The organism is Micromonospora sp. NPDC047467 (assembly GCF_040643095.1).
Classification (GTDB): Bacteria; Actinomycetota; Actinomycetes; order Mycobacteriales; family Micromonosporaceae; genus Micromonospora.
The window spans coordinates 1-112349 of the sequence record NZ_JBEYTO010000007.1; the positions used below are offsets into that span (position 1 = coordinate 1).

Here is a 112349-nt window from a genome sequence, read left to right on the forward strand (position 1 = left end):
CGCAACCAACACGCCCAACCCAAAACCGGATACGCGATCAACTCCAAGATCCGCCATCCCGATTACCCGTTCAAGGCCGCATGACGAGGCACTAGCCTCCTGCCATGGTGGACGTCGCCAAACTTGAGGCCGCCGGATCTGCCGTTCAGCATCTGAACGGCCTGCTGGCGGACGCCTGGCTGGCGATAGACGCTCCGGACCACGTCGGCGGGCGATGGATGGAGCTGTGCCGCGGGTCTCCGGTCGACCCGGCGTTCGTGTGCGTCGATGCCATGAGCAATGTGCTGCACGTGCGGTATCTCGGCCCGGACAACCTCTCCATCGTCTACCTGCCCGGCTGGTTCTACGAGGTGGCGACGGCCGCCTCGCTGGGCCGTCCACTCGACGTGTCTGCCGTGACGGTGCTGGACTTCGCGACCGCTTCTCCCCTGGCCTTCGACCTGACCGTCGAGCACAGGATCCGGGATGCGGTGCAGACCGTCACGTTTCCGTCGGGGCGGGCGCCGGTCGAGTACGAGCCACTCCCCTACGGCTACGCGTTCGCGCCGGCGCATGGCTTCGGTATCACCGATGCGGCGGGCGACCCGGCGACTGACACATCGATGATCTTCCACTGGGGTGCGATGTCGCTGCGGGTCGCCGCGGCACCCGGCGTCAGGTTCGAGCAGCGACCGCTGCTGGGCGAGGTGGCTCTGGGTGCCGTCCGGGCGGCCTACCGTCCGAGTGACGGCAGGGTCACCTGTGATCAGGCGTTGCGCTTCGAGTTCGAGCGGCACCGTCACCCGATGACGCTGCCGCCGCTCGGCGCGCCGTTGCGTCCCGTACCGCTGCTGGAGCCGGACGTCGTCGCGAACGCGGTGGCCCTGGTTCGGGCGCTCGACGAGCCGCGGCCGGTTGCCGTGCAGGAGACCCGTGCGGACGGGGTGGACCTGGTGTTGATGAAGCCGGATCTGCGCCGGCTGCCCCGGGGAGCCCCGTGGAGTTGGCAGCCGGATTGGTTGGTCGAAGCGGCAAAGGTCGTCGATGACGCCGTGTTCGCGGTGTTGACGGGTCTGCTCGACACGTACGTGCAGTGGCTCGGCGGGCTGCCGGAGAGCGCACCCGTGCCGATTCGTCTGCGTGTCGATCCGGCGAGCGCGGAGGACCGCTTCGCCTATCGGCTCGATTTTCTGGACGCGGACGGTGAGGTGTCGGTCGAGCCGCCGGCGACGACCGCGCCTTTCGCGCCGTGCTTCCGGTTGACAGTGGTCCGCACGAAGGACGTGCGGGTGTTGGTGGACCTGCCCCTCGGCGTGGCCGGCGGATCGGACATCGGGGGTGTCGTGCAGTACCGGGAGAAGATCGTGACGCACGTCGACGACGTGCCGCTGATGGTCGCCGACGGTGACGTCGACACCGAGGCGCAGTTGGAGGCGCGGCCGGCGACGATCGAGGAGATCGTCCATGTCGCCGTGGCGGTTGGCGAGTTCGTTCCGTTCCCACCCGTGCAGGTCATGTACGACCTGCGTGATCTGGGCAGCGTCGGGGCGTACGTGCTGACTGGGAAGGACCTCTACGGCGAGCCGATGGGCGGCCTGGAGGCGGCGATCACCCTCGGGGGTGTGGTGGTTCCCGAGGTTGCCGAGCGGATGGTTGGCTCGTTGCTGGCCTCGGGTCGGCGCGTCACGACCCTCGGCGATGATTCCGGTCGGCGTCTGCGCGAGGCGGCGGAGGCGGTGGTGCCCGACGATGTGGTGTTGGCCCGTTCGCTTGTCGAACGCGTCGAGGGACGTGCGCCATGACGCGTGTGCCGGGCGGCGACGGCCTGTCTGTCCCGGAGCGGCTCGCGTTGGTGGGCCAGCACCAGCGTGTGACGCCGCAGGTTCGGGCGCTCCTGCGGCCGGATGTCGCGCCGCTGGCGTTCCTGCGCGATGTCGAGCAGTTGGTCGATCCGTCCGGCGTCTGCCTTCGGTCCGGCTTCGTGCAGCACGCCTTCGAGGCGACGCGTCGGGACTTCCCGACGATCTCGATGGAGGGGTTCCTGGCCGGTGCGCCCCAGGGGTCGTTGCTGGCCGGTGTGGTCGACGCGCTGCTCGGGGAGGCGTCCGCGACGCTGCTGCGCACGTCGGACCCCGCGCGCTACATCGACGCGTTGCGGCGTTCGTACGCCGATTTCCGGACGGTCGCGACGCCGTTCGACGGTGGGGTGTCCTACGGGTCGTACCGGTACCACGAGGGTTTCCACGTCGAGTTGCCCGAGGATCTGAACGTCACTCCGATGAACGCTCCGGTCGGCCCGGTTCCGCGCTACCCGGCGTACGGCGCGGCGGTGACCAGCCGGGGTCACCGCTCGATCGGCATGGTCGTGGCGTCGCGGTTGTGGGATCGGGAGATCCCGTTGACCGCGCGAGGTCCGGAGCTGTTCCGGGAGTTGCAGGTGCGCAGTCTCGACGAGGTGCACGCCTGGGACTACGACCCCGACCTGTTGATGTCCGAGGTGCAGATCGCCCACATGATCTCGACCGGGGACGCCCCGATCTACCGCTTCTCGTTCGAGAAGGGGCCGCCTCGGGATCGGACGGTGGCGCAGGCGCGGTGGGAGCTCGCGGCGCGGCTGGAGGACGAGCGGATCCTGACCGGCGACACCGTCGAGCTCCAGCGGTTGTGGGATCGCCACGGTCGTAGTGCGACCACGCCGCGCGGGGATCCGCTGGACATGCGCAGCCGGTACGGCCGTGATCCGTACTTCCGGCTGTCCCGGGATGAGCTGTTCGAGATGGCCATGGGGCTCCCGTCGGCGCGGAACGTGGCGATCCGTGTGTATGAGTGGGAGCACGCGAGACCTCAGAGGTTCATCAGGGAGTTGCAGCGTTGGGTTCGGACGTTGCGCAGGAAGCTCGACGAGGATGTGTGGAGCAGTCGGCTGTCGATGCTGACCGGGGCGAGTGAGCCGGGCAATCTGCACCTGCTCTCCCCCAGGGACCACGCGCTGACCGACCTGTATGCCGGACGGATGATGGGCGGGATGACCCGGTTGGACCGCTGGGGTAACCGGGTGGTCCCGACCGTCGTGGAAGAGGCCGACTACGACTTCGCGGCGCGGGCGCAGGACTACACGTCGAAGTACGGCGCGCCCGTGGGGCCGTTTCCCCTGACCGACATCGCTCGGGTGGCCGAGCCGGTCGTCGCGTTCGACCAGCGGACCCTGGCCGAGCTGGTGGTCGCGCTGCGGGACGACGAGTGGCAGAGGGCGTTGGCCTCGACCCCGGAGGCGCTCGGGGCCTGGAACGAACTTGTGCGACGACTCAACAGCCACGTCGACGGCTACGGCATGCCGACCGCGCTGCGTCTGCCTCAACTTTGACGGGAGGATCGGCCATGCCGGTGACACCAGAGGCTGTGCTCCGTTTCGTGCAGGTGCGTCGGGTGGGTGAGCCCGCGGGCGCTGAGGACGGTGCCTGTACCGCCGGACCGACGGTGATCGGGCCGGTCCTCGACTTCCGCGACGACTGGTCGCCGCCGGTCCGCAACGCGGTGACCAGCCGCGATGTGAAGCAGGCCTGGGCGTTGTACGCGGCGCGCAGGAGAGAGCAGGACGACGCGGTCGAGGATCTCGGTCGTCTGGTCGTGGCTCTGGTGCGGCGGGCCGAGATCGATTCGCGGCTCACTGTCGGGAAGGTGCGTCGGGTCATCGCCGAGTGGGCGGCCGAGCGGCAGGTGACCTCGGAACAGTTCGGGGGTTCGGTGGCCGTCCTTACGCGTTGGGCTGTGGACATGACGGCGCTCGGTCGGTTCCTGGGCCGGCCGCGTGGCGTGGTGTCGGGTGTCCTTCTGCGTCTGCTGCGTGGTGTCACGCTGGTCCGTCTCGCTGACAGTGCCGCCGAGGACGCGTGCCTGGTCCGCTCGTTGGTCGGTGGCCGGGACCTGGAGTTGCCGTCCGCGCCGAAGCCGGCGCCGCAGGTCGACGCCGACATCGGACTTGCCGATCAATTCGCCGAGTTGGCGGTGCACGTCGGGCGGATGCTCAGCCGGGCGCGTGTCACCGGTTCCCCCGATCCAACGCTCGCCGACGTGCGGGCGGCCGGCTTCGCCGACCTTGGCCCGGCCATCGAGGCGACGTCGCGCGCCGCCGGCGAGCTGGGCGTTGCGGCCACCGTCACGCTGCGCGCGCTGCGCACGCTGTTCGACGCCGAGCGGGAGGCTGCCCGCCGTCGTGTGGACCGGCGGGTCGACGCGGCGGACTCGGGACGGCAGGTGGAGAGCGTGCCCATCGGTGACGACATCGAGTACGTACCGCCGCGTGTGCCGGTGCTGGGCGCGCAGGCGCGGGTCGTCGGCCGGGGTGACCTCATGGTCATTCGTACCGCGCATCTGCGCTACGAGTTGGGTGAGATCTCGCATGTGGAGAACGTGCTGGCCAGCGAGGTGCGCGGGCGGACCCACGTGGTCGACACCAGCACCCGGGAGTCGGTCACCACGTCGACGCAGTCGATCGCCGAGACCACGCAGGAGTTGGAGACCACGGAGCAGAACAGCCTGGACCGGGCGCTGACCACCGCGGCGACCCAGAGCACGTCGACGTCGTTGGGGGTCAGCGTCTCCGGTGGTTTCGGCCCGGTCCAGGCTGGTGTGGACATCAACGCCGACCGGTCCACGACCACCGCGAGCAGCATGAGTTCGGCGGTGTCGTACTCGAAGACCCTGACCGAGCGGGCGTCGGAGTTGCTGCGCAGCGAGGTGTCCGAGCGTCGCTCGATCACCAGCACGACGCGGGTGACCGAGACCAACGAGCACCGGTTCGACAACGGCGACGGGTCGGTGAACATCACCGGCGTGTACCGCTGGCTCACGAAGGTCGACCAGGCGCAGGTCTACAACTACGGGGAGCGGTTGCTGCTGCAGTTCGTGGTGCCGGAGCCGGCGGCTGTGCTGGTTTACCTGGCGCAGTTGAGCACTGATGAGGGTGCGGTCGCGAAGCCGGCCGGCTGGTTCCTCGACGTGGCTGATCTGAACGAGGAGAACTACGCCGACAAGGCGGCGCGCTGGGATGTGGTCGGCGTCGAACCACCGCCCGAGCCGGAGGTGTCGGCCACGATCACGTTCGCCGATCCGCCGGCTCGCCCGTTCGACTATCCCCGCAACTCCACGGACAAGTCGCAGCCGGAGTGGGGCTACAGCTCGTATGTCGGTGAGGTGCCGGTGCCGGCCGGTTACCAGGCGACCGAGGCGTACGTGACCACGACGTGGGGGCTGGTGGAGGGTGAGTACACCGTGGAGGAGGGCAGCCCTCCGCAGGCGGTGCAGATCGCGATCGGTGAGAAGCGGGTCAGCAGCAGCGACGGTGGTGACGGCCGGATGATTGTGTCGCTGGACCAGGTGCTTCCCGGGGCGCTGCCGGTCGGGATCAGCGCCGATCAGCGTGGCGGGCTCACGGTGGTGGTGCGGGTGCGTTGCGAGCGCACCGCCGCCGCGTACGAGGCGTGGCGGTTGCGGGCGTACGAGGCGATCCGGGCCAGCTATCTGGCGCAGGTGGCGGCGTACGAGAATGACCAGCGTCTGCGGTTGGCTCGGGCGGTGTACCGGTCCGAGCAGCCGGCGGAGGTGAACCGGCGGGTCGAGCAGGTGGAGTTGAAACGGGCCTGTCAGAGTGTGCTTTTCGGCCACGAGTTCGACCAGTTCGGCGGTCTGACGTTCCCGGCCGACGACGCGCCTCGTATCGACCGTGTCGAGATCAGCGCGGAGGCGGACCAGATCCAGTTCGGTGAGGATCTCTTCGAGTGGGAGAACATGGTCTACCTGTTCTACCCGTACCAGTGGGCCGGTCGGGAGCGGTGGGTGACGTTACGGACCCGGACCAGCTCGGACGGGGTTCATGAGGCGTTTTTGCAGGCCGGTGCCGCTCGGGTGACGGTGCCGGTGCGAGCCGGTTACGAGCACGCGGTCGGGCGGTACCTGGAGACCTCGCAGATCCCGGCGCTGACGCCGCGTCCCTGGCGCGGCGGTGGGAACCCGTACCCGCCGATCGAGGATCTGATCGGTGACGCTCTCGACCGCCCGGGTGAGGAGGTCGCCGTGGACGAGCCCTGGGAGGTGTGCATCCCGACGGCGCTGATCTGTCTGCAGACGGGAGCCGAGCTGAACCCGGAGTCGGCGTGACCGTCGGAGGGGTGCACACGTACGCCGGGAGCTCGGGAATGACCGGGCGCTCCCCCGTCGACCGGCGGCGAAGTCGTCGCCGGCGGCAAGATCGTGGGCCCGTAGGATCGGGTCATGTCTGAGGCCCAGCCGACCCCGCGGTTCCGCCAGCACGCGGCGAAGATGGGTGAGCTGGTGGCCCGGCAGATCCTGGAGGACATCGTCGATCAGGGGCTGTCGGCCGGGGCGGCGCTGCCGACCGAGGCGCAGATGCTGCAGGCGTACGGGGTCAGTCGTGGCACCCTGCGGGAGGCGCTGCGGATTCTGGAGATCAACGGTCTGGTGCGGGTGCGGCCGGGTCGTGGTGGTGGGCCGATCGTCGGGTCGGTCGATCCGCACACGTTCGGTCGGACGATGGCGCTGTTCATGCAGATGGGCCGGACCCGGTTCGGTGAGCTGGTCGAGGCGCGCGTAATCATGGAGCCGTTGATGGCCCGGTTGGCGGCCGAGCGGCGCGATGCCGCGCACCTGCGTGAGTTGGCGGAGTCGATGCGGGAGCACGCCACGTTGGAGGAGCGCGACGAGGCCAGCTACCTGGCGGTGATGCAGCGTTTCCACGGTGTGGTGGCGGGGTTGTCGGGCAATGGGGTGCTGGATCTGTTCGGTCGGGCGCTGAAGGAGATCTACACCGAGCGGGTCGTCGCGGCTGAGCGTCGTCCGGAGCGGTGGGAGGACGTGCGGCGTGAGCATCAGGCGGTCGCGGCGGCGATCGCCGACGGCGACGGGGTTGCGGCGGAGACGTTGATGCGGGCGCACATGGTCGCCCTGGCCGATCACCTCGAACGCGACTACGCCGGTCTGCACGACGAGGTGATCGGCTGGTGGTGACGCCGGTCAGGACAGTGCGCTGGACAGCACCGCCTGTACCGGTGTGCGGTCCTGGTCGACGCGCCAGGTGGTGTCCTGGTCGCGCCAGTCGGTGCCGAGGGCGCTGACGGCGGGCATGACCTCCCTGGCGAACAGGGTGAGGTGGTCGCGTACCTCGTTGCTGGTCATGTCGCCGGCGTGGTTCATCAGGATGAGGTGTCCGGCGCCGGTCTGCTCGTAGAGGCGGTGGATCTGTGCGGTGACCTGGTCGGGGGTGCCGATGAGCAGGATGCCGGCGTCGATGAGGTCTTCGTAGCTCATTCGGCGTACGGCGCCGAGGCGGCCCTGGAGCGCGGCCACGGCGGCTGCCGGTGGGAAGTAGCCGGGTGGGCTGGCGGCGCCGAGGCGCAGGTTTCCGGGCTTGAGGTAGTACATGAGTTTGCGGCCGATCTCGCGGGCTTTCTCCTCGGTCGGGGCGACGTGGCACAGGGCCATGTAGGCGAACCGGTCCGGGCCGGGTTCGGGAAGGCCTGCGGCGACGGCCGTTCGGCGGTAGAGCCGGAACGAGGTCGCGGTGTCGTCGTAGGTGCCGAGCAGGTTGCACAGGGTGTAGCCGTGGCGGGCGGTCCATTCGACGAGTCGGGTCGAGGTGCCGCTGATCCAGATCGGTGGGTGTGGCTGTTGGTACGGGCGGGGCCAGACGCTGACGTACCGGTAGTGGTAGTGGCGGCCCTCCCAGGAGAAGACGTCGCCGCTGGTCCACGCTTTTTTGATCAGGTCGTGGGCTTCGATGAACATGTCCAGGTTGTGCACGGGGTTCTGGTTGGAGGGGAACGTCTCGCCCTGGACGCCGCGGACGAAGCCGCAGTCGATGCGGCCGCCGCTGACCGAGTCCAGGTAGGCGATCTCCTCGGCGACGCGGATGGGGCTTTCGCGGTGCGGCAGTGGGGTGCCGAGCACGAGGACCCGGCCGCGTCGGGTGCGGTGCAGGACGGAGGCGGCGCTGAGGGTGGCCGAGACCTGCAGGGTGGAGGCGGACTGGTGGTGTTCGTTGACCATCAGGTCGAAGCCGAGTTCGTCGGCGAGTTCGTACTCGTCGAGGTAGCGCTGGTAGAGCTCGTGGCCGAGGACGGGGTCGTAGTAGCGGTTGGGCATGAAGTATTTGAGGCCGCGGTTGGCCTCTTCGGCCTCGGGTGCGACGAACGGGTAGGGCATTTCGGTGAAGTGGTAGAGCTTCACGGGGCCTCTCCGATCAGGAAGGACCGGAGCAGCCGGTGGAATTCGTCGGGGCGCTCCAGGTACGAGTAGTGCCCGGCGTGTGGCAGCTCGACGAAGCGCGCGCAGGGCAGGAGGTCGGCCAGCGCGGCGCTGTGTCGTGGCGGTACCAGCCGGTCGTGGGTGCCGGCGAGCACGAGGGTGGGCATGGTGGCCAGGTGCAGCCATCGGCGTAGTCGGGGATCGTGCAGGAAGGGTTTCCAGGCGTACCGGGACAGGGCGGCCCGGTCGGCGAAGGCCCGTTCGTACTCGTCGTCGGTGAGGCCGGTTGGGAAGCCGGGCATGCGCAGGTCGTGGCAGGCGGTGGGGTCGGCCCAGCCCAGGTCGACGATCTCGGTGGGGTCGAGCAGGAGGATGTCGGCGAAGTCGGGTTCGGTCACCCCGGACAGTTTCACCCCGTACGGGGAGACGAGGGTGAGTGAGGCGAACAGGTGGGGTGCGCGTACCGCCATCTCCAGGGCGATCCAGCCGCCGAAGCCCGCGCCGGCGAGGTGGACGGGGCCGTTGGTCAGGTCGGTGACGGGGCCGGCCAGGTAGTGCTGGGCGAGGTCGGCGACGCTGTCCCACTCCTGTGCGGTGTCGTCCAGTGGTGTGCCGAAGCCGGGGTGTCGGGGTACGACGACGTCGAGGTCGTCGGCGAGGAGGGTGAGGGCGCCGACCGGTCCGGGGAGGACGTCCGCGTCGTGCAGGAACAGCAGGGTGCTCATGGGGTGCTTCTCCCCCGGGTGAAGAAGGTTCGCAGGAGGGTGGCGAGGGCTTCGGGTTGGTCGAGGTTCGGTGCGTGTCGGGCGTCCATGCGGTGCACGTGCACCTGCGGGGACAGGTTTTCGAGGTGTCGGCCCCAGTCCGGTTCGAGGAGGTCGTCGCGGGTGGCCTCGACGACCAGGATCGGCACGGGGGTGTCGCGCAGGGGGGCTGGCCAGTCGTCGGGGCCGGGCTTGGGCAGTGTGGGGTGGCGTAGGCGGGGGGCCAGGCACGCCTGGACGTGGCCGGGTTTGCGGGTGTTGGCGTAGCGGACGCCGACGGTGTCGTCGAAGCCGGCGTAGTCGTCGGTCATGAGGGCGACGAGGCGGCGGACGTCCTGTTCGGTGCCGTCGAACTGGCCGAGTTCGGTGGTGCCCTTGGTGGAGCGCCAGGGGCCGCCGGTGCCGCAGATGCTCACCGCGGACAGGGCTGGCAGGGTGGGCGCGGGTGTGGCGAGTGCGCGCAGCAGGAGGGATCCGCCGAAGGACTGGCCGACGAAGTGGGCGGCGTCGACGTCGAGGGCGGCGCAGAACGCGGCGAGGTGGTCGGTGCGGAAGGAGTACGGCGAGCGGTCCAGGTAGACGACCTTGTCGGTGTCGCCGTAGCCGAGCATGTCGGGTGCGAGGACCCGGTAGTGCGTGGCGAGGAGGGGCATGACGCTGGCCCAGCTGCCGATGGCGTCGCCGCCGAACGCGCCGTCGTGGACGAGGACGACGGTGCCGTCGGGTTGTCCGGGTGGCGCGCATTCCCAGTAGCGGGTGGTGAAGCCGCCGGCGTCGATGGTGTGGGTCCGTGGTTGGGTCATTGTCCTGCCTCGGAGTGGAAGGTGCCGTAGCGGCCGTTGAGGTAGAGCAAGGGCTCGGCGTCGGTCTGGGATCGGGCGTGCAGCACCTCGCCGCAGAGGATCCAGTGGTCGCCGCCCTGCTGGATGGTGGTGGTGCGGCATTCGAGGACGGCGGTGGTGCCGGTGGCGAGGGTGGGTACCGGTGTGCGGCCGGCGACCACGGCGGCGGCGAGGTCGTCGAGGTCCCGGCCGCGGGTGGCGAAGGCTCGGGCCCAGGCGGTGCGGTCGGCGGCGAGGTAGTTGACGCTGAACCGGCCGGCTTGTTCGGCCAGCGGCGCGAGGCCAGTCTTGGTGTCGACGGCGACCATCACCATCGGTGGTTCGCCGGACAGGGAGGTGGCGGAGGTGCAGGTGAGGCCGGTGACGCCGGCGGCGCCGCCGGGCACGAGCAGGATCGCCACGGGTGCGGGCACCTGGCGGAAGGCGGCGCGGAACCGGGGGGTTTCGACGAGGCGGTCCCGGGTGGTGAGGTCAGGGTTCATGGCGCCGCTCCCCTATCGGTGGGTTGGTCGTTCGGGTCAGCCACAGGCGGTGCACGTCGGCGCGGGCGTTGAGGTGCGCGGCTGCGGGGCTGCCGCCGATCACCGTCGCCGAGGCGACCCAGTCGGCGCAGGCGCCGGTGCGGGCCAGGACGGTGCTCTGGGTGATGTCGGAGGCGCAGGGCTGCCCGGTGCGCGGGTCGATGAGGTGGTGGCCGTCGGTGCCCCAGCGGCGTTTGCCGGTGCCGCTGGTGGCGACGCCGCCGTCGCAGACCAACAGCACGTGGCCGTTGGGCAGGTTGACGGGCCAGCCGTCGCCGTTGGGGCCGGGGCCGCGGCACGTGACGTCTCCCCCGATGCTGGCTGCCGAATTGGGGCCGAGCCAGGTCACGACGTCGTCGGCCCATCTGCCCTTGGCCAGTGCGCCGACGTCGACGCCGTATCCGGGTGCCAGGCGGGCGGTGTGGCCGCGTAGTTCCAGCAGCTCTGCCAGCGGTGGCACGGGTGTCGGTGTCGTGGGTGCGGCGGTGGGTAGGGTGCCGGTGGCCCAGGAGCGTACGTAGCCGGCGGCGAGCAGCCGGGGCAGCATCGCCGCGTTGACGAGGTTGGCGCTGGCGACGGCGACGGCCAGGGCGTGTCGGAGCATGGCGTGCAGGTCGGCGGAGATGGGGTGCCATCGGCCGGCGGCGGCGTTCAGTTGGGACAGTTCGCTGTCGGGGCGGAAGCGGGAGTAGCGCCGGTCCAGTGCGTGTAGCCGCCGCTGCACTTCGGTGAAGGGTGTGGCCGGTGGTCCGTGGCTGGCCAGGGTCACTTCGCAGGTGAACACCGGGCAGGTGTAGCGCTGCACGGAGAGCGGGTGGTGCGCGACGGTCATGCGGTTCTCCCTCCACCACCAGTTTTAACATGCTAAACATGATGATGTTTAGGGAGCAAGGGTCCGTCCGGGTTCTTCCCGGCCGACCCCTCCACCACAGGGGCCGGCCGGGAAGACTCAATCGACGACGGCCGGCCTACCGGCCTGCCGCGTCGCGGTCCAGCACCTCCCGCGCGCTGCGGGCGACCGCGGCGTCGATCATTCGCCCGTCGGCGGCGACCGCCACCCCGGAGCCGTTGCGTTCGGCGTCGGCCAGCCGGTCGACGACGTCGCGGGCCGCGTCGATCTCGGCCGCCGTCGGCGAGAACACCCGGTTGACGACGGGCACCTGCGCGGGATGGATCGCCGTGCGGCCACGGAATCCCTGACGCAGCAGCAGCCGGCTGGTGGCCTCGAGCCGTTCCGGGTCGCGCAGGGCCGTCTCGGTCGGGCCGACCGGCGCGGCGAGGCCGACCGCCGCGCAGGCCAGGACGACGCGCGAGCGGTACGGCCACAACTCCTCCCGGTCCGGGCCGGGTTGCAGCCGCAGTTCCGCCGCGAGGTCCGCCTCGCCCAGGCCCAGGCGCTCGACCCGGGGGGCGGCGGCCACGGCCTCGGCGCGCAGCACGCCGCTGGCCGTCTCCAGCAGCGCGAACACCGCGATCTCTCCGGCCGGGAGGCCACTGTCGCGTTCGGCGTCGCCGAGCAGCCGGTGCACCTCGGCCAGCAGGTCGACGTCGGCTTTCGGCACGACCACGCCGGTCAGGTGCGGGCCGACCACCGCGGCGATGTCGGCCGCCGGTGTGTCCGCGTTGATGCGTACCCACCACTGCGGGGCGGTGGGCACCCCCGCGGCACCGTCGGCGAGGGACACGCCGACGGTGCCGCGGGCGGTGGTCTTGTTCGGCAGCGCCACCGAGTCCTCAAGGTCGAGGATGCAGGCGTCGGCGCCCCGGGACGCCGCACGCGCCACCTTGTCCGGCTGGTCCCCCGGCACGTACAGGTAGCTGCGGGCGGTCGGCCGGGGTCGTCCGACGGCCGTCACGGGCGGGTGGGGCGGGCCAGGTACCGGCCGCGCGGCTGCCCGACCACGGCGCCGCCACGCAGGATCTGCTCACCACGCAGGAACGTGTCGGTGACGCGGGCGGTCAACTCCATGCCCTCGAACGGCGTGTACTCCTGCGTCGACAGCGACTCCTCGGCCCGTACCGTCCAGGTGTGGTTCTCGTCGACCAGGCAGAAGTCGGCGTCCAGGCCCTCGGCGATGGCCCCCTTGGTGGCCAGACCGAAGCGGCGGGCCGGCGCCCACGAGGTCAGCTCGGCGACCCGGGAGTACGACAGGCCACGCTTGGAGCCCTCGCTGACCAGGCCCGGCAGCAGGTACTCGGCACCGCCGAAGCCGGACTTGGCGACGAAGATGTCGTCGGCCGGCTCACCGAACTTGGTCTCGGCGCGGCAGCACGCGTGGTCGCTGACGACCCAGTCGAGGTGGCCGTCGATCAGGTGGCCCCAGAGCGCCTCCACGTCCTCGCGGGGACGCAGCGGCGGGTTGACCTTGCCGCCGAGGCCGTACGCGGTGTCGATGCTGGCCAGCAGGTGACCGATGGTCACCTCGCGGCGGAAGTCGACGTGCGGGAACGCCTTGGCCATGCGCAGCGCCGCGTCGACGGCCTTCTCCGACGTCAGGTGCAGCAGGTTGATGGTGGGCAGGCCGGTCTCGTGGGCGAGGTACGAGGCGATGCTGATCGCGAGGCCCTCGGAATGCGGCGGCCGGGAGGCGCTGTAGGCGGCCAGCCCGGTCAGGCTGCCCTCCTCCTCGACCAGGCGGGTGTACGCCCGCATGATCTCGGCCGTCTCGCAGTGCAGCGACAGCGAGATCTCGTCGGCCAGGTCGGGGAACTGCTCGCGGGCGGCCTGCACGCCGCGCATGACGAACTCGAAGTGCGCGTAGTCGTAGCGGGCGTCCGGCGGGATCATGAGGAAGGAGCTCTGGTCGGTGGAGCGGCCGTGCAGGCCGTGGCCACCGTAGAACATGAAGACCTTGAACGAGGTGACGCCGTGGTCGCGGATCAGCTCGGGGATCTCGTCGATGTGCTCGGCGGTCATCGGCGCGACGTGGAACGCGAAGTCGACGTAGGACTTCTGGTCGGTGGCGCTGCGCACCTCCGGGAAGAACTCGCGGTACGGTCCGCCGCGGTTGAGGTAGTACTGCCCGGTGCGGATGTAGTTGATGGCGGAGGTGACGCCGCCCTGCGCGCAGGCGCGGCTCTCCGTCGCGGTGTCCTCGGCCAGGGGGTGGTAGATGCCCCAGTGCTGGTGGGCGTCGACGACGCCGGGGAAGGCGAGCTTGCCGCCACCGTCGACGACGGCCTTCGCGCCGGTGGGGTCGATCGACGGCGCGAGGTGGGCCACGCGGCCGTCGCGGACGCCGATGTCCAGCGCCGCCGGCTCGGCCTGGTCGTGCCGCACCACTCTGACGTTCTTCACTACGAGGTCGAAAGGTTCCACGGTGTGCTCCTGGGGATTGGCGGACAGCGAGTCGGTGACGGCGTCAGTCGGCGCCGGTGCCGGCCTGTAGTCGGGTCAGGGGGCGCAGCAGGTCGCTGACGTCGGTGACGTCGGCGAGGCCGAGCACCGCGGCGACCACCTGGTCGGCGGTGTCCGGGGCGACGCGCCCGGCGACGTTGTCCCGGAACTTCAACGCCAGTTCCGCGTCGGACAGTGGCCGCTGCGGCCCACCGCGGTTGGTCAGCACCTCCTCGCGCCACGTCTGGCCGTCGTCGGTGCGTACCGCCACGACGGCCGGGAACTGGTGCGGGAAGATCGCGTTGCACTCGTCGTCGGGGACGACGTCCACGCGGGCCATCAGCGCGCGGCGCTGCGGGTCACGGGCCAGCTCGTCGGTGAAGTCGCCAAGCCCGAGGCCCAGTCCGCCGCCGCCGAGCAGGCCGGCGACGATCGCGTACGGGCCGCTGAACTGGGCCTGGTAGCCGGTGTCCGGGGCGCGTTTGGTGGCGATCGGCTCCCCGATGGTGCGGATCACCGCGGCGGGTACCCGCAGTTCGATGTGCGTGATCCGGTCCACGGGCACGCCTCGGGCGCGCAGGGCCAGGCCGGCGTCGATGGCGGCGTGGGTGAAGTGGTTGGCGGGGTACGGCTTGAAGAAGATGTCCGGCACCGCCCACCGCTCGCCGAGCCCGTCGGTGACCTGGTCGTGGTCGGCCTCGCCGCGCAGGAAGGCGGTGAAGAAGCCGAACCGGCCCTCCAGCACGGTGGGTGGTCCGGTGAAGCCGCGCCGGACCAGGTCGGCGGCGGTGACGGCGCTGTGTGCGGCCCAGCCGCAGTGCAGCCGCTTGACGGTGCCGCCGGTCCGGTTGGCCTCGATGACCCCGGAGGCCATGGAGGCGGTCACCCCGAGGACGTCCAGCAGGCCGTCCTCGTCGAGGCCGAGCAGCATGCCGGCGGCCACGGCGCCACCCATCGCGCCGCAGATGGAGGTGGCGTGCTGGCCGTGTTCGAAGAACACCGAGTTGTTCAGCACCGGGTCGAAGCCGGCCATCCCCAGCCGTACGGTCGTCTCGATGCCGACCGCGATCGCGTTGGTGAGCGCGACGCCGTCCGCGCCGGCGGCCTGGGCGGCGGCCAGGGCCGCCGGGACCACGGCGGCGCTGGGGTGCAGCACCGAGGGCAGGTGGGTGTCGTCGTAGTCCAGGGAGTGCGCCAGGACGCCGTTGCCGAACGCGGCCTGCGCGGCGGGCACCGCGTCGGGCAGCCCGACGACGTGGGCCTGGGCGCGCCCGCCCTGGTCGGCGACGTAGTCCAGGGCGGCGCGGCTGGTGGGCAGCCGGTGCGCGGCCACGCACAGCCCGAGGATGTCGAGCACCCGTTGGCGCACGCTGGTGGCGAGCCGTTCGGGCAGCGGTTCGTCGCCGGTGCGGGCGGCGAAGGCGGCCAGTTGCCGGGCGAGGGTCTGCTCAGCCATTGGCGATCACCGCCAGGGGGCGGACCGGCGAGCCGGTGGCGCCGAAGATGGCCAGGGGCGACAGGACGAACAGGAACTCGTGGACGTTGTCGGCGGCCAGTTCCTCCAGCGCCATCGTCTCGATGATGTAGACGCCGCGTTCGACCAGCAGCACGCGGTGCGCGGGCAGGACGCTGTGCCCGGCGCCCGGTCGCAGGCACTCGAAGGCGATCGTGTCCGCCCCGGCGGCGTGGATGCCCTGGTCGGCGAGCCAGGTGGCGCCGGCCTCGCCGACGCCGGGTACGCCGGTGGTGAGCCCGATGTAGCGGTTGCGGTCCTCGTGGTCGAACAGTCGGCCCCAGCCGCTGCGGACCAGCACCACGTCGCCCGGCCGGATCGGGGTGCCCTGCCGGTCGGCGGCGGCCGACAGGTCCGCCGGGGTGATCTCGTAGCCGGGGTCGCAGCCGTCGGGCTGGCCCAGGGCGGCCGGGACGTCGAGCAGCACGCCCCGGCGGACCATCGGGGCGATGGTGTGCGCGCCCAGTTCGGCGTACCGGCCGCCGCGTCCGGCGTCGGAGGCGTCGGAGCCGTCGAACAGCCGCCCGTCCTGGGAGACGTGGGAGAAGGCGTCGACGTGGGTGCCGACGTGGGTGCCCATGGTGATGATGTCGTTGGCGGCGGAGCCGCCGTCGGAGCGCACCGCGTCACCGTGCCGGCGGGGCAGGGCGTGCCAGAACGGCGGATGGTTCGGCGACTGCGGCATGCCGATGCTCAGGCGACGACCCAGGTCGTACGTCCGGACTCCGGCGTCGACGGCGGCCAGGAGCGCGGCCGTGCCGGTGTCGGGGGTGATGTTCGTTGTGGTCACGGCAATCCTTACCTTCGGTGGTGGCGGCCGTCAGGCCACGATCTCCCGCGAGCGCAGCTCCGCGACGGTGTCGGGGGTGCAGCCGAGTTCGTTGACGAGGAGGTGGTCGGTGTCGGCGCCGAGGGGTCGGCCGGTGAAACGGATGCGGCCTGGCGTGTCGGACATACGCCACAGCACGTTGTGCATGAGGACCTCGCCGAGGTCGGGGTCGGGCACCTTGACGACCATCTCGGCGGCCTGGACGTGTTCGTCGGCGACGATGTCGCGGGCGGTGTAGACGGCCGCGACGGCGGCGCCGGCCTCTTCGAAGGCGCGCATGACCTCGTCGCGGGTGCGCTCGGCGATCCACCCGCCCACGTACTCGTCGAGCAGGTCGGCGTGCGCGGCCCGCTGCCGCCCGGAGGCGAACCACGGCTCGTCGATGACCTCGGGGTGACCGACGAGGCGCAGCACCCGCTCGGCGATGGACTGCGCGCTGGTGGACACCGCCACCCAGTCGCCGTCCCTGGTGCGGTAGGTGTTGCGCGGGGAGTTGTTCGTGGACCGGTTGCCGTGCCGGTGCTCGACCACGCCGAGCTGGTCGTACACGGTGGGGCCGGGGCCGACCGCCATCATGATCGGCTCCAGCAGGCTCATGTCGACGACCTGACCCTTGCCGCCGTTGCGGTCGCGGGCGAACAGCGCCACCATCGTGGCCGAGGACGCCGCGATGCCGCAGATGCTGTCGGCCAGGCCGAACGCCGGCAGCGTCGGCGGGCCGTTCTCGTCGCCGGTCAGGTGGGCGAAGCCGCTCATCGCCTCGGCGAGGGTGCCGAAGCCGGGCCGCTTGGCGTACGGGCCCTGCTGGCCGAAGCCGGAGATACGCACGATGACCAGGCCGGGGTTGACCTCGTGGAGTTGCTCCGGGCCGATCCCCCACCGTTCCAGCGTGCCGGGGCGGAAGTTCTCCACCAGCACGTCGGCGGTGGCGGCCAGGCGGAGCAGCAGGTCGGCGCCCTCGGGCGCGGACAGCTTGAGGCCGAGTGTGCGCTTGTTGCGGGAGATCTCCTTCCACCACAGCGGTACGCCGTCCTTGGCGTGGCCGTGTCCGCGCATGCTGTCACCGGCGACGGGGTGTTCGACCTTGATGACGTCGGCTCCGAAGTCGCCGAGGATCTGGCAGCACAGTGGGCCGGCCAGGATCGTCGAGGCGTCGATGACACGGAGTCCGGTCAGCGGTCCGTCGTGCACTGGGCCTCCCCAACTCGGCTCGTTCGCTTCAAGCGAACGATGTTTCGCTCAGCAGAATAGATTGTGATGAGGTTCGGGGTCAACGGCAACGCCTGTCACCCCTGCCGGACAGGCCCGGTGGCCGAACGACGCCGGGTCAGCCGACCGCGCAGGACCACCGCGGCGGCCACCGCGGACGCCGCCGCGACGAACGCGCCGGTAGGTGCCGAGAACGTGTCCCCCAGCCAGCCGTGCAGCATCGCCGCGCCCGGCCGGATACCGAGGAAGCACATCGACCACAGCGCCATCACCCGGCCGCGTACCGCGTCGGACAGTCCCTCCTGCATCGTGGCGTTGACGTCGCTCACGGCCAGCAGGTAGCCGGCCCCGCCCACGGCGATGCCCACCGTGGCCAGCACCGGTCCGGGGCTGACCGCCAGCACCACCATCCCGACGCCCAGCGCGGCCACGCCGACCGCGCCCGTCCGGCCGCTGCCCACCGAGCGCCGCAGCCGGCCCACCCAGATGGCGATCAACGCCGAGCCGACACCGAAGAAGGTGATGAACACACCCACCAGCAGGTCGCCGCCGCCGAAGCTCTCCGCGAACAGCGGGGACAACGTGTTGATCGGCTCCATCGCCAACCCGATCAGGGCCACGGCGACCAGGCACCGCACCAACTCGGGTCGGTGCCGCACATAGGCGACCCCGCCGAACACGCCCAGCCGACCGCGCCCCCCGGCCCGGTCGGCGCGGGGCAGCCGCACACCGGTCAGCGCCAGCGCGAACACCAGGAAGCTGGCGGCGTTGACGGCGAACGCCGTACCGGCGCCGGCCACCGCGTACGTGGCCGCACCGGCCACCGGGCCGATGGCCCGCGACAGGTTGAACGTCAGCGAGTGCAGGGCGATCGCCTGGGGCACGTCGGCCCGTCCGACGATGTTGGGCACCAGCGCCTGCGCGGCCGGGCCTGTGATCGCCTGACCCACCCCGGACAACCCGATGAACGTCAGCAGCAGCCCCGGGTTCAACGCGTCCAGGAACGCCAGCAGCGCGAGCACCGCGGCGGCGGAACCACCCAGCGTCTGCCCCACGATGATCAGCAGCCGCCGGTCCACGCGGTCGGCCAACGCCCCGATCACCGGGGCGAGGACCAACTGCATGGCGAACTGCAGGGCGGTCACCAGACCCACCATGAACGCCGAGCGGGTCAGCGCGTAGATGGTCAGGATCGCCGCGACGTTCTGGAACCACGTGCCGGTGTTCGACGCCAGCGACCCGAAGAAGTACGGGCCGAAGCGGCGGTCCCGCAGCAACGCGAGACCGCCGCGGCCTCTGTCGTCGGCTGGCGCGTCGGCCGGTGGCTCGGCCGGGCGGTCAGCCTGCCGCACCCGCGCCTCCCATTCCGTACCCCTGGGGGGTGCCGCTGGTCAGCGAGGTCCACACCGACTTCGGGCGCAGGTAGAGCCGGGCCGCCTCGGTGCCGTTCTCGCGGCCGTACCCGGACAGGCCGACACCGCCGAACGGCACCAGGTCGGACAGCACCCGGTACGTGTTGATCCACACCGTGCCCGCCCGCACCTGCCCGGCGAACCGGTGCGCCCGGGCGATGTCGGCGGTCCAGACGCCCGCCGCCAGGCCGAACTCGGTGTCGTTGGCCAGCCGCAGGGCGTCGGCGTCGTCGCGGAACGACGACACCGCCAGGACCGGCCCGAAGACCTCCTCACGCAGCAGGCGGGCATCGTCGTCCAACCGGTCGAACACCGTCGGCGGTACGTAGAAGCCGTTGCGCAGCCGCTCGGTGTCGGGCAGGGCGGCCTGCGCGACCAGCCGACCCACGCCGCTGGACTCGGCGATGAACGCCGCCGTCTTGTCCCGCTGCGCCGCGGTGATCTGCGGACCCAGGTCCGTCTGCTTGTCGAACGGGTCGCCCACCCGCAGCGCCCGCACCCGCTCGGCCACCCGGTCGAGGACCTCGTCGTAGATGGACTCGTGCAGGACCAGCCGCGAACCGGCGATGCACATCTGCCCGCAGGAGGCGAAGACGCCCAGCACCACGGCGTCGACCGCCCGATCCAGGTCGGCGTCGGGGAAGAGGATCTGCGGCGACTTGCCGCCCAACTCCAACGCCACCGGGGTGAGGTTGGCCGCCGCCGAACGGGCGATGGCCTTTCCGGTGTCGTGGTGGCCGGTGAACACGATCAGGTCGACGTCCGGGTGCGACACCAGCGCCACGCCGGTCTCCCGACCGCCCGGCAGCACCCGCACCAGACCCTCCGGCACGCCCGCCTCGGCCAGCAGCTCGCCCAGCCGCAGGGCGGTCAACGGCGTCTCCTCGGCCGGTTTGAGCACGCAGGCGTTGCCGAAGGCGAGCGCCGGGGCGATCTTCTTGGCCGCGAAGAAGAACGGCACGTTCCACGGGATGACGCCGGCGACGACGCCGTGCGGCTCGGGCACCGTGTAGGTGTGGTACTCCGGTCCGACCGGGATGGTCTCACCACGAACCTGCTCGGCCCAGCCCGCGTAGTAGCGGAAGCTGCCGGCCGCCCGGAGGACCTCCCGCCGGGTGTCGCTGAGGATCTTGCCGGTGTTGCGGGTCTCGGTCTCGGACAGCTCGTCGACCCGGGCCTCGATGAGATCCGCGACCGCGTGCAGGATCCGGCCCCGGTCGCTGCCGGTACGGCGGGCCCACGCCGGTTGGGCGGCGCGTGCCGCCCGGACGGCGGCGTCCACGTCGGCCGGCGAGGCCGGCGCGACGTGGGTCAGGACCTGGCCGTCGATGGGCGAAAAGACATCAGCCATCGGTGTTCCTTTCGTCGTGAGCCGAGCGCGCCCGGCGTCCCGGGTCCATCGACCCGGTGAGGTGCTCGGGCACCCAGACGTCCAGTACGGCCGGGACGCGGTCCCGCGCCACCGCCGTGCGGGCCCGGTCCAGGGCCGCGGTCAGGTCGGCTGCGGCGACCACCCGCTCGCCGTAGCAGCCCTGTGAGCGGGCGTGCGCGGCGAAGTCCGGCGACGGGGTGAGGTGCCCGCCGATCACCGTGGGTTCGGTGACGGCCAGGCCGTCCGGGTAGTGCGCGGCCAGCGTGGTCGTGCCGGTGCGGTAGCCGCCGTTGTTGACGACCACGGTGACCACCGGGGCGTCGTGCTGCTGCTGCAACCACAGGCACGAGTCCGGCGAGCCGAACAGGTACGAGCCGTCTCCGGTCACCGCCACCGCGTGGGCGCCGCCGGCGGCCATGCTGGCGCCGGTCGCCGCCGCCACCGACCAGCCGAGGCTGGACCCACCCTTCTCGAAGAGGGTGCCCGGCTTCGTCCGGCGGATCGGCGCGGTGTCGAACACCTCCCAGGTCAGCAGGTCGTCGGGGCGCAGGTGCTCATCCAGCGCCGCGGCGATCAGCGCCGGCGTGGGTGCGCCGGAGACCGCTCCGCCGCCGGCGGCCCGGGCCGCCGCAGCGGTGCGCGGCTGTTGCCGCCGTCGGCGCACGGCGTCGGCGTCGCCCGGACCTGCGGCGCCGACCTCGGCCAGGACGGCTGCGAGGAACGCCGCCGGGTCGGCGGTGGTACGGGCGTCGGCGCGCAGTTCGTACAGGGGGACGCGGCCCTCGATCGGGTCAGGTCCCGCCCAGCCGATCCAGGCGTCGTCGCGTGGTCGTTCCACCGCGGGCATCCAGGGCACCGGGTGGTCCAGCACGACGACGACGTCGAACTCGTCCAGTGGCGCGTTGGTGTGCCACGGGTTGTCGTCGGGCAGGTTCATCCGGTAGCGGGTGGCGCGCACCTCCACGCCGAGGGTGTCGGCCAACTCGGCCAACAACGTCACGGCGTGCGGGTTGACGCCGACGCGGTCGGTGACGATGACGGGCCGCCGGGCGGTCGTGAGGCGGCGGGCCACCTCGCTGACCACGCCCGGGTCGCCCGGTCCCAGGGTCGGGATGCCGAGCCGTTGGGCGCTGGGGACCGGGTTACCGACCGGGATCGGGTACCGGCCCACCTCTTCGGGCATCGCCAGGTAGACGGGGCCCCGCCGGGGCGCGAGTGCCACCTGGAGGCCACGCGCCACGACCAGGGCGGCGTCGTCGAGGGCGGACAGCTTGTAGTCCCACTTGACGTACTGCCGCACGATCGAGCCCTGGTCCCAGCGCTGCTGCTTCCAGAACACCGGCGAGTTACGCGACTCCGTCCGGGTGGGCGGATAACCCGACATGATCATGATGGGGTGGTCGCCCCACATGGCGTTGTGGATGGCGCCGCCGTGGTGCAGCAGGCCGAGGTCGGCGTGGGCCGCGGTCATGGAGGGCTGACCGGAGACCATCGTCTCGCCCATCGCCGCGGTGAGCGCGACGTGCTCGTGCGGGCAGGTGATGACCTCCGGGGTCGGCTCGCCCCGATGCCGGGCCTGCGCGCTGGCCTCCTGGAACGAGGTCAGCTCGGAGCCGCTGTTGAACCACAGCCGCCGCACGCCGCTGGCCGCGGCCGCCGCCAGCACCGCCGAGGCGGCGCTGGCGGCGGCCGGGCCGCCCGTCACAGGTTCCTCGCGCGCTCGAGGTAGCTGCCGTTGATCAATTTGTCGATCGGCGCGGCGGACTTGACCAGGTTGGCCTTGATGAGGCTCTCCTGACCCTTGAGCCAGGTCTGGTCGTTCATCTGCAGGGCCTTGTCCGGGCCGGCTGCCAGCCAGCTCTCCACCAGCAGCGGCAGCTCGGTGCGCGCCTGGGCAGGGTCGGCCTCCGGGTTGTACTTGCGCAGGTCGGTGATGACCTGGTCCCAGTTCTCTTCCTTGCTGGCGTACTCGATGGCCTTGAGCACGCCGGCGAGGAACTTCACCGGCATGTCGCTGCCCGACTCCACCATCTTGGAACTGGTGTTGTACGAGTCCGACGGCATCGGCGCGAAGTCGTCGGTGCTGAAGAAGACGACCTCGCCGACATCCTTCTGGATGGTGGCCCGGTCGGTGTTGACGCAGATCCAGGCGTCCACCTGGCCCTTGCGGGCCAACTCGTACGCGGCGGTGCCGACACCGGTGACCGGACGCTTCACCGACTTGGGGTTGACCCCCGCGTTGATCAGCATGACGTCGAGCAGGTTCTCGGTGGCGCCGCCGGTGGACACGATGCCGCAGGTGCGCCCGGCCAGCTCGGCCGGATTGCGGATCGGCTTGTTCGGCAGGGACACCACCTCGAACTGCGACTTCTGCCGCACGCTGGCGATGCTGATGAACGGCGCCTGCTCGTTGGCCACCGCGATGATCGCGTTGATGCCGTTGGCCCGGGTCAGGTCGGCCGAACCACCGAGCACCGCCTGGATGGCCGTGGCGGTGCCCTGCCCACCCTTGATGTCCAGGTTCAGGCCGTACTCGGAGAAGAAGCCGCGCTCCTTGGCGACCATCGTCTCCACGAAGCTCAGCGTCATGCCGGACGCGGTCATGTACGAGCCGGAGAGGCTGCCGTCGGCGTTGACCTTGTTGTCGTCGCCGCCGCAGCCAGTGAGCAGCAAGGTCATGCCGCCGGCAGTGGGCAGCAGGAGCCCTGCTGTGGTGCTGGCCCGGAGGAACGAGCGCCGTGAAACCGGCGCGCCGATGGAACGGTCGTTTTTCATGAATATCTCCCGGTGCCGAGGGGGGAATGGAGAAGGTGCGACGGATAGAGGCAAGGAGGGACCTGCCCGCGCCGCGTCGCGGCGCCGACCATGGATCGGAGGTGGGGGTGGGTGTGGAGCGCGGCCCGTCAGGGGGTGCGGCGGGGCTGCACGGATTCGTGCCAGGGGATCAGCAGCCGGCGGGCACCGGTCACGACGCTGTAGAGGGTGAAGCCGAACAACGCCATGATCAGGATGGCGCCGAACAGTTTGTCCACCTGGAGACCGTTCTGCAGGTTGACGGCGTACCGGCCGAGGCCCTTGTCACCGCCGAGGTACTCGCCGACGATCGCGCCGATGGTCGCCTGGACGACCGCCAGTTCCATGCCGGCCAGGATGAACGGCATCGTGTACGGCAGGTCGGCCCGCCAGAACCGCTCCCAGCGCGACGCCTTCAGGGTCGTCATCAGGTCGTGCATGGAGCCCGGCACGGAGCGGACGCCGAACGAGGTGTTGATCAGCAGCGGGAAGAAGGCCAGCAGCGCCGCCATGACCACCTTCGACGACGGGCCGAAGCCCAGCCAGAGGATGAACAGGGGCACCAGCGCGACCTTCGGCACCACCTGGGTGGCGACGATGAACGGGCGGGCGATCCGGTCGAACAGCGGCGACTTGCCGATCATCAGGCCGAGCCCGACACCCAGGACGATGGCCAACGCCAGGCCCATCATGACCTCGTAGAAGGTCGTCCAGATGTGCGTCTGCCACACGAACGGGTCGGTGATCTGCTCGATGAATGACTTGAACACCGCCTCCGGTGCCGGCAGCACGAACCGGGACAGGTCCGTGACCTCGACGTACACCTTCCAGGCGACCAGGAACAACGCGATCAGCAGGGGGCTGGTGTAGAAGGACAACCAGCGGTTGTTGCGCAGCCGCTGCGACAGGGTCGGCGGCGGGGGGCGGAGCTGTTGTCCGGAAGACGTCGTCGGCGCCGGGTGGCGCTGATCTGTAGTGGTCACGTGCGACACCTCAAGTGCTGCTCAGGCCGAGACGGCGGGTCGAATGTCGTTGTCCTGCTGCACCTCGCCGATCTGCCGACGCAGCTCGGTGGCGAGGGCGCGGAACTCGGCGGACTCGGTCATCGCGAGGGTGCGCGGCCGGGGCAGCGTCACCTCGGTGATGGAGTGGATGTGCCCGGGCTTGGTCCCCAGCATCACGATGCGGTCGGCCAGGAACACCGCCTCGGAGACGGAGTGCGTCACGAAGACGACCGTCTTGCGGTTCTCCAGCCAGATGCGCTGCAACTCCGCGTTCATCATGTCGCGGGTCTGCGCGTCCAGGGCGCCGAACGGCTCGTCCATGAGCAGCACCTGCGGGTCGTGTGCCAACGCCCTGGCGATGGAGACCCGCTGCCGCATGCCGCCGGACAGCTGGTGCGGGAGCTTGTTCTCCGCGTCGGGGAGCCCGACCAGGGACAGCATCTCCCGGACCTTCTCCGTGCGCTCGCGCCGGCCGACGCCGGCCATCTCCAGCGGCAGGGCGACGTTGGCTCCCGTCGACCGCCACGGCATCAGGGTGGCCTCCTGGAAGACGAAGCCCAGCGGGCGGTCGGCGTTCTCCTGCCGCTCGCCGTGGTCGAGCCGTACCCGACCCACGGTCGGGCTCTCCAACTGGCCGATGATCCGCAGCAGCGTCGTCTTGCCACAGCCGGACGGGCCCAACAGCACGACGAACTCGCCGTCGGCGATGTCGAGTGAGACATCGCTCAACGCGACCATCGACTGCCCACCGGCGCCGGCGAAGACCTTGCTGACGCCCTCCACTTTGATCGCACTCATGGCTACCCCTGTCACCGACCGGTCCGCGATTAACGCGAGATTGTTCGCTTGTGCAGTACGCCGTTCTGTTGGAGGGAACGTAAGCTATGTTCGGCGGCGAGGTCAATGGCCCACAGGGGCCGACTCCATACCACTAGTTCCTTACCAATCGCCCAACTCCGGAGGAACCGCCATGCAACACCTGTCGCAGCGCACTGCGGTGCTGGTCATCGACATGCAGAACGACTTCTGCGCCCCCACCGGAGCCATGGCGAACCTCGGTGCCGATGTCAGCGTCAACGCCGAGCTGGCCCGCCGGCTGCCGAGCTTCCTCGACCACGCACGGACCGCCGGTTGCCTGGTCATCTGGGTACGCCAGGCCGCCCACGAGCAGCTCGTGTCACCGGCCCGGCGGGCACGCGCCGAGGCGATGGGCCGCAGCCCGCTCAGCGTCTGCGCCGCCGGCTCCTGGGGTGCCGAGCTGGCCGACGGCCTGCGCCCCGAGGCGGGCGACTGCCACCTGGAGAAGACGCGCTACAGCGCGTTCGTCGGCACGCCCCTGCACAACCTGCTGCGCGCGCACGGACGTGACCACGTGGTGGTGGTCGGGACGGCCGCCAACGTCTGCGTGGACTCCACCATCCGCGACGCGTACATGGCCGACCTGACCACCACGATGCCGACCGACCTGGTCGGCTGGACCCGCGCGGACCTCGCCGAAGCGGCGATCCGCAACCTGGGCTTCTACTTCTGCGAGACCACGACCTCGGCCGAGCTGGTCGCGGCGTGGTCCGCGACGGACCGGGTCGTCTGACGGCGGGTGGCGCGCTTGCGCTCCACCGGCTCGGGGGCCGCCTCCGCCGGGGCCGGCTGGTAGCCCAGCTCGGCGCTGACCTGGCGGGCCGCGTCGGCCACCAGGTCGCCGTACTCGGCCAGCAGTTGCGCGGAGAAGCGGTCCTGTGGGCCGCACAGCGACAACGACCCGTAGACCTCGCCGGAGGCCAGCCGGATGGGCGCCGCCACGCTCGCCGCGCCGGCCTGCCGTTCGCCCCGGCTCACCGCGTAGCCCTGCTCACGGACCACCCGCAGGTCGGTCCAGAGCTGCTCGACCGACGTGATGGTGGCCGCGGTGACCGAGACCAGCTCGTGGGTGGCGAGGTATTCGGCGATCTCCGAATCCGGCAACGCCGCCAGGATCGCCTTGGACGACGAGCCGGCGACCAGCGAATGTCGGGAGCCGAGCGTGACCGACATCCGGATCTCGTGCGGCGACAGCACCTGGTCGGTGTAGACCCGCACCCAACCCTGCCGCATCGACAGCGTCGCCGTCTCCCCCGTGGCCTCCACCAACCGCCGCATGTGCCGATTGGTGATCGCCTGTACGTCGATGGCGCGCAGGGCGGCCAGGCCGACCGCGAGGGCGCCCGGCCCGAGCCGGTAGCGCCGGGTGCCCTCGTCGAAGGTGACGAACTGGTTGGCCGTCAGCTCCTTGAGGATGCGGTGGGCCACCGCCTTGGGCAGGTTCAACTCCCGCGCGACAGTGGACACCCCGATCATCTCCGGGCTGCGTTCGGCGAGCAGGTCGATCACGGCCAATGCCCGCCCCAGGCCGCTCGTCGTGTAGCGATGACCGTCCTCCGGCTCGGTCACCGGCGCACTGATCCCCATTCAGATCACCTCTCGAAGGTGCGTGTGAGCACGCCAGCGGTTGACCGATCTGGCTGTGGTGGGCGCCCGGCGCCTAGTGCTGGATCCCGAGCATACTGACACGCCGAAGGTACTTTTGGGCATCCTCGGGGTTCTCGGCGAGTGCCCGCAGACGCAGCAGCCGCTCGCGGCGTCCGGCCAGTTCGACCCCGTCCGCCGAGGTGCGATTCTCCGTCGTGGTCGGCTGGACGAAACGCTCGGCGATCGACCGGCGACGCTGCGCGTACTCGCTGGTGGCGGCGTCCTGGTCGGACTCGGCCAGCGCGATGGCGACCGCCACCGCGTCGTGGATGCCCGAGTTCAGACCCATGCCCCCGGTGGTGCTGCTCAGGTGTGCGGCGTCGCCGGCCAGCAGCACCCGGCCGATCCGGAAGGAGGCCGCGAGCCGCTGGTGGCTGCGGTACAGCTGGTGTTGGCTCAGCGGCAGCTCCCGGGCGTCGGGCTGACCGCCCAGCAGCAGCTCGACGGCGGCCAGGAACGCCGGGTGGGTGCCGGTCGGTGGCTCCTCGTCGACCCCGGTCCCCGTCGACAGCGCCGCGCGCCAGATGTCGGGTGTCCGGATCAGTGAGAAGCGGCCCTTCGGGCCGGACCAGTATCCGACCGCGCCGAGATCGGGCACCGCGTCCTCGAAGCGGAACGGCGTGGCCACCACCAGGCTCAGCGACGGGTACGTGAAGCCGGGGAACGGGACGTCGAGCAGTTTGCGGGCGATGCTGTGCGCGCCGTCGGCCGCCACCACCCACGGGGAGGCCACCACGGTCCGGGTGTCGCCCACCGCGACGTCCAACTCGACGCGCGTGTCGTCCTGGCGTACGCCGACCACCTCGTGCCCGAACCGGATGTCCACGTTCGGCGCCTCCGCGACCGCGCGGCGCAGCAGCCGGACCAGCTTGTACTGCTCGTACTGCAACCGGAACGGATACCGGGTCTCGCCCTCGAGCGCCTCGTAGGAGAAGCAGGCGGACTCGGTCAGCTCCAGGTCGCGGTAGTCCAGCCGGTGCACCCGGACCGCCTCCTTGAGCAGCGGGGCGGCCAGGTCGAGCTCGTCGAGCAGTTCGGTCGTCGGCGGGTGAACGGTCGAGCCGCGCCATTCCGACTGGACCTCGTCGGGGCCGCGTTCGAGCACGATCACCGGGATGTCCCGGCGGGCCAGGGCGAGGGCCGTCACCATGCCCACCGGTCCGCCGCCGAGGACGACGACGGGTGCTTGCACGGCGTGACTGGATGGCGCCACGTTCACTCCTTCCCGCCGGCGATACCGCCGACGATTCCGGTCAAGGGGGGTTGGGCCAGGGTGGCGGCCAGGTGCCGCAGCGCCGGGCTGGGCGACTCACTCGCCAGGTGGGTGATGCCGGCGGTCTCCAGCAGTTGCCAGGCGCCGGCCAGGTTCGACGACAGCACCGGCAGGGGTGCCTGCGGCAGGACCTCGTCGAGGACGTCCAGGCTGGGCGCGCCCGTCCCGGTCAGCAGCACCGCGTGCCCGGGCGGGAAGCTGTCGGCCAGTGACTCCAGGGTCTGGCGCACGGTGTCGCGCACGGTGGTCGACGTGAGGTCGTAGATGGCGCCGGTGCCGGGCACCGGCACGGGCGTGCCGACCTGACGGCCGGTCGCCCGCCAGAACGCCGCCGCCTGCTCGGTGAGCCAGTCCGGGTACGGCGAGATCAGGGTCAGTGACCGCACCGCGAGGCGGTCGAGCACCTGCCGCACGGCGGCAGCCGCGCCGAACACCGGCGAGCCGAGTCGCGCGGTGGCCGCACCGTCGGTGCGCTGCGCGTCGGCGCGCCCCGGCCGGTAGTAGCAGCCGGTGCAGGCGACGTAGGTGGCCCGCAGGTCCAGGCCGTCCAGCGTGGCCGCGGTGTCCGGCAACAGCTCGGCGTAACGGTCCAGCCGCTGCGCGAGTGAACCGTTCACGACCGGCAGGCGGGCGGCGTGGTAGCGGACCCGCGCCGGCAGCAGGCGGCGGAGTTCGGGCTCCACCGTCGGGTTGGCCGGTGGAACAATGATGCCCAGAGCTGCCTCGACCACTATCTACCGCCAAATCGTTCGACTGAGCCGTACGGCGTTCTACGTACTGGAACGATAGGGGCTGTGGTGGGGCCGGTCAACCCATCGCGGGCAGCGGCTCGCACCCATCTGACCAGGGCAACTGCCCACAATCTGGGCGTCGGGAGTCTCCGCTGCCCTGTCGCGGGCCTCACGCGGGGAATTCGACGAGGGGTTGCGAGGTTCTCCGTTCGGAAGATCAGGTTTCACTCCGATCGGATGGAAGAACCATGCGCGTGCGCTCAGACGCGGTAGTGCTGTTCGGCGTCACGGGAGATCTCGTCTCGAAGAAGCTCTTTCCAGCGCTGTACGAGCTGACCAGACGCGACCGCCTCGACGTCCCCGTGATCGGCGTGGCCCGCTCCCCCTGGGATGACCAGCAGCTCGTCACCACCGCCCGGAAGTCGGTCGCCGAGGCCAACGCCGAGGTCGACGACGACGCCTTCGACGCGCTGGCGGGCAACCTCTCGATGATCTCCGGCGACTACGCGGACCCCACCACGTACCAGCGGTTGGCCGACCGCCTGCGTGACGCCGAGCGACCGATCTTCTACCTTGCGGTCCCGCCGGCGGTGTTCGGCGCCGTCGTCGACGGGCTGGCCGCGGTGGGCCTGGCCGACCGGGGCCGGGTGATCGTGGAGAAGCCGTTCGGGCGCGACCTGGCGTCCGCCCACGAGCTGGACCGCACCCTGCGCGCGGCCTTCGACCCGCAGCGCGTGTTCCGCATCGACCACTACCTCGGCAAGGAGGCCGTCGAGGGCCTCTACGCCTTCCGGTTCGCCAACCGGCTGTTCGAGCCGCTCTGGAACGGCGAGCACATCGACAACATCCAGGTCACCCTCGCCGAGGGCTTCGGCACCCAGGGCCGTGCCGGCTTCTACGACACGGTCGGGGCCACCCGCGACGTGCTGCAGAACCACATCCTGCAGGTCGTGGCGCTGATCGCGATGGACGCGCCGACCGCCGACGACACCGACGCGTTCCGCGCGGCAGAGGTGGCGGTGCTACGGCAGATCGCGCCGCTGTCACCGGAGTCCACCGTGCGGGGACAGTACGCCGGCTACCGGGACGAGCCGGGCGTCCGGCCCGACTCGAACACGGAGACGTTCGTCGCCACCCGACTGACCGTCGACTCTCCCCGCTGGGCGGGGGTGCCGTTCTACCTGCGCACCGGAAAGTCCCTGCCCGGGACGGCGACCGAGGTCGTGGTCGAGTTCAAGCAGCCGCAGCGGGCCCTCATCCCGGCCGCGGGTGGCGTCGCGGCGCCCGCGAACCTGCTGCGGTTCCGGCTGGGCCACGGCGACGGCATCACCATGTCGATCCAGGCGAAGAGCCCCGGCGCGGAAGTGGCCAGCCGTCCGGTGCACCTGTCCGTGGACTTCGGCGCGGCGCTCGGGCACCGGCAGGAGGCGTACGAGCGGCTGCTCGACGACGCGATGGACGGGCAGCACCTCCGGTTCGCCCGCGCGGAGACCATCGAGCAGGAATGGCGCATCGTCGAGCCGATCCTGGATCATGCGCCGCCGGTGCAGGCGTACGACAAGGGCAGTTGGGGTCCGGCGGACGCCGAAGCGCTCGCCGGCGGCTGGCACACCCCGGACCTGCGATGAGCGGGCAGGACACGGTGCGTGCGCTCGCCGAGCTGGCGGAGGCCGAGTTCATGTTCCGGTACGAGTCGGGGGCGTCGCCCGAGGTCCGCGACGCGCTCGGCCTGGCCGCCGTCCGGATGGGTGGCGGGGTGGTGCTGTCCATGCGGCACGACCCCACCGGCTACTGGAGCAAGGCGCTCGGGTTCGGCGTCGACGCGCCGGTCGACGCCGACCTGATCGGCCGGGTCTGCGATTTCTACCGCACCCAGGGCAACCCCGCCGCTGTCATCCAGATCGCCCCGGACCGGCTGCCGGCGGACTGGGACGACATCTGCGCGCGGGAGAACATCACCGGCGGTAGCACCTGGGTGAAGCTCGCCGCCGAGATCGAGACGCTCCGACCCGGCCGCACCGACCTGCGGGTCGGCCCGGTGCCCGCCGAGCTGGTCGACCAGTGGGCGTCGGTGGTGCTGCGCTGCTTCGGCATGCCCGAGGAGCACCTCGGGCCGATGGTCGCGGCCGGCGTGCGCGATCCGGGCTTTCAGCCGTACGCCGCCTGGGACGGCGACGAGATGGTCGCCGCCGCCAACCTGTTCGTCCACGGTGCGGTGGGCTCGCTCAACACCGGCGCGACCCTGCCGAGCCATCGGGGTCGGGGCGCGCAGTCGGCGCTGTTGACGGCCCGGGCGGCGGCCGCGGCGCGGGCCGGCTGCCGGTGGGTCGTCTCCGAGACGGGCCGACCCGACCCGGGCTCGTCGAATCCGTCGCTGAACAACATGCTCCGGGTGGGCCTCACACCGCTGTACGAGCGGCGCAACTGGGTGTGGCGGGCGGACCCGACCGAGTAGCTGTGAACGCCGCGTCACGGGCCTTTTCGATCAGTGCCGCCCACTGCCGCACCAGCTGCGGACGGGGTACCGGTCAGCTGCAGCGCCCGCCGGCTCAACGCGTCGACGTGGTCGACGAGCCGGCGTACGGCTGCGTCGTCGTCCGCGTCCACCGTGGCGATGCGGTCGAGCAGTTCGGCGTAGTCCGAGGTCAGTGCCAGGTACCGCCTGCCGAATTCCCTCTCGGCGCCGCTGACGCGGGCTCGGCGTCCCGTTGCCGCGTACCGCTGGTCGAGGTCGATGATCTGCTGGGCCAGCACGGCGGCGGCGGCGCTGAGCGTGCTGCGGCCGTCGGCGTGCTCGTCGCGGTGGCGCCGGCGGGCGTTCGCGAGCCGGCCCGCCCGGCGACCTCCGATGTAGAGCGTGGCCGCGCCGACGACGACGGCCCCGAGGGCCGCCACCGCGAGCAGGAAGCGGGGCAGCGACGGGCTGATCGTGCGCGTGCCGTCGGGAACGGTGCCGGCCTTCACCAGCAGGTCGTAGTTGACGGTGACGACCTTCAGCGCCTCCAGCGGGCGGTCGGGAAAGGTGTCGACGCCCCGACCGATGATCATCTCCGCCACGGCGGCCCGGCCGAAGTTCTCGTCGTCACGCCTGGGCAGCAGCGCGCACCCGTACGTGTCGTAGTCGTCGCCGTCGCGGCTCATCACCAGCACGACGTTCCCGTTGGCGGCGCGCGTGACCTGGCGGCAGCCCTGCCGGAGGTCGGCGTCCGGCTCCAGCAGCAGCACGACCAGCCGGCGGTTGCCGATGACCCGTTCGGCCGCGGCCCGGTCCAGGTCGACGCCCGGTGCCGCGTAGACGGAGGAGGTGCGGACCTGGCGGGCGGCCGGGCCGTCGAGCACCCCGCCGGTCCACAACGCCCAGCCGGCCAGCACGAGGCACGCCAGGACCGCGACGCCGAAGGGCGTGCCGACCAGGGCACCGAGCCATCGCCCGACGGACCGTTTCACGACAACCTGCCCTGCAGATAGAGGTCCGGGCGGTAACCGGCGAGCCCCACCGTCCGGGCGCTGTCGTCCAGTTCGTCGGCCGCCTCGTTCAGCAACGACCGCACGTGGTGCTCCGGCAGGGCCTCGTCCAACGCGGCACGTGCCGCCTGGAGCTTGACGACGCCCCGGGTCAGCGCCGGATTGCTGCGGGCGTCGGTCAGCAGGGACATCTCGACGGCGAGCGCGGTGAGGCCGGCCAGTCGGGCCGGCGCGCCGTCGCCCCGCCGGATCCCCGTGCCGTCCGGCCGGCGCAACGACCGGACCGACAGGGCCAGGAACGTCGCCACGCAGCCCGCGAACAGCCACGGCAGCGCGGGCAGCGCCACCCGCAGCGGGTCGACCGGCTGGTACGGCAGCGGACGGTCGAACAGCCCCGAGTAGCGGATGTCGGTGACCCGGTTCAGGTAGACCGACAGCACCTGGTCCTGGGAATAGTCGTACTGGCTGATCCGGTCGGCGAACTGGCCGTAGAAGCTCGCCCCGGCCACCTCCGCGAAGTCCGTCGCCGGGCCGTGGTACTCGATCCAGAGGCCGTACATCACGATGATCGGGGTACCCGGGAACAGCTCGGTCAGGGCCGGCCCGAACCGGGGCAGGGGTTCACCGAACGGCTGCGCGGGCAGCGCCACGTACAGGGCGCCGTCCGGGAACGCGGTCGTCGCGGCCTTGCCGGGCACGCCGGTGAGGCTCGCTCCAGCCGCGGCGTGCAGGCCCTTGGCCCGCAGGTCGGCGGCGACGGCGGTCAACTCCGGACCGGTCGGCTCGCGCCACCGCAGCCCATCGTGGTCGGCCGGGACGGGCACCTCCCGCAGCGTGGCGATCAGTGTCACCAGTGGACCCGTCACGTCGGCGGTGGCGAAATGCGCGCGCCAGCCGGGCACGTCATCGGGTACGGCCCGGTAGAAGCCGCCGGACACGTCGGTGCCGCTCACCACGATGGTGGCGTTCTTCACCTCCCGTAGCCGGCGCCTCTCGTCCTCGTCGAGCCAGGGCGGCGCGACCAGGATGCGGACGGGGTGGTCGCCGGCTGCCTCGCGGACCCGCTGTTCGTTCCAGTGCGCGATCGAACCGGGCAGCCGCACCACGGGACTGTCGGCCACCAGCGCGGTCATCTCGTCCACCGACGGCACGGTCGGGTCGCCCGCCCTGGGCGCCGGGCCCTTCCCGATCGTCGCCGAGTCAGCCGGGGACCGCCCGTAGCTGACGTCGGCGCCGTGTTGCTGCTGGGCACCCAGGAAGATCACCAGGACGACCACGGCGATGCCCAGGAGCGCCCAGCGCAGCGCCTCGTAGCGGTGCGGCCGGCGGGCCGTCACCGCTGCGTCCGCCACAACCGGTCGGCCTGCTGGGCGTGTCGCTCCGCTGTCCGCGCGGCGGCCGCCCCGCCCCGTGCGGCGGCGATCAACTCGGCGCGGGCCAGCAACTGCTCGGCCGCAGGGACCGGGCTGGTCGCCGCGTCCCGGCTGACGGCCGCGCTGTCGATGGCCGCGCGGGCGCCGGACCAGGCGGTCTGCCGCTTCCGGTCCCGTGCCCGCCGGGCGGGGACCAGGGTCGTCGCGAGCCCCGCGCCCACGAGCAGAACGCCGCCGACCAACCAGATCAGGAGGGTGTGGGACATGCGCTCCAACCATCGGACGAGGGGTACGGGGTTGCTCGACGGAATTCGGGCAGCCGCGCGGGCACGACCGAGTCTGACTGACGCTGTCGAATCGGCGCGAACGAGCCCCGGTCGGGTGCGGTGGTCAGAGACCGCCGGAGACGCGCAGCACCGTGCCGGTGGCGTACGAGGCGTCCGGGCCGAGCAGCCAGGCGATGGCGGCGGCGATCTCGTCGGGTTCGCCGGCGCGGCCCAGCGGGATGCGGCCGGCAGCGCTGTCGGGGCGGTCGGGTACGCCGGAGACGGCGTGGATGTCGGTGCGCACGATGCCGGGGGCGACGGCGTTGACCCGGATGCCCTTGGGGGCGAGTTCCTTGGCCAGGCCGACGGTGAGGGTGTCGGTGGCGCCCTTGACCGCGGCGTAGTGCACGTACTCTCCCGGGCCGCCGAGGGTCGCGGCGGCCGACGACACGTTGACGATGGCACCGCCGTCGGTCATCCGGCGGGCGGCCTGCTGGGCGCAGAGGACGTACCCGATGAGGTTGACGTCGACGACCCGGCGCAGGTCGTCGACGCGCAGCTCGGTGAAGGGCCCGATGGGGCTGGTGACGCCGGCGTTGTTGACCAGGCCGGTGAGCGGGCCGAGCCGCGCGGCGGCGGTGAACAGCTCGTCGACCTGGTCGGGGTCGGTGGTGTCGGCGCACACCGCCACGGCCGAGACGCCGGTGGCCCGCAGGTCGGTCAGGACCGTCTCGGCTGCGGCGTGGTCGCGGCGGTAGCAGAGTGCGATGTGGTGGCCGGCCGCGGCGAGGCGGCGGGCGGTGGCCGCGCCGATGCCCCGGCCGCCGCCGGTGATGACGGTGACGGGTGCCACGGCGCCCTCCCGGGGTGTCTGGTGGCTGCGAACCGGATGCGCCGACGCTACCGTGACCGGCGCGGGTCGGTCGTCGAGAGGAGAGTCACATGCGGCGGGCGTTGGTGCTCGGTGGTGGCGGGGTGACCGGCGTCGCCTGGGAGCTGGGGCTGCTGGCGGGGTTGGCCGAGCGGGGCGTGGACGTGTCCGAGGCGGACCTGGTGGTGGGCACGTCGGCGGGTTCGGTGGTGGGCGCGCAGGTGTGCTCGGGGCTGCCGCTGGAGCAGCTCTACGAGGAGCAGTTGGCGCCACCGTCGGGTGAGCGGGCGGCACGGTTGGGCTTCGCGGCGTTGGCGCGGCTGGTGTGGGCCGGTGGCCGTACCCGTGACGCGGTGCGCTCCCGGGCGCGGATCGGCGCGATGGCGGTGGCGGCGCGTACCCCGTCGGAGGCGTCGCGGCGCGCGGTGATCGAGGCCCGACTGCCGGTGCGGGAGTGGCCGGCGCGACGGCTGCTGATCACGGCGGTGGACGCGTCCTCCGGTGAGTTCGTGGTGTTCGACCGGGACAGCGGGGTGTCGCTCGTGGACGCGGTGGGCGCGAGCTGCGCGGTGCCCGGGGTGTGGCCGCCGGTGACCGTCGGCGCGCGCCGCTACGTCGACGGGGGGATGCGCTCGCCCGTGAACGCCGACCTGGCGGCCGACGCGGGGCGGGTGCTGGTGATCGCGCCGACGTCGGGGGCGTTCGGACCGATGCCACGGTTGTCCGCGCAGGTGGCCGCGTTGCGGGTCGCCGGGTCACGGGTGGTGGTGGTGACGCCGGACGCGGCGGCGCGTACGGCGATCGGCCGCAACGTGCTGGACCCGGCGCGGCGGGCGGGGTCCGCTCGGGCGGGCCGGGCGCAGGCCGGCGTCGTGGTGGACGAGGTGGCGGCGCTCTGGGCGTGATCGCTTACGCTCACCGCCTGTCCGGTCTGACAACGGAGGTGCGCGGTGGCGGGTGTGGGCGTCGGCGACGTGGTGGAGGATTTCGAGCTGCCGGACGAGACGGGCACGCCACGGCGGCTGTCGGAGCTGCTGGCGGCCGGGCCGGTGGTGCTGTTCTTCTACCCGGCGGCGATGACCCGGGGCTGTACGGCGGAGAGCTGCCACTTCCGGGACCTGGCGGCGGAGTTCGACGCCCTGGGCGCGACTCGCGTGGGCATCAGCCGCGACCCGGTGGCCAAGCAGGCCGAGTTCTCCCGGCTGCACGGCTTCGACTATCCGCTGCTGTCGGATGAGGACGGGACGGTGGCGCAGCGGTTCGGGGTGCGGCGACGACTGCCGCTGGGTCCGCTGAGCACCAAGCGGCTGACGTTCGTCATCGGCACGGACCGGCGGATCATCGAGGTGATCCACAGCGAGGTCAGCATGAACGACCACGCGGACCGGGCGCTGCGGGCACTGGGCGGCTGAGCGGGCGCGAACCCCGTGCGGCGGGTGTCGCAGCCGGCTGGTATCAAGACAGCAATCAAACAGGTGTACGGAAGAGGGTAGTGATGGATGCCGGCCAGGGTTTGTCCACTGACGAGGTGCAGAGCATCCGCGAGGCGTTGGCGGCCGGGCGTAAGCCGAGGGTGGTGTTCACCGCGTCGGCGGGTCAGATCGCCGGTCAGGTCGGTCAGGTGATCGAGCTGACCGACCCCGAGGTGTCCGACGAGTTCGTGGTGGTGCGGTTCGGCCGCGACGAGTTGCCGTTCTCCCCCGCCGATCTGGCCGTGGCGCCCAAGGGCGCTGGTCGTCGGGTGGTGGAGCCGAAGCCGGAGCCCGAGCCGCAGGAGCCGCCCGCGGTGGCGGCACCGGAGTTCGTGTTGGACACGCCGCGGGTGCCCGCGCAGCGACAGGAGGAGCCCAAGGTGGAGCAGACGGAGAAGCCGCCGGCGCGGCGGGCGGTCAAGGCCGTCAAGCCGAAGGGCCCCGCGGGCCTCACGGTGACGCTGGCGTACGCCGACGGTGAGTGGACGGTCGCCGCGCAGCAGGGCAGCAAGGCCCTCGCGAAGCCGTACGTGGTGAAGCCGGCCGAGGCGTTGAAGATGGTGGCGCTTGTCGACGTGCCGGGTGTGCAGGAGGCGGTGGAGCAGATCCTCGGCACCGAGCGGGCCGAGGCGGAGCAGCAGGCCGAGAAGTTGCGCGCCGAGTTGGCCGAGATCGAGGCGCGGCTGGCGGAGTTGCGCGAGGCCCGCTGAGGCGGGTCAGCGCCGGTTGTGGTGCTCGACCAGCCGGGTGAGCAGGCGGGTCAGCTGCTCACCCTCGGCGGCGGACAGCGGTGCGAGCAGGTCGCGCTGGACACGGTCGACGGTCTCGCCCATCCGGCGGGCCTCGTCGGCTCCGGCGTCGGTGAGGCTGATGACGTTGCGGCGGCGGTCGGCGGGGTCGGGGGCGCGTACGACGAGCCCTCGACCGGCCAGGTCGTTGATGGCCGCCACCACGTCGCTGCGGTCGATGCCGCAGCGTCTGCCGAGGTCGGCCTGGCTGGCGGGCCCGGCCTCGGCCAGCGCGGCGAGCAGGCGGTAGTGGTAGCCGCGTAGGTCGTGCGCGGCGAAGCCCTCGCTGATGAGTCGGCCCGCGTGGCTGGCGGCCTGGTTGAGCAGCCAGCTCGGGGTGGTGCGTAGCCCGGCGGGTGACTGCGGGGACTCCATGGCGGCAGCCTAACAGGAATCGTTGGCGCGACCCACGATCCGTGTTACGTTGGCCGCACCAACGTTGGTGCGGCCAACGTTCCAAAGGAGGCGTCATGTCCACCACTCCCACCCTCAACGGGCAGGTCATCGGTCAGGCCCACTACGCCACCCGGGCCCTGCTGGAGCGAGCCGTCGCCCCGCTCGGGCTCACCTTCGGGCAGGTGCTCGCGCTCAACGTCCTCGCCGACGGCGCCGTCGAGCGCACGCGGATCGTGCACCGGATCACCAGCACCCTCAAGATCGACGAATCGGTGGTGCACGAGGTGATCGCCCACCTCGTCGAGGCCGACCTCGCTCGGGTCGACGACGGCCTTGCTCGGGTCGACGCCGGCCCGTCGACGGGCGCCGACGGCCTCGCTCGGGTCGACGCCGGCCCGTCGACGGGCGCCGACGCACGCATGCGGCTCACCGACACCGGTCACGCCACCCAGCGCCGCGTCTCCGCCGCCGTCGCGGACATCACCGCTCGGCTCTACGGGGACATCCCGGCCGACGAGGCGAGCGTGGCCGCCCGGGTCCTCACCCTGGTCACCCAGCGGGCGAACGCCGACCTGGCAGCGACCCCGGCCTGACCGGACGCCGTCACCAGGCGGCCACCGGAGGGTCGTCGACCGCTGATCGACTCGGGTTCAGGGAAATCGGGGTGTCCCAGTCGCCCGGACACCCCGATTTCATTGATCCCGAGTCGATCACATGCCGGAAGCCCGGCCGGCGGGCTGTCGGTTAGAAGTAGTCCAGCAGCTGCGCCGGGCCGCCGGCACCCAACAGGTCCAGGGAGTCGGGCTCCACACCGGCGGCGTGCAGCAGGCCCGCCTCGGCGACCGACCGGGCGCGGGCGGCGCCGGCGTAGAGCAGGGCGAAGCCGCGTACGTCCAGGCGCAGGTCCGGCTCGCCGTCGACCCGGGTCAGCTCGGCGGCGCCGTCGGCGACGACCAACCGCCAGGTGCCGGAGTTCCACTCGGCGATCGGGTCGGCGAGGGTGAAGTCGACGGCGCCCCGGGCGTGGGTGGGCCACCCCCGTGCGGCGACCGCCCGCGCCACGTCCACCGGCCGGTGCATCCACAGGTTCCGCTGGTGTTCGCGGGCCGACTCCAGCGGCAGGTGAGTGCTGACGGCGTCGCCGTCGAGGGGGCACAGCCGCAGGGTGGGCGCGACGCTTGCCCAACTGCCGAGCACGCCGACGAGTTCCCGGGCGGCCTCGGGGGTCACGGCCAACGCCTCGTCCACGGTGAGCACGGAGTCAGCGCCGTAGCCACGGCCCCGCTCCCAGGTGGCGTAGCCGACCAGGTCACCGCCGTCCTCGATGAGGGTGAGCCCGTCGCCGGGCAGACCGCCGTCGGCGGCGGAGACGTCGAACAGCTCGCCTCGGCGCGTGAGCAGCCCGTTGCGGTACCGGCTGATCCGCTCGTACAGGGTGGTGACGGCGGGCAGGTCGGCGGGGGTGCCGGCGCGGACGGTGAGCCGGGGATCCGGCCGGTGCCGGGGCAGCGCGGCGGTTGCCAGATCGAGGGTACGCAGCACACCGGCCGCTTCCCAGCCGCAGGCGCGGTACGGGGCGGCGACGGTGGGATACAGCGCGCTGATCGCCGCACCGCGTTCGCGGGCGCCCCGCAGCAGGGCGGTGAGCATCGCGCGGGCCGCTCCCCTGCCCCGGGCCTCGGGCGCGACCGCCACACCGCCCACGTCGGCGGCGGGCACCGCCTGCCCACCCCACCACTGGTCGTGGTGCAGGTCGACGGCCTTGCCGACGAGCCGGCCGTTGTCGTCGAACGCGCCGTAGCGGGTCATGCCGGGCACGTCGACAGTGGTGCGCGGGGGGCGGTGCCGCGGGTCGGAGCCGAACGCGAGGCAGCCCAGCTCCCAGGCGGCGTCGAGGTCATCGACGGTGAGTTCGCGGACGTGCACGGTGGCGGGCATCGGCACACCCTAGCGGGACGGATCTTCACCGACCGCTCATTTTCCGCCGGGTGCGGGCGTTGCGGGCGCGGCACGCCAGCACATATCGTCCCGACGTATCGCGCCGATACATCGACGCGACAGTCAGGAGGGCGGCGGACATGTCCAGCGGACAGTTGTACGACACCATCGGAGCCACCTACACCGTGACGCGGCGCACCGATCCACGGATCGCCGCGAGGCTCTGGGCTGCGCTCGGAGACGCGCGGACGGTCCTGAACGTCGGGGCTGGCACCGGCTCCTACGAGCCCGTCGACCGCGACGTCACCGCGGTGGAACCGTCGGCGCTCATGCGGGCGCAGCGCCCTACGGACGCGGCGCCGTGCGTGGCCGCCGTCGCGGCGCACCTCCCGTTCGAGGATCAGTCCTTCGACGCCGCGATGGCGGTCTCCACCGTGCACCACTGGCCGGACCCGATCGCGGGGCTGCGCGAGATGCGACGGGTGGCCCGGCGGGTGGTGGTGTTCACGCACGACGACAGTGCCACCGGATGGCACCGTCGGTTCTGGCTCACCCGCGACTACCTGCCCGAGGTGGCACAGATTCTCTCCGGCCGGCCTTCGCTGGCCGAGCAGGCCCGCGCGATCGGCGCCCGCATCGAACAGGTGCCGATCCCGTGGGACTGCGCCGACGGTCTGTTGGAGGCGTACTGGCGCCGGCCCGAGGCCTACCTGGACGATCGGGTGCGCCGCGGCCTGTCGCTCTGGGCCAGAGTCGGCCCGGAGGCCGAGCACCGGGCGGTGCGCAGCCTCCGGGCAGACCTCGCCTCAGGGCGGTGGGCCGAACGCAACCGCGACCTCGTCGCTCTCGACGCGGCGGAGCTCGGCCTTCGCCTGCTGGTGACCTGACCGCCGCCACGGACTGGCGCGCGACCAGGTCACCGCCATCAGTGCTGCGGGATGTTGGCCACGCCGATCCGCTTGCGGAACACCCAGTACGTCCAGCCCTGGTAGGCCAGCACGATCGGGGTGAAGATCACCGCCACCCAGGTCATGATCTTCAGGGTGTACGGGGTGGAGGCCGCGTTGGTGGTGGTCAGGGTGCCGGCCGCGTCCAGGGTGGAGGGCATGACGTTCGGGAACAGCGCGGCGAACAGGGTCGCCACCGCCAGGCCGATCGCCACGGCCGTGCCGGTGAACGCCCAGCCCTCCCGGCGTACCTTGGCGGCGGCCAGACCACCGAGCAGGGCGAGGGCCGCGCCCACGGCGAGCACGACGGCGGCCGCGCTGGAGCGGATGCTCAGCGTCCAGGTCAGGAAGCCCACCGCGAGCACGGCGGTGCCGACGCCCAGGCGCACCGCGAGGGCGCCAGCGCGCTCGCGGATGTCGCCGGTGGTCTTCAGGGCCAGGAACACCGCGCCGTGGGTGAGGAACAGCGCGAGGGTGGTCGCGCCACCGAGCAGGGCGTACGGGTTGAGCAGGTTGAGCAGGCCGCCGACGTACTCGTGGTCGGCGTCCAGCGGCACGCCGCGCAGGATGTTGGCGAACGCGACGCCCCACAGGATCGCCGGCACCAGTGAGCCGACCACGATGGCGGCGTCCCAGCGGCGCTTCCAGGACGCCTCGGGGCGCTTGTGCCGGTATTCGAAGGCCACCCCCCGGGCGATCAGGGCCAGCAGGATCAGCAGCAGCGGCAGGTAGAAGCCGGAGAAGAGGGTGGCGTACCACTCGGGGAAGGCGGCGAACATCGCGCCACCGGCGGTGATCAGCCAGACCTCGTTGCCGTCCCAGACCGGGCCGATGGTGTTGATCAGGACGCGGCGTTCACGGTCGTTGCGGCCGAGCACGGGCAGCAGCATGCCGACGCCGAAGTCGAAGCCCTCCAGGATGAAGTAGCCGGTGAACAGCACGGCGACGAGGAGAAACCAGATGGTGGTGAGGTCCACGATGGGCTCCGGGATCAGTAGGCGAAGGCGAGCGGACGCTCGGCGTCGTCATGGGTGTCGTCGATGGGGGGCTGTTCGCTGACGTCGGGCACGCCGGCCTTGGCGTAGCGCAGCAGCAGCTTGACCTCGATCACCGCGAGGGTGGCGTAGATCAGCGTGAAGGCGGTGAACGAGGTCAGCACCTCGCCCAGCGAGACGCTGCGGGACACGCCGTCGCGGGTGAGCATCTCGCCGAAGACGATCCACGGCTGGCGGCCCATCTCGGTGAAGATCCAGCCGAAGGAGTTGGCCAGCAGCGGCAGCACCGGCATGGCCAGCCCGGCGCGCAGCAGCCACTTGCTGCGCGGGGTGCGGCCCTTGCGCTGGGTCCAGAGCACCAGCAGGGCGATGGCGGCGGCGGCCAGCCCGAAGGCGATCATGAAGCGGAAGCTCCAGTAGGTGATCGGGATGATCGGGGTGTAGCTGCCGGCGCCGTACTGGGCGGTGTACTGGGCCTGTAGGTCGTTGATGCCGTGCACGGTGCCGTTGGGGTCGCCGGTGCCCAGGTACGACAGCAGGTACGGGATCTTGAGGGCGAACACCTCGCGACTGCCGTCGAGGCTGCCGATGGTGAGCACGGAGAACGAGGCGGGGCTCTCGGTGGTGTAGAGGCCCTCGGCGGCGGCCATCTTCATCGGTTGCACCTCGGTCATGATCTTGCCCTGGATGTCGCCGGTGAACACGACCGCGGCGGTGGAGACCAGGACCACCCAGGAGCCGAACTTCGTGGCGAAGCGGTAGGCGCCGGTGTCGGCGGAGTCGCGGTTGCGGATCACGTGGTACAGGCCGACGGCCACGACCAGCGAGCCGGCGACCAGGAACGATCCGGCCAGGGTGTGCGGGAAGGTGACCAGGGCGACCTTGTTGGTCATCACGGCCAGGAAGTCGGTCAGTTCGGCGCGGCCGGTCTCCGGGTTGAGTCGGAAACCGACGGGGTTCTGCATGAACGAGTTCGCCGCGAGGATGAAGTACGCGCTGAGGTTGGTGCCGATCGCGGCGGCCCAGATGCTGGCCAGGTGCAGGCGCTTGGGCAGCCGGTCCCAGCCGAAGATCCACAGGCCGATGAAGGTGGATTCGAGGAAGAAGGCGACAAGGGCCTCGATGGCCAGGGGCGCGCCGAAGATGTCGCCGACGAAGCGGGAGTAGTCGCTCCAGTTCATGCCGAACTGGAACTCCTGCACGATGCCGGTGACCACACCCATCGCGAAGTTGATCAGGAACAGCTTGCCGTAGAACTTGGTGAGTTTGAGGTAGCGCTCGTTGCCGGTGCGGTGCCACATCGTCTGCAGGATCGCCACGAGCACCGACAACCCGATGGTCAGTGGCACGAAGAGAAAGTGGTAGACGGTGGTGACACCGAACTGCCACCGGGCGACGTCCAACGCGTCCACCTGAAACCCCCAGCTATTCATACTACGAGACGTAGTAAATACTACTGCTCGTCGTAGAAAAAGCGGCAGGGTCTGGCGGCCCGAACCAGCCCGGGACCAATGACCCTGATCACCCCGGCCGCCCGGCCCCCGGGGAGGGCGAGGGCAACCAGCCGACCGGCCCTCGCGGCCCTGCCGCCGCGTGCGACGATGGCGCGCTGATGGACACCGCACACTCCCCCTGGCAGCCGCCATTGATCTGGCGCGGCGCCCAGCTGCTGGCCCGGGCTCTGGTCGCCCTGGTGGCCCGCCTTGAGGTCACCGGCGACGTCCCGGCGCACCTGCGCCGAGGGCCGCTGGTGCTGGCCGCCAACCACATCAGCCCCTTCGACCCGGTGGTGCTGGTCGCCGCCTGCCAGGCCCGCGGCATCGCCCCCCGGGTCATGGCGACCGCCGGGCTGTTCCGCGCCCCGGTGATCGGCACCCTCATGCGCCGCGCCGGGCACATCCGCGTCGACCGGGGCACGACCGCCGTGCACCGGGCACTCGACGCCGCCACGACCGCCGTCGCCGCCGGATCGGTGATCCTCATCTACCCGGAGGGGCGCATCGGCCTGGACCCCGGCATGTGGCCCGAACGCGGCAAGACCGGCGCCGCCCGCCTCGCCCTGGACTGCGGCGCACCGGTCATCCCGGTCGCCCAGTGGGGCGCCCACGAGGTGCTGCCCTACCGGGCGCCCCGGGGGATGCTGCGCGGTGTGGCCCGCGCGGTGTGGCGTCGCCCGGTGATCCGCGTGCACTTCGGCGAACCCGTCGACCTGGGCGACGTCGACGCCGCCGATCCCGGTGCCGCCCGCCGGGCCACCGACCGGATCATCGACGCGCTCACCGACGCCCTCGCCCCGCTGCGCCCCGACGAGCCCGACACGCCCCGGTACGTCGACCCGGGCCGCCCGAGCGACAGCAGCCGCGTACACCGCCGCCGGTCGGGCTGACCCCGCCTCAAGGGCCAGCCCGACCGGTACGCGTCAGCGCGCGGCGTCCAGCAGCGGCACGAGCTGCTCCTCCTCGTACGCCAGGTGTGCGCGCACCTGGTCGGTGAGCCGGGCCACCTCGCGGCGAAGAACCTCCCGGTCCGGCTGCGGGGTGCCCAGGGCGGCGCGCAGCTCGTCCAGCACCGCCGCCATCGCCCGGTGCTCGTCGTTGAGCCGCGCCAGCACCGGAGCCAGGTCGGGCCGCTGGTCGGCGAGCCAGGCGAACAGGCCGGCGTCCTCACGCTCATGGTGGCCGTGCAGCCCCTGGCACAGGGTCAGGCAGTTCACCCGCAACTGTGCGCCCACGTGCGGGCCCGCGTCGTCGACCTCCTGTTGGATCAGCGCTAGTTCCCGCCGGAACGCGTCGTGGATGGCGACCAGCGCCGCTCCCGGCGGACCCGGTGGCGGTGTCGGCGGGCCCGGCAGCGGCTCCAGCGCCACCACCGGCAGCACGCGCCCCGCCCGGTCCTGGTACTCGCCCCAGCCGGGGTCGGCCGCCACCGCCCGGGCGAAGACGGTGTCGCGGTCGGGCCCGGTCAGCATCTCGGCGCGGGCCCGATAGGTGAACACCCCGTCCTCCACCGTGACCAGCGGATCGGCCAGCACGTTGCGGAACCACTGCGGGTCGCGGGGCGCGCCACCGGCGGACGCGATGACCAGGATCCGCTCGCCGCCGTCGGGCAGGTAACCCAGCGGGGTGGTGTGCGGCGTGCCGGTGCGCGCCCCGGTCGTGGTGAGCAGGATCAGGCGGGCGTTCTCGAACCAACCGCCGACGCGGCCGCCGTTGGCGCGGAACTCCGCGATGATGTCGTCATTGAAGGTGTGTGGCACGTGACTCCCGGTGAACAGGGGCTCGCCATGGCACGGCGCGGCGGGCACGGGCAGGCAGGAAGGGGTCGGCCACGCGTCGGCGACGACACGACGCGTGAGGGCGGAGCGGTGCGGAGACAGGGCGGGCCTCGGGCCCGCCCGGGGGTCACTCGCCCGCCGGGTGCCCTGTCCGCTCGTGGCCAATGGCCGACCCGGCAGTCACGACGCCGAATCTAGTGTCGGCCCTCGCGCTGCGGCAACCCGATTTCGCCTGTGCAACGTTGCGGCGATCGTCGCCGGCGGGCCACCCGTGATCCACCGGCGGCAGGCATACTGCGTCGCGTGCTGACCAGACCCGGCTACCTCGACGCGCCAGGGCCGCTGGCGTTCGCCCACCGTGGCGGCGCCGCCGAGGGCGACGAGAACACCGCCGAGGCGTTCGCCCGCGCCATCGGCCTGGGCTACCGGTACGTGGAGACCGACGTGCACGCCACCGCCGACGGAGTTGCGGTGATCTTCCACGACCCGACGTTGCGACGGGTCACCGGCGAGGCGGGGCGCATCGCCGACCTGAGCTGGGCCGACCTCGCCTCGGTACGCGTCGGCGGAGCCGCCGTCGTACCGAGGCTCGACGAGGTGCTGGGCGCCTGGCCGCAGGTCCGCTTCAACATCGACGTGAAGGCCGACGGTGGTGTCGAGCCGACGGTGGCCACCGTGGCCCGGGCCGGCGCCAACGACCGGGTGCTGCTCGCCTCGTTCAGTGACGCCCGGCTGGCCCGGCTGCGGGCGCTCACCGAGGGGCGGGTCGCCACCAGCCTCGGCATGCGCGGGGTGGCCCGGCTGCGCCTCGCCTCGCTGCACGGTCGCCCGCTGCGCCTGCCCGAGTCGGTGGTCGCCGCGCAGGTGCCACCACGCTACGGACGGGTGCCGGTGGTGGACCGCCGATTCCTGGATTACTGCCACCGTCTCGGCCTTCAGGTGCACGTCTGGACGATCGACGAACCTGCCCAGATGCACGACTTACTTGATCGTGGTGTGGATGGCATCATGACCGATCACGTCGGCCTGCTGCGCGACGTCTACCGCAGCCGCGGCCACTGGGCCGCCTGATCGTCGAAGGACCCCCGATGGCCGAAACCGTGACCCCCACGGTGGACGACACCCCGCCCCCGGCGAGCACCCGCCGCGAGCGCAGCGGCTGGTACATCTACGACTGGGCGAACTCCGCGTTCCAGACCACGGTGATCACCGTGTTCCTCGGCCCGTTCCTGACCACCGTGGCCGAGTTGGCCGCCGGCTGTGAGCTGGGCGCCGACACCTGCGACGGGTACGTGTACCCGCTGGGCATCAAGGTCGCCGCCGGGTCCTACTACCCGTACCTGATCTCGTTGTCGGTGTTCCTCACCGTGTTCGTGCTGCCGGTCATCGGGGCGATCGCCGACCGGTCGGCGCACAAGAAGCGGCTGCTCGGCGGGGCCGCGTTCACCGGCGCCGGCGCGACCATCCTGATGGCCTTCGTGACCGGCGACCGTTACCTGCTCGGCGGCGCGCTGTTCCTGATCGCCAACATCTCCTTCGGCGCGGCGATCGTGGTCTACAACTCGTTCCTGCCGCAGCTCGGCGGCCCCGACGAACGCGACGGCATCTCCAGTCGCGGCTGGGCGCTGGGCTATCTCGGTGGCGGTCTGCTGCTGGCGCTCAACCTGGTGGCGATCACCCTGCTGGACAAGGGCGACGACCCGCAACGCACCCTGGACCTGGCCCGCTGGTCGATCGTGTCCGCCGGAGTGTGGTGGGCGCTGTTCACGCTGGTGCCGCTGCGCTGGTTGCGCGAGCGCCCCAGCGTCGCGGCCCTGGCCGGCGGCGGCAACGTGCTCATCGACGGGTTCCGGCAGCTCGGGCGCACCATGCGGGAGATCAAGGCGTACCCGCTGACCCTGTATTTCCTGCTGGCCTTCCTGGTCTTCAACGACGGCATCCAGACCGTCATCACCCTGGCCAGCCAGTACGGCACCGAGGAGCTGCGGCTGGAGCAGAGCACGCTGATCATCACGATCCTGCTCGTGCAGTTCCTCGCCTTCGGCGGCGCCCTGACCCTGGGCGCGCTGGCCAAGCGCATCGGCGCCTGGAAGACCGTGCTGCTCAGCCTGGTGCTCTGGACCGGTGTGATCCTCGCCGCGTTCCGGCTGCCCGCCGAGGCGCCGGTGCCGTTCATGATCCTCGGCGCCGCCATCGGCCTTGTCCTCGGCGGCAGCCAGGCGCTGAGCCGGTCGCTGTTCAGCCAGCTCATCCCCGCCGGCAAGGAGGGCGAGTACTACGGGTTCTACGAGATCAGCGACAAGGGCACCAGCTGGCTCGGCCCGCTCGCGTTCGGCCTGGTGTTCCAGCTCACCGCCTCCTACCGGGTGGGCCTGGTCTCCCTGCTGATCTTCTTCGTGGTCGGGTTCCTGCTACTCCTGGCCGTGCCGATGCGCCGGGCCATCATCGCCGCCGGAAACACACCACCACGGGTGCTCTGAGCACGCTGCCCATCGGCCGACCAATCCAGGACGGCCGATGGGCTAGGCTGCCCGACCGTGACTGACGACGCCGCCACCTCCCCGACCTGCCTGGCCCACCCGCTCGCCGGCCCGCACCACGCGGCCGGGTGCGCGGCGGCGAGCGGACTCGACGGGCGTCCCCTGCACGCGGCGGCGCTGAAGTTCTTCTGGGGGCCGATGGACTGCGGCAAGTCGACGATGGCGTTGCAGATGAACTACAACCACGCCCGGCAGGGCCGTCGCGGGCTGGTCACCACCCGCATCGACCGCTCGCTGGGCCCGCAGGTCACCACCCGCATCGGCCTGGCCCACGAGGCCATCGAGGTCACCGACGACCTGGACCTGCGGGCGCTCGTGCGGGGCCGCTGGGCCGACGGGGTACGCGTCGACTACCTGATCTGCGACGAGGCCGGCTTCTACACCGTCGAGCACGTCGAGCAGATGGCCGAGTTGGTCGACAGCTACGACGTGGACGTGTTCGCGTTCGGCCTCGCCACCGACTTCCGGTCCTGCCTGTTCCCCGCCGCGCAACGGCTGTTCGAGCTGGCCGACGAGGTGGCCCGCATCCAGGTCGAGGTGCTCTGCTGGTGCGGCCGGGAGGGGCTGCTCAACGCTCGCGTCGTCGACGGGCGAGTCGTCCGCGAAGGCGCGCAGGTCGTCATCGGCGACACGGTGGACACCGCCGAGGTGCGCTATCAGGTGCTCTGCCGGCGGCACCACCGCACCGGCGACCTCGGCCCGCGCGACTGACCGCTCCGCTCAGGCGAGCCGGGCGGCCCGTCGTCGATCCGTCAGGATCACCGCGACGGTCACCGCCACCGCCGCCACGGCACACGCTGCCACCGGCACCGCCAGCCCCACACTCACCGGCACCAGCGTCACCAGCACCGCGACCGCCGCGATCCGGCTGACCGACCGGGTCCTCCACAGCACCGCCTGGTAGGCGGCATGCCCGGCGAGGAACAGCGCCGGCCCGCCCAGGACGAACAGCGCGGCGACAAGCGTTGCCGGCGCGCCGGGCTCGCGCAGCAGCCGCTCGTCGCCCGCCGAGGTGACGACGATTCCGGCGACCGTCACCGGGTGCAGGTAGTTGAACGCCAGCCGGCTCAGCGCCCCGGTGCGGTCACCGGCACGGGCGAGGACCTCCGTGGCGGCCGCCGCCGACCGGGCGAAGTACACCCACCACAGCCCCACCGACCCGGCGAACGCCAGCAGGAACGCCCCGGACGTCTCCAGGTCCAGGTGCCGGGTGAGGGTGCTGCCGGTGACCAGGATCGACTCGCCGAGCGCGATGAGGATGAACGCCGCGCAGCGTTCGGCCAGGTGCCCGCCCTCGACCATCCACCGCTCGGGTCGGGTGCGCTCCCGCCGGGGCAGCGGGTAGCCGATGGACAGGCCGATCACGTCGAGCACGATCGCCGCCGTCCACAGCGCCTGCCGTGCGGTCCCGCCGACCAGACCGCCGATGAGGATGAGCACCGACGTCCCCACCGCCCACGACAGCGACTGCTGAAAGCCCGCGACCAACCACGGGGTGCCCCGCACCGCCCACAGGCCGAATACCGTCCTGCTCAGCTGCACGGTCACGTAGACGACCGCGAAGAGCAGACCCATCCCGGCGAACGCCTGCGGGATCGCTGCCGACAACAGCACGCTGCCGAGCGCCACCCCGAGCAATACCGCCCGCACCGGTCCCTGGTCCGGTTGCAGCCAGTTGGTCAGCCAGGTGGTGTAGACCCAGACGAACCAGACAAGCGCCAGCAGCAGCGCGGTACGCCCGGCGCCACTCCAGTTCGGGTGCTCGATCAGATAGTGCGCCAGTTGGGTGATGCTGAAGATGAAGACCAGGTCGAAGAACAGCTCGCTGGAGGTGGTCGGCTCGACGCCTTGGCGTTTGCGCAGCAACCGGGGGTGCGCCGGGTCGGCGACCGGCGGCTCAGAAGGGGTCACCGCACACCCGCCAGCCGCCGCTCTCGCGGACCACCGGCAGGCGGCGTTCCTCGCTGAGCCCGCCGTCGCGGGTCACCTTCACGGTCACGGTGCCCTGGGGTCGCCCGCTGCGGGTCGCCACCGACACGTCGGTGATCTCGTAGTCGGTGACCATCGGCGGCGTACGCACCCAACTGGTGAAGCCGATCGGGCTCCACTTGCTGCGGGCGTCCGCGCAGAGCCGCTCGTACGCCTTGTCGCTGTCGCCGAGGGTCACCTCGCTGAGGAACCCGTCGGCGGTCTCCCGGATCGGGCCGGTGGCCTGGCGCACGGTCTGTAGGTTCCACGCGCCCAGCCCGGCCACCCCGACGCAGCACAGCACCACGCCGATCCCGACGAAGGCCAGCCCGGCGCGCATCGGGCGGTGCCGCCGGGCCGGTCGGCTCCACGGCTGCCCGGCACCCACGACTACCGACCGTAGAGAACACCGTCGCGGCAGATCGGGACAAGTCGGAAACTGGGTGCGTCCGGTGCGTGGTTGTGCCCTGTTCGCGGCGGCCACGGATCGTCTACCGTCGGCGCACACCCCCCGAGCAGTGCCAGGGAGCCGATCGATGAGCCGCTTCGTGCAGCCGATGCCATCCCCCGCCGATCCGTACGCCGGGGACGCCCTGCTGCGGTCCTGGCTGGAGCGTCACCTCGGCCCGGCCGGGCACGCGGCCGCCAAGGGTCGCCTCGCCGACCTGGCCGCCGACGTGACCGGGCCGCTGCGGGCGGCGCACGCCGACGCCGAGGCGCATCCACCGACGCTGGTCCGCTACGACGCGTGGGGCGCCCGCGTCGACCGGATCGACACCTCGGCGGGTTGGCAGGCCCAGCGGGAGGCCGCAGCCCGGCACGCCGTGGTCGCGCTGCCCTACCTGCCGGAGGCGCGCGGCACGTGGGGCGCCGCCGCGCGGGTGGTGCAGCACGCCCTGCTGCACCTGTACGGGCCGGAGTCGGCGACGTTCTCCTGCCCGGTGGCGATGGCCGACGGGGCGGCGGCGCTGCTCAGCCTGCCCGACGTCGACGCGGCGATCCGGGATGCGTGGCTGCCCCGGCTGATCTCCACCGACCCGGCCACGGCGATCACCAGCGGGCAGTGGATGACCGAGGCGCAGGGCGGCTCCGACCTGGGCCGTTCCAGCACCGTCGGCCGGCCCGCCGCGGACGGCTCGTGGCGGCTGACCGGGGAGAAGTGGTTCTGCTCCGCCGCCGACGCGGCGATGGCGGTGGCGCTGGCCCGACCGGAGGGCGCTGGCCGGGGCAGCCGCGTGCTCGCCCCGTTCCTGGTCCCCCGGTACGCGGTCGACTCGCCGCTGGCCAGCGGCACGGCACCGGACGCGCCCGCACCCGGCGTGCGGGTGCACCGCCTCAAGGACAAGCTCGGCACCCGGGCCCTGCCGACCGCCGAGATCGGCCTGCACGACGCGTACGCGGTGCCGCTGGGCGACCCGGCGGTGCCCGGCCTGGTGCGGGCGATGACCCTGGTCGTGGTGACCCGGGTGCACAACGCCGCCGCGGCGGCCGGCGGGATGCGGCGCGGCCTGGCCTACGCCCGCGCGTACGCCGACGTGCGACACGTCGCCGGCGGCCCGCTGGTGTCCTCGCCGCTGCACCGGGCCACCCTGGGCACCCTCGCGGTCGACGCGGCGGGCGCGTTCGCCCTCGCCGGGCACGCGTTCGCGCTGCTCGGCCGGGTCGAGGTCGGCGCCGACCCGGAGGCCGCCGCGGAACTGCGCATCGTGGCGCCGCTGGCGAAGCTGGCGACCGGCCGGCTCGCCGTCGGCTCCGCCAGCGAGTACGTGGAGAGCTTCGGCGGCGCCGGTTACGTGGAGGACACCGGTGTGCCCCGGCTGCTGCGCGACGCGCAGGTGCTGCCCATCTGGGAGGGCACCACCAATGTGCTGGCCCTGGACGTGCTCCGCGCGCTGACCCGGGAGGGCGCCGGCGCGCCGCTGCTGAGCCGGCTGGCCGCCGCTGTCGACCTGGCCCGGCCGCTGTCGCCCGCGCTGGCCGACACCCTGGCCACGGCCGCCGCCCGGCTGGACGACACGATCGCTGCGGTGACCGCCGATCCGGGCGGGGACGCGGTGCTCGCCGGGGCTCGTGGCCTGGCGCTGCGCCTGGCGTACGCGCTGACCACCGCGCTGCTCGTCGAACACGCCGCGTGGGGTGACGAGCAGGCGGAGTTGGCCGCCCGGCTGTGGGCGCGGCGCTGGCTGCGGCACGAGGACATCGCCGAGGACGCCCACCAACACCTGGACCTGCTCTGCTGACCGGTCGACGTGAGTGGGGGTGACGGCCGGTGGACGTCCTGATCGAGCTGGGCGACACCCGGGGAGCGCCCTCGCAGGACGACCGGAGGCCGGCGCCGCCGTCGCGTCCCGGGCGGGTGGCCGTGCTGCTGGCGGCGTGCGCGCTGCTCGGCGGTGCCACCGCGCCCGCGCGCCTGTCGGCTCAGGTGGGGCCGCCGGTGACCGGTCGTGCGGCCCTGCTCATCGCCGGCCCGCTGTTGCTGGTCGTCGACCGGGATGCGAGCCCGCCGACGGTGAGCGCGTACGACGCGGCGGCACCGCACCGCCCGGCCCGGTGGCGGGTTGCCGTGGCACCCGCCGCCAGCTGGTCCGCCCAGGCCGCTGGTGACGTGCTGCTGCTCGCCGAACGCGATCAGACGCGTCAGACGGTGGTGACCACCGCGCGGTCGATGAGCGACGGTGAACCACTGTGGCAACGACCCGACCGCATGTACGCGGCGGGCGACGCGGCGGTGGCCGTGAGTGAGGTCCGTAGTGCCTCCGAGCCGGGGCGCCGGGTCGAGGGGACGGTGCGGGGCGTCGACCTGGCCACCGGCGCCACCCGCTGGTCGGTGCCGGTGCCGTCCACCGCCGTGGTGCAGGTGCTGATCGATCCACCGGGACGGGTGCTGCTGGTGCAGGACGACGGGCTGGTTCGGCTGCTCGACGCCCGCGACGGCGCAGTCCACGGGCAGGGGTCGCTGCCACCTGCCGACTTCGGCCCGGACAATCCTCAGGTCATCGGTGGGCATCTGGTGCTGCGCCATCCGACCGACACCGGAGCGGCGGTGACCGGGTACGACCTGCCCGGGTTGACGCCGCGCTGGCAGGCGCCGGTGGAGCGGGGGGAGCTGACCCTGCGGGCCTGTCAGGGCCTGGTCTGCGCGCAGGACCGGCAGGGCCGGTGGGCGCTCGATCCGGCCTCCGGCGCGCGGAGTTGGGTGTGGCCGGCTGGGGCGCGGTGGCGCATCGTGGCGGGTGCACGGGATGGCGCCGACGCTCTGGTGCTGCTTCAGCCGGCGGCGGACGGCCACCGCATCCTGGTCGCGACGGCGGGCCGGGACGGTCCTCGGGTGCGGGGCGTGCTCCCCGCGGGGGTGACCGACTGCCGGCGCGCCGGGCCCCGGTTGGTCTGCCGGGAGACGGACGGCCGGGTGACGGTGTGGCCGCTCGACACGTCCTGACCGGGTGGAAGAAACGCCGACGTACCTGACAGTGGTTGGCAGGTACTCGGCGCAGACTGCGGACATGACGACAACCGCCGACCTCGCAATGGTCAACCTGGACAGCTCCGACCCTGCCGCGCACGCCGCCTTCTACCACCGTGCCCTGGGTTGGGAGATCACCCACAGCGAAGCCGAGTACGCGATGATCAGCGGCGGCGGTGCTTCGATCGGCTTCGGCCTGGTCGAGGGGTACCAGCCGCCGGCCTGGCCCGACCCGGCCGGGCAGAAGCGCTACCACCTGGACCTCTACGTCGACGACCTGGCCGTGGCCGAGAAGGACCTCGTCGCCGCGGGGGCGTCGAGGCCCGAGTTCCAGCCCGGCGGCGAACGGTGGGTGGTGCTCATCGACCCGATCGGCCAGCCGTTCTGCATCTGCCCCCGCCCTCAGGGCTGACGGGCGCGACGTCAGCCGCGACGACGGGACCGGGCCGCCCACACCGCGTACGCCGGGTCGCGGTCGAGGTTGTGCCGGTCCCGGTCGTAGCGGCGGGTGGTCCGCGGGTCGGCGTGCCCCATCGCGTCCTGCACGTCTTCGAGGGGGACGCCCTCCGAGCGGGCGGTGGTGGCGAAGGCGTGCCGCAGCGAGTGCGGGGACAGCCTCGCCCAGGCGGGGATGCCGGCGGCGCGGGCGAGCCGGCGGACCATCCGGAACACCGAGTGCCGGTCCAGTCGGGCGCCGCTGGCGGTGACCAGCAGCGGCCCGGCCAGCTGCGTCACCGGCACCCCGGTGGCGGCGGCCCGCTGGGCCAGGTAGGCGTCCAGCGCGTACCCGGTGCCGGGGGTGAGGGCGCGGCGGCGCTGCTTGCCGCCCTTGCCGACGAAGCGCACGCTGCGGTGCCCGCGTTCGGTGCCCAGGTCGCTGAGGTTCAGCGAGACCAACTCCCCGACCCGCAGGCCCAGGTCGGCCAGGAGTGCGATCGCCGCCCGGTTGCGGGCGGCGGTCGGGCCGGTGTCCGCGTCGGCGGCGCTGAGCAGGGCGTCGACCTCTTCGGGGCTCAGGCCGACGGTGGCGGAGTGGTCCCGGTCGACGCGGGGCCGGTCCGCGCCGGAGACCGGGTTGGCCGGCACCCCGCCGAGTTTGACGAGGAAGTCGTACCAACTGGACAGCGCGGAGAGCCGGCGTGCCACGGTCGCCGGGGTCAGTGGTCGGCCGCTGCGGGCGGCGAGGGTGGACTCCAGCGCGCGAGCGTACTCGTTGACGTGCAGGAAGCTGGCCCGCAGCGGGTCGAGGTCGCGGCCGGCGCACCAGGTGAGCCAGGCGGTGACGTCGCGCCGGTAGGCGTCGCGGGTGTGCGCGGACAGCCGGCGGTTGCGCAGCCACGCCTCGGTGACGTCGACCGGTCCGCCGGGCAGGGCCGGTCGGGCGGTGGGGCGGGCGAGCACCGGAGCGCCGGAAGACACCATGTGAAAAAGCTTCTCAGTAGTAGATGGGATTGCCATGCAGGCGCGCCGACGCCGCCGGGTGGGGCCGCCTCCCGCGTGCCGGCTACCGTCGGGCGGTGCGCGCGAGCCGGTTGGTGTCCCTGCTGCTGCTCCTGCAGACCCGGGGGCGGATGACCGCTGCCGAACTGGCCGAGGCCCTGGAGGTGTCGGTCCGGACGGTGTACCGCGACGTCGAGTCGCTGGGCGCGGCCGGCGTGCCGGTGTACGCCGAGCGCGGCCCCGCCGGTGGCTACCGCCTCCTCGACGGCTACCGCACCCGGCTGACCGGGCTGACCGCCGACGAGGCCGAGGCGCTGTTCCTGACCAGCGTGCCCGACGCGGCCGCCGAGTTGGGCCTGGGTTCGGTGCTGGCCACGGCGGAGCTGAAGTTCCAGGCGGCGCTGCCGGCGGACCTCGCGGACCGGGGCGCACGGATCCGCCAGCGGTTCCACCTGGACGCGCCGACCTGGTTTCGTGAGCCCGAACCCACACCGCATCTGGCCGCGCTGGCCACCGCCGTCTGGGAGGACCGCCGGGTCCAGGTGCGGTACCGCCGGTGGCAGGCGCCCCGGGAGGTGCAGCGGACTCTCGACCCGCTCGGCGTGGTGCTCAAGGCCGGCCGCTGGTATCTGGTGGCCGCCGCGTCCGGGCAGGTACGCACCTACCGGGTGGGCGCGATCCTGGACCTGACCGTGCTGGACGAGCCTACGGACCGGCCGGACGGGTTCGACCTGGCAGTCTGCTGGCAGGAGCACACCGAGCGCTACGAGCGCGGCGTCTACCGCGCCGAGGCCCAGGTGCGGATGACCGTGTCGGCGCTGGCGCAGACGGTGCACCTGTTCCCGCCGACGATGAGCCGGGCGGCACACGACCGCGCCAGCGCGCCGGACGCGGACGGCTGGGTCACGACGACGGTGCCGATCGAGTCGGTGCGACACGGTCGCGTCGAGATGCTCAAGCTCGGCGCGCAGGTGGAGGTGCTCGGCCCGGCCGAGCTGCGGGAACAGGTCGCCGACACCGCCCACGCGCTCGCCGCGCTCTACCCACCGACCGATGTCGCGCCCGCACGACAGCCGGCGGCCGGCACCCGCAACCAGGTGCCGGCCGCCGAGGCTCGCGCGGTGTCTGTCAGGCGTTGATCTGCCGGCGCGTGTCGCCGTTGGCCGTGATCGTCACCCGGCGGGGCTTGGCCCGCTCGGCGACCGGGATGCGCAGCGTCAGCACCCCGTTCTCGTACCCGGCCTCCAGCTTGTCGGTGTCCAGGGTGTCGCCCAGGAACAGTTGCCGGGTGAACGTGCCCATCGGGCGCTCGGCGGCGACCAGTTCGATGCCGTCGCCGGCGGGTCGGCGCCGCTCGGCGCGGACGGTGAGCACGTTGCGCTCGACGGTGCAGTCGATGGTGTCCGGGTCGACGCCGGGCAGGTCGAACGCCGCGTAGAAGTGGTCCCCGTCGCGGTAGGCGTCCAGGTGCATCGTCGCGGGACGGGCTGCCGTACCGAAGAACTGCTCGGCGAGCCGGTCGATCTCGCGGAACGGGTCGGTACGCATCAACATTTTCGTGCCTCCTCGGTTCTCCTGGCCGAAGGTGATGACTTGAGCCTTGGCGACTCAACTTCCTCTTCTTATTTACCGCGTCCGGAAGCGGGCGTCAACTGCTTCTCGAACCAGTGCTCGGCGTACGGGCCCCGCGAGTACGCCGGGATCTCGACGTAGCCGTGCCGGGCGTACAGGGCGCGGGCTTCGACCAGGTCGTGGCGGGTGTCGAGGCGGATCCGGGCCGCCCCGGCCGCCCGCGCCCGCTGCTCGACGTCGGCCAGCAGGGCGGCGCCCCCGCCGGCGCCGCGGTGCGCGGGGCGGATGAACACCCGGGTCAGCTCGGCCCAGTCGGGCTGCCACCGCAGCCCGGCGCAGCCGGCCAGATCGGCGCCGTGGTGGGCGAGCAACAGCAGACCACCGGGGTACGCCAGATCGTCGCTGGGCAGTTCGGCCAACGCGGCGTCGACCTCGCCGGGCAGGGCCGGACGACGGTGATAGCGAACCACCATCTCCGTCATGTACTCCCGCAGCAGCAGGACAGCGTCGGGATGGTCGGGGCGGGCGGTGGTGGTCAGCCAGGTGGGCCGGACGGCGGTGGTCACCTGTCGATCATCTGCACCCGGTCAACGGCATTTCCCGATCCCGGCAATCCCGAGCGGGGCGGACGATCAGGGCCGCTGGTAGATGCCGTGTTCGCGGGTGAGCAACTGCTCGTCGATCAGGTACCGACGCAGCGTCGCGTGGTCCGACCCGCCCGAGGCGCACCACGGCTTGAGCGCGTCGTCGACTGCCCGCTCGGGATAGCGCGTCCCCGGTGCGAACGACCGCTCCGCGATGTGTGCCAGCAGCACCCGCCGCCGGCCCCGCTGCGCCGGCATGCCCACCAGGACACCCGCGCGCACAAAGGTCCGCAGCACCGGATCAGCGGCCGGTTCGGCGTCGTCGGCCGGGCGGCGCTCGCGCGCAATCGCCCGCAGCGACGCCTCGTCGGCCACGAGTGTGCCGTCAGGACCGGTGACGAGGCCGGCGTCGGCGAGCCGACGGACCCCGGTGAGCACCACCCGTGCCGGCAGGCCGGTCCGTTCGGCGACCTCGGCCGCGCTGGTCGCGCCCAGCACGATCGTCGCGAAGATCCGGCGTCGTCCGTCGTCGGCCAGGGCCCCGGCCACAGCATCCGCAGTCACACCGGTCACCCTCTCAGCAGGGTACGCGGGCCGCCAGGCAATTTCGGCTCCGGTGGCAGTGCCCGGCTGACGCAAAAGCCCCCGAGCAGCGTCGGGAGCCCTCGTGCGTGGTGGTCGGTCAGCCGGCGTCGCGTGCCATCGCGACGAAGCCACGCCACGACTCCGGGCTGAAGGTCAGCGTCCCGCCGTCGCGGTCTTTCGTGTCACGAACGAGGACCACGCCCGGAAGGTTGTCGGCAACCTCGACACAGTTGCCACCGTTGCCGCCGCTCTTCGTGCTCTTACGCCACCGCGCACCGGTCATGTCCATGCTGCTGCCGCTTCTCTGAGAAGGTCCAAGGAACGCCCTCGGGGCAGTGCCTCTCCGCGAATCCGCTCCCACCGTCGTTCCAGGCTAACAAGGTCCGATGGCTGCTCGAGGATCTGCGCCTGTGCCGGGCTGTCCACGTGCGCGACCCGCGAACCGTCCGGCATGTCAGCGATGGTGAAGGGTCCGTCCAGCCCGGGATAGCTGGGCGCGTCCCCCGGGACGATGTGGAGCTGGACGGTGCCCATCTCGGCGTGCCCGAGCAGGCGGGCGAGTTGCGATGCCATCAACGCGCGGTCGTCGCCGACGCGCCGCCGCAGCACCCCCTCGTCCAGCACGGCGACCAGCAGTGGCCCGCATCCACGGCCGAGAATCGCCTGCCGGCCGATCCGCGCCTCGGCGAATTCGGCGACCGCATCCGGTGTCAGCACCCCGCCGGCCAGGGTCGCCCGCGCGTACGCCTCCGTCTGCAACAGACCGGGCACCCACGCCAACTCGAACGACCGCAGCGTCACGGCCTCGCGTTCGAGATCGACCCAGGGACGGAACCACACTGGTTCGCGGCGACGGACGACGTCCGGCCACAGCGAGTCGGCATCTCTTGCCAGGAGCCCCGCGACAGTCGCACGGTGGCGACTCTGCGGGATGTGCCCCGGGTTGGCCCATCTGGCGACGGTCTTCGGATGCACACCGATCTGACCGGCGAGGCTCTCGGCAGTGTGGCCCGCTTGAGCGAGCGCTGCGACAAAGGCGTGGTTCATGCCGACCCTCCCCTGGAACAAACCAGCTGCGTCAAGGAGATTACGTAACGCTGTGTGTTTGTCCAGCGACCCCCGGCAAAGTGCGGTGTAGACGGCGCGGCCGGCAGGGACCCGAACCCGGCGGACGCGTTCGTAGGGGCCGCTGCCGGCGGGCGAGCACTCACGGGAGCGGCCCCTTCCCACACCGCGACGAGAGGATGAGCCGTGCCGGATGAGAAAAGAGCCCGCGAAGTCGAAGCGGGACGAGGGAAGCGCGCGAAGCACTCCCCACTGCGGCCGTCGTGGCGCTGCCCGGTCTGCGGCATCCTGTGGCCGTGTTCGGCCGCGAAGCTGCGCCTCCTCGGCGAGTACCGCGAGGATCGGCCGGGCCTGTTGACGCACCTGGCGAAGGTCCAGGAGGCAGCCACCGCCGATCTCACCGCGCTCAACCCGGGCGTCGCGCTTCCCGACCTGACCCCGCGTTTCGTCGGCTGGGCCGAAGCCCGCTAAGCCAGCCGAGCGTGCAGGTGCATGTCGTGCCACCCGTCAGCGTGGCGAACCGACTCACGGAGCACGCCCTCCACGGTGAAGCCGGCCTGGGTGGCCACCCGGCACGACGCCGCGTTGGCGGTCGAGTGCTCCAGGGCCAGCCGGTGCAGACCGGCCCGCGTGAAGCTCCACCGGGCCAGTGCGAGCAGCGCCGCGGTGGCGATCCCCCGACCACGCGCGGCAGGCAACACCCAGTACGACACCTGCGCCGACGCCTCGGCCAGCAGCACACCCCGCAACCCCACCTGACCGACCGGCTGGTCGTCGGCGTCGACGATCGCCCAGCTCGCGTCCGTCTCGTCGCGCCAACGACGCTCCCACTGCGCAGTCCACGCCCGCGCCTCGTCGTCACCGTCCAGACGGCGGACGTGCCACCGCTGGATCGCCGGACAGTCGAAGGCGGCCCGCACGGCCGTGGCGTCGTCGTCGCGCCACGGCCGCAGCGTCAGCCCGGGGCGTACCGGAAGGTGGGGTTGCTCTTGGGCGCCGAGGCTCCCGGCGGGCAGGGCGGGTGCGACGAGCAGCGGCATTTGCCCATTATGGAGTTGACGGGCTCACTCGCCGGTCGGGCCGCCGGCGAGTTCGGCGACCACGTCGAGGTGACCGAGGTGGCGGGCGTACTCCTGGACCAGGTGGAACAGCACCCGCTCCAGCGTCGCCGGGTCGGCGCCGTTCCAGCGCGGACCCGGCGCGCCGACCTCCGCCAGGTCGTGCGCCGACACCACCGCGCTGGTGTGCGCGCCCTGCGCCCGCAGCTCCGCCACCAGGTCCGCGCGGGTCACATCGGGGGCGACGTGCCAGCGGTCCCCCCGGCGGTCGCCCCACGGCTCGGCGACGTCCCGGCCCTGGAAACCCCACTCGATCCAGCGCCGCTCCACGTGGCGCAGGTGCTTGAGCAGCTCCAACGGGGTCCACCCCGACGGCAGACGGCTGTGCCGCAGCTCCGGCTCGGCCAGCGCCGACACCTTGGCCACCATCGACTCCCGGAAGTAGTCCAGGTAGCGCAGGAAGACCTCGGTGCGGCTGCCGGCCGGGCTGGTGGGCTCGGGAAACGACGTCATGACGTGGTCGGTAGCTCGCGGCCGCGCTGGCGCACACCCGCGCCGCCATACGGGTAGTCGCCCACCAGCGGGGCGCTCGCCTCGTCCAGCAGTCGCATCTGCTCGGCGTCGAGGACCAGGTCGGCGGCGGTCAGGTTGTCGTCGAGCTGCTCCATCGTCCGCGCGCCGAGGATCACCGAGGTGACGGCCGGTCGCGCCGCCAGCCAGGCCAGCGACACCGCCGACATCGACACGCCACGTTCCCCGGCGACCCGGCCAACCGCGTCGAGCACCCGCCAGGTGCGCTCGTCGGCGTTGCGACCCGCGTACGCCTCGACGCCCCGCTGCGGGTTCTCGCCGAGGCGCGTGGCGCCGGTGGGCGTGGTGTCGCGCTGGTACTTGCCGGTCAGCCAGCCGCCACCCAGCGGCGACCACGGCAGGATGCCGATGCCCTCGTTCTCGCAGACCGGCACCAGCTCGAACTCGATCTCCCGGGCCAGCAGGTTGTACTGCGGTTGCAGGGTCACGATCGGGGTGAGGTTGAGGTGCTGGGTGAGCAGGGCCGCCTTCTGCAACTGCCACCCGGTGAAGTTGCTGACCCCCGCGTAGCGGATCTTGCCGGCGCGGACCGCGTCGTCGAAGAAGCGCAGCGTCTCCGGCAGCGGGGTCAGCGGGTCCCAGGCGTGCGCCTGGTAGAGGTCGACGGCCTCGACGCCGAGCCGGCGCAGGCTGGCGTCCAGAGCCCGGCTGAGGTGCACCCGGGACAGGCCGGCGTCGTTCGCCCCCGGGCCCATCGGGAACCGGCCCTTGGTGGCGATGACGAGGCGGTCGCGCAGGTCGGGCCGCGCCCGCAGCCAGCGACCGACGATCTCCTCGGAGATGCCGGCCGAGTAGACGTCGGCGGTGTCGATGAACGTGCCACCGGCCTCGACGAACCGGTCCAGTTGGGCGAAGCTGCCGGCCTCGTCGGTCTCCGCGCCGAAGGTCATCGTGCCCAGACAGAGGGTCGACACCACCGTGCCGGTGGCGCCCAGAGTGCGATAGCGCATGTCTTCCTTCCGGTCGAGCGAACCAGCCGATCCTGCCACCGCCGCCCCCGACCGGATGAGGGAGGCGGAGCGAATAGATCACCGGCGCTTTTCATCCCTATTCATCACCCTTAAACCTCTTTGGGCATGGAACGCCTTCTGCGTCAGTCATCCCGTTTCACTATTCCACTCACGATCGTTCTGTTTGACCGCTCACGGCCCCTGTTTCCGGATGTTCGGATGCCGAAATATCCCGCTGGGCCCTGACGCACCAATCAGGACATACATTGACAAGCTCCACATAGCCTCGATCGGTGTCCGCTCACATGTCGTTCGATGGGTCGCCAGGTCGCCCTCAGCACGTTCCGCCCACTGTCCTGTCCCGACCCGTCGAACCGGTGTTCGTGGACGCCACCGGCGTCCGCCACCGTTGGCTACGACGCGCGGGCGTGCTTGTCGCAGCCGCCTCGCTGAGCTACCTACCGATGGCCGCCACCGCCCTGCTCCCCGGTCCGCCGACGCCGACGCAGCCCGCTCCACTGTCCGTCGGTGACCCCGCCGGCGGGACCGGGGAGCACCCTCCCACGGAGCCACCGCCGCTCGGCGATCCGGACCTGAACCTCACGCCGGAGCCGGAGGACACCATGGATGGTCCACCACTCCCGACCGAACCGGCACCCGACGCTGTGGCGCCGACCGCCATGCCGTCGATCGACCCACCCGCGCCCAGCCACCCGACCACCGTGCCTCCGACCGGTCGCCCGTCCGCTACCCCCATGCCCCCGACCAGTCGCCCGCCCACCACCCCGGTGGCCCCGACCTCGCCGCCGGCCCCGCTGCCCGAGGACCCGCCACCGCCCGTCACCGATTCGCCGACCATGTCCACGCCGGTCGAGCCCAGCCCCGAGCCCGTCGAGAACCGGCCGATCACGTCCGGGCTCGCGCCGTGGGTGACCGGATGACCCTGACGAACCGTCGCCGCCGCGCCACCAGCCGCGCCGGTGACCGTCGATCCGGTGGCATCGGCCGGTTCGTCTGTGCCTCCCTGGTGACGGTGGTGGTCTGCGTGCTGCTGGTCGAGGCGTACGCGAACTCCAGCTTCAGACCCGATCACGTGCGGGATTCCGAGGGACAGGGCACCGTCCCGACCGACGTCCTCAACGGCGGGCCGGTCCTCGACGCCCGGTACGACCAGCCCCGCTCCTACCGCCTGCCCGCGCGGACCATCGCCCTCACCTTCGACGACGGACCAGACCCCGACTGGACCCCGCAGGTGCTGGACGTCCTGCACCGACACCGAGCCGCGGCCACCTTCTTCGTAATCGGCTCGCAGGTCGCCAGGCACGGGGACCTGGTCCAGCGGTCCGTCCAGGAGGGTCACGAGCTCGGCGTGCACACCTTCACCCACCCCGACGTGAGCCTGCTGCCGGGATGGCGACAACGGATGGAGTACGCGCAGACCCAGATGGCGATCGTGGACGCGGCCGGCGTCCGGACCAGCCTGCTGCGCTTCCCCTACTCCTCGCTGCCCAGCGCCGTCGACGACGCGAACTGGCCGGTGATCCGCGACGCCGGCCGGCTCGGCTACCTGACGGTGGTGAACGACGTCGACAGCGACGACTGGGACCGACCCGGCGTGGACGCGATCGTGCGGAACATGACGCCGACCGACGGAGCGGGCGCCGTGGTGCTGCTGCACGACGCCGGCGGAGACCGGTCGCAGACCATCGCGGCGCTGGACCGGTTCATCCCGATGATGCAGGCGCGCGGCTACACCTTCACCACGGTGAGCGACGGGATGAACCGGGCGCGGCCAGGAGCGGCGCCGTTCGTCGGCAACGTCCCCACGTCGACCATGGACCGTTGGCGGGCCGCCCCCGTGGTGTGGGCGATCCAGTTGGCGGACTCGATCCTGCGCGTACTCGCCCTGCTCTTCGTGGTCGTCGGGGCCCTCATCCTGGTCCGGACGCTGCTGCTGCTCCTGATCGCCGGCAGGCTCGCCCGGCGCAGACGGGCGCACCGCTGGCCCTGGGGATCGTTCGACGCACCGGTGTCGGTGATCGTGCCCGCGTACAACGAACAAGCCGGAATCGTCGCCACGGTCCGTTCGCTGGTGGCCAACGACCACCGGGACATCGAGGTGATCGTGGTCGACGACGGTTCGACCGACGGCACGGCGGACCTGGTCGACGCACTGGGACTGCACGGCGTCCGGGTGATCCGCAAACCCAACGGCGGCAAGGCCAGCGCCCTCAACACCGGGCTCCGGTACGCCTCGCACGACATCATCGTGACCGTCGACGCGGACACCATCTTCGAGCCGAACGCGATCCGGCGGCTGATCGAGCCGTTCAACGACCCACGGATCGGAGCGGTGGCCGGCAACGTCAAGGTCGCCAACCGGCGCCGGCTGCTCGGCCAGTGGCAGCACATCGAGTACGTCATCGGCTTCAACCTGGATCGCCGGTTCTACGAGCGGCTGGGCTGCATCCCCACCGTCCCCGGGGCGATCGGGGCCTTCCGCCGCCGCGCCCTGCTCGGCGTCGGAGGAATGAGCGGCGACACCCTGGCCGAGGACACCGACATCACCATGGCGATCCTCCGGGCCGGGTGGCGGGTGGTGTACCAGGACCGCGCCCGCGCCTGGACGGAGGCGCCCGCCACCGTGCGCGAGTTGTGGCGGCAGCGCTACCGGTGGAGCTACGGCACCATGCAGGCGATGTGGAAGCACCGGCGCGCGGTGTTCGACCGGGGCGCCGCGGGCCGGTTCGGTCGGTTCGGTCTGCCGATGCTCGCCCTCTTCGGCGTGGTGCTGCCATTGCTCGGCCCGGTGCTGGACCTGCTCGCCCTCTATGGCCTCTTCTTCATGGACACGACGAAGACCGCGGTGGCCTGGGTGGCGATGCTGGTCGTCCAGGCCGCGACCGCCGCGGTGGCCTTCCGGCTCGACCGGGAACGGATGCGCCCGCTGCTGACCCTGCCGATCCAACAGTTCGTCTACCGCCAGTTGATGTACCTGGTCCTGGCCCGGTCCGTGGTGACCGCGCTGACCGGTGCCCGGCTGGGCTGGCGCAAACTCAAGCGGGCCGGTGACGTCGTGGACGACAACCGCCGCGCCGTCTCCCCGGTGGCGGACCGACGTGAGGGGCGCGACCGCTGGTTCGACGCGCTGCGGGCGCTGGCGCTGGCTCGGGTCATCACCTACCACATGTTCGGGGCCGCCTGGCTGAGCTTCGCCTTCCCCGCCATGGGCGTGATGTTCGCGCTGGGCGGCTCCCTGATGGCCAGTTCCCTCGACCGGTCGCCGCAGCGGGCGGTCAGCGGCCGGCTTCGGCGCCTGCTACCGGCGCTGTGGGCCATGGGCATCGTGCTGCTGCCTTTGATGCTCTGGCACGGCTGGTCCGACCGTCCGGGCTGGCCGGCGCTGCTGAGCTGGCTGGTCCCGCTGCTGCAACCACCCGGCAGTGCGTGGGCGGCGGACGTCACGGGTGTGCTGTGGTACCTCGTCGCGTACCTGTGGTTCGTGCTGCTCTCCCCCGCGGTGCTGACGCTGTACCGACGCTGGCCGGTGTGGTCCGTCCTGACACCGCTCGCCGGCGTGGTCCTGCTGCAGACCGCGGCGCCGGCACTGGGCGGCCCGGTGGATTCGGTTGTGACCGACCTGGCCACGTTCGGCGCTTGCTGGCTGGTGGGCTTCGCACACCGCGACGGTCGGCTGCGACGTATCCCGCTCCGGTCCCTGCTGGCCCTGGCAGCGCTCTGTCTGGGCCTCGCCGTCGGCTGGCTCACCACCCACCGCGATGCCGGGCTGGACCTCAACGACATCCCGGTGGCGCAGGCGTTCTGGTCGCTCGGGTTCGTGCTGCTGCTGTTGCGGCTGTCCCCACCGATGACCTGGCTGGCCCGGATCCGGCCGCTCGACCGGCTGGTCACCGCGTTGAACAGCCGAGCCCTGACCATCTACCTCTGGCACAACGCCGCCATCGCCGTCTGCTTCGCCGTCGGTGACCTACTCGGGGTCTGGCGAATCGGCATGGTGGGCTACCTGGTGGTGGCCCTGGTGCTGCTCATCGGCGTGGTTCTGACCCTCGGCTGGATCGAGGACCTCAGCGCACGACGGTCGCCTCGCTTTCTGCCCTGGCCCCGACCGCCGCGAGCGCCAGCGCGGGATCGGACGGTACAGCCGGCTTCGGGGGTCTCCCTGGCCGAAGGGCAGATCGTCCCAGAAACGCGCCACGAACACGTACTCACGTGAGTGTTCTTCGGCGCCACAGCACGCCGCGACGGCACGGCCGGACATCGACACGGCCCGGCCGAGCCGCCGTTGGCGCAGACGGTGATGAGAGGTGATCACCGTCGGCCGGCACGGGCCTCGCCTCCTACGGGCCCGTGCCGGCCACCCCAACAAAGACGCCGAGCCGCGAGCCCGGCACACAGAGAGGAGATAGTGATGTGGCAGGTGCCCACACCGGCGGAGCAGGAGCTGTGGAACGCCGTGGTGGCCGGGGTACGAGCGGCCAACCAGAAGGATCACGCGCAGTTCCGGACCTGCGTCGACCGCCTCCTGCGGCTGCCCCACGCGTGGGTGCACCAGGTCCTCAGGGACACCGCAGGACTGCTCGCCGACGAGCTGGGCCCGGACGGGTGGGACCAGGGGCCACGTCTGGCCGCGCAGATCGACCACTCCGAGGACTGCTCACATCGACTTCTGCTCATCGCCCAGCTCGCGGACGCCGCGCAGGTCGGCGTCGGAGCATTCGTCGACGCCGCGTTGGCGCACACCAGGCGGCCTCGGCGAAATCTTGCCGGATCGGTCCCCCATGGCCGGACCGGGAGCTGACGCGCGAAGCAACCAGTTAGCGGGTATGAACCGGCGTGACGCATCGGTGATGATGGGCGCGTGAGCGATCTCGGCACCGCCACCGACCGCCCTCACCAGCCTGCGCCGACCTCCCCGCAGGTGGGGCCGCCGACGCCCGGCCCGCGTGCGCTCGGCCCGTTCCTGGTGGCCGCGATCACCAGCGTGACGCTGCTGCTGCTCGCCGGCCGTTACGGCTATCACCGCGACGAGCTGTACTTCCTGCTCGCCGGCCGCCACCTCGACTGGGGCTACGTCGACCAGGGCCCCCTGGTCCCGGCGCTGGCCCGCCTGCTGGACACGATCGCGCCGGGCAACCTGGTGGTGCTGCGCACGCCGTCGGCACTGCTGGCCGGCGGCGCTGTCCTGCTGGTCGCCGCCATCGCCCGCGAGTTGGGCGCCGGCCGTGCCGCGCAGACCTGCACGGCGGTGCTGGCCGCGCTGTCCGGCATCGTGCTCGCCAACGGGCACCTGCTCAGCACCACGACCATCGACCTGCTGGTCTGGCTGGTCGCGGCGTGGTGTGCGGTGCGGTTGCTGCGCACCGGGGACACCCGGTGGGCTCTCGGCATCGGGCTGGCGCTCGGCATGGGCATGCTCAACAAGGTGCTGCCCGCGCTGCTGGCCGTGGGTCTGATCGCCGGGGTGGCCATCGCCGGGCCACGTCGGCTGCTGCGCGACAGGTGGGTGCTCGCCGCCGCCGCGATCGCCGCACTGCTGGCCGCGCCGAACCTGATCTGGCAGGCCGCGCACGGGTTCCCGCAACTCGGTGTGGCCGCCTCCATCGCCGACGGCGACAGCTCCTACAGTGGCCGCCTCGACGCGCTCTTCCTCCAGTTCGTCATCATCAGCCCGTACGCCGTACCGATCTGGATCGCCGGCCTCGTCGCGCTGCTGCGCCGGCCGGAGTGGCGGGCGTACCGGGCGATGGGTTGGTCCTGGTTGGTCGTGGTCGGCGTCGTGCTGGCGGCCGGCGGCAAGGGCTACTACGACGCGCCGTTGATGCTGGTTCTCACCGCCGCCGGCGCGGTGGTCACCGTCGCCTGGGCGTCACGCGGGTCCGTCTGGCTGCGTCGAGGGCTGCTCGCGGTGGGCGTGCCGCTGTTCCTCCTGCCCAGCATCGTGTTGTTGCTGCCGGTGCTGCCGGCCGAGCGACTGCCCGGGTTCGTGGTCGACGTCAACTACGACGCCGGAGAGACCATCGGCTGGCCGGCGTTCGCCGACTCGCTCGCCGCCGTCCACCGTGGGCTGCCTCCCGAGGAACGCTCGCGAGCGGTCATCCTCACCGGCAACTACGGCGAGGCCGGCGCGGTGGCCCGCTACGGCCCGGCCCGTGGTCTTCCCCACGCGCACTCCGGGCACAACAGCATGGTCGACTTCGGCCGGCCACCCGCCGACGCCGACGTGGTGATCGCCGTCGGCTGGGAGCGCCCCGAGCCGCTGACCGCCTGGTTCGACGCGTGCGCGCTCGGCGGGCGGGTGGACCAGCGGGTCGAGGTCGACAACGACGAGAACGGTGGCCCGATCTACGTGTGCCGGGGGCTGCGGCGCCCGTGGGCGCAGATCTGGGACACCGAGGTACGCCGCACCGGCTGACCATTACCCTCGGCGCATGGCTACGGCGGGGTTGCTCCTCGCGGCCGGTGCCGGCCGCCGGTTCGGCATGCCGAAGGCCCTCCTGTCCTACCGGGGGCAACTCCTGGTGGAGCACGCCGCCGCGATCCTCACGGCCGCCGGCTGCCAGCCCGTCGTGGTGGTGCTCGGCGCGCAGGCCGACCAGGTCCGCGCCCACACCCGGCTACCCGGCGTGGTGGTCAACGACGACTGGGCGACGGGCATGGGCTCGTCGCTGCGGGCCGGTTTGTCCGCCCTGACGTCCGGCACCATCGAGGCCGCCGTGGTCACCCTGGTCGACATGCCCGGCCTCACCCCCGAGGCGGTACGCCGGGTCGCCCGCGACGTCACCGCCGACTCCCTCGCGGCGGCCACCTACCAGGACGGTCGTCGAGGGCATCCGGTGCTGCTCGGCCGCGACCACTGGCCCGGCGTGGTCACGGCGGCCACCGGCGACCGGGGCGCGCGGGACTACCTGCGAGCCCAGGGCGACGCGGTACGGCTGGTGCCCTGCGCGGACGTCGCCGACGGCACCGACGTGGACCTGCCCGCACAGGCGGCCCGCTTCCGTCTCACGTCCAGCTAGAGTGGTGGCGTGCTCAGCGGGGTCAAGGGTCTGTCACGACACTTCACCGAGGACACTCTGCGCCGCTATCTGTTGGAGCGCTCGGTCCGAACCGACGACGGCTGCCTGATCATCCGTGGCTACGGCACCCAGCGCGGCGTCTACCAGAAGGTCGCGGGCCGGGCCTGGGCGCACATCGCGACCTACGCCGCCTTCGTCGGCGGTTACGACCCGGCCCTGGATGTCGACCACCTCTGCGATGTCAAGGACTGCGTCGAGCCCACTCACCTGCGGCAGATCAGTCATGCGGACAACTGCCGTACGCGCGCACAGGCACCGACCTGCCGCAACGGGCACGACCGCGAAGTCGACGAGTCGACGGGGCGATACCGGCGCACGTGCCGCGCCTGCAACCGGGACAGCCAGCGCCGCTGGCGGGAGCGCCAGGCCGCCGAGGTGGCTCAGGCCCGTGCGGCGTACGCCCGGAGCTAGAGCCCCTTCCACCTCCCATGCGGTGAGCCCGGTGCCAAGCGGCTCATAACCGCCTGATGACCGGATCTACACCATCCTGATTCCTTACGCACATTAACTGTCATTATGATGTAGTGCCGTTATGTCCGGAATGCCCGGCCAGATTATCGGATTACCGGTAATGGCAATCCGATAATCTGGCCGGGTGCTTGTCAGGAACCCGATCTGTCGGCCCAGGTGGCGAGTGCGCGGCGGCGGTCCGACCGGCCGGTGTGCTGGGTCAGACCACTGTCGGCTTGGCTGCGCGGGCGGTGAGGCGTTCCCAGTTGCGGTGGGCGATGTCGGCCTTCTGGTCGTCGTTGAACGGCGCGTTCTCCAGGAAGGAGCGGGCGGCGCCGTTGCTGGTGTCGATGTAGGGGAAGCCGCCGGGGCGGAAGCCGTAGGTGAAGGGGTAGTCGGTGGAGTAGAGCATCCGGTCGGTGCCCATGATCTCGGCGGTCCAGCGCAGGTAGCGGGGGCTGTTGGTGCCGCTGCCGGCGACCCAGAAGTTCTGCGTGAAGTAGTCCGCCAGTGGTCGCTGAAGGCCGCCGGCCTGAGCGAAGAATCCGGTGTGGTCGAGGTAGAACAGAACAACCTCGCCCCAGTGTCCGGCGATCACCTGTAGGTCGGGGAACCGGTCGAAGACACCCGAGAAGATCATCCTCAGGTACTGCACGCCCAGGTCGTAGTACCAGCCGATCGCCGCTCCGGCCAGCGGGGTGCCGATCGGGCCGATGTTCGAGTAGTAGGCGTCGATGACCGGCTGGACCGGCATCTGCGGGTGGAAGTGCAGCGGCACCCGGAGCCGTTCGGCGGCGGCGTACAACTGGTCGTTGTCCGGGTGGTCAGCCAGTTTGTCCCCGGTGCGGCCGTAGAGCATGGCGCCGGGGAAGCCCAGCTGGACCACCGCGCGCTCCAGTTCGGCCACGGCCGCGCCGGGCGACTGGGTGGGGATCGCGGCGAACGCCCGGAACCGGTCTGGGTGCGCGGCGACGATCTCCGCGAGCTGGTCGTTGGCGTCACGTGCCACCGTGATCGCGTCGGCCTGCGGCAGGTCCTGGACGCCGGGCGAGGACAGGGACAGCACCGCGACGTCGATGCCCTGGTCATCCATGTGGGCCAGCCGCCGCTCGCCGACCTCGCGCAGGTTCGTCGCGATCGGGTTGTCCCCAAAGCCGCGGGCGGGGATCCGCGGCGATCCGGCTCGCTGGTACGCCTCGTAGACGGCGGGTACCACGACGGTCTCTTCCACCCCGATGATCCGCAGACGGTCGGCCATGGCGACGCTCCCTCACTGATGTTTCCGATGGAATCACCACAACGGTATCATCGATACTGCCAATGTAAACGTGACCGTGTTAACGCTGGAAATATCCCCGGTACCAGGTGCGGGTTATCCTTGATATATGCCTGGTGACCCGAACCGCTCACCGTCTGCCGCGAAGCCCGACGGCAACCCGCGCGAACAGACGCGCCGCCGGATCATGGACGTCGCAATCGACCTGTTGGAGCGCGGGGGCCGCGACGCGGTCACCACCCGCGCGGTCGCTGAGGCCGCTGGACTGCAGGCGCCGGCCCTGTACCGGCTGTTCGGTGACAAGGAGGCCCTGCTCGACGCGGTGGCCGAATACGGGTTTACCCGGTTCCTGGCCGCCAAGCACATCGACCCCGACCCTCAGGACCCGATCAAGGAGCTACGCGTCCGCTGGGACACCGCAGTCGAGTTCGGACTGACCAACCCCGCTCTGTACGCGCTCATGTACGGCGAGCCCGCCCGGTCCACCATCGCTTTCCGGCTCGGCCTCGGACTGCTCATGGACCGCATCCGCCGCCTGGCCGTCGCGGGCCGACTACGCGTCGATGAGACCCTCGCCGCCCAGATCATCCACGCCACCGCCCGTGGCGCCGTCCTGACCTGGCTTTCCCTGCCCGACGCCGAGCGAGACCCCGCCCTCCTGGTCGCGCTGCGCGAAGCGATGATCACCGCCGTCACCAATCAGGAACCGACCGTTCGGGAAGAGGGCCTGGCGGGCGCCGCTCGCGCCCTGCGCGCCGCCCTGCCCAGCCAGAACGCCCTCAGTGGCGCCGAACAGCAACTCCTGACGGAATGGCTGGGGCGACTGTCCGCATAGCGCCTGCCCGACCATGACGAGCAGCACCGAAGCGGTGCGGCTCGGCCAATCCGGGCCTGGGCCGGACACCCGGCGTCGGCCCCGGCTGGGGTCGTCGAGCCCGGCTTCCTCCGGGTGAGGCGGGAGCGGGCGGAGCGGAGGAATTCCGCTGAGCTGGCGGCGATGGACTCCGGTGATTCAGAGCGCGCGGCGGTAGTGCATGGACATCACGCCGTTGCTCAGCGGCTCGGCCGAGAGCAGTTCGAGCCGGCGAGTGGCGGGCAGCCCGCCCTGGTACAGCGTCGGGCCGTGGCCGGCGATCATGGGTTGAACAAGCAGCTTGTACTCGTCGATCAGGTCCAGCCGGTCGAGCTCGGTCGCGAGCTTGCCGCTTCCGATCAGCACCCCGTCCGGGGTCGCGTCCTTGAGTTTCTGCACGCCCTCGCGCAGATCGCCGGTGATGTGGTGGCTGTTGGTCCACGGGAAGTCCGTGCGCGTCGATGACACCACGTACTTGGGTTGAGCCTCCAGCTTGGCCGCCCACTCACGCATGGCCGGCGGCGCCTCCACGTCACCGCGGGCGACGGCCGGCCAGTGGCCCTCCATCATCTCGTAGGTGACGCGGCCCCACAGCATCGCCCCGCTCTCGTCCAAGAGACGGGTGAAGAAGGCGTGCGTCTCGTCGTCGGCGATCCCCTCCTGGTGGTCGACGCAGCCGTCCACAGTGACGTTGATGCTGAAGGTGAGCAGCCCCATGGCCCGGAGCCTAACGCCACTACTGCGTCGCGTCAGCGACCTCGAGGTACACGCCGCCCCGTCTCGTTGAAGTGGTCTGGACGAGCCTGCGCTCGCTCGCGGTCGTCGCCAGCTCGACCTCGGCGACGATGCGACGCGCCAGGTAGGTCTTGCCCATCGGCGAGCACCACTGGACGGTCTGTCGGTCAGTGCGGCGTCAGGTGGCGGGTGAAAAACCGGACCGCGCTGTCCAGTTCGTGGTCGGGCAGTCGGTCGCCGTGGCGGCCTGGGTTGGCGTGCAGGGTTTTGTCGGCCGAGCCGAACGCGTCGAACAGGGCCAGGCTCTGCTCGCGCGGTACCCGCTCGTCCTCCCACTGAACCAGGAACTCGATCGGCACGGTGATCCGTGCCGCGGCCTCCGCGCAAGCTGGGGCCGAGGCTCCGCCCAGACCCAGAACCGCCGCGCGGACCCGGGGCTCGGCGGCCACGAACGGCACTCCGAGCCCGCAGCCCAGCGAGACGCCCCAGTAGCCGACTGGTCCGAACTCGAGGTGGTCCAGGACGGCCTGCCATTCCGGGACTGTCTGTTCGGCGACCAGAGAGTGGAAATCGGCGAGCAGCGGGGCCAGTTCCTCGCCGGAGTCGACGCGGGTCCCAATTTCGGTGGCGATGCTCTGGTAGCGGTCGTCGGTCGGGCGGTCGCCGTGGTTCGGGACGTCCACCGAGACTGCCGCGAATCCGCTGTTCACGAAATGGTGGGCGCGGTGCAGGACGCCAGGGGCGGTCTTGTGCTGGCCGCCGCCGTGGCCGATGAGGATCAGGGGGCGAACGTTCGTGGTGTCATCAACCGAGGTCCACAGGACAGCGGGAACACCATCGACAGTGAAGAATTCTTCATGGATGTGCATGCCGAGTACGTGCCTTTCAGGGGTGCCTTGTGCGGGCGCTCCCTAGGCAGTGCGGGAGAGGGAGTCCCAGCCTGTCAAAGCGTTGATCGGACTCACCTCCTCAAGTAGTGACCATGCACGGCGGACCAGACCGTAGCACCTTCGGCGGGCGGGTGTGGGCCGGCACCAGGACCTCACCGGGTGAACTGCCCACCTGAGCGGCACAGGCGGTAGTGGATTTCGACGACCACGGACAGGTCGTCAAAGACGCCATCTCCCCCGCAACTGCGGGCAACCGTTTGCCGGGGGCCGGTGTCGGTTCTCCGGAGGACACGCAGGGTGGCTCTCCGGAGAACCTCGCGGGACCTGGGGTCAGGCCGTCTTCTCGGCGGTGCCGGCGTCGACCGTCTCGGCGGCAGTGTCCTCGCCGGCAGGCTCCTCGGCGGGAGTCTCCTCGCCGGCACCGGCCGCGGGCGTCTCTTCCGCGCTGGCGGTGTCGGCAGGCTCGGCGGCGGCCGGCGTGGCATCCTCAGCCGGGGTCGCGGGCTGTTCCGCGGCAGCGGCCTCAACCTCGGTCGGCGCGGCAGCGGTCTCGGCCTCCGCCGGTGCGGCACCGAGGGATTCCGCCGTGACCGGGGCGGTGACCTCCACAGCGGCGGCGGTGGCGGCCTGCTTCTCCACGGCCGGCTCGTCCTCGTCCTCCGACTCCTCCGAGTCTTCGTCCTCGTCGTTCGACTCCTCCGCGTCCTCGTCCTCTGAGGCGTCGGCGGAGGCCGACCGAGGGCTGGGCCAGGTGAACTCGATCTCGACGGAGATCTCCCCGTCCTCGTCCTCGATCTCGAATTCACACTCGACCTCGTCGGGGACCCGCACGGTGCCTGCGGCGCCGAAGAAGATCCGCCCATCGGATTCCAGTTGACTGGCGAGTTGGCGAAGCCAGGCGGCCAGATCGTCGCGCGACACGTTGCGGGAGTCCTCGAAAATCTCCATGCGATCATGCTCCCACCCGCCTTCAACCCCGCTGCGGGCTGCCTGCCCCCGGCGCCGGATCGCCCTGATAGCGGCGCGGATCTTCGGCCCCGCAGCCGCGCCGTCCGTAGTTTCCGAACCAGGAACGACCTGCTCGTCCGTGGCGGCGTCCACACCCGCGCCAGGAAGGGTGACGGGCACGCGCGCTGATCAGCGCCCTCGTGAGCTTCGGGCGCTTGTGTCCTGCGGCTTTCCGGTGCCGGCTGCCGCCGTACTCCATTGGGCCAGCAGGCGCAGCGCGGTCTCGGACGGGCTGCCGGCTTCGGTGCCGTAGACGAAGAGGGTCTGGTCCGGGTCGTCTCCGGGGGTGAGGGCCTGGTAGCTGATGGTGAGGTCGCCGACGAGCGGGTGGTGGTAGTTCTTGGTGCCGGTCGTGCGCCGGTGGACCTTGTTGTCCGACCAGAAGCGCCGGAATTCCGCGCTGCGGATGGACAGGTCACCGACCAGGGCGCTCAGAGCCGGGTCGTCCGGGTGGCGGCCCGCGTCGAGGCGGAGCATGGCGGCGGTGTCCGCGGCGACGTGGGCCCAGTCCCGGTACAGCTCGCGGGCGTGCGGGTCGAGGAAGACGAAGCGGGCCTGGTTGCGGTCGGCGGCGGGGAGCGCGCGGAAGTCGGTGATCAGGCGTCCGGCGAGTGGGTTGTTGGCCAACACGTCGAGGCGCCGCCCGAGGACGAAGCCGGGGCGGCCGGCCTGCTGGAGGGTTTCCAGCAGGTCCAGGGTGGCGGGGTGGACGCGCTGAGGGCGGGGGCGGCGGCGGCGGGCGGGCTGGGGCCGGGCGAGGGTGTGCAGGTGGCTGCGCTCGGCGTCGTCCAGGTGCAGGGCGGTGGCGAGCGCGTCGAGGACCTCGGCGGAGGCGCTGCGGCTGCGGCCCTGTTCGAGGCGCGTGTAGTAGTCCACGCTCACCCCGGCAAGCCGGGCGAGTTCTTCGCGGCGCAGGCCGGACACCCGGCGTCGACCCAGGTTGGGGTCGTCGAGCCCGGCCTCCTCCGGGGTGAGCCGGGAGCGGGCGGAGCGGAGGAATTCTGCCATCGGTGCGCTGTGCTCACGGTCCATCTGCCCACTGTCGCGCATCAGCCGATGATAGGCCGACGATAAGGGTGGCCCACTTTGTCCCCCGATCAGGCGGGCCATTTTGCGGCCTGTCTCGCCTCGTCAGCGCTGGTTCAGTGGATGTCAGGCCCCACTGGGGCACTTCCCTGACAGACAGTATGGAGGCATCTCATGTCGACGTGGTTCATCACTGGCGCATCCCGGGGGCTGGGTCTGGAGATCGCGCGGGCCGCTCTCCGGGGCGGCGACACGGTCGTGGCAGCCGCCCGGGACCCGCAGAAGCTGCCGGACGACCTGCGGCGCTCCGACCGGGTCCTCGGCGTCGCCCTCGACGTCACCCAGACCTCGCAGATCACCGCTGCCGTCGAGACGGCCGTGCGGCACTTCGGTGGCATCGACGTACTCGTCAACAACGCGGGCCGTGGTCTGCTCGGCGCGCTGGAGGAGATCAGCGACGACGAGGCGCGCTCCCTGTTCGACCTGAACGTCTTCGGGTTGATCAACATGACTCGGGCTGTCCTGCCGGTCATGCGAGCCGCCGGATCGGGCAAGCTCGTGCACATCGGCTCCCGCTCCGGATTCGAGGGCGAACCCGGAGTGAGCCTGTACAGCGCCTCGAAGTTCGCGGTGGCCGGCATCAGCGAGGCGCTCGCGGTGGAGCTGGAGCCGTTCGGGATCCAGAGCATGGTCGTGGAGCCTGGCGTCTTCCGCACCGACTTCCTGGACGCCAGTTCGCTGTCGACCCCGGCGCAGCGCATCCCCGCGTACGACGGCACACCCGCGCACGTGACGCTGGAGTGGAGCGACACCGCCAACCACACCCAGCTCGGTGACCCGGTCAAGGGCGCTGCCCTGATCTACGAGGTCACCGGTGGGGACAAGCTGCCCGGGCATCTGGCCCTGGGTCGTGACGCGATCGAACGCCAGCTGGTCAAGATCGCCAGCATCCAGGACGACCTCGCGGCCTGGCGGGACAAGTCCGCCGCCACCGCCTGCGACGACGCCGCCTGATCGCCCCGAGATGGCATCCATGCTCAGCCGTAGCCGGGCGGACCGGGTGGTCCGCCCGGCTACGGCCGCGCTAGTCCCCGGCCAGCACCGTGAAGGTGAATCCGGCGCTCGTGGGACGGCGCGACGGAATGTCGCACTTGACCCGCCGCCGCACCTCGTTCCTGCTGAGGCCGAGCCCCTGTGCGATGAGCCGTTCCGGGCGCACCGGCACGGGATCTTCGAAGGCGACCGCTACCCGGACCGGCCACGCCTCGTCGAGCCGCGCCGGCCCGATGTCCAGTCGCCAGGCGTCGGACCAGTCCAGGGTGAAGTGGCAGCGCCGGGCAAGCAGCGGATCCAACAACGTGGACGCCACCAGCGCCGGATCGTTGAGGCGGTAGCCGCGAAGTTCGACGGGATCGAAGGATCCGACCGTCTTTCGCTCGTGCACGGTGAGTTTGCTGGTCCGATCGCAGGACACGCAGCGGACCAGCAGCCACACGTCCAGCAGTTTGCCGTTGGCGTTGACGCGGAACCTGCCCTGGCCGGTGGTGGCCGACTCCGATCGGCAGTCCACGCAGCGTAACGACAGCAGGGGCAACCTGGTTCGACGAACGACCCAGGGCAGCACGATATGCGGTGGTGAGGACATGACTCTCCAGACCTGACAAGAGGCCGGTCATACGCGGCCTCGAACGCTGGATGACCGGGCGCACGAGGGCAGCCCGGAAGAGCCGACGGCAGCGTCGGCTACAGGTGAGCGCGAGAAGGTGTCAGGTCTACAGAGCAGGCGGGGTCACGCGTTTTTGTCCTCTGTCCGCACTGGGATGGGTTGAGGGCACCGTACGGAACGCCGACGGCGCGCTCAATCGGATTTGACCCTCGACCGGGTCGAGGCCCGAGCATCGGCGGCATGGACGACCAGCCGACACCCGACCCGACCATGACGCGCATCATCGAAGCGGTGCAGCTCGGCCAATCCGGTACGCCGACGCGGGCCCGCGAACTGCTCACCGCCCTCTGGGACGAGATCGGTCCCACCGGCGACGCCCTGCACCGCTGCACCCTCGCCCACTACCTCGCCGACCTCCAGGACACCGCCGAGGCCGAGCTGGTGTGGGACGAACGCGCGTTGGCCGCCGTCGCCGACCTGACCGACGAGCGGGCCCGGCAACACGACGACGCCCTGCGGGTACGCGGCTTCCTGCCCTCGCTGCATCTCAATCTCGCCGACGTGCACCGGCGGCTCGGTCACACCGGGCCTGCCCATGAGCACCTGGCCACGGCCCGCCAGCTCACCGACGCTCTGCCCGACGATCCGTACGGCGACATGATCCGCGCCGGGATCCGCGGCGTCTCCGACGCGCTGGCGGCCGGGTCGACGACACGCCTCGATGCCGCAGCCACGTCCGCCGGCTGACGAACCGGGTTGCGCCAACCCGGAGCCGCCGCGTCCGCTGGCTGACGATTCCGGTTGCGCCGAGCCGGAGCCGCTGCGAGGGTCGACGGATGCCAGCGGTGACCGGCGCCGACCTGCTCCAGGCGGCCGACGAGATGACCCGGGTGCTGCACCCGCACCGGGAGCACGACTGGTCGGTGCCGGCCGGCACGCTGACGTGGAGCTGCTGGACCACCGCCGCGCACGTCGCGCACGACCTGCTCGCGTACGCCGGGCAGGTCACCGGCCGCCCGCAGGACGGCTACCTCCCGTACGACCTGCGGGTCTCCCCCACCGCGAGCCCGGCGGAGGTGCTGGCGGTGGTGCGGGCCTGCGCCGGCCTGCTCGCCGCCGTGGTCGACGCCGCCGGGCCGGACGTGCGGGCCTGGCACTTCGGCCCCTGCGACCCGGCCGGCTTCGCCGCGATGGGTGTGGCGGAAACCCTGCTGCACACGTACGACATCACCGCAGGACTGGGCGTGCCATGGCTGCCCCCGCAGGGGCTGAGCGCGCTGGTGCTGCGGCGCCTCTTCCCGGACGCACCGGACGGCGACGCACCCGACGTGCTGCTGTGGATGACCGGCCGCGGCGAGCTGCCCGGCCGGGAACGGCGTACCTCCTGGAGTTGGCGGGCCGCCGTCGACTGACTCAGGGGGCGGCCAGTGTGTGCCGGTGACCGTCGAGGGGGAACGGTGGCCGGGCCGGCAGCACCTCCTGGAACAGGTAGCCGCTCTTCTGCGCCACCCGGCAGGATGCGACGTTGTCCACCTGGTGCATCAGGTCGATGTGGGGCAGCCCGGGAAACCGGTCGAACGCCCACTCGCTGAGCACGGTGACCGCCCGTGGGGCCATCCCCCGCCCACGCGCCCACGCCGCCGTCCAGTACCCCACCTCGGCGCCCGGCCGGTAAAGGTTGGCCCGCTTGAGCACCACGTTCGCCACCAGCGGTGAACCGGCCGCGTCGCCGTCGAGGACGGCGAACGCGTACCGGTTGCCGTCGTCCCAGTCGTCGCGCACCCGGTCCAGCCACCGCCGGCCCTCGGCGGCGGTGGTCACCGGGACCCGGGTCCACTGGCGCAGCACGGGATCCCGGTAGGCGGCCAGCAGCGCGTCGAGGTCGTCCGCGCACCAGCGGCGCAGGGCGAGTGTCGAGGACGCGGACACGATCAGCATCGGCACAGTCTGCCGTCGCGGTCGCCGCCGTGGGGGTCAGCCGCGGCGGCGCCAGCGCAGCCACCAGCCGCGCCGGGGTCGCCGGGCCGGCGCGACGACCGTCGCCTGCTCGGCGGCGGGCGGGCGGACCTCGCGTCGGGTGCGCTCGGCGCGCCAACGGTGGACCACCTCGTCGGCGTTCACCGGACGCACCACCACCCGGGGGCCGTCAGGGTTGCGCAGCCAGGCCAAGATCTGCGCGTTGAGCTGCGCCACGAAGTCCCGCACGGACTGTTCGGTGGGCAGGTCGCGGACCTCGTCGGGGACCTGTTCGACGCGTCGACGCAGTTGCAGCGGGGTGGGCAGCAGCAGGTCGCTGGGCAGCGCCTCGCGCTCCAGGAAACTCTTGATCCACCACGACTCGTCGTACGGGGCGCCTTTGCCGGGGATCGGCTTGCCCATGCCGGGCAGGTCGTCGAACTCGCCGCGTTGCACGGCTCCCCGGATCTGCGCCTCCACGGCCGCGTCCCACGCTTCGGTCACCCTGCGGCACCTCCCCTGGCCACCGTAACGCGCCGCCTCCGGCCGGCGACACGCACCGCAACGGATCAGCGCGGACGGGCCGTCGACCATTCCCGGCGGACGTCCAGCAGGTGGTTCACGCCCCCGGTGACCGGTTTGGCGCGGCAGGCCACCGTCGCGGAGGTGGATCTGGGCCGGAGGTGACCGCCCTGCCTACGGTCAGTGTCAGTGATCATGGGGCAGGGGGGTTTGTCATGGTGGGTACGGGTGCACTGCTGGGCATCACGCTGGTGGCGTTGGGGCTGGTGCTCACGCCCGGCCCGAACATGGTCTACCTGATCTCCCGGTCGGTGGCGCAGGGCCGCCGGGCCGGCCTGGTCTCGCTGCTCGGGGTGGCCGCCGGGTTCGGCGTCTACCTGGCAGCGGCGGTCGCCGGGCTGGCCACCGTCTTCGTCCTGGTGCCGACGCTGTACGCGGTGGTGAAGCTCGCCGGGGCCGGCTACCTGCTCTGGCTGGCCTGGCGGACGCTGCGCCCGGGTGGGAAGTCCCCGTTCACGCCCGCGCCGCTGCCGCCGGACCCGCCCCGGCGGTTGTTCACGATGGGCCTGGTCACCAACCTGTTGAACCCGAAGATCGCCATCCTCTACGTGTCGCTGCTACCGCAGTTCATCGACCCGGCGCGGGGGCACCTGGCGGCGCAGAGCCTGCTGCTCGGCCTGACCCAGATCACCGTGGCGCTGACCGTGAACGCGCTGATCGTGCTCACCGCCGGCTCCCTCGCCGGGTTCTTCGCCCGCCGGCCGCTGTGGCTGCGGGTGCAGCGCTGGGTGACCGGGACGGCGCTCGCGGCGCTGGCCGTGCGGATCGCCGCCGACCGGTCCCGCGCGGCGGTCGCCACCGGCTGACCTCTGGTGGGTTGGCCCGGGGTCGGACGCTCGACGCGTGCTCGGGCCCGGGCGGCGGTTGCCGGTGCGTCGGAGTTGGAGGACGACGACGGAGGACAGCACCAGCGCGCCGCCAGCGAGTTGCACCGGAGTCAGGGACTCGCCGAGGACGAGCGCGGCCAGAGCGGCGGTGACGACGGGCTCGAAGGTGGACAGGATGGCGGCGGCCGACGGGCCGGTGCGCTTGAGCCCGGCGAAGAAGCTCAGCATCGCCACGACGGTGGAGACCACGGCGATGCAGGCCAGCCAGAACCATCCCGCCACCTCGAAGTCGAGGTCGACGCCGCCGGTGAACAGGGCGCGGGCGCCGAGAGTGCCGGCCGCACCGGTCATCACCAGGGCGGACAGCACCACGGGTGCCAGCCGTCGCACGACGGTGTCGGCGACGAGGATGTAGACGGTGTAGGTGATCGCGGAGGCGAAGGCCAGCAGCGCCCCGAGCAGGTGGAAACTCACGGCGCCGGCCCCGAGCAGGACCAGCAGTGTTCCGCCGGAGGCCGCCGCCAGCGCGGCGCCCCGCGCGGGTGTGAGCCGGTCACGGCCGAGCAACACCGCTGCCACGGTGACCATGACCGGGTAGGTGTAGAGGATCAGGGCCAGCAGCGAGGCGTCCATCAGCTGCAACGCGGAGAAGAACAGGCTCGCCTGCGTGGCGTACCCGATGGCACCCAGACCGACGGCGATGGCCAGCACCCGGGAGCGCGTCATCGTCGGCTGACCGGCCGCCTCACCCGAGGGAGTGCCGGACGTGGCGCTGCGCATTCCCGGCCGCACCAGGAGGACGATTCCGAGCAGGACGGCGGCCAGGGTGAAGCGGACCAGTAGCAGCGACCCGGGTGAGACGCCAGCGTCGTAGGCGAGCTTGCCGAAGATCGCCATCGCGCCGAAACAGGCCGCGGACAAGAGACACAGTGCTGCACCCATGCCGCCAAGGATCTCGGACGTGACCGATCGGGTCTAGCGATGATTCCCGGAGCTGAATCGTTAGGATTTCCGCATGATCGAGCTGGGTCTTCGGCGGTTGCGCTTCCTGCGGGAGTTCGAGGAACGAGGCACCCTGGCCGCGGTCGCCGCGGCTCTGGGCTACAGCCCGTCCACCGTCTCCCAGCAACTGGCCCTGCTGGAGAAGGAGGTCGGCGCCCGCCTGTTCGACAAGGCCGGGCGGGGTGTGCGGCTCACCGACGCCGGACACCTTCTCGCTCAGCACGCGCGGGTGCTGCTGTCGGCGGCCGAGGCGGCAGAAGCCGACCTTGCCGCCCTCAGCGGCGATATCCGGGGCACCGTGCGTGCCGGCGGCCTGCAGTCGGCGGCCCGCCGCCTCCTCGTCCCGGCGGTGGCCCGCATCAAGGCCGACCACCCGCAGGTCCGCGTGGAGATCTTCGAGCTGGAGCTCGAACAGTCCCTGCCAGGTCTACGCCTGGGCGCGGTCGATCTCGTCATCGGCGACGAGTACGACAGCCACCCCCGCCCCCGCCCCGCCGGACTCCGCTTCACCCTCCTGCTCGAAGAGCGCCTGAAGATCGTCCTGCCCGCAGCGCATCCCCTCGCCCAGCCCGGCGGACCCGTCGCGGTGACCGACCTGCGATCCGACATCTGGGCCGCCTCAGCCGAGGGCACCGGCCACCACGCCATGGTCGTCGGGACCTGCCGCGCTCTCGGCGGTTACGAGCCCGACCTGCGGCACCGCTGCAGCGACGCGGACGTTCAACTCGAACTCGTCCGTGCCGCTGCCGCCGTTGCCCTGATGCCGACCTTGACCGTGCCCCGCGACGACCCCGCGCTCGCGATCCGAGATGTCGCCGAAGCCACCCTCAAGCGGCGGTTGTTCGCCGCCACCCGAGACACCCCGCCGGCTCCCGCTCTCACTGCCTTCCTGGCAGCCGTGACGGACCAGGCACACAGGATCGGCGCTCAGCCCGCGGCCGCGCGCTGATGCGGACGTAGCAGGGGTCAGCGGTCGAGATCGCGGTGCCGGCGCACCATCCCGGCGGCCAGCGGCGCGGCGTCCAGGTCGCCGGCGGCGAGGCGGGCCGCGAGGGTACGACGTACCAGCCGGTCGGCCAGCGCGGGCGCGTGCCGGCCGACGGCCAGCTCCAGCCGGCCGCGTGTCGTGGTCGCCACGTCCCGGGGTGCGCGGCGGGCGGTGGCGGCGCGCAGGATCGCCGCGACGACACCGGCGACGGGCTCGGGCCGGGACACCCCCTGCAGGGACAGGCCGGCCTCGGCGGTGCTGTCGTGGATCGGTGAGGCCACCATGCTCGGGTAGACGACGCTCACGCCGACGTGGGTGCCGACCTCGTGGCGCAGCGCGTCGGCGTACGCGACGAGGGCCCGTTTGCTGACCCCGTACGCCGCGGCGAGCGGCAGCGGCAGCACCGCCATCCGGCTGGCCACGAAGATCACCCGTCCGCGGGCGGTGACCAGCGCGGGCAGCGCCGCGGCGGTGGTCCGCCACGCGGCGAGCAGGTTGACCTCCAGTTGCCGGTGCACCACCTCGTCGGGCGGCAGCTCGGCCGGGGCGGGGCCACCGACCCCGGCGTTGTTGATCAGCAGGTCGAGCCCGCCGAGCCGGTCGACGGCGGCCTGCACGGCCGGTGGCACGGCGGTCGGGTCGGTCAGGTCGCAGCCGAGCACCGGCAGGTCCTCGTCGGGGCGCGCGTGCAGGTCCAGCCCCACGACCCGGGCGCCGGCGGCGCTCAGCGCAGCGCCGAGGTGCCGGCCGAAGGTGCCGCTCGCCCCGGTGACCAGCACCCGCCGGCCGGTCAACCCGGTCACCGTCCGGCTCCCGTGCGGCGGGCGCCCGCGGTCAGCTCGCGGGTCAGCTCGGCCAGGTACGCGTCGAAGTCCACCCGCATCGCCGGGCGGCGCTGACCCCAGCGGGCGGTCGCGGCTCGCAGCTCGGCCCGGCAGGCGGCCCGCTGTCGCTCCGGGTCGGGCAGCGCGTACCGGCCGGTCAGTTGCGCGGCGATCAGCTTGGCCTGCGCCTCCACCAGGGGAAACGCGGACCCGGTGGACTGCATCAGCCCGACGAACGTCAGGCCGGGAGCCTCGGGGTGGAACACGTGCCGGTACAGCGGCAGGGTGTCGGCGGCCCCGCCGAGCAGCGCCGGGTCGAGGAACGGGATCTCCACCCGGTAGCCGGTGCACCAGACGATCAGATCGACGTGGTCGCTGCGGCCGTCGGTGAAGTCGACCCGGTCGCCGTCGAGGGCGGCGACGCCAGGCCGGGCCTCGACGTCGCCGTGGGTCAGCCGGGACAGCAACCCGTCGGAGAGCGTCGGATGGTCCTGGAGGAAGCCGTGCGTCGGCGCGGGCAACCCGTAGCGGGTCGGGCTGCCGACGGTGGCGCTCAGCATGGTCTGGCTGATGCGCTGGCGCAGTCGCCACGGCAGCCGGCGGGCCAGCGCGCCGTTGAGGGTGTCCGAGGGGCGGCCCAGCAGGTATTTGGGCACCACCCAGACGCCTCGGCGCAGCGACAGCAGGGTGCGTTCGGCCGCGTACGAGGCGTCGACCGCGATGTCCATCGCCGAGTTGCCGCCGCCCACGACCAGGACCCGCTTGCCGGTCAACTGCTCGGGGCCCCGGTAGTCGTGGCTGTGCAGCTGCTCGGCCGTGCAGGTGCCGGGGTAGGCCGGGTCGGGCAGTCGGGGCGTCCGGTTGTGGCCGTTGGCGACGACCACCGCCTCGACGGTGACCTCGACCGGCCCGTCCGGACCGTTGGCGGTCACCGTCCAGGTGCCGGCGGGATCGCGGGTGACCCGCTCGACGGTGTGCCGCAGGCGGATGGCGTCGCGCAGGCCGAACCGGTCGGCGTAGTCGGCCAGGTAGCCGGCGACGCGGCGGTGGTCGGGGTAGTCGGGCCAGTCGGCGGGCATCGGGTGGTCGGCGAACTCGGTGCGGCCCCGGCTGGTGTTCAGGTGCAGCGTGCGGTACGCGGGCGAGTCCGGAGCGCCGTACACCCAGAGGCCGCCGACCTGGTCGGTGGCCTCGAAACACACGGTCGGCACGGCCGCGTCGCGCAGTGCCTTGACGGCGGCGAGTCCGGCCGCGCCGGCGCCGATCACCGCCACCCTGGGTGGTGCCTGCATCGCTGCCCCCATTTAATCCAACGTCCGATGGATAATCGTCGCGCGGGGGCGGCCCGTCAAGCGACCGGCGGTCCGTACAGCCCGTCGAGCAGGCGGTGCACGAACGCGCGGAACTCGCGCCGCTCCCGGGCGCCCGGCGCACCGGCGGCCAGCGCCACCACGTGCCCGTGGGTGGCCCAGACCAGGCTGCGTACGGTGACGTGCGGGGTCGGCTCGGTCAGCGCGCCGGCCGCCGCCGCGGCGGTGAGCAGTTCGGCCACCAGCCGGTACAGCGGTTCGGCGTAGCGCTGGTCCAGCTCGGTGTGACGCTGCGGTTCCAGCCAGCGGCGCAGCCACAGCGCGGTGGTCTCCGGGTGGTCCTCCAGGAAGTCGACGAACACGTCGACGAGATCGTGCAGCGCCTGCCGCGCCGCGTCCGGCCCGGCGTCGAGGGCCGTGCGCGCCCGCTCGGTGGCCCCGGTGAGCACCTCCCGCTCGGCGGTGAACACCCGGGCGAAGCAGGCGTCGTACAGCGCCGCCTTCGTACCCGTGTGGTGCGCGACAGTGGCGACGTCCACGCCGGCGGCGGCGGCGACCTCCCGCAGCCCGACGGCGTCGAAGCCGCGTTCGGCGAAGAGCGCGGTGGCGGCGGTGAGCACCACCTCGCGGGTCGGTCGGGTCTCCTCGCGTCGGGGCCGACCCGGACGGCGTCGGGGCATGGTCATGGCCGCCATTCTGCCCCTAGAATCCAGCAACCGTTGGATTGCGGAGAGGATGCGGCGATGACCGGGCTCGACCGGCGGCCCGTGGCCGCCACCGACACGACGCTGCCCCGCGGCCCCCTGGCCGGTTTCGCGGCCGGCTCGCTCGGCATGGGTGTCTGGGTGACCGTGCCCGGCCTGCTGCTGCTCTACTTCCTCACCGACGTGCTGGCCGTCGCGCCGTGGCTGGCCGGTCTGGCGCTGCTGCTGCCGAAGATCGCCGACGTGCTGCTGCACCCCTGGGTGGGCCACCGCGCCGACGTCGAGCAGAGCCGCCGGGGCGACCGGCGGAGACTGCTGCTGCTCGGCTGCGCCCTGCCGATCGCGTTCGCCGCGCTCTTCGCGGTGCCCGGCGGGCTGACCGGCGCGCCGGCCGCCGCGTGGGTGGCGGTGTTCTTCGTCGCCGGCAACCTGCTCTTCGCCGCCTACCAGGTCCCCTACCTGGCCACCCCGGCCGACCTGCGGATCGGCTACCACGAGCGCACCCGGCTGATGGCGTTCCGGATGGTCGTGCTGACCCTGGGCATCCTGGTGTCCGGGCTGCTGGCCCCGCTGCTGACCGGCGGTGACGCCGCCACCCGGGGTGGCTACCAGCGGATGGGCGTGGTCCTCGCGGTCGGGATGCTGGCCGCCATGCTCGTCGGCGTGGCCGGCATCGCCCGCCTGCGCGGCTCCGCGGCGACCCCCACACCGGCGGGGCACGGCGGCTGGCGGGCACTGCGCACGGCGTTGCGCGATCGGCAGTTCCGCTGGCTGGTCGCCGCGTACCTGGCCATGTCGACCACCACCCACCTGGTGCTGGCCGGGGTGCCCTACTACGCCGAGTACGAGCTGCGGGCGCCCGGCCTCACCACGGTGCTGGTGGCCGCGTTCGTCGCGCCGGCGCTGCTGGTCACCCCGGGGTGGCTGGTGCTGGCCCGCCGCGTCGGCAAGCAGCGGGCGCTGCTCGGCGCGCAGGGCGCGTTCGCGGTGGGCTCGCTGGTGCTGGCGGTGGGTCGGCCGGCCGGGCTGCCGCTGCTGATCGGCGCGGTGGCGGTGCTCGGGGTGGCGTTCGCCGGCATGCAGCTGCTGCCGTTCTCGATGCTGCCCGACGTGATCCGCGCCGCCACCACGGCCGGCACGGACACCACCACGGCCGGCACGGACACCACCACGACCGCCACGGGCGCCAGCGCTGCCGGCACGACCGGCGCGGGCACCTACACCGGGGTGTGGACCGCCGCCGAGGCCACCGGCGCGGCGCTCGGCCCGTACGCGTACGCGCTGTGCCTGGCCGTGGGGGGTTTCGTGGCCTCGACGGCCGGTGAGTCGCCGGTGCAGCCGGATGCGGCGCTCGCGGCGGTCCGTTACGGCTTCGGGTTGCTGCCGGCGGTGGCGATGCTCGCGGCGCTGCTGCTGCAACGCCGCTACACCCTCGACGCGACCGCCCGGACCGCGACCTGACCCGTCGGCGCCCCGGCACTAGACTGCGACCTCGATGGACGCCGAGCCCACCACCACCGACACCCGCCCGTGCGCCCACTGTGGACGGCCGGTGCCGCAGCGGGTCGGCGCGGGTCGACCGTTTCGCTACTGCCGGGACAACGACGGCGCCTGCCAGCGTGCCTCTCGCAACAGCCGGATGCGGCACCGCAACGCCCCGGGCCTGCCCGGTCAGGTGGCCCGCACGTGGGAGGCGGTGGACCGGCTCGACCAGGTCGTCGAGACGTTGACCGAGGCGTTGCACGCCGAGTTGTCCCCGGTGGGTGTGCAGCGGCAGGTCGCCCAGGTGCGCGCCGAGGCCGCCACCGAGATCGCGGCGGCGCAGACCGAACGCGACGAGGCCCGCGACGACGCCGAGAACGCGGCGGCCGACGCGGCGCGCGCCCGGGAGCAGGCCCGCGCCGCCCTCGCCGAGGCGGACGACGCCCGGCAGCGCGCCGAGCGGGCCGGGCGGCAGGCCACCGCGGCCGAGGAGCGGGCGCAGCACGCCGAGGCTGCCCGCGACCAGGCGCGGCACGACGCCAGCGCCGCCGAGGCGCTGCGCGCCCAGGCCGAACGGGACCGGGACCAGGCCCGCGTCGAGGTGCGTGACCTGCGGGCGGAACGCGACGCCGAGCGGCAGCGGGTGGCCGACCTGACCGTCGAGCGGGACGGGGTGCGTGCCGAGGCCGAGCGGGCCGCACGGGTCGCCGCCGAGGCGACCGAGCGGGCCGGGCGGTGGCAGAGCGAGGTGCAGGACGTTCGCCGCCAGATCGACCAGGCCCGCGCCGACGCCGCGCGGACCCGCGCCGAGGCAGCCGACGCGGCCCGCGCCCGCGAGCAGGCCGACCGGGCGCGCGACCGCGCCCAGGTCGCCGCCCGTGAGGCCGACGACGCCCGGCAGGAGGCCGCCGAGGTCGCCGCCCGGCTCCGCGCGGAGTTGGCCGCCACGGCCGCGCAGCGCGACGCCCTCGCCGCCGATCTGACGGCCGTCCGGCAGGCCGCGGCCACCGCCGAGGGCCGGCTCACCGCCCTGTCGGTACGCCTCGACGCCGCCGAAACCGACCGTGACCTGGCCCAGCGGCGGGTGGCGCAGCTCGGTGACCAGGTCAGCGACCTCGCTCTGGCGCTGGCCCGACTCGGCGCCGCCGCCCCCGACGAGGCGGCCCGCTGACCGGTGCGGCGCCGGTGCGGGCGGTAGGGTTGCCGGCCGGTGGACGCCGGCGCAACCTTCACCGCGTCCGGGCGGTTAACATCCCCGGTGGCAGCCATCACCCGCCACCGCCGAGACCCGCCCGGGATCACCCGGTCGGGTAGCCGGCCAGGCCGGCTACCCTTGGTTGCGGCCCACCCGTGGGCGCCTCACGCCCTCGGGCGGGAATGAGGCGACGGGAACCCACCGTTACACCCAGAAGACCAGCACCACGAACGAGGGGAAGTCGATCATGGGCGAGCGTATGCTGCGCGGAAGCCGGCTCGGCGCGGTCAGCTACGAATCCGACCGCAACACGGAGCTCGCGCCGCGTCAGACCCGCGAGTACCTGTGCGCCAAGGGCCACCAGTTCGAGGTGCCGTTCGCCGTCGACGCCGAGGTCCCGACGACCTGGGAGTGCAAGTTCGACGGCAGCGTCGCTCGACTCGTCGACGGCAACGAGCCGGAGCAGAAGAAGGCCAAGCCGCCGCGTACCCACTGGGACATGCTGCTGGAGCGGCGCTCGATCGCCGAGCTCGAGGACATCCTCGCCGAACGGCTCCAGGAGGTCCGTACCCGCCGCGGCCGCGCCTGAGCAGCCGCACCACCACACGCGTCGGCGCCCCCGGGGAAGTCCCCGGGGGCGCCGACGCGTGTATGCCTCAGTTGCGGTGGCCGGGCTCGACGATCTCACCCTCGATGGCCTGGCCGCCGTCGACCACGACCGGCTGCTCCGGCTCCGGCTGCGGCGTCGGTTGCGGCGCGCCCTGACGCACCCGCACCGTCCGCGGCCCGAACAGGTCACCGGCGACCATCGACGACACCCGCCGCTCGGCGCCGCGTTGCACCCCGGCTCGGACCAGCCGACGCACCGGCGGCACCATCAGCAGCAACCCGACCAGGCCGCTGACCAGCCCCGGCACCGCCAGCATCAGCGCACCCGCCAACCCCACGAGCCCATCGGTCACCTGCCGTCCCGGCGGCTGACCGGCCTGCGCGGCGGTGCGGAACCCCCGCCAGGCCCGCATCCCCTCCCGGCGCAGCAGCACCAACCCCAGCAGGGACGCGGCGAACACCAGCAGCACCGCCACGCCGAACCCCACCGCCCGCCCCAACAGGACGAACGCCGCCAGCTCCAGCATCACCGCCAGCAGCAGGGCAACCGGTACGAACCTCAGTCCTCGCCGCATCTCACCTCATCGCTGTCGCGCGGCACCTGACACGCGCCGCTCATCCAGCATGACACGGCCGCGCTCACGGCCACCGCGCCTGACCGGTGGGGGTGCCGTGCACGCCCCGGCGTACCGCCTGGCGCCGGTCCTGCACACCCCAGCGGGTGATCCGCCACAGCGCCTCGGCCACGATGCGCGGGCTCATCTTGCTGTCACCGCGTTCCCGCTCGGCGAACGTGATCGGCACCTCCACGATCCGCACACCCGCCCGGTGGGCCAGGCGGGACAGCTCCACCTGGAACGAGTAGCCCTGGGAGCACACCGACGCCAGGTCGATGGCGTCCAGGGCGCTGATCCGGTACACCCGGTACCCGCCGGTGGCGTCGGAGACCGGCATGCCCAGCGCGAGACGCGCGTACAGGTTGCCGCCGCGCGACAGCAGGAGCCGCCGCAGCGGCCAGTTCACCACCCGCGCCCCGCTGGTCCAGCGGGACCCGATCACCACGTCCGCGTCCCGGGCGGCCTCCAGCAGCGCCGGCAGGTCCTCCGGGGCGTGTGAGCCGTCGGCGTCCATCTCCACGACCGCGTGATAGCCGTGCTCGCGCGCCCACCCGAAACCGGCCAGGTACGCCGCGCCGAGCCCTTCTTTGCCCTTGCGGTGCAGCACGTGCACGTGGGCGTCGTTCTCGGCGAGGCCGTCGGCGATCGCGCCGGTGCCGTCGGGGCTGTTGTCGTCGGCGATGAGGATCCGCACGGCGGGGGTGGCTCGGCGGACCCGACCCACGATCGCCGCCACGTTGTCGGCCTCGTTGTAGGTGGGGATCACCACCAGCACCCGGCCCACGCCGGGCACCTCGTCCGGACGCCGGATCGTATCGGTCGCCTGGATCACGGTTCCTCCGCTCCCGCCGGCGTACCGGCTGTTGCTACCCGGGCACGACCCGTTGGCGGCGGCGCAGCACCCCCGCGCCGACCAGGGCGGCCACGGCCAACCCGGCCAGGGCCAGCTCCGGCCACCAGCCGAGACGGGTGGCGAGCGTCCGTCCGTCGTCGAGTCGCAGCTCCCGCACCACGACCTCCCGGGTGTTGAACCCGGTAGCGTCGCTTACCCGGCCGTCGGGGGCGACGAACCCGGACACCCCGACCGTGGAGGCCATCAACGCCGGCCGGCCGTGCTCCACCGCCCGCAACCGCACCATGGCCAGTTGCTGGCGGGCCTCGGCCACGTCGAACGTGGCGTTGTTGGTCTGCACCACCAGCAGTTGCGCGCCGCCGGTGACGGTGTCGCGGACCACCTCGTCGTAGGCGACCTCGAAGCAGATGACGTCGCCCAGGACCACCTGGCCGGCGCGCACCACGCCCGGGGTGCTGCCCGGCACGAAGTCGTTGCGGACCAGGTCGACCTTGTCACTGACCATCCGGGCGACGTCGCGCAGCGGCACGTACTCGGCGAACGGCACCGGGTGCCGCTTGGTGTAGAGCTGCGACAGGTCCGCGCCGGTGTCGGGCCGCCACAGGATGCCCGCGTTGCGGACCTGCCCGGGGTCGGGGCCGAGCAGCACCGCGCCGACGAGGATGGGTGCGCGGATCGTGTCGGCGGCCTGGGAGATGCGGGCGCCGGCGGTGGGGTTGCGCAGCGGGTCGATGTCGCTGGAGTTCTCCGGCCACACCACCAGGTCGGGCTGGCGTTGCGTGCCGGCGGCGACCTGGCCGGCCAACTCGATGGTGGCGTCGACGTGGTTGTTGAGCACCGCCTGCCGCTGGGCGTTGAAGTCCAGCCCGAGACGCGGGACGTTGCCCTGCACGATGGCCACGGTGACCGACGCGCCGTCGCCGGCGGCGGCGACCGGCACCAGCAGGCCCGCCGCGACCACCGCCACCGCCGCGGCGGCCGGCGCGACCACGGGCGTCCAGCGCCGCCCCGACCCGGCCCCGGTCGGGGCGCTGCCGCCGTCGTCAGGCGTGGTGTCGGCGGGTGCGCCGTCGGTCAGGTCGGTGTCGACCGGCACCCGGTGGGCGCGCCACGTGGCCCAGGCGCGCCACGCGGCGGTGACCAGCAGCCCACCGGTGAGGGCCACCGCGAAGGTGACCAACGGCGCACCACCCAGCGCGGCCAAACGCAGCAGCGGCGACTCGTCCTGGCTGAACGCCAGCCGGCCCCACGGGAAACCCCCGAACGGGGTCCGGTCGCGCAGCGCCTCCTGCCCGACCCACAGCAGCCCGGTCAACGCCGGCCACGCCCACCGGCCCCGGTCGGCCAGCGGCGACACCCAGGCGGTGGCCGCGCCGAGCAGCGCCAGGTAACCGGCCTGCAACAGCGACAGCAGCACCCACGGCAGGTAGCCGGTGTGCAGGTTCGTCCAGGCCAGCAGCGGCCCGAACAGCGCCACCCCGGTGAGGAAGCCCACGCCGGCGCCACCGCGCAACCGCCGCCGGTGCGCGGCGGCGGCCAGCAACGCCACCCCGACGGGCGCGAGCGGCCACACCCCGTACGGCGGGAACGCCAGCAGCAGCGCCAACCCGGCGACGACAGCCATCGGCACGGCCACCATCAGCGGCAGCGGCCGTCCGGCGACAACCGGGCGTGGCCGTACCGCCGGGGCGTGGGTCTCATCCCGGTCCAGCGTCGTCACCGCAGCGTCCCCTCGATCACGGGGCGAAGGCTACCTGGCCGGCGGGCACATCGGCCGCATCGGGCTGCCGGGGACAGACCGCCCGGCGGACATGAAATCGGGGCGCGGCTCGCGCCGCGCCCCGATGCTCCCAGGCCCTCCCCGGCCGGTGTGGCGAGGACGAGGCACGCCGACCTTCGGACCGACCGGACGCGGACTGGCTGCCCCCGCCGGGCCGTTGTCTACTGGCCGTGCACCTCACCCTGCCCGTACACCGGTAACCGCGACCGGTTCGCGCCGCCCCGCCGACCCCCGCCCGCTGGACCTGGCCGCCGCGACGATGACGCTCAAAATGTCGCTCGGCCAGCGGACGAAGGGACGAAGCGAACAACAGCCGCTTCCCGTGGTAGGACTCAAAGACGGTACGTGCTGCACCCCGCCTCCTGTCAACCCACCCCCGGTCTGTCGTGTCTTGCGCCACGGCGTGTCGGGTCGGCGTGTCTCACTGCGTGCCCAGATGCTTGCGCAGCAGAGCCCCCGCCGCCGTCGGGTGCTCCTCGGCGAGCAGCCCACCGGCGGCCAACACGTAGTCCACGTCCACCACGGCGCGGGCGGCGCGTGGCAGCGCCCACCCGCCGGCGTGGTCGGCGAGGACCGCCGCCAGCACCTGAGCGGACACCGGCTCGGCCGCGTGGCGCAGCACCCCACCGGAGCCCACCAACAGCCGCACGTCGCGCAGGTCCCGGCCGGCGCGTTCCCCCGTGGCGGCGCCCCGGGCGTGCCGGCGCAACGCGACAGTCGCGGCGAGGGTGGCGATGCGCCGGTCCACGGCCCGCTCGGCGTCGTCGGCGGCCAGGAACCCCGGGTCGGCGGCCCGCCGCGCCGCAGCCGCCGTCAGGTCGTCGGCGTCACCGGCGGCGAGCAGCCGCTCCTCCACGGCGGCGCGTACGACCCCGGGGGCGCTCCACCGCATGCCCAGGTCGCCCTCCACGGTGCGGGCCCGCCACAGGCTGCCGGCGACCTCCCGACCCGGCCCAGTGGCCCGCTCGTCGGGGGTGAGCACCGAGTACACGTCGGTGGTGGCCCCACCCACGTCGACGACGGCGAGGTCCCCACCGATGGTGTCGGCGAGGACCTCCACGCCGGTGAGCACCGCGTCGGGGGTGGCCGCGCGCACCAACTGGGCGAACCGGCCGCCCCTCGACAGCCGTTTGCCGCCGATGACGTGCCGCAGGAACACCGCGCGGATCGCCGCCCGCGCCGACGTCGGCGCGAGCACCCCGATGCGGGGCAGCACGTTGTCCGCGCCCGTCACCGGCACCCCGGCGGCCTCCAGCAGCCCGGTCAGTTCGGCACGCACGTCGCCGTTACCTGCCAGCACCACCGGCACCCGCCAGCGGGCCCGGGCCAGCCGCGTCGCGTTGTGGATGATCGTGTCGGCGTCGCCGCCGTCGGTGCCGCCGACGAGCAGCACCACGTCGGGTCGGGCCGCGCGCAGGGCCGACAGGTCGGCGCCGCCGAGGCGCCCGGCGGCCACGTGCACCACGTGCGCGCCGGCGGACAACCCGACCCGCCGGCCGGCCTGCGCGGTGACCAGCGGCTCGTAGCCGATCACGGCAAGCCGCAGCCCACCGCCGGCCGACGAGCACACGTACCACGGCACGTCACCCACGCCCAGCTCGGCGGTGGCCGCCGCGACCGCGGCGTCCAGGCCGTGCAGCACGTCGCTGCCCACCGTGGTGGGCGCGGCCGCCGCACCCACCAGGACACCGGCGGTCAGGTCCACCACGGCCGCCTTGGTGTACGTCGAGCCGACGTCCGCGCAGACCGCGAGGGTCACAGGCCTCCCCCCTGTTCGCGACTGCGGGGCTCGCAACCCCCGCTCACTCCTCGCGACTCACACCTGCGGCGGGAACGACCACGGTGCCGGTCGCGGTGACCGCCACGATCGGCGGGTCGAGGACCTCGGCGGCCGACTCGGAGCGGTCCGGGCGGCCCCGGCACACCACCGCGCAGCTCAACTCCAGGGTGCGGCTGCGGCTGCCCACCCGGGCCACCCGCGCGGTCACCTCCACCACGTCACCGGCCCGGATGGGCGCGGCGAACCGCACGTCGGCGTACCCGGCAAACAGGCCCTCGTCACCATCGGTGCGGATGCACACCTCGGTCGCCACGTCACCGAACAACGCCAGGGCGTACGCACCGTCGACGAGGTTGCCGGCGTAGTGGGCGTGCGAGTACGGCACATACCGCCGGTGCGTCACCGTCAACCCGAGCCTGGAGTCGGTCATACCATCGCCTTCCGCTGCGTGATCAGGGCGTGCACCAGATAACTGGCCACCTCGCCGGGCGTGGTGCCCCGACCGAAGATCCGGTCCACGCCCAACTCGTCGGTCATCGTCTCGTCGAACCGCGGGCCACCGACGATCAGCAGGGGCCGCCGCCCGGCCGGCATGGCCTCCCGGAACGCCGCCGACATCTCCCGGGTGTTGTGCAGGTGCGCGTCGCGCTGGGTGACCACCTGCGACACCAGCACCGCGTCGGCCTTCTCCACCCTCGCCGCCTCCACCAACTCCGGCACGCTGACCTGCGCGCCCAGGTTGGTGACCTTCAACTCCCGGTAGTACTCCAGGCCCTTCTCCCCCGCGATGCCCTTGACGTTGAGGATCGCGTCGATGCCCACGGTGTGCGCGTCGGTGCCGATGCACGCCCCGACCACTGACAGCTTGCGCCGCAGCCGCTGCTTCACCACCGTGTTGACCTCCTTGGCCGACAGCAGCGCGAAGTCCCGCTCCACCACCTGCACCGCGTCCAGGTCGACCAGGTGGTTCACCCGCCCGTACACGACGAAGAACGTGAACCCGTCGCCCATCGGTTTGGCGTGCACCACCATCGCCGGGTCGATGCCCATCCGGTTGGCCAACTGCACCGCGGCGCCCTCGGCCCGCTTGTCGTGCGACACCGGCAGGGTGAACGACACCTGCACCATCCCGTCGCCGGTGGTGTCCCCGTACGGACGCACGATCTGCTTACTCACGCCGCCGCCTCCAGGATCTCGGTGGCCGGGTTGCAGTAGTCGGCCTCGTGCGCGGCGACCCCGGCGAGGCCCTTGCCCCGGTCCGCCGGCCGCTTCATGATCCCGAACGTGCCCTCGGCGATCGCCGTGAGCAGCGTCTGCTCCCCGATGCGCTCCAACAGGTCCAGCGCCTCACCGAGCACCTGGTTGGCGCGACGCCGGATGAACCCGCCCGGCGCGGGCACGAAGTCCTCGTGCAACCCACCGGCCGCGCCCAGCACGTACCGCACGTTCTGCAGGGCGATGTCCCGGTCGGACAACCACGGCGTCACCACCGCCTCGGTCATCATGCCCACCAGCAGGATGCCCTGCCCGGTCATCGCGCCCGCCAGGTTGAAGAACCCGTCGAGCAGGTTGCCCCGGAACACGTCACCGGTCATGTGCTTCGTCGGCGGCATCCACTTCAGCGGCGCCTCGGGGAACAGCTCCCGGGCCAGCAGCGCGTGCGCCAACTCCAACCGGAACGACTCCGGCACCTCCGGATTGATCTCGAACGCGTGCCCCAACCCCAACTGCCAGTCCGCCAACCCCGCCTCGTGGGCGAAGAACTCGTTGAGCAACTGCGACACCGTCACCGTGTGCGCCTCGTCGACGGCGTCGGCGGTGGTCAGGTAGTTGTCCTCACCGGTGTTGATGATGATCCCCGCGCGGGCGTGGACCTGCCGGGAGAACCGCTGGTCGACGAACGTACGGATCGGGTTGATGTCACGGAACAAAATCCCGTACATCGAGTCGTTCAACATCATGTCGAGCCGTTCCAACCCGGCCAGGGTCGCCATCTCCGGCATGCACAACCCGGACGCGTAGTTGGTCAACCGCACGTAGCGGCCCAACTCCTTCGACGACTCGTCCAGGGCCGCGCGCATCAGCCGGAAGTTCTCCTGCGTGGCGTACGTGCCGGCGAACCCCTCCCGGGTCGCGCCCTCGGGCACGTAGTCCAGCAGCGACTGCCCCGTGGAACGGATCACCGCGATCACGTCCGCGCCCGCCCGCGCCGCCGCCTGCGCCTGCGGGATGTCCTCGTAGATGTCCCCGGTCGCCACGATCAGATAGATCCACGGCCGCTGCGCCGGGTCACCGTGCCGCTTCACCAGGCGGTCCCGCTCGGCACGCCGCCGGTCGATACGCCGGACACCCGCCCCGACGACCTTGCGCGCCGCCGACCGGGCGGCCGTCGCGGCCCGACCGGTGGGCAACGCGAACCGCACCGACCCGGCCGCCGCCTTCTGCGCCAGCAACGTCACATCCGTGAGGCCCTCCCGCGCGAGGGCGTCGAACACCGGCACCGCCACCCCGTGACCCAACCCGACATCCGCGACGACCGCGTCGACGAGCCGGTTCACCCACGGAATACCGTCCGGGTCCGCACCGGTCACACCGGCAAGCCGCAGCACCGCCCGCTCCACCGACACCGTGGTGTGACTACGCGCCAGGTCCACCACCGGCTGCCCGGCCCGCCGCGCCAACTCCCGCGCCCGCGCCACCAGCACCGGATCAAGATCAAGCTTCCCGGTCACGCCACACCGCTCATCTGCTCGCTCACGACGACCCTTCCTCGTAGATGACCTCACCGCGCAGCACCAGACGCCGACACACCGGCAGCGGCGTCGGGTCGTCCGGCCCCCGCAGCTCCGGATCCTCCGCCAGCAGCACCGGCAGGCCCCGCTCCACACCGGCCGGCGTCGACCACACCGCGAACGTCGCCGGCGCGCCCAACGCGAGGACCCCCTCGACGTCCAGGTGCACCGCCCGCCACCCACCCCGCGTGTGCGCGGCGAACGCCGACCGCACACTCATCCGCTGCGCCGGATTGTGGTGCGCCGCCGCCGCCCGCACCGACCCCCACGGGTCCAGCGGCGTCACCGGCGAATCCGACCCGAACGCCAACGCCACACCCACCGAGTGCATCGCGCCCATCGGGTTCGACTCCAACGACCGGTCCAGACCCAGCCGCGACTCGTACATCCGGCCCGCGCCACCCCACAACCGGTCGAACGCCGGCTGCATGCTCGCCACGACCCCGTACTCCACGAACCCGGCGATCAACCGCTTACTCATGATCTCCGCGTGCTCGATGCGGTGCCGGGCAGCCCGCAGCCGCTCCACACCCACCGCCCGCGCCGCCGCCGCGAAACCCTGAAGCACCGTGTCGATCGCCGCGTCACCGATCGCGTGGAAACCGCCCTGCATGCCGTGCGCCGCGCAGTCCAACAGGTGATCGCGCACCTGCTCGGCCGACACGTACCCGTGGCCACACCCGTCACCGTCGCCGTACGGCTGCGACACGTGCGCCGTCCGCGAACCCAACGCCCCATCGGCGAACAGGTCACCCCCGGCGCCCACCGCACCCAACTCCCGGGCCCGCGCCGCGCCACCCAGCTCACCCCAGTACCCGTACACCTCCGGCAACCCACCGCCGGAGATGCCCAGCAGACCGGTGAAGTCCTCCTCGTCGGAGATCTCCGGCCCGCCGCACTCGTGCACCGCCGCGATGCCCAGCGACGCCGCGTGCGCCAGCGCCACCCGCTGCGCGGCCACCCGCTGCGCCCGACTCACCGACCCCTGCGCCGCCGCCCGCACCACATGGTGCGCGTCACGCCGCAACCAGCCCGACGCGTCGTACCCGGCCGCGTCGCCCACCTGCGGGCACGCCGCCAGCAACGCCGACGACACCAACGCCGAGTGGATCGACGCCTGCGACAGGTACACCCGCCGACCACCGGCGGCCCGGTCCAGCGCCGCCGCGTCCGGCAGCGTCGCATCCGACCAGCCCGACTCGTCCCAGCCGTGCCCCAGCACCACCGCATCCGCAGGCAGACCGGCCGCGAACCCGGCCACCGCCTCCAGCAGCTGCGCCGCCGACCGCACCCCGGACAACTCCAGCCCGGACAGCGCCAACCCGGTGTCGGTGGCGTGCACGTGGGCGTCGACGAACGCCGGCGTCACCAGCGCCCCACCCAGGTCCACCACCCGGTCGGCCGGCGGCGCGTCACCGTCGGTGCCCAACCAGGCGATCCGCCCACCGGAGACCAGCAGCGCGGTCGCGCTCGGATCGGCGGGACAGTGCAGCACACCGCCGCGGTACAACGTCGAGGGGTTCGTCATGACCTCAGTCTGCCGCCACCCGCGCCGCGAACAGCTGACGCACCCCCGGCTCGGCGCGCAACAACCCCAACGCCAACTCCGCGTGCCCCGGCACGTACCCGTTGCCCACCAGCATCGTCACGTCCGCCGCCAGCCCCTCCGCGCCCAGCGCGGCGGCGGAGAAGCTCGTCGCCATCGAGAAGAAGATCACCGTGCCGCCGTCCGCGGTGGCCAACACCGCCCCGTGCTCGCAGCCCGGCACGTCCACGCACACCACTGTGACGTCCGCCGGGGCACCCAGCGCCGTGGTCACCGCCATCGACAGCCCCACCGGATCCCGGGCGTCGGCCAACGCCACCACCGAGGCCAGACCGGCGGCCGTCAGCGCATCGCGCTCCGCCGCCACCGGCACCACTCCGACGGTACGCGCCGCACCCGCGCGCCGCGCCGCCGCGAGCGACAGCGACCCACTCTTACCCGCCCCACCGATCACCGCGACCCGCACCGGCGTCTCGTCACCGGCGCGCCGACGATCCTCGACGTAGCGCGACACCACCCGCGCGGTCAGCGCGGGCGCCCCGCACACGTCCAGCACCGCCAGGGACAGCTGCGGGTCCTCGTCCTCGGGCAGCACCGCGGCGATGGAACGGGCGAACAGGATCGCCCACCCGTCGCAGGGCACCTGCTCGCTGCGCCCGTCCCAGCGGGCCAGCCCGTCGGTGACCACCAACGGCGTCAGCGTCAGCGACACCAACGTGGCGACCCGCTGCCCGGGCTTGAGCCCCAGCGGGGAGCGCCGACCAGCCTCCTCGACCGTACCGATCAGCATGCCACCGGAGCCGGTCACCGGGTTCTGCATCTTCCCCCGGGTGGAGATGATCTCCAGAACCTCGGCGCGCACGGCGTCCCCGTCACCGCCGTGCTTCTCCGACAACTGCCGGAAGCTCGCCGCGTCCAGGTTGAGCCGCTGCACCCGGATCCGCACCTCGTTCGGCGCGATCGCCGCCGATGCGTCCAGGCGCCAGGCCGCCTGCGGCAGCACCCCCGCTGGCTCCACGACGCGGTGCAGTCCCACCGGTGACGTCACGCCGACCTCCCCTGCCCAGCCGTTCGAAGCCCCGGTCAAGGCTCGCGTAACGGGAAAACTTACGGCAGACTAGTTTCTGTACCGAATATTTTCCAGTAGCCTTCGGGCCCGTTGAACATCCGCGACACCGAGGAGGGGCCGTGACCCAGACCCAACCGGTTGAGACCATCCCTCAACCCCGTCACGCCCCGGTCGCCGCACCGACCGCCGGGCAGCCCTACGAATACCACCGCCGCCCCCTGGTCGAACCCGACTGGACCCGCTTCCCCGGCTGGCGACACGTGACCCGCGACCAGTGGGAATCCGCCCAGTGGCAGCGCGTCAACTGCGTCAAGAACGTCAAGCAGCTCCGCGCCGTCTTCGGCGACCTCATCGACGACAGCTTCTACACCGACCTCCAGGCCGACCAACAGGCGCTGGCCACCATGTCGATGCTCGTGCCACCCCAGATGATCAACACGATGGTGCCGTTCGCGCCCCTCACCACCGAGGCGCTGCTCGCCGACCCCATCCGCCGCTACATGATCCCGGTCGCCTCCGACCGACGCACCGACTGGCCCTCACACCCCTACGCCAGCCGCGACAGCCTGCACGAGCACGACATGTGGGTCGCCGAAGGGCTCACCCACCGCTACCCCACCAAGGTCCTGGCCGAGCTGCTCTCCACCTGCCCGCAGTACTGCGGGCACTGCACCCGCATGGACCTCGTCGGCAACTCCACCCCCGCCGTCGACAAGCTCAAACTCACCCTCAAGCCCGTCGACCGCTACGACGCCCACATCAGCTACCTCAAAGCCCACCCCGGCGTCCGCGACGTCGTCGTCTCCGGCGGCGACGTGGCCAACGTCCCGTGGCGCAACCTCGAGTCGTACCTCATGCGCCTGCTGGAACTGGAGACGGTCCGCGACATCCGGCTCGCCACCAAGGCCCTGATGGGCCTCCCCCAGCACTGGCTGCAACCCGACGTCGTCGAAGGCCTGGAGCGCGTCGCCCGCACCGCCGCCCGACGCGGCGTCAACCTCGCCATCCACACCCACGTCAACCACGCCCAGTCACTCACCCCACTGGTCGCCAAGGCCGCCCAGACCGCCCTCGACGTCGGCGTCCGCGACGTACGCAACCAGGGCGTCCTCATGCGCGGCGTCAACGCCACCACACCCGAACTGCTCGACCTCTGCTTCGCACTCCAGGGCGAGGCCGGGATCCTGCCGTACTACTTCTACATGTGCGACATGATCCCCAACGCCGAACACTGGCGGGTCCCCGTCTGGCACGCCCAGCAACTCCAGCACGACATCATGGGCTACCTGCCCGGCTACGCCACCCCCCGGATCGTCTGCGACGTGCCCTTCGTCGGCAAGCGCTGGGTGCACATGCTCACCGACTACGACCGTGACCGGGGCATCTCCTACTGGACCAAGAACTACCGCACCTCCATCGAGTCGGCAGACCTGGAAGCGCTCAATAAGCGCTACGCCTACTACGACCCGATCGACACCCTGCCCGACAGCGGCCAGCAGTGGTGGGCCGACCACCGCGACGACTGATCGACCACCCGACGCCCCCGCAGAGCCGTTGCTCCCGGGGGCGTCGGGCGTCAGCCGTCGTGGGCGGCGGCCGCCGCCGGGGGTGGGTCCGCGACGAGCATGATGTCTCTGCGACATCAATATGTCTCCACGACATCACGCTCGCCGACATCCCCGCCCCCTGGCCGCCCGCAGCCGACAGCCACCCCAGCCGCCACCCCAGCCGCCACCCCACGCGCCGGTCCGATCCTGGCCGCCGCCCGGCACTCAGGCGCCGGCCAGCACCTCCGACAGCGGCGCTGGCACCAGGCCCCGCTCGCGCAACCCGGCCAGGATGTGCGGCAACGCCTCGTCGGTCATCGAGGCGTTCGCCTCCGTCACGTGCATGATCACAATCGACCCGGGGCGCGCCTTGTCGAGCACCGCGCGCACCAGCGGCTCCCAGGCCTTGGCGAACGGATCGCCGCTGACCACGTCCCCGTCGACCACCGTCAGCCCGAGCGGAGCGAGCGCGTCCAGCGCAGCCTTGTCGTGGCACAGCCCCGGGAAGCGGAAGTACCGGGTCTGCCGACCCCCGTACGGCTCGATCACCCGGAACGTCTTCGCCACGTCCTCGGTCATGCCCCTCGCCGCCACCCGGGGCAGGTCATAGCAGTTGCCGGTGAACGCCGCGTGCCCGTAGGTGTGGTTGGCCAGCTCGAAACGCGGGTTGCCGGCGATCCGCCGGGTGACCTCCGGATACCGCTCCACCCACTTGCCGGTCAGGAAGAAGGTCGCCGGAACCTGCTCCCGTTCCAGCAGGTCGAGGATGCGCAGGTTGGCGTACGACTTCACCCGCCCGCTCCGCAGGCTCTGCAGCATCCCGTCGGTCATGTCCGCGTCGAACGTCAACGCGACCCGGTTGCCGACCCGCGGCCCGTGATCGACCACCGGCGGCCTGGTCCCCGTCGGCGTAGCACCCGGGACGCCGGCCGCCGGTGGGCGCTCCGCTCCCGTGCCACCACCGGGCGACGGCGGAGGCGTGCCGCCCTCCGGTGACGGCGGGGCCGTGGTGACTGCCGCGCCAGCGCTGGGTGACGGCGGGGCCGTGGTGACCGACGGAGCGACGAAGGTTGGCGGCTGCGATGCCCTGGAGGGCGGTGCCGCGCACCCGGCGCCTCCGAGGGTGGCGGCCACCATCAGCGCGCCGAGCAGGGGACGGAGCCGAGGGCGGATCACGCCGTGGATCATGGCAGAAGTGAACGGGATTCGGTGTCCCCCGTACGCCCCGGCCGCGATGCCGGGTCAGGCCCGCGGATGTGGCAGCGACTACGCCGGGCCGCCGCGCGGCGCGTACATGATGACCGCGACGCCGAGCAGGCAGAGCGCCGCGCCTGTCACGTCCCACCGGTCCGGGCGGAAACCGTCCACCACCATCGCCCAGCCCAACGAGCCCGCCACGAACACCCCGCCGTACGCGGCCAGGATCCGACCGAAGTTCGGGTCCGGCTGGAACGTCGCGACGAAGCCGTAACACCCCAGCGCGACCACACCGGCGGCGATCCACCAGAGGCCGCGCTGCTCCCGCCAGCCCTGCCAGACCAGCCAGGCCCCACCGATCTCGGCCAGCGCGGCGAGCACGAACAACACCAGGGAACGGAGCACGGTCACTCAGCGACCCTAGCCGGAACACACGACGGGTCCCCGGGCGTGCCATCGCGCCCGGGGACCCGTGGACAACTCAGGTCACTTCGTGAAGGAGTCCTTCGCGTTGCGGCCCGCGTCCTTCATGTTCTGACCGGCCTGCTTGGCGCGCGCCTCGCTCTTCTCGCTGGCGCCCTCGCCACGCATCCGCTCGTTGTCGGTCATGTCGCCGACCCGCTCCTTCGCGGCGCCGGCCATCTGCTCAACCTTGTTCCGTGCCTTCTCGGTGAAGCTCATCGCGCCTCCTCGGTCTGGCGATTGTCCCCGTCCGCTTGCCCTCTCTCCGGGTGCCGAAACCGGTGGTGCCGGTCGGCACATCCGGTAGGGCATCCTAGGAAGATAGGTGGGATGGTGAAGCCGCAGCCGTCGGGTGCCACCGCCCCCACGATGGTTAACTTGCCGCATGGGAGAGCTCCTGCTGATCCGGCACGGCGAGACCACCTGGAGCGCCACCCGCAGACACACCTCGTACACCAATCTGGAGCTGACCCCCGACGGCGAGCGACAGGCCCGCACCCTCGCCGCGTTCCTGGCCGGCCGGCGGTTCGCCACCGTGCTGGCCAGTCCCCGCTCGCGGGCGCTGCGCACCGCGCAGCTGGCCGGGCTCACCGTCGACGCCGTCGACGAGGACCTCAGTGAGTGGAACTACGGCGAGTACGAGGGCCGCACCACCGCCGACATCCACGACGACCAGCCACACTGGAACATCTGGACCGACGGCTGCCCCGGCGGGGAGTCCCCCGCGCAGGTGGGCGCCCGGCTCGACCGGGTGCTGGCCCGGGTCACCCCGCTGCTCGACCGTGGCACCGTCGCGCTGGTCGGCCACGCGCACAGCCTGCGGGTCCTCGGCGCCCGCTGGATCGGCCTGCCCCCGTCCGCCGGCGGCCTACTGCGGCTGGACACCGCCACGGTCAGCGCGCTCGGTCACGAGCACGGCCGGCCGGTCATCCTCCGGTGGAACCAGCCGGCTCCTCCGGCACCCGGGACCGCGACCGACTCGGTGCCGCAGCGCTGATCTTCGGCGGCCGGTTCTCGTACGGGGTGGACAACACCACCGTCGTCCGTGTGGTCACGCTCGCCGACGTGCGGATCTCCTGGAGCAGCCGCTCCAGGTCGGCCGGGCTGGCCACCCGCACCAGCAGCATGTAGAAGTCCTCCCCCGCCACCGAGTAGCAGGAGTCGATCTCGGGCAGGTGGGCCAGCCGTTCGGGCGCGTCATCCGGCTGCGACGGGTCGAACGGCCGGATCGCCACGAACGCCGACAACGGCAGGTCCAGCGCCTCGAAGGAGACCCGGGCGGCGTACCCCTTGATGACCCCACGCTGCTCCAGCCGGCGCACCCGCTGGTGCACGGCGGACACCGACAGCCCCACCCTCTCGGCCAGGTCGGTGTACGACAGCCGGCCGTCAGCGGTCAGCGCGGCAACGATGGCGCGGTCGATCTCCTCCACGGCGAGCAACCTACCGGGAAAACGGCCCGGCGGCGACGAGAAACCCGCCCGCCCGGGCCGCGGCGGGTGCGGTCGACACCGCCGCGCCCGCCGCGGCCCGTTCAGCCCTTCGCCAGCGCCCGGGAGATCACCATCCGCTGGATCTGGTTGGTGCCCTCCACGATCTGCAACACCTTGGCCTCGCGCATGTACCGCTCCACCGGGTGATCGGCCACGTAGCCGGCCCCGCCGAGCACCTGCACCGCGTCGGTGGTCACCCGCATCGCCATGTCGGTGGCGAAGAGCTTGGCCTTGGCGGCCTCGATCGAGTACGGCCGACCGGCGTCGCGCAGCCGGGCCGCCGCGAGGGTCAGCGCGCGGGCCGCCGAGATCTGCGTCGCCGCGTCGGCGAGCAGGAAGCCGAGCCCCTGGAAGTCGATGATGGACCGGCCGAACTGCTGACGCTCCCGGGCGTAGGAGACCGCGTAGTCCAGGGCGGCCTGGGCCAGCCCGACCGCGCAGGCCGCGATGCCCAACCGGCCGGAGTCCAACGCCGACATCGCGATGGTGAAGCCCACTCCCTCGCCACCGACGAGCCGGTCGGCCGGGATCCGGGCGTCGTCGAAGGCGATCTGCGCCACCGGTGAGGAGCGCAGACCCATCGTCCGCTCGGCCGCCTGCGGGGTGACGCCGGCCGTGCCCGCGTCGACCAGCAGGCAGGAGATCCCCTTCGGGCCGGACCCTCCGGTGCGGCAGAACACGTTGTAGAAGTCGGCGACCCGGGCGTGGGTGATCCACGCCTTGGTGCCGGAGACGACGTACGCGTCGCCGTCTCGCTCGGCCCGGGTGCTCAGCGACGCCGCGTCGGAACCGCCCTGCGGCTCGGAGAGGCAGTACGCGCCGAGCAGTTCGCCGCCGAGCATGTCCGGCAGCAGCTTGCGCTGCTCGTCGGTGCCGAACGCGGCCACCGGGTAGCAGGACAGGGTGTGCACGCTGACCGCCTCGGCGACCGCGAGCCACCGGCTGGCCAGGATCTCCAGCACCTGCAGGTACACCTCGTAGGGCTGGGCGGCCCCGCCGTACTCCTCGGGATAGGGCAGGCCGAGCAGGCCGGCCCGGCCGAGGGTGCGCAGCACGTCGCGGGGGAACTCGGCGCGCTCCTCGAAGCCGGCGGCCTTCGGCGCGAGCTCACGGTCGGCGAGCTCGGTGGCGAGGTCCAGCAGGTCGTGGGCCTCGTCGGTGGGGAGGATCCGGTCGACAGTCATAGGGCGATGAGCTCCGTGGGGGTGGTGTTGAGCCGTTGCACGCCGTCTGTTGTGCAGACGACGATGTCCTCGATGCGGGCGCCGTGTCGGCCCGCCAGGTAGATGCCCGGTTCGATGGAGAACGCCATCCCGGCCTCCAGGGGCCGGTCGTTGCCGGTCACCAGGTAGGGCTCCTCGTGACCGTCCAGCCCGATGCCGTGGCCGGTGCGGTGCAGGAACGCGTGGCCGTAGCCGGCGGCGGCGATGGGTTCCCGGGCCGCGGCGTCGGCTGCCGCGCCGGTGATCCCCGGCCGCACGGCCGCCACGGCTGCGCGCTGGGCGTCGTGCAGCACCGCGTAGTAGTCCAGGAACTCGGCGGGCGCCGGACCGCCGGCCACGTAGGTGCGGGTGCAGTCCGAGCGGTAGCCCGACGGCATGGTGCCGCCGATGTCCACGACCACCGGTTCGCCGGCCCCGATCGGCCGGTCCGAGGTGCCGTGGTGTGGGCTGGCCCCGTTCGGCCCGGCGGCCACGATGACGAAGTCGACGCTGACGTGCCCGGCGGCACGGATCGCGGCGGCGATGTCGGCGGCCACCTCGGCCTCGGTGCGCCCGGGGCGCAGCCACCGCCCCATCCGCAGGTGCACCTCGTCGATCGCCGCGCCGGCCTCGGCGAGCGCCGCCACCTCCGCCGGGGACTTACGGATGCGCAGCTCGCGCAGCGCCTCGCCGGCGAGCCGCTGCGCGGCGCCGGGCAGCGCCGCGCGCAGCGCGAGGACCTGCTCGGCCCACATCCGGTCGGCAAGCCCCACCGCCGCCGGCGGGCCGTCGAGGGCGGCGACGACCAGGGGGTACGGGTCGACGCCGTCGGGGTGGTCGACGATGCGGATGCCGGTGGCCGACGCCGCCTCTGCGGCCGGACGTTCCAGTGTCGGCACGATGAGCGTGGGCTCCCCCTCGGCGGGCAGCACCAGGCAGGTGAGCCGCTCCCCCGCGTGGGCGTCGTAGCCGGTCAGGTAGCGCAGGTCGGAGCCGGGGGTGAGCAGCAGCGCGTCCAGACCGGCGGCGGCGGTGGCGCGCTGCGCGGCGATCAGCCGGTCTGAGGGGTACAGCTCGTCGGTTCCCACCCCGTCAGCTTAACGGTCGTTTGGGCATCCTCCGAAGCCGCGCCCGTCGTCGGCGAGAAATCCACAGTTGTTGATTGACTCTGACAGTTAACACTCTTTAAGATTTGGCTGCCTCGAGGCCCACCCGTCCCTGCGTTCTCGCACCTCCCGCCCGTGACAACCCTGCACGGGCGGGCGTCGTCCCCCGCCACGGGAAGGCCTCCGATGTCCTCACCACTGCGCCGCGCCCTCGCCGCCGGCCTGCTCGCACTGGCCACGGCCGGCGCGACCCTCGCCATCGCTCCCACCGCCGCCCAGGCCGTGGTGCTGCCGAACAACTTCAAGAGCGTCGGCTACATGCCCTCCTGGGCCGGCAACGTCAACACCGTCCAGTACAACAAGCTCACCCACATCAACTACGCGTTCGTGCTGCCCAACAACGACGGCAGCCTGCGCCCGGTGGAGAACCCGAGCAAGCTCTCCTCGCTGGTCTCCCTCGCGCACGCCAACAACGTCAGGGTGTCGATCGCGGTCGGCGGCTGGAACGACGGCAACGACTCGGCCTTCGAGGCCCTCGCGGCCAACTCCGGCAGCCGGACCGCCTTCGTCAACAACCTGGTCAACTTCGTCAACCAGTACAACCTCGACGGCGTCGACATGGACTGGGAGTACCCCGACCCGGGCGCCTCGGCCAACAACTACACCCAGCTCATGACCCAGCTCGGCAGCGCGATGCACAGTCGCGGCAAGCTGCTCACCGCCGCCGTGGTCTCCGAGGGCACCTACGTCCAGGGCGTACCCACGGCCGTCTTCAACCAGGTCGACTGGCTCAACATCATGGCGTACGACGGCGGCAGCCCGCACGCCAACTACGACTGGTCGATCGCCAGCATCAACCTGTGGAAGTCCCGTGGCCTGCCGGCCAGCAAGGCGGTGCTCGGCATCCCGTTCTACAGCCGCCCCGGCTACTACACGTACTCGGCTCTGGTCGGCATGGACCCGGCCAACGCCAACCGCGACTGCGTCACCGTCGGCGGCGCCCAGCAGTGCTACAACGGCATCCCGACGGTCAAGCGCAAGACGCAGTGGGCGCTCGCCAACGCCGGCGGCGTGATGAACTGGGAGCTGTCGCAGGACACCGCCGGCTCGACCTCGCTGGTCAGCGCCATGTACGACACCATCATGGGCGGCACCACCCCGCCCCCGACCGGTCGTATCGGCCGGATCACCGGCATCGGCGGCAAGTGCGTCGACGTGGCCTCCGCGAGCACCGCCAACGGCGCCGCCATCCAGCTCTGGGGCTGCAACGGCACCAACGCGCAGACGTGGACCGTCGCCAGCGACAGCACCCTGCGGGCCCTCGGCAAGTGCGCCGACATCACCAGCGGCTCCACCGCCAACGGCGCCAAGGTCCAGCTCTGGGACTGCAACGGCACCGGCGCCCAGGTGTGGCAGGCGCAGTCCAACGGCACGCTGCGCAACCCGCAGTCCAACAAGTGCCTGGACGCCACCGACAACAGCTCCGCCGACGGCACCCGGTTGCAGATCTGGGACTGCTTCGCCAGCACCAACCAGCGCTGGACCCTCCCGGCCTGACGGTGTGACCCGCGGTCCCCGGTTGACGCCCAGCGTCGGCCGGGGACGCCGCAGGCAGCCGGGCGAAGGCCCGCCCGCACGGTGGTTTCCTGGCCGGATGGCAGCGGGGGCCCTAGCCTGGATTCGGGCGGCCCGCGCGGGTAGCCTGACCGGGAGGTCCACGTGGCACCGAGCGACACGAACCGGACGGCGACCCGCCGTCGCCGGCAACTGTGGGCCGGAGTGCTCGCGCTCGTCGGCCTGGTCCTGCTCGTCATCGGGCTCACCGTGGCCGACGGCGTCGCGGCCTGGATCGAGGTGGTGGTCGCCATCCTGCTGCTGGTGACCAGCTACGTCGTTCAGCACCTGGCCCGGCGGGAGACCGTCTACCAGGACGACGAGCAGCGCTGACGCCACGGGCCGGCCGGGCGTACCCCTGATCGTCGGAGGGGTGTGCCAGGCTGTCCGGCGTGGCACATCGACCCCCGATCCTGCTGATCGACGCAGCCAGCCTCTACTTCCGGGCCTACTTCGGCGTTCCGGAGTCCGCCGCCCGCACCGAGGACGGCACTCCCGTCAACGCCGTCCGCGGCTTCCTCGACATGCTCGCCACCCTGATCCGCGGGCGCGGCGCCGACCGGATGGTCTGCGCCCTGGACTACGACTGGCGGCCGGCGTGGCGGGTCGAGCTGCTGCCGTCGTACAAGGCGCACCGGGTGGCCCCGCAGGGCGGCGAGGTCGTTCCGGACACGCTCTCCCCGCAGGTGCCGATGATCCTGGAGGTGCTGGCCGCGGTCGGCATCACCGCCGTCGGGGCGACCGGCTACGAGGCCGACGATGTGCTCGGCACCCTGTCGGTGACCCAGCCCGGCCCGGTCGAGGTGGTCTCCGGCGACCGGGACCTGTTCCAGCTCATCGACGACACCCGGCCGGTCCGACTGCTCTACGTCGGGCGCGGCGTCGCCAAGCTCGACGACTGCGACGACGCCGCGGTGCGCGCCCGCTACGGCGTGCCGGCCGACCGGTACGCCGACTTCGCCGCGCTGCGCGGTGACCCCAGCGACGGGCTGCCCGGTGTGCCAGGCGTCGGCGAGAAGACCGCCGCGCGGCTCATCGAGCGGTACGGCTCCATCGCCGGCATCCTGGCCGCGCTGGACGACTCCGACTCGTCCTTCGCTCCGGGCCTGCGCACCAAGCTGGCCGCCGCCCGCGACTACCTGGCCGTCGCGCCGACGGTGGTCCGGGTCGCCCTGGACGTGCCGTTGCCAGAACTGCCCACCGCCCTGCCGACCGCTCCCGTCGATCCGGACCGGCTCCTCGACCTGGCCGGTCAGTGGAACCTGGCCGGATCGACCCGCCGCCTCGTGGACGCCCTGGCCGCCCGCGCCGACGCCTGACAGCGGCTCGGCGCTGGCCGCGCCCCTCGTGGCGGCGGATATCAGCCGGGGCCACCGGCCGCGCAGGCGTCAGCCGTGCGCGGCCCGCGACCGCCGGCCATGCGCCGGGCCAGCATCAGCCGCGCAGGCTGGCGGCGCGGTCACCGACCGCGCCCATGGCGTACCGCTGCATTCCGGGGCCGAAGGTGATGCGGGTGGCGCCCAGCCGCGCCAGCTCCGCCACGGAGTCCCTGGTCGGTTCGGCGGCCATGTTGATGGGGCCGGTGATGCCCTCCCGCAGCACCGGGAGCACCTCGGTCGGCGCCAGGATCGGATAGACGCAGTCGGCGCCGGCCGCCACGTAGAGCTGGGCGCGGGCCACGGCGTCCGCCGGGTCACCCGTGCCGACCAGGAACGTGTCGACGCGCGCGTTGATGACGAGCGCGTCACCCGCCGCCGCCCGCACCTCGGCCAGCCAGTCCGCGTGCCGCCGCGGGTCCCTGAGCGTGGCGTGCCCGTCGGAGTCCTCCAGGTTGCAGCCGACCGCACCGGTCTCCAGGAGCCGCTCGACCAACTCGGCGGGGGCGAGCCCGTAACCGCCCTCGACGTCTGCGGAGACCGGCACGGAGACGGCCCGGACGATCCGCGCCACCGCGGCGAACATCTCGTCCGGCGGTGTCGCGCCATCCTCGTACCCGAGGGAGGCGGCGATCCCCGCGCTCGGGGTCGCGAGCGCCGGGAAACCGGCGTCGGCGAACACCCGGGCGCTGCCGGCGTCCCACGGCCCGGGCAGGACGAGCGGGTCACCGGCGGCGCGGCCGTGATGCAGGGCACGGAAGGTGGAGGCTGTCATCGTTCACGTCTCCCGACGGGTGCGCAGGGCGATGGGACGGGCCGCCCCTATTTGACCTTGCGGGTCGACCGGACCACGATGCCCTCGTACTCCGGGTGCTTGACCAGCCACTCGGCGATGAACGGGCAGATCGGCACGACCGTGCGCCCCTTGGCCCGGGCGTCGTCCAGCACCGCGCGGGCCAGCGTCGACCCGACACCCCGGCCCTCGAACGCCGGATCGACCTCGGTGTGGGTGTAGGCGATGATGGCGCCGGTCAGCTGATAGGTGACGAACCCTGCGACCGTGCCGGCCTCGTCGCGCGCCTCGAACCGCTCCCGCGTCGGCGCCTCTGTCACGGTGAACTGCACCGGACCATCCAACCACAGCACGCTCTCGGCACTCGTTTGTCCGTCGGCCCGCCACCGCGGACAGGCGAGCCCACCCTTGTCGAAGGGTGGGCTCGCCTGTGAAGACTCGTCAGTGGCGTCGGCGGCCGTACGTGCCAGCGACGATGGACACGCCGATCGCCGCGAAGACGACCTGGATGAACAGTTCGATCCAGTCGACGCCAGCGGTGTCGTCGACGCCGAACACACCAGCCACGAGGGTGCCGAGAATCGCGGCGAGCACACCGATGGCCAGGGTGAGCCAGATCGGGATGCTCTGCTTGCCCGGCACCACCAGCCGGCCGAGGGCCCCGATGATCAGACCGATGATGATGGCGGCGAAGAAGCCCGTAACCTCCACGGGAACCTTCCTTCCTCAGTTGTGTCGACCGTGAGTCGCTGTCGTCAGCGACGCATTCGTGCCCCTGGTGGGGCACCCCCGAAACCGCTGATCGGCTCAGAAGCCTGTTTGTCACGCAACTGTCATGAACCGTTGCGACCGCGCCGCACGGTAGGCGGCCGAGGTCATTGCGGGACGATGAGTGGGGCGAAGTCGGCGCGGGTGAGCGGTTGTTCGGTCAGCGAGCCGTCGGCGCGGGGCACGCCGAGGGGCTTGCCGTCGCGCAGGAACGTGACGGTGGCGACGTCGTCACGACTGGTCAGGGTGCAGACGATCTGCCCGAAGGCGAGGACCTCGTCGCTGCGGCCGACGTCGTGGCCGGGTTCGTCGACCGCGACGTGAGCTTGGGCGCCGTTCACCGTCGCCCCGGCGGCGGTGACCGCTCCCGCGAGCGCGCTGGTCAGGTCGTCGTCCCGCTCGACTGTGGTGGGCCCGGCGAGCAGATGCCGCAGGTGCTCCTCGACCGTCGGCGGGCGGTCCACGCGCCGGATGACGGGGACGATGCGGTTGTCGCGGACCAGGCAGAGGATCTCCACGGCGCTGCCGGGCGGGGCGGTGGTGGCATCGGTGGGTGCCGCCGTGCTGAGGAACGGCCCGCGCGGGGGACGCACCGGCCGGGCCGCGTCGTCGGTGGGGATGCCGCAGCCGGTCAGCAGCGCGGTGAGCGTCAACGTGACGACCAGGCGGCGGTTCATGGCAGGCTCCCGGCCAGGGTGACCCGGAAGCAGGCGCCCCCGCCGGGCCGGTCGGTGAGGGTGACGCGTCCAGCGTGCGCGGCGGCGTGCTGGGCGACCAGCGCGAGCCCGAGCCCGGTGCCGTCCCCGGTGCCACGGGTGTGCGCGGCACGCCCCCGCACGAACCGGTCGAAGATCGCCTCGCGGTCCTCGACCGGCACTCCCGGGCCGTCGTCCTCGACCTCGATGACACCGGCGCTGCCGTCGCGGCTCAACCGGACGGTCACCGGACCGCCCCCGTAGGTCGCCGCGTTCTCGAGCAGGTTCGCCAGGATCTGGGCGACCCGCCGCCGCTCCACCTGCCACGTGGCCGGCACGTCGGGGGTGAGGTGGACCAGGGTGGCGGGCAGGTCGAGGGCGTGGCAGGCGTCCCGGGCCAGCTCCACCACGTCCACAGGGGCCCGGTGGGCGGGCTGGTCGCTGCGGGCCAGGTCGATCAGGTCGTTGACGAGCCGCTGGAAACGATCGATCTCGGCGGCGACGAGCCCGGCGGCGACAGCCGTCCGTTCGTCCTGGTGTTCACGGCGGCGCGCCAGGACGCTGGCCGCCGCGGCCAGGGTCTGCAGCGGTGAGCGCAGCTCGTGGCTGACGTCGGCGGCGAAGCGGCGGTCCCGCTCGATGCGGTGCTCAAGGCGGTCGACCATCTGGTTGAACGACGACGACAGGCGAGTCAGGTCGAGGTCGGTGGCCGGGTCGAGGCGGGCGGTGAAGTCACCGGCGGCGATCTTCTCGGCGGCGTCGGCGACCGCCGTCAGCGGACGCAGCCCGTGCCGGGTGGCGTACCAGCCGAGCGCGGCGCCGGAACCCGCGACCATGATCGCGACGGTGGTCAGCGCCAGCGCCAGAACCTGGAACGTCTGCTCCAGCTCACGCAGGGAGTTGACCTCGAAATACGTCGACGTCGCCGACAGCGGCACCCCGACCACGAGGGCGGGCTGGCCGTCCAGGCGTACGCGCTGCAACGCCGGCTGCCCGGCGGCGACGATCCGCCGCAGGTCAGCGGGGATGGCGGTGGTGGTGCCCGAATCGACGGTGCGGGCGTACCACTCGCCGTCCAGGTGCAGCACGGGCCGCCGGCCGCCGCCGGTGTCCAGCGAACGGAGCACCTCCACCACGTCGGGGGTGCCCGTGTCGAGCCCGGCGCGCACGACGGTGGCGTCGAAGTAGGCGGCGCGCAGGGCCGTGCGCTCCCGCTCCTCCAGCAGCGAACGGCGGACCAGCTCGTACGAGACCAGGGCCATCGACGCGGCCAGCAGGAACGCGCCGACGGCGAACGCGGCGGTGACCCGGGTACGTAGTCCGAGGCGGAGTCTCATCGCTGCAGCTTGTAGCCCATACCCCGCAGGGTGACCAGGTGTCGGGGTGTCGCCGGATCCAGTTCGATCTTCTGCCGCAGCCGTCCCACGTGCACGTCGACCAGCCGCTCGTCACCCAGGTCGTACCCCCAGACCCGTTGCAGCAACTGCTGGCGGGACAGCACCCGGCCGGCGTGCTCGGCGAGCTCGCACAGCAGCCGGAACTCGGTGCGGGTGACCGGCACGGGCTGGCCGGCCCGGCGGACCTCCCCCGCGTCGGGGCTGATCTCCAGGTCACCGAAGGCGAGCACGGGCAACGGTTCCGGTTCCGCGACGCCGGCACGGGCGCGGCGGCGCAGGGCGCGCAGCCGAGCGGTCAACTCCTTGATCGCCACCGGCTTGACCACGTAGTCGTCGGCGCCGGCTTCGAGTGCGGCCACGATGTCGTGGGTCTCGTCGCGGGCGCTGACCACCACGATCGGCACGTCGTCGTCGCGGCGCAACTGCCGGATGCACTCGAAACCGTCGAGGCCCGGCAGCATCAGGTCGACCAGCACGTAGTCGGCTGGATCGCGGCGCTGGGCGCGCAGGCCCTCCTCGGCCGTGGCCGCGCCGACGGCGTCGTACCCCTCCTCTTCCAGCGCGAGCAGCAGCGCCAGGCGGATGCGGTCGTCATCCTCGATCACCAGTACGGCCGTCATACCGGCATCATCCCCAGGCCGCACGCCACAGGGCCAACCCCGTCCGCCGGCTGGCGGATTTGTCACGCAACTGTCATGGATCCGCGCGGTGATCGCCAAGCCGGCCCGGCACGGTCGTGGAAGACCAGGTCCGCGAGGGGAAGGGGTACGCCCATGACAGAGTCACCGGCACCGCCGTCGTGGACACTGCCGCTGGTCGAGGTGTGTATCAGCGAGTTCGACCGGGCCGGTCTGCCGGAGACCGGCACCGTGTTCGACCGGCTGCTGGCCCTGCGACCCGCACACGTCGTGGTGGACCTGTCGCGGTGCCGGCACATCGACGCCGCCGCCATCGGGCTGCTGCTCGACGTGCACCGGCGGTTGGTCCGCGCCGACGGGGTCCTCACCGTCCGCAACCCGAACCCCCGCATCCGGCGCATCCTGCACACGGCCCGCCTCGACCAGGTCCTGCCGATCGTCATCGATGCCGAGGCCGGCGGCGGCGACGAACCCGTACCGGCCGCGCCGTCGCCGATCGCGCACGGCCGGGCATCGGTAACCGCGCGTCACTAACCGCCAACCGCGACAGGAGGCAACGTGAGCATCAGTGGATTGGTCAGCGCCGTCGTCGTCGGCGTCGTCGTCGGGCCTCTCGGTCGGCGTGTCGTGCCCGGCCCGCACAGCGTCCCGCTCTGGGTCGCCCTGACCGTCGGCGTCGTCGCCGCGCTGATCGGCTCCACCGCCGCGCGGCTCGCCGGCGTCACCGCTCAGGGGTTCGGCTTCCTGGAAGTGCTCCTGCAGATCTGCGTGGCCGGCGTCGGCGTGGTCCTCGTCGTGGCCACCACCGGTCGCACCGCCCCACCGACGCCAGAGCCCTGACGCACGGAATTCGCACCACCGATTCAGCCCGCACCGAGGTCGTCCGCGGCCGGGCACGGACGTAGGAAGGACAGCGCCATGACCGTCGTCCCCGACGACGACCTGATGACCCTGATCTGCGACATCTGCGGTGACTCCCTCCGGGCCACCGCGTGCGTACTGCCCGACGCGGAGGTCGTCTGGACGTTGGTGTCCGAGCACGGCTGGAGTGGATCTCCCTTCGCGACCGGTCCACACCGCTGCCCCCACTGCAGCCTGCTGCCGACCTCGCGTGGTGGGACGACGGCGTGCGGCGACCACGGCCCGGGCGGCATCCTCGGTATCGACCATCTCGACGACGTGACAGTCGTGGCGGCC

General features: G+C 72.2%; 115 protein-coding genes and 2 pseudogenes (1 of these 117 running past the window's edge). 44 read left to right on the forward strand and 73 right to left on the reverse strand.

Features of this window, described 5'->3' with window-relative positions:
- The first annotated feature begins 104 nt into the window (after window positions 1–104).
- The 4 genes from ABZ780_RS19920 to ABZ780_RS19935 all read left to right on the forward strand — a co-directional run bounded on the left by ABZ780_RS19920 (window position 105) and on the right by ABZ780_RS19935 (window position 7002).
- A complete protein-coding gene (locus ABZ780_RS19920; RefSeq protein ID WP_357486947.1) occupies window positions 105–1781 on the forward strand; it encodes a hypothetical protein in 1677 nt (558 codons plus the stop codon).
- Window positions 1778–3343 carry a hypothetical protein gene (locus ABZ780_RS19925; RefSeq protein WP_357486949.1) on the forward strand — a complete coding sequence of 522 codons (1566 nt, stop codon included), beginning with the start codon at window positions 1778–1780 and terminating at the stop codon, window positions 3341–3343. The genes ABZ780_RS19920 and ABZ780_RS19925 overlap by 4 nt, the downstream gene beginning before the upstream one ends.
- A 14-nt stretch (window positions 3344–3357) precedes the next feature.
- Entirely contained in the window at window positions 3358–6135 is a 2778-nt protein-coding gene (locus ABZ780_RS19930) for a hypothetical protein (RefSeq protein WP_357486951.1), read from the forward strand.
- Between the two features lie 114 nt (window positions 6136–6249).
- Window positions 6250–7002: an FCD domain-containing protein gene (locus ABZ780_RS19935; protein ID WP_357486953.1), complete on the forward strand. Its 753-nt coding sequence runs from the start codon at window positions 6250–6252 to the stop codon at window positions 7000–7002.
- A 6-nt stretch (window positions 7003–7008) separates the two neighbouring features.
- Here the strand turns inward: ABZ780_RS19935 and ABZ780_RS19940 are convergent, their stop codons facing one another.
- The 16 genes from ABZ780_RS19940 to ABZ780_RS20015 all read right to left on the reverse strand — a co-directional run bounded on the left by ABZ780_RS19940 (window position 7009) and on the right by ABZ780_RS20015 (window position 24632).
- The gene (locus ABZ780_RS19940; RefSeq protein ID WP_357486955.1) at window positions 7009–8220 is read right to left on the reverse strand and encodes an LLM class flavin-dependent oxidoreductase; all 1212 of its coding nucleotides are present in this window, start codon (window positions 8218–8220) and stop codon (window positions 7009–7011) included.
- Window positions 8217–8963, reverse strand: coding sequence for an alpha/beta hydrolase (locus ABZ780_RS19945; protein WP_357001017.1), 747 nt, complete (start codon window positions 8961–8963; stop codon window positions 8217–8219). Before ABZ780_RS19945 ends, ABZ780_RS19940 begins: the two co-directional genes overlap by 4 nt.
- Window positions 8960–9805, reverse strand: a complete 846-nt coding sequence (locus ABZ780_RS19950) for an alpha/beta hydrolase (protein WP_357486956.1) — start codon at window positions 9803–9805, stop codon at window positions 8960–8962. Before ABZ780_RS19950 ends, ABZ780_RS19945 begins: the two co-directional genes overlap by 4 nt.
- Window positions 9802–10326 carry a flavin reductase family protein gene (locus ABZ780_RS19955; protein ID WP_357486957.1) on the reverse strand — a complete coding sequence of 175 codons (525 nt, stop codon included), beginning with the start codon at window positions 10324–10326 and terminating at the stop codon, window positions 9802–9804. The genes ABZ780_RS19950 and ABZ780_RS19955 overlap by 4 nt, the downstream gene beginning before the upstream one ends.
- Window positions 10316–11197, reverse strand: coding sequence for an FAD:protein FMN transferase (locus ABZ780_RS19960; RefSeq protein WP_357486959.1), 882 nt, complete (start codon window positions 11195–11197; stop codon window positions 10316–10318). Before ABZ780_RS19960 ends, ABZ780_RS19955 begins: the two co-directional genes overlap by 11 nt.
- Before the next feature lie 136 nt (window positions 11198–11333).
- Window positions 11334–12221: a CoA ester lyase gene (locus ABZ780_RS19965; protein WP_357486960.1), complete on the reverse strand. Its 888-nt coding sequence runs from the start codon at window positions 12219–12221 to the stop codon at window positions 11334–11336.
- Complete coding sequence (locus ABZ780_RS19970) at window positions 12218–13684, reverse strand: dihydroorotase family protein (RefSeq protein WP_357486961.1); 1467 nt, start codon at window positions 13682–13684, stop codon at window positions 12218–12220. The genes ABZ780_RS19965 and ABZ780_RS19970 overlap by 4 nt, the downstream gene beginning before the upstream one ends.
- Window positions 13685–13727: 43 nt before the next feature.
- Window positions 13728–15158: an MmgE/PrpD family protein gene (locus ABZ780_RS19975; RefSeq protein WP_357486963.1), complete on the reverse strand. Its 1431-nt coding sequence runs from the start codon at window positions 15156–15158 to the stop codon at window positions 13728–13730.
- The gene (locus ABZ780_RS19980; RefSeq protein WP_357486964.1) at window positions 15151–16005 is read right to left on the reverse strand and encodes a cyclase family protein; all 855 of its coding nucleotides are present in this window, start codon (window positions 16003–16005) and stop codon (window positions 15151–15153) included. The genes ABZ780_RS19975 and ABZ780_RS19980 overlap by 8 nt, the downstream gene beginning before the upstream one ends.
- A gap of 30 nt (window positions 16006–16035) precedes the next feature.
- Window positions 16036–17235 carry a CoA transferase gene (locus tag ABZ780_RS19985; protein ID WP_357486966.1) on the reverse strand — a complete coding sequence of 400 codons (1200 nt, stop codon included), beginning with the start codon at window positions 17233–17235 and terminating at the stop codon, window positions 16036–16038.
- Between the two features lie 95 nt (window positions 17236–17330).
- The gene (locus tag ABZ780_RS19990; protein WP_357001037.1) at window positions 17331–18605 is read right to left on the reverse strand and encodes an MFS transporter; all 1275 of its coding nucleotides are present in this window, start codon (window positions 18603–18605) and stop codon (window positions 17331–17333) included.
- On the reverse strand, window positions 18592–20016 hold the full coding sequence (locus ABZ780_RS19995) for an aldehyde dehydrogenase family protein (protein WP_357001040.1): 1425 nt from the start codon (window positions 20014–20016) through the stop codon (window positions 18592–18594). Before ABZ780_RS19995 ends, ABZ780_RS19990 begins: the two co-directional genes overlap by 14 nt.
- A complete protein-coding gene (locus tag ABZ780_RS20000; protein WP_357001042.1) occupies window positions 20009–21742 on the reverse strand; it encodes a thiamine pyrophosphate-dependent enzyme in 1734 nt (577 codons plus the stop codon). Before ABZ780_RS20000 ends, ABZ780_RS19995 begins: the two co-directional genes overlap by 8 nt.
- Window positions 21739–22812: an ABC transporter substrate-binding protein gene (locus ABZ780_RS20005; RefSeq protein WP_357001044.1), complete on the reverse strand. Its 1074-nt coding sequence runs from the start codon at window positions 22810–22812 to the stop codon at window positions 21739–21741. The genes ABZ780_RS20000 and ABZ780_RS20005 overlap by 4 nt, the downstream gene beginning before the upstream one ends.
- Window positions 22813–22940: 128 nt before the next feature.
- On the reverse strand, window positions 22941–23813 hold the full coding sequence (locus tag ABZ780_RS20010; RefSeq protein ID WP_357001046.1) for an ABC transporter permease: 873 nt from the start codon (window positions 23811–23813) through the stop codon (window positions 22941–22943).
- A gap of 21 nt (window positions 23814–23834) precedes the next feature.
- On the reverse strand, window positions 23835–24632 hold the full coding sequence (locus tag ABZ780_RS20015) for an ABC transporter ATP-binding protein (RefSeq protein WP_357001050.1): 798 nt from the start codon (window positions 24630–24632) through the stop codon (window positions 23835–23837).
- 172 nt (window positions 24633–24804) lie between these two features.
- On the opposite strand from ABZ780_RS20015, the gene ABZ780_RS20020 reads away from it, so the two are divergent.
- Entirely contained in the window at window positions 24805–25425 is a 621-nt protein-coding gene (locus ABZ780_RS20020) for an isochorismatase family cysteine hydrolase (protein ID WP_357486968.1), read from the forward strand.
- On the opposite strand, the gene ABZ780_RS20025 is transcribed toward ABZ780_RS20020, so the two are convergent.
- The 3 genes from ABZ780_RS20025 to ABZ780_RS20035 form a co-directional block, all read right to left on the reverse strand.
- Window positions 25356–26279, reverse strand: a complete 924-nt coding sequence (locus tag ABZ780_RS20025) for an IclR family transcriptional regulator (protein WP_357486969.1) — start codon at window positions 26277–26279, stop codon at window positions 25356–25358. The genes ABZ780_RS20020 and ABZ780_RS20025 overlap by 70 nt on opposite strands.
- A 73-nt stretch (window positions 26280–26352) precedes the next feature.
- A complete protein-coding gene (locus ABZ780_RS20030) occupies window positions 26353–27552 on the reverse strand; it encodes an NAD(P)/FAD-dependent oxidoreductase (RefSeq protein WP_357001058.1) in 1200 nt (399 codons plus the stop codon).
- Window positions 27553–27554: 2 nt separating this feature from the next.
- Window positions 27555–28343, reverse strand: a complete 789-nt coding sequence (locus ABZ780_RS20035; protein ID WP_357486971.1) for a hypothetical protein — start codon at window positions 28341–28343, stop codon at window positions 27555–27557.
- Between the two features lie 248 nt (window positions 28344–28591).
- Here ABZ780_RS20035 and zwf point away from each other — a divergent pair, with 248 nt between their 5' ends.
- The gene (gene zwf / locus ABZ780_RS20040; protein ID WP_357486973.1) at window positions 28592–29971 is read left to right on the forward strand and encodes a glucose-6-phosphate dehydrogenase; all 1380 of its coding nucleotides are present in this window, start codon (window positions 28592–28594) and stop codon (window positions 29969–29971) included.
- A complete protein-coding gene (locus ABZ780_RS20045) occupies window positions 29968–30798 on the forward strand; it encodes a GNAT family N-acetyltransferase (protein ID WP_357486975.1) in 831 nt (276 codons plus the stop codon). The genes zwf and ABZ780_RS20045 overlap by 4 nt, the downstream gene beginning before the upstream one ends.
- A gap of 14 nt (window positions 30799–30812) precedes the next feature.
- On the opposite strand, the gene ABZ780_RS20050 is transcribed toward ABZ780_RS20045, so the two are convergent.
- From ABZ780_RS20050 to ABZ780_RS20065, 4 genes are all read right to left on the reverse strand, one after another.
- Window positions 30813–31790, reverse strand: a complete 978-nt coding sequence (locus tag ABZ780_RS20050; RefSeq protein ID WP_357486976.1) for a hypothetical protein — start codon at window positions 31788–31790, stop codon at window positions 30813–30815.
- Window positions 31787–33145, reverse strand: coding sequence for a hypothetical protein (locus ABZ780_RS20055; protein WP_357486978.1), 1359 nt, complete (start codon window positions 33143–33145; stop codon window positions 31787–31789). Before ABZ780_RS20055 ends, ABZ780_RS20050 begins: the two co-directional genes overlap by 4 nt.
- Window positions 33142–33447 carry a DUF6403 family protein gene (locus ABZ780_RS20060; RefSeq protein WP_357001073.1) on the reverse strand — a complete coding sequence of 102 codons (306 nt, stop codon included), beginning with the start codon at window positions 33445–33447 and terminating at the stop codon, window positions 33142–33144. The genes ABZ780_RS20055 and ABZ780_RS20060 overlap by 4 nt, the downstream gene beginning before the upstream one ends.
- Before the next feature lie 124 nt (window positions 33448–33571).
- Window positions 33572–34300 (reverse strand): SDR family oxidoreductase, encoded by a 729-nt coding sequence (locus ABZ780_RS20065; protein WP_357001076.1) that lies wholly within the window; start codon window positions 34298–34300, stop codon window positions 33572–33574.
- Between the two features lie 89 nt (window positions 34301–34389).
- Here ABZ780_RS20065 and ABZ780_RS20070 point away from each other — a divergent pair, with 89 nt between their 5' ends.
- The 3 genes from ABZ780_RS20070 (at window position 34390) to ABZ780_RS20080 (ending at window position 36500) form a co-directional block, all read left to right on the forward strand.
- Window positions 34390–35223 carry a patatin-like phospholipase family protein gene (locus ABZ780_RS20070; protein WP_357001078.1) on the forward strand — a complete coding sequence of 278 codons (834 nt, stop codon included), beginning with the start codon at window positions 34390–34392 and terminating at the stop codon, window positions 35221–35223.
- 45 nt (window positions 35224–35268) lie between these two features.
- Window positions 35269–35730, forward strand: coding sequence for a peroxiredoxin (locus ABZ780_RS20075; protein ID WP_357001080.1), 462 nt, complete (start codon window positions 35269–35271; stop codon window positions 35728–35730).
- An 83-nt stretch (window positions 35731–35813) separates the two neighbouring features.
- Window positions 35814–36500 (forward strand): hypothetical protein, encoded by a 687-nt coding sequence (locus ABZ780_RS20080; RefSeq protein WP_357486980.1) that lies wholly within the window; start codon window positions 35814–35816, stop codon window positions 36498–36500.
- Between the two features lie 6 nt (window positions 36501–36506).
- Here the strand turns inward: ABZ780_RS20080 and ABZ780_RS20085 are convergent, their stop codons facing one another.
- Entirely contained in the window at window positions 36507–36953 is a 447-nt protein-coding gene (locus tag ABZ780_RS20085; protein WP_357001086.1) for a MarR family transcriptional regulator, read from the reverse strand.
- A 95-nt stretch (window positions 36954–37048) separates the two neighbouring features.
- Here ABZ780_RS20085 and ABZ780_RS20090 point away from each other — a divergent pair, with 95 nt between their 5' ends.
- Window positions 37049–37567 carry a hypothetical protein gene (locus ABZ780_RS20090; RefSeq protein ID WP_357486982.1) on the forward strand — a complete coding sequence of 173 codons (519 nt, stop codon included), beginning with the start codon at window positions 37049–37051 and terminating at the stop codon, window positions 37565–37567.
- Window positions 37568–37718: 151 nt separating this feature from the next.
- Here ABZ780_RS20090 and ABZ780_RS20095 read toward each other — a convergent pair whose 3' ends face one another.
- On the reverse strand, window positions 37719–38912 hold the full coding sequence (locus tag ABZ780_RS20095; RefSeq protein WP_357486984.1) for a GNAT family N-acetyltransferase: 1194 nt from the start codon (window positions 38910–38912) through the stop codon (window positions 37719–37721).
- A 152-nt stretch (window positions 38913–39064) separates the two neighbouring features.
- Here ABZ780_RS20095 and ABZ780_RS20100 point away from each other — a divergent pair.
- Window positions 39065–39799 (forward strand): annotated as a pseudogene (locus ABZ780_RS20100) (methyltransferase domain-containing protein); the annotation flags it as partial.
- Window positions 39800–39837: 38 nt separating this feature from the next.
- On the opposite strand, the gene cydB reads toward ABZ780_RS20100, so the two are convergent.
- Both cydB and ABZ780_RS20110 read right to left on the reverse strand, forming a co-directional pair.
- Window positions 39838–40836, reverse strand: coding sequence for a cytochrome d ubiquinol oxidase subunit II (gene cydB / locus ABZ780_RS20105; RefSeq protein WP_357486986.1), 999 nt, complete (start codon window positions 40834–40836; stop codon window positions 39838–39840).
- Between the two features lie 14 nt (window positions 40837–40850).
- The gene (locus ABZ780_RS20110) at window positions 40851–42266 is read right to left on the reverse strand and encodes a cytochrome ubiquinol oxidase subunit I (RefSeq protein ID WP_357486988.1); all 1416 of its coding nucleotides are present in this window, start codon (window positions 42264–42266) and stop codon (window positions 40851–40853) included.
- Between the two features lie 200 nt (window positions 42267–42466).
- On the opposite strand from ABZ780_RS20110, the gene ABZ780_RS20115 reads away from it, so the two are divergent.
- Window positions 42467–43240: a lysophospholipid acyltransferase family protein gene (locus ABZ780_RS20115; protein ID WP_357486990.1), complete on the forward strand. Its 774-nt coding sequence runs from the start codon at window positions 42467–42469 to the stop codon at window positions 43238–43240.
- 33 nt (window positions 43241–43273) lie between these two features.
- Here ABZ780_RS20115 and ABZ780_RS20120 read toward each other — a convergent pair whose 3' ends face one another.
- A complete protein-coding gene (locus ABZ780_RS20120) occupies window positions 43274–44110 on the reverse strand; it encodes a nitroreductase/quinone reductase family protein (RefSeq protein ID WP_357486991.1) in 837 nt (278 codons plus the stop codon).
- Between the two features lie 321 nt (window positions 44111–44431).
- On the opposite strand from ABZ780_RS20120, the gene ABZ780_RS20125 reads away from it, so the two are divergent.
- The 3 genes from ABZ780_RS20125 to ABZ780_RS20135 all read left to right on the forward strand — a co-directional run bounded on the left by ABZ780_RS20125 (window position 44432) and on the right by ABZ780_RS20135 (window position 47379).
- On the forward strand, window positions 44432–45199 hold the full coding sequence (locus tag ABZ780_RS20125) for a glycerophosphodiester phosphodiesterase (protein WP_357001104.1): 768 nt from the start codon (window positions 44432–44434) through the stop codon (window positions 45197–45199).
- Between the two features lie 17 nt (window positions 45200–45216).
- Window positions 45217–46608, forward strand: a complete 1392-nt coding sequence (locus ABZ780_RS20130; RefSeq protein ID WP_357486993.1) for an MFS transporter — start codon at window positions 45217–45219, stop codon at window positions 46606–46608.
- A gap of 90 nt (window positions 46609–46698) precedes the next feature.
- Entirely contained in the window at window positions 46699–47379 is a 681-nt protein-coding gene (locus ABZ780_RS20135) for a thymidine kinase (protein ID WP_357002763.1), read from the forward strand.
- Between the two features lie 9 nt (window positions 47380–47388).
- Here the strand turns inward: ABZ780_RS20135 and ABZ780_RS20140 are convergent, their stop codons facing one another.
- Together ABZ780_RS20140 and ABZ780_RS20145 are read right to left on the reverse strand one after the other, a co-directional pair.
- Window positions 47389–48579, reverse strand: a complete 1191-nt coding sequence (locus tag ABZ780_RS20140; RefSeq protein WP_357001112.1) for a low temperature requirement protein A — start codon at window positions 48577–48579, stop codon at window positions 47389–47391.
- Window positions 48566–49024 (reverse strand): hypothetical protein, encoded by a 459-nt coding sequence (locus ABZ780_RS20145; protein ID WP_357001115.1) that lies wholly within the window; start codon window positions 49022–49024, stop codon window positions 48566–48568. Before ABZ780_RS20145 ends, ABZ780_RS20140 begins: the two co-directional genes overlap by 14 nt.
- A gap of 148 nt (window positions 49025–49172) precedes the next feature.
- Between ABZ780_RS20145 and ABZ780_RS20150 the strand changes: the two genes are divergently transcribed.
- The 3 genes from ABZ780_RS20150 (at window position 49173) to ABZ780_RS20160 (ending at window position 52514) form a co-directional block, all read left to right on the forward strand.
- On the forward strand, window positions 49173–50876 hold the full coding sequence (locus ABZ780_RS20150; protein WP_357001117.1) for an acyl-CoA dehydrogenase family protein: 1704 nt from the start codon (window positions 49173–49175) through the stop codon (window positions 50874–50876).
- A gap of 29 nt (window positions 50877–50905) precedes the next feature.
- Window positions 50906–52078 carry a PQQ-binding-like beta-propeller repeat protein gene (locus ABZ780_RS20155; protein ID WP_357001120.1) on the forward strand — a complete coding sequence of 391 codons (1173 nt, stop codon included), beginning with the start codon at window positions 50906–50908 and terminating at the stop codon, window positions 52076–52078.
- 64 nt (window positions 52079–52142) lie between these two features.
- The gene (locus ABZ780_RS20160) at window positions 52143–52514 is read left to right on the forward strand and encodes a VOC family protein (RefSeq protein ID WP_357001122.1); all 372 of its coding nucleotides are present in this window, start codon (window positions 52143–52145) and stop codon (window positions 52512–52514) included.
- Between the two features lie 11 nt (window positions 52515–52525).
- Here ABZ780_RS20160 and ABZ780_RS20165 read toward each other — a convergent pair whose 3' ends face one another.
- Complete coding sequence (locus ABZ780_RS20165; RefSeq protein ID WP_357001124.1) at window positions 52526–53524, reverse strand: tyrosine-type recombinase/integrase; 999 nt, start codon at window positions 53522–53524, stop codon at window positions 52526–52528.
- A 95-nt stretch (window positions 53525–53619) separates the two neighbouring features.
- Here ABZ780_RS20165 and ABZ780_RS20170 point away from each other — a divergent pair, with 95 nt between their 5' ends.
- A complete protein-coding gene (locus ABZ780_RS20170) occupies window positions 53620–54681 on the forward strand; it encodes a YafY family protein (protein ID WP_357001126.1) in 1062 nt (353 codons plus the stop codon).
- Here ABZ780_RS20170 and ABZ780_RS20175 read toward each other — a convergent pair.
- The 5 genes from ABZ780_RS20175 to ABZ780_RS20195 form a co-directional block, all read right to left on the reverse strand.
- Window positions 54671–55096, reverse strand: coding sequence for an Hsp20/alpha crystallin family protein (locus ABZ780_RS20175; protein WP_357001130.1), 426 nt, complete (start codon window positions 55094–55096; stop codon window positions 54671–54673). The genes ABZ780_RS20170 and ABZ780_RS20175 overlap by 11 nt on opposite strands.
- A gap of 68 nt (window positions 55097–55164) precedes the next feature.
- Window positions 55165–55680, reverse strand: a complete 516-nt coding sequence (locus tag ABZ780_RS20180) for a GNAT family N-acetyltransferase (RefSeq protein WP_357001133.1) — start codon at window positions 55678–55680, stop codon at window positions 55165–55167.
- Window positions 55681–55746: 66 nt separating this feature from the next.
- Window positions 55747–56262 carry a DUF2087 domain-containing protein gene (locus tag ABZ780_RS20185; protein WP_357001136.1) on the reverse strand — a complete coding sequence of 172 codons (516 nt, stop codon included), beginning with the start codon at window positions 56260–56262 and terminating at the stop codon, window positions 55747–55749.
- Window positions 56263–56380: 118 nt separating this feature from the next.
- Window positions 56381–56572, reverse strand: a complete 192-nt coding sequence (locus tag ABZ780_RS20190) for a DUF397 domain-containing protein (protein ID WP_357486995.1) — start codon at window positions 56570–56572, stop codon at window positions 56381–56383.
- Window positions 56563–57330 carry a DUF5753 domain-containing protein gene (locus tag ABZ780_RS20195; RefSeq protein ID WP_357486997.1) on the reverse strand — a complete coding sequence of 256 codons (768 nt, stop codon included), beginning with the start codon at window positions 57328–57330 and terminating at the stop codon, window positions 56563–56565. The genes ABZ780_RS20190 and ABZ780_RS20195 overlap by 10 nt, the downstream gene beginning before the upstream one ends.
- 204 nt (window positions 57331–57534) lie before the next feature.
- Here ABZ780_RS20195 and ABZ780_RS20200 point away from each other — a divergent pair, with 204 nt between their 5' ends.
- Window positions 57535–57819 carry a flavin reductase gene (locus ABZ780_RS20200; protein ID WP_357001144.1) on the forward strand — a complete coding sequence of 95 codons (285 nt, stop codon included), beginning with the start codon at window positions 57535–57537 and terminating at the stop codon, window positions 57817–57819.
- Here the strand turns inward: ABZ780_RS20200 and ABZ780_RS20205 are convergent.
- From ABZ780_RS20205 to ABZ780_RS20215, 3 genes are read right to left on the reverse strand one after another with little or no spacing between them, the layout of a single operon-like run.
- Window positions 57816–58388, reverse strand: coding sequence for a GNAT family N-acetyltransferase (locus ABZ780_RS20205; RefSeq protein WP_357001147.1), 573 nt, complete (start codon window positions 58386–58388; stop codon window positions 57816–57818). The genes ABZ780_RS20200 and ABZ780_RS20205 overlap by 4 nt on opposite strands.
- Window positions 58389–58412: 24 nt before the next feature.
- Window positions 58413–58919 (reverse strand): DUF664 domain-containing protein, encoded by a 507-nt coding sequence (locus tag ABZ780_RS20210; RefSeq protein WP_357486999.1) that lies wholly within the window; start codon window positions 58917–58919, stop codon window positions 58413–58415.
- The gene (locus ABZ780_RS20215; RefSeq protein ID WP_357487000.1) at window positions 58916–59947 is read right to left on the reverse strand and encodes an aldo/keto reductase; all 1032 of its coding nucleotides are present in this window, start codon (window positions 59945–59947) and stop codon (window positions 58916–58918) included. Before ABZ780_RS20215 ends, ABZ780_RS20210 begins: the two co-directional genes overlap by 4 nt.
- 293 nt (window positions 59948–60240) lie before the next feature.
- On the opposite strand from ABZ780_RS20215, the gene ABZ780_RS20220 reads away from it, so the two are divergent.
- From ABZ780_RS20220 to ABZ780_RS20245, 6 genes are all read left to right on the forward strand, one after another.
- Complete coding sequence (locus tag ABZ780_RS20220) at window positions 60241–60888, forward strand: hypothetical protein (RefSeq protein ID WP_357487002.1); 648 nt, start codon at window positions 60241–60243, stop codon at window positions 60886–60888.
- Complete coding sequence (locus ABZ780_RS20225; RefSeq protein WP_357487004.1) at window positions 60885–64181, forward strand: glycosyltransferase; 3297 nt, start codon at window positions 60885–60887, stop codon at window positions 64179–64181. The genes ABZ780_RS20220 and ABZ780_RS20225 overlap by 4 nt, the downstream gene beginning before the upstream one ends.
- 195 nt (window positions 64182–64376) lie before the next feature.
- The gene (locus tag ABZ780_RS20230) at window positions 64377–64766 is read left to right on the forward strand and encodes a hypothetical protein (RefSeq protein ID WP_357001163.1); all 390 of its coding nucleotides are present in this window, start codon (window positions 64377–64379) and stop codon (window positions 64764–64766) included.
- A gap of 60 nt (window positions 64767–64826) precedes the next feature.
- Window positions 64827–66380 carry a glycosyltransferase family 39 protein gene (locus ABZ780_RS20235; protein ID WP_357487006.1) on the forward strand — a complete coding sequence of 518 codons (1554 nt, stop codon included), beginning with the start codon at window positions 64827–64829 and terminating at the stop codon, window positions 66378–66380.
- A 16-nt stretch (window positions 66381–66396) separates the two neighbouring features.
- Window positions 66397–66984, forward strand: a complete 588-nt coding sequence (locus ABZ780_RS20240; RefSeq protein ID WP_357487008.1) for a nucleotidyltransferase family protein — start codon at window positions 66397–66399, stop codon at window positions 66982–66984.
- A gap of 9 nt (window positions 66985–66993) precedes the next feature.
- Complete coding sequence (locus tag ABZ780_RS20245) at window positions 66994–67455, forward strand: HNH endonuclease (protein ID WP_357487009.1); 462 nt, start codon at window positions 66994–66996, stop codon at window positions 67453–67455.
- A 259-nt stretch (window positions 67456–67714) separates the two neighbouring features.
- Here ABZ780_RS20245 and ABZ780_RS20250 read toward each other — a convergent pair whose 3' ends face one another.
- On the reverse strand, window positions 67715–68752 hold the full coding sequence (locus ABZ780_RS20250; RefSeq protein WP_357487010.1) for an amidohydrolase family protein: 1038 nt from the start codon (window positions 68750–68752) through the stop codon (window positions 67715–67717).
- A 127-nt stretch (window positions 68753–68879) separates the two neighbouring features.
- Here ABZ780_RS20250 and ABZ780_RS20255 point away from each other — a divergent pair, with 127 nt between their 5' ends.
- A complete protein-coding gene (locus tag ABZ780_RS20255) occupies window positions 68880–69605 on the forward strand; it encodes a TetR/AcrR family transcriptional regulator (RefSeq protein ID WP_357487012.1) in 726 nt (241 codons plus the stop codon).
- Between the two features lie 177 nt (window positions 69606–69782).
- Here ABZ780_RS20255 and ABZ780_RS20260 read toward each other — a convergent pair whose 3' ends face one another.
- The 5 genes from ABZ780_RS20260 to ABZ780_RS20280 form a co-directional block, all read right to left on the reverse strand.
- Window positions 69783–70340: a dihydrofolate reductase family protein gene (locus ABZ780_RS20260; protein WP_357487013.1), complete on the reverse strand. Its 558-nt coding sequence runs from the start codon at window positions 70338–70340 to the stop codon at window positions 69783–69785.
- A gap of 19 nt (window positions 70341–70359) precedes the next feature.
- Window positions 70360–70497, reverse strand: coding sequence for a hypothetical protein (locus ABZ780_RS20265; protein ID WP_357487015.1), 138 nt, complete (start codon window positions 70495–70497; stop codon window positions 70360–70362).
- Between the two features lie 28 nt (window positions 70498–70525).
- On the reverse strand, window positions 70526–71227 hold the full coding sequence (locus ABZ780_RS20270) for an alpha/beta hydrolase (protein WP_357487017.1): 702 nt from the start codon (window positions 71225–71227) through the stop codon (window positions 70526–70528).
- 351 nt (window positions 71228–71578) lie between these two features.
- Window positions 71579–72196 carry an amphi-Trp domain-containing protein gene (locus ABZ780_RS20275; RefSeq protein WP_357487019.1) on the reverse strand — a complete coding sequence of 206 codons (618 nt, stop codon included), beginning with the start codon at window positions 72194–72196 and terminating at the stop codon, window positions 71579–71581.
- A gap of 189 nt (window positions 72197–72385) precedes the next feature.
- Window positions 72386–73306, reverse strand: coding sequence for a helix-turn-helix transcriptional regulator (locus ABZ780_RS20280; protein ID WP_357001191.1), 921 nt, complete (start codon window positions 73304–73306; stop codon window positions 72386–72388).
- Between the two features lie 150 nt (window positions 73307–73456).
- Between ABZ780_RS20280 and ABZ780_RS20285 the strand changes: the two genes are divergently transcribed.
- Window positions 73457–74296 carry an SDR family NAD(P)-dependent oxidoreductase gene (locus tag ABZ780_RS20285; RefSeq protein WP_357001194.1) on the forward strand — a complete coding sequence of 280 codons (840 nt, stop codon included), beginning with the start codon at window positions 73457–73459 and terminating at the stop codon, window positions 74294–74296.
- Window positions 74297–74366: 70 nt separating this feature from the next.
- On the opposite strand, the gene ABZ780_RS20290 is transcribed toward ABZ780_RS20285, so the two are convergent.
- On the reverse strand, window positions 74367–74852 hold the full coding sequence (locus ABZ780_RS20290) for a DUF1062 domain-containing protein (protein ID WP_357001198.1): 486 nt from the start codon (window positions 74850–74852) through the stop codon (window positions 74367–74369).
- 336 nt (window positions 74853–75188) lie between these two features.
- Here ABZ780_RS20290 and ABZ780_RS20295 point away from each other — a divergent pair, with 336 nt between their 5' ends.
- On the forward strand, window positions 75189–75695 hold the full coding sequence (locus ABZ780_RS20295) for a hypothetical protein (RefSeq protein WP_357001200.1): 507 nt from the start codon (window positions 75189–75191) through the stop codon (window positions 75693–75695).
- 89 nt (window positions 75696–75784) lie between these two features.
- Window positions 75785–76360, forward strand: coding sequence for a maleylpyruvate isomerase N-terminal domain-containing protein (locus tag ABZ780_RS20300; protein ID WP_357001203.1), 576 nt, complete (start codon window positions 75785–75787; stop codon window positions 76358–76360).
- A 1-nt stretch (window position 76361) separates the two neighbouring features.
- Here the strand turns inward: ABZ780_RS20300 and ABZ780_RS20305 are convergent, their stop codons facing one another.
- Window positions 76362–76886: a GNAT family N-acetyltransferase gene (locus ABZ780_RS20305; protein ID WP_357001205.1), complete on the reverse strand. Its 525-nt coding sequence runs from the start codon at window positions 76884–76886 to the stop codon at window positions 76362–76364.
- Between the two features lie 36 nt (window positions 76887–76922).
- The gene (locus ABZ780_RS20310) at window positions 76923–77408 is read right to left on the reverse strand and encodes a DUF1992 domain-containing protein (RefSeq protein ID WP_357001208.1); all 486 of its coding nucleotides are present in this window, start codon (window positions 77406–77408) and stop codon (window positions 76923–76925) included.
- A gap of 233 nt (window positions 77409–77641) precedes the next feature.
- On the opposite strand from ABZ780_RS20310, the gene ABZ780_RS20315 reads away from it, so the two are divergent.
- Window positions 77642–78292, forward strand: a complete 651-nt coding sequence (locus tag ABZ780_RS20315; RefSeq protein ID WP_357001212.1) for a LysE family translocator — start codon at window positions 77642–77644, stop codon at window positions 78290–78292.
- A gap of 90 nt (window positions 78293–78382) precedes the next feature.
- Here ABZ780_RS20315 and ABZ780_RS20320 read toward each other — a convergent pair.
- A pseudogene (locus ABZ780_RS20320) lies at window positions 78383–79255 on the reverse strand (DMT family transporter); the annotation flags it as partial.
- 73 nt (window positions 79256–79328) lie between these two features.
- Between ABZ780_RS20320 and ABZ780_RS20325 the strand changes: the two are divergent.
- Window positions 79329–80264 (forward strand): LysR family transcriptional regulator, encoded by a 936-nt coding sequence (locus ABZ780_RS20325; protein ID WP_357001215.1) that lies wholly within the window; start codon window positions 79329–79331, stop codon window positions 80262–80264.
- A 17-nt stretch (window positions 80265–80281) separates the two neighbouring features.
- Here the strand turns inward: ABZ780_RS20325 and ABZ780_RS20330 are convergent, their stop codons facing one another.
- Genes ABZ780_RS20330 through ABZ780_RS20340 form a run of 3 tightly spaced genes read right to left on the reverse strand, consistent with a single transcriptional unit; the run spans window position 80282 to window position 83123 of the window.
- Entirely contained in the window at window positions 80282–81106 is an 825-nt protein-coding gene (locus ABZ780_RS20330) for an SDR family NAD(P)-dependent oxidoreductase (protein WP_357001219.1), read from the reverse strand.
- On the reverse strand, window positions 81103–82419 hold the full coding sequence (locus tag ABZ780_RS20335; protein WP_357001222.1) for an NAD(P)-binding domain-containing protein: 1317 nt from the start codon (window positions 82417–82419) through the stop codon (window positions 81103–81105). The genes ABZ780_RS20330 and ABZ780_RS20335 overlap by 4 nt, the downstream gene beginning before the upstream one ends.
- 56 nt (window positions 82420–82475) lie before the next feature.
- Window positions 82476–83123 carry a TetR/AcrR family transcriptional regulator gene (locus ABZ780_RS20340; protein WP_357001226.1) on the reverse strand — a complete coding sequence of 216 codons (648 nt, stop codon included), beginning with the start codon at window positions 83121–83123 and terminating at the stop codon, window positions 82476–82478.
- A 57-nt stretch (window positions 83124–83180) separates the two neighbouring features.
- Between ABZ780_RS20340 and ABZ780_RS20345 the strand changes: the two genes are divergently transcribed.
- From ABZ780_RS20345 to ABZ780_RS20355, 3 genes are all read left to right on the forward strand, one after another.
- Complete coding sequence (locus ABZ780_RS20345) at window positions 83181–84602, forward strand: MFS transporter (RefSeq protein WP_357001229.1); 1422 nt, start codon at window positions 83181–83183, stop codon at window positions 84600–84602.
- Window positions 84603–84636: 34 nt separating this feature from the next.
- Window positions 84637–85794 carry a hypothetical protein gene (locus tag ABZ780_RS20350; protein ID WP_357001232.1) on the forward strand — a complete coding sequence of 386 codons (1158 nt, stop codon included), beginning with the start codon at window positions 84637–84639 and terminating at the stop codon, window positions 85792–85794.
- A 271-nt stretch (window positions 85795–86065) separates the two neighbouring features.
- Window positions 86066–86407, forward strand: a complete 342-nt coding sequence (locus ABZ780_RS20355; RefSeq protein WP_007460094.1) for an RNA polymerase-binding protein RbpA — start codon at window positions 86066–86068, stop codon at window positions 86405–86407.
- A 67-nt stretch (window positions 86408–86474) separates the two neighbouring features.
- Here ABZ780_RS20355 and ABZ780_RS20360 read toward each other — a convergent pair whose 3' ends face one another.
- The 9 genes from ABZ780_RS20360 to ABZ780_RS20400 all read right to left on the reverse strand — a co-directional run bounded on the left by ABZ780_RS20360 (window position 86475) and on the right by ABZ780_RS20400 (window position 96831).
- Window positions 86475–87002 (reverse strand): FxsA family protein, encoded by a 528-nt coding sequence (locus ABZ780_RS20360; RefSeq protein ID WP_357001235.1) that lies wholly within the window; start codon window positions 87000–87002, stop codon window positions 86475–86477.
- 64 nt (window positions 87003–87066) lie between these two features.
- On the reverse strand, window positions 87067–87876 hold the full coding sequence (locus tag ABZ780_RS20365) for a polyprenol monophosphomannose synthase (protein ID WP_357001238.1): 810 nt from the start codon (window positions 87874–87876) through the stop codon (window positions 87067–87069).
- Window positions 87877–87910: 34 nt separating this feature from the next.
- A complete protein-coding gene (lnt, locus tag ABZ780_RS20370; RefSeq protein WP_357002765.1) occupies window positions 87911–89536 on the reverse strand; it encodes an apolipoprotein N-acyltransferase in 1626 nt (541 codons plus the stop codon).
- A 562-nt stretch (window positions 89537–90098) separates the two neighbouring features.
- A complete protein-coding gene (locus tag ABZ780_RS20375; RefSeq protein WP_357001241.1) occupies window positions 90099–91436 on the reverse strand; it encodes a glutamate mutase L in 1338 nt (445 codons plus the stop codon).
- Between the two features lie 43 nt (window positions 91437–91479).
- A complete protein-coding gene (locus ABZ780_RS20380) occupies window positions 91480–91887 on the reverse strand; it encodes a hotdog domain-containing protein (RefSeq protein WP_357001244.1) in 408 nt (135 codons plus the stop codon).
- Window positions 91884–92633, reverse strand: a complete 750-nt coding sequence (locus ABZ780_RS20385; protein WP_357001246.1) for an OAM dimerization domain-containing protein — start codon at window positions 92631–92633, stop codon at window positions 91884–91886. The genes ABZ780_RS20380 and ABZ780_RS20385 overlap by 4 nt, the downstream gene beginning before the upstream one ends.
- The gene (locus ABZ780_RS20390; protein ID WP_357001249.1) at window positions 92630–94189 is read right to left on the reverse strand and encodes a lysine 5,6-aminomutase subunit alpha; all 1560 of its coding nucleotides are present in this window, start codon (window positions 94187–94189) and stop codon (window positions 92630–92632) included. The genes ABZ780_RS20385 and ABZ780_RS20390 overlap by 4 nt, the downstream gene beginning before the upstream one ends.
- A 22-nt stretch (window positions 94190–94211) precedes the next feature.
- Window positions 94212–95777, reverse strand: a complete 1566-nt coding sequence (locus ABZ780_RS20395) for an amidohydrolase (RefSeq protein WP_357487021.1) — start codon at window positions 95775–95777, stop codon at window positions 94212–94214.
- Window positions 95778–95781: 4 nt separating this feature from the next.
- The gene (locus ABZ780_RS20400) at window positions 95782–96831 is read right to left on the reverse strand and encodes a zinc-binding alcohol dehydrogenase (protein ID WP_357002767.1); all 1050 of its coding nucleotides are present in this window, start codon (window positions 96829–96831) and stop codon (window positions 95782–95784) included.
- Window positions 96832–96983: 152 nt separating this feature from the next.
- On the opposite strand from ABZ780_RS20400, the gene ABZ780_RS20405 reads away from it, so the two are divergent.
- Entirely contained in the window at window positions 96984–98390 is a 1407-nt protein-coding gene (locus ABZ780_RS20405; protein WP_357001254.1) for a lysine 2,3-aminomutase, read from the forward strand.
- A 246-nt stretch (window positions 98391–98636) separates the two neighbouring features.
- On the opposite strand, the gene ABZ780_RS20410 is transcribed toward ABZ780_RS20405, so the two are convergent.
- The 3 genes from ABZ780_RS20410 to ABZ780_RS20420 all read right to left on the reverse strand — a co-directional run bounded on the left by ABZ780_RS20410 (window position 98637) and on the right by ABZ780_RS20420 (window position 100289).
- Window positions 98637–99299 carry a polysaccharide deacetylase family protein gene (locus ABZ780_RS20410; protein WP_357001256.1) on the reverse strand — a complete coding sequence of 221 codons (663 nt, stop codon included), beginning with the start codon at window positions 99297–99299 and terminating at the stop codon, window positions 98637–98639.
- A 378-nt stretch (window positions 99300–99677) separates the two neighbouring features.
- Window positions 99678–100019 carry a YnfA family protein gene (locus ABZ780_RS20415; protein ID WP_357001259.1) on the reverse strand — a complete coding sequence of 114 codons (342 nt, stop codon included), beginning with the start codon at window positions 100017–100019 and terminating at the stop codon, window positions 99678–99680.
- Between the two features lie 75 nt (window positions 100020–100094).
- On the reverse strand, window positions 100095–100289 hold the full coding sequence (locus ABZ780_RS20420) for a CsbD family protein (protein ID WP_053661241.1): 195 nt from the start codon (window positions 100287–100289) through the stop codon (window positions 100095–100097).
- Window positions 100290–100455: 166 nt separating this feature from the next.
- Between ABZ780_RS20420 and ABZ780_RS20425 the strand changes: the two genes are divergently transcribed.
- Window positions 100456–101067 carry a histidine phosphatase family protein gene (locus ABZ780_RS20425; RefSeq protein WP_357001262.1) on the forward strand — a complete coding sequence of 204 codons (612 nt, stop codon included), beginning with the start codon at window positions 100456–100458 and terminating at the stop codon, window positions 101065–101067.
- Here the strand turns inward: ABZ780_RS20425 and ABZ780_RS20430 are convergent.
- From ABZ780_RS20430 to ABZ780_RS20440, 3 genes are all read right to left on the reverse strand, one after another.
- A complete protein-coding gene (locus ABZ780_RS20430; protein ID WP_357001265.1) occupies window positions 100997–101503 on the reverse strand; it encodes an Lrp/AsnC family transcriptional regulator in 507 nt (168 codons plus the stop codon). The genes ABZ780_RS20425 and ABZ780_RS20430 overlap by 71 nt on opposite strands.
- Before the next feature lie 101 nt (window positions 101504–101604).
- Window positions 101605–102747, reverse strand: coding sequence for an acyl-CoA dehydrogenase family protein (locus ABZ780_RS20435; protein ID WP_357001267.1), 1143 nt, complete (start codon window positions 102745–102747; stop codon window positions 101605–101607).
- The gene (locus tag ABZ780_RS20440) at window positions 102744–103853 is read right to left on the reverse strand and encodes a Xaa-Pro peptidase family protein (RefSeq protein WP_357487023.1); all 1110 of its coding nucleotides are present in this window, start codon (window positions 103851–103853) and stop codon (window positions 102744–102746) included. The genes ABZ780_RS20435 and ABZ780_RS20440 overlap by 4 nt, the downstream gene beginning before the upstream one ends.
- Before the next feature lie 204 nt (window positions 103854–104057).
- On the opposite strand from ABZ780_RS20440, the gene ABZ780_RS20445 reads away from it, so the two are divergent.
- From ABZ780_RS20445 to ABZ780_RS20455, 3 genes are all read left to right on the forward strand, one after another.
- A complete protein-coding gene (locus ABZ780_RS20445) occupies window positions 104058–105428 on the forward strand; it encodes a glycosyl hydrolase family 18 protein (RefSeq protein WP_357487025.1) in 1371 nt (456 codons plus the stop codon).
- A 162-nt stretch (window positions 105429–105590) separates the two neighbouring features.
- A complete protein-coding gene (locus ABZ780_RS20450; protein WP_357001278.1) occupies window positions 105591–105818 on the forward strand; it encodes a hypothetical protein in 228 nt (75 codons plus the stop codon).
- A 59-nt stretch (window positions 105819–105877) separates the two neighbouring features.
- Window positions 105878–106804: a 5'-3' exonuclease gene (locus tag ABZ780_RS20455; protein ID WP_357001281.1), complete on the forward strand. Its 927-nt coding sequence runs from the start codon at window positions 105878–105880 to the stop codon at window positions 106802–106804.
- Window positions 106805–106919: 115 nt separating this feature from the next.
- Here ABZ780_RS20455 and ABZ780_RS20460 read toward each other — a convergent pair whose 3' ends face one another.
- The 6 genes from ABZ780_RS20460 to ABZ780_RS20485 form a co-directional block, all read right to left on the reverse strand.
- Window positions 106920–107636 carry an isocitrate lyase/phosphoenolpyruvate mutase family protein gene (locus ABZ780_RS20460; protein WP_357001284.1) on the reverse strand — a complete coding sequence of 239 codons (717 nt, stop codon included), beginning with the start codon at window positions 107634–107636 and terminating at the stop codon, window positions 106920–106922.
- 47 nt (window positions 107637–107683) lie between these two features.
- Window positions 107684–107986, reverse strand: a complete 303-nt coding sequence (locus ABZ780_RS20465) for a GNAT family N-acetyltransferase (RefSeq protein WP_357001287.1) — start codon at window positions 107984–107986, stop codon at window positions 107684–107686.
- A gap of 109 nt (window positions 107987–108095) precedes the next feature.
- On the reverse strand, window positions 108096–108365 hold the full coding sequence (locus tag ABZ780_RS20470; RefSeq protein ID WP_357487027.1) for a GlsB/YeaQ/YmgE family stress response membrane protein: 270 nt from the start codon (window positions 108363–108365) through the stop codon (window positions 108096–108098).
- Window positions 108366–108529: 164 nt separating this feature from the next.
- Window positions 108530–109099: a GerMN domain-containing protein gene (locus ABZ780_RS20475; protein WP_357001293.1), complete on the reverse strand. Its 570-nt coding sequence runs from the start codon at window positions 109097–109099 to the stop codon at window positions 108530–108532.
- Window positions 109096–110454 carry a HAMP domain-containing sensor histidine kinase gene (locus tag ABZ780_RS20480; RefSeq protein ID WP_357001295.1) on the reverse strand — a complete coding sequence of 453 codons (1359 nt, stop codon included), beginning with the start codon at window positions 110452–110454 and terminating at the stop codon, window positions 109096–109098. Before ABZ780_RS20480 ends, ABZ780_RS20475 begins: the two co-directional genes overlap by 4 nt.
- Entirely contained in the window at window positions 110451–111134 is a 684-nt protein-coding gene (locus ABZ780_RS20485; RefSeq protein WP_357001297.1) for a response regulator transcription factor, read from the reverse strand. Before ABZ780_RS20485 ends, ABZ780_RS20480 begins: the two co-directional genes overlap by 4 nt.
- Window positions 111135–111287: 153 nt before the next feature.
- Between ABZ780_RS20485 and ABZ780_RS20490 the strand changes: the two genes are divergently transcribed.
- The 3 genes from ABZ780_RS20490 to ABZ780_RS20500 all read left to right on the forward strand — a co-directional run.
- On the forward strand, window positions 111288–111686 hold the full coding sequence (locus tag ABZ780_RS20490) for an STAS domain-containing protein (protein ID WP_357487029.1): 399 nt from the start codon (window positions 111288–111290) through the stop codon (window positions 111684–111686).
- A gap of 24 nt (window positions 111687–111710) precedes the next feature.
- The gene (locus tag ABZ780_RS20495; RefSeq protein WP_357001303.1) at window positions 111711–111992 is read left to right on the forward strand and encodes a GlsB/YeaQ/YmgE family stress response membrane protein; all 282 of its coding nucleotides are present in this window, start codon (window positions 111711–111713) and stop codon (window positions 111990–111992) included.
- Window positions 111993–112070: 78 nt separating this feature from the next.
- Window positions 112071–112349 carry the start of an STAS domain-containing protein gene (locus ABZ780_RS20500; protein WP_357487031.1) on the forward strand. The gene runs 315 nt beyond the window's last position, so the window shows 279 of its 594 coding nt (coding positions 1–279); it begins with the start codon at window positions 112071–112073; its stop codon lies beyond the right edge, outside the window.

Coding starts and splice junctions, on each gene's coding strand:
- ABZ780_RS20005 (WP_357001044.1), bottom strand. CDS start 22,812: ATGAAAAACGACCGTTCCATCGGCGCGCCGGTTTCACGGCGCTCGTTC.
- ABZ780_RS20210 (WP_357486999.1), bottom strand. CDS start 58,919: ATGACGTCGTTTCCCGAGCCCACCAGCCCGGCCGGCAGCCGCACCGAG.
- ABZ780_RS20095 (WP_357486984.1), bottom strand. CDS start 38,912: ATGCCCGCCACCGTGCACGTCCGCGAACTCACCGTCGATGACCTCGAC.
- ABZ780_RS20090 (WP_357486982.1), top strand. CDS start 37,049: ATGTCCACCACTCCCACCCTCAACGGGCAGGTCATCGGTCAGGCCCAC.
- ABZ780_RS20240 (WP_357487008.1), top strand. CDS start 66,397: ATGGCTACGGCGGGGTTGCTCCTCGCGGCCGGTGCCGGCCGCCGGTTC.
- ABZ780_RS19925 (WP_357486949.1), top strand. CDS start 1,778: ATGACGCGTGTGCCGGGCGGCGACGGCCTGTCTGTCCCGGAGCGGCTC.
- ABZ780_RS20060 (WP_357001073.1), bottom strand. CDS start 33,447: ATGTCCCACACCCTCCTGATCTGGTTGGTCGGCGGCGTTCTGCTCGTG.
- ABZ780_RS20335 (WP_357001222.1), bottom strand. CDS start 82,419: ATGCAGGCACCACCCAGGGTGGCGGTGATCGGCGCCGGCGCGGCCGGA.
- ABZ780_RS20315 (WP_357001212.1), top strand. CDS start 77,642: ATGGTGGGTACGGGTGCACTGCTGGGCATCACGCTGGTGGCGTTGGGG.
- ABZ780_RS20150 (WP_357001117.1), top strand. CDS start 49,173: ATGAGCCGCTTCGTGCAGCCGATGCCATCCCCCGCCGATCCGTACGCC.
- ABZ780_RS20080 (WP_357486980.1), top strand. CDS start 35,814: ATGGATGCCGGCCAGGGTTTGTCCACTGACGAGGTGCAGAGCATCCGC.
- ABZ780_RS20130 (WP_357486993.1), top strand. CDS start 45,217: ATGGCCGAAACCGTGACCCCCACGGTGGACGACACCCCGCCCCCGGCG.
- ABZ780_RS20480 (WP_357001295.1), bottom strand. CDS start 110,454: ATGAGACTCCGCCTCGGACTACGTACCCGGGTCACCGCCGCGTTCGCC.
- ABZ780_RS20460 (WP_357001284.1), bottom strand. CDS start 107,636: ATGACAGCCTCCACCTTCCGTGCCCTGCATCACGGCCGCGCCGCCGGT.
- ABZ780_RS20280 (WP_357001191.1), bottom strand. CDS start 73,306: ATGCGCGACAGTGGGCAGATGGACCGTGAGCACAGCGCACCGATGGCA.
- ABZ780_RS19995 (WP_357001040.1), bottom strand. CDS start 20,016: ATGGCTGATGTCTTTTCGCCCATCGACGGCCAGGTCCTGACCCACGTC.
- ABZ780_RS20195 (WP_357486997.1), bottom strand. CDS start 57,330: ATGAACCACGCCTTTGTCGCAGCGCTCGCTCAAGCGGGCCACACTGCC.
- ABZ780_RS20435 (WP_357001267.1), bottom strand. CDS start 102,747: ATGACTGTCGACCGGATCCTCCCCACCGACGAGGCCCACGACCTGCTG.
- ABZ780_RS20445 (WP_357487025.1), top strand. CDS start 104,058: ATGTCCTCACCACTGCGCCGCGCCCTCGCCGCCGGCCTGCTCGCACTG.
- ABZ780_RS20485 (WP_357001297.1), bottom strand. CDS start 111,134: ATGACGGCCGTACTGGTGATCGAGGATGACGACCGCATCCGCCTGGCG.
- ABZ780_RS20305 (WP_357001205.1), bottom strand. CDS start 76,886: ATGCTGATCGTGTCCGCGTCCTCGACACTCGCCCTGCGCCGCTGGTGC.
- ABZ780_RS20175 (WP_357001130.1), bottom strand. CDS start 55,096: ATGTTGATGCGTACCGACCCGTTCCGCGAGATCGACCGGCTCGCCGAG.
- ABZ780_RS20360 (WP_357001235.1), bottom strand. CDS start 87,002: ATGCGGCGAGGACTGAGGTTCGTACCGGTTGCCCTGCTGCTGGCGGTG.
- ABZ780_RS20020 (WP_357486968.1), top strand. CDS start 24,805: ATGCAACACCTGTCGCAGCGCACTGCGGTGCTGGTCATCGACATGCAG.
- ABZ780_RS20160 (WP_357001122.1), top strand. CDS start 52,143: ATGACGACAACCGCCGACCTCGCAATGGTCAACCTGGACAGCTCCGAC.
- ABZ780_RS19975 (WP_357486963.1), bottom strand. CDS start 15,158: ATGGCTGAGCAGACCCTCGCCCGGCAACTGGCCGCCTTCGCCGCCCGC.
- ABZ780_RS20350 (WP_357001232.1), top strand. CDS start 84,637: ATGGACGCCGAGCCCACCACCACCGACACCCGCCCGTGCGCCCACTGT.
- ABZ780_RS20215 (WP_357487000.1), bottom strand. CDS start 59,947: ATGCGCTATCGCACTCTGGGCGCCACCGGCACGGTGGTGTCGACCCTC.
- ABZ780_RS20285 (WP_357001194.1), top strand. CDS start 73,457: ATGTCGACGTGGTTCATCACTGGCGCATCCCGGGGGCTGGGTCTGGAG.
- ABZ780_RS20165 (WP_357001124.1), bottom strand. CDS start 53,524: ATGGTGTCTTCCGGCGCTCCGGTGCTCGCCCGCCCCACCGCCCGACCG.
- ABZ780_RS20045 (WP_357486975.1), top strand. CDS start 29,968: ATGAGCGGGCAGGACACGGTGCGTGCGCTCGCCGAGCTGGCGGAGGCC.
- ABZ780_RS20115 (WP_357486990.1), top strand. CDS start 42,467: ATGGACACCGCACACTCCCCCTGGCAGCCGCCATTGATCTGGCGCGGC.
- ABZ780_RS19945 (WP_357001017.1), bottom strand. CDS start 8,963: ATGAGCACCCTGCTGTTCCTGCACGACGCGGACGTCCTCCCCGGACCG.
- ABZ780_RS20255 (WP_357487012.1), top strand. CDS start 68,880: ATGCCTGGTGACCCGAACCGCTCACCGTCTGCCGCGAAGCCCGACGGC.
- ABZ780_RS20190 (WP_357486995.1), bottom strand. CDS start 56,572: ATGGACATGACCGGTGCGCGGTGGCGTAAGAGCACGAAGAGCGGCGGC.
- ABZ780_RS19920 (WP_357486947.1), top strand. CDS start 105: ATGGTGGACGTCGCCAAACTTGAGGCCGCCGGATCTGCCGTTCAGCAT.
- ABZ780_RS20395 (WP_357487021.1), bottom strand. CDS start 95,777: ATGACGAACCCCTCGACGTTGTACCGCGGCGGTGTGCTGCACTGTCCC.
- ABZ780_RS20425 (WP_357001262.1), top strand. CDS start 100,456: ATGGGAGAGCTCCTGCTGATCCGGCACGGCGAGACCACCTGGAGCGCC.
- ABZ780_RS20420 (WP_053661241.1), bottom strand. CDS start 100,289: ATGAGCTTCACCGAGAAGGCACGGAACAAGGTTGAGCAGATGGCCGGC.
- ABZ780_RS20265 (WP_357487015.1), bottom strand. CDS start 70,497: ATGGGCAAGACCTACCTGGCGCGTCGCATCGTCGCCGAGGTCGAGCTG.
- ABZ780_RS20380 (WP_357001244.1), bottom strand. CDS start 91,887: ATGACCGACTCCAGGCTCGGGTTGACGGTGACGCACCGGCGGTATGTG.
- ABZ780_RS20085 (WP_357001086.1), bottom strand. CDS start 36,953: ATGGAGTCCCCGCAGTCACCCGCCGGGCTACGCACCACCCCGAGCTGG.
- ABZ780_RS20475 (WP_357001293.1), bottom strand. CDS start 109,099: ATGAACCGCCGCCTGGTCGTCACGTTGACGCTCACCGCGCTGCTGACC.
- ABZ780_RS20340 (WP_357001226.1), bottom strand. CDS start 83,123: ATGACCATGCCCCGACGCCGTCCGGGTCGGCCCCGACGCGAGGAGACC.
- ABZ780_RS20070 (WP_357001078.1), top strand. CDS start 34,390: ATGCGGCGGGCGTTGGTGCTCGGTGGTGGCGGGGTGACCGGCGTCGCC.
- ABZ780_RS20300 (WP_357001203.1), top strand. CDS start 75,785: ATGCCAGCGGTGACCGGCGCCGACCTGCTCCAGGCGGCCGACGAGATG.
- ABZ780_RS20015 (WP_357001050.1), bottom strand. CDS start 24,632: ATGAGTGCGATCAAAGTGGAGGGCGTCAGCAAGGTCTTCGCCGGCGCC.
- ABZ780_RS20230 (WP_357001163.1), top strand. CDS start 64,377: ATGTGGCAGGTGCCCACACCGGCGGAGCAGGAGCTGTGGAACGCCGTG.
- ABZ780_RS20275 (WP_357487019.1), bottom strand. CDS start 72,196: ATGGAGATTTTCGAGGACTCCCGCAACGTGTCGCGCGACGATCTGGCC.
- ABZ780_RS19960 (WP_357486959.1), bottom strand. CDS start 11,197: ATGACCGTCGCGCACCACCCGCTCTCCGTGCAGCGCTACACCTGCCCG.
- ABZ780_RS19935 (WP_357486953.1), top strand. CDS start 6,250: ATGTCTGAGGCCCAGCCGACCCCGCGGTTCCGCCAGCACGCGGCGAAG.
- ABZ780_RS20205 (WP_357001147.1), bottom strand. CDS start 58,388: ATGCCGCTGCTCGTCGCACCCGCCCTGCCCGCCGGGAGCCTCGGCGCC.
- ABZ780_RS20355 (WP_007460094.1), top strand. CDS start 86,066: ATGGGCGAGCGTATGCTGCGCGGAAGCCGGCTCGGCGCGGTCAGCTAC.
- ABZ780_RS20325 (WP_357001215.1), top strand. CDS start 79,329: ATGATCGAGCTGGGTCTTCGGCGGTTGCGCTTCCTGCGGGAGTTCGAG.
- ABZ780_RS20250 (WP_357487010.1), bottom strand. CDS start 68,752: ATGGCCGACCGTCTGCGGATCATCGGGGTGGAAGAGACCGTCGTGGTA.
- ABZ780_RS20260 (WP_357487013.1), bottom strand. CDS start 70,340: ATGGGGCTGCTCACCTTCAGCATCAACGTCACTGTGGACGGCTGCGTC.
- ABZ780_RS19930 (WP_357486951.1), top strand. CDS start 3,358: ATGCCGGTGACACCAGAGGCTGTGCTCCGTTTCGTGCAGGTGCGTCGG.
- ABZ780_RS20025 (WP_357486969.1), bottom strand. CDS start 26,279: ATGGGGATCAGTGCGCCGGTGACCGAGCCGGAGGACGGTCATCGCTAC.
- zwf (WP_357486973.1), top strand. CDS start 28,592: ATGCGCGTGCGCTCAGACGCGGTAGTGCTGTTCGGCGTCACGGGAGAT.
- ABZ780_RS20270 (WP_357487017.1), bottom strand. CDS start 71,227: ATGCACATCCATGAAGAATTCTTCACTGTCGATGGTGTTCCCGCTGTC.
- ABZ780_RS20295 (WP_357001200.1), top strand. CDS start 75,189: ATGGACGACCAGCCGACACCCGACCCGACCATGACGCGCATCATCGAA.
- ABZ780_RS20345 (WP_357001229.1), top strand. CDS start 83,181: ATGACCGGGCTCGACCGGCGGCCCGTGGCCGCCACCGACACGACGCTG.
- lnt (WP_357002765.1), bottom strand. CDS start 89,536: ATGGTGGCCGTGCCGATGGCTGTCGTCGCCGGGTTGGCGCTGCTGCTG.
- ABZ780_RS20225 (WP_357487004.1), top strand. CDS start 60,885: ATGACCCTGACGAACCGTCGCCGCCGCGCCACCAGCCGCGCCGGTGAC.
- ABZ780_RS20490 (WP_357487029.1), top strand. CDS start 111,288: ATGACAGAGTCACCGGCACCGCCGTCGTGGACACTGCCGCTGGTCGAG.
- ABZ780_RS19950 (WP_357486956.1), bottom strand. CDS start 9,805: ATGACCCAACCACGGACCCACACCATCGACGCCGGCGGCTTCACCACC.
- ABZ780_RS19955 (WP_357486957.1), bottom strand. CDS start 10,326: ATGAACCCTGACCTCACCACCCGGGACCGCCTCGTCGAAACCCCCCGG.